Annotated in this window: 111 protein-coding genes and 1 riboswitch (2 of these 112 only partly in view); of the genes, 54 read left to right on the top strand and 57 right to left on the bottom strand. The window is 68.0% G+C overall.

Annotation, left to right across the window (positions count from 1 at the left end; translation table 11 throughout):
• Window positions 1-211 carry the 3' portion of a penicillin-binding protein 1A gene (locus M8A51_RS03385; protein ID WP_251776717.1) on the top strand. Its footprint begins 2,153 nt before the window's first position, so 211 of the gene's 2,364 nt are visible here — the last part of the coding sequence; its start codon lies off the left edge, out of view; its stop codon occupies window positions 209-211.
• Window positions 212-220: 9 nt separating this feature from the next.
• Here the strand turns inward: M8A51_RS03385 and cyaY are convergent, their stop codons facing one another.
• A complete protein-coding gene (gene cyaY, locus M8A51_RS03380) occupies window positions 221-574 on the bottom strand; it encodes an iron donor protein CyaY (protein WP_251776716.1) in 354 nt (117 codons plus the stop codon).
• A gap of 47 nt (window positions 575-621) precedes the next feature.
• On the opposite strand from cyaY, the gene lptM reads away from it, so the two are divergent.
• The gene (lptM, locus tag M8A51_RS26695) at window positions 622-792 is read left to right on the top strand and encodes an LPS translocon maturation chaperone LptM (protein ID WP_407062198.1); all 171 of its coding nucleotides are present in this window, start codon (window positions 622-624) and stop codon (window positions 790-792) included.
• Complete coding sequence (gene lysA, locus M8A51_RS03370; RefSeq protein ID WP_251776715.1) at window positions 789-2,057, top strand: diaminopimelate decarboxylase; 1,269 nt, start codon at window positions 789-791, stop codon at window positions 2,055-2,057. Before lptM ends, lysA begins: the two co-directional genes overlap by 4 nt.
• Here the strand turns inward: lysA and M8A51_RS03365 are convergent, their stop codons facing one another.
• The 6 genes from M8A51_RS03365 to M8A51_RS03340 are packed head-to-tail and all read right to left on the bottom strand — an operon-like array spanning window position 2,058 to window position 7,528.
• Complete coding sequence (locus tag M8A51_RS03365) at window positions 2,058-3,245, bottom strand: class I SAM-dependent rRNA methyltransferase (protein WP_251776714.1); 1,188 nt, start codon at window positions 3,243-3,245, stop codon at window positions 2,058-2,060.
• Window positions 3,246-3,261: 16 nt separating this feature from the next.
• Window positions 3,262-4,179, bottom strand: coding sequence for a tyrosine recombinase XerC (gene xerC, locus M8A51_RS03360; protein WP_368408518.1), 918 nt, complete (start codon window positions 4,177-4,179; stop codon window positions 3,262-3,264).
• A gap of 11 nt (window positions 4,180-4,190) precedes the next feature.
• Window positions 4,191-4,871, bottom strand: coding sequence for a DUF484 family protein (locus tag M8A51_RS03355; protein ID WP_251776713.1), 681 nt, complete (start codon window positions 4,869-4,871; stop codon window positions 4,191-4,193).
• A gap of 16 nt (window positions 4,872-4,887) precedes the next feature.
• On the bottom strand, window positions 4,888-5,742 hold the full coding sequence (gene dapF, locus M8A51_RS03350) for a diaminopimelate epimerase (protein WP_251776712.1): 855 nt from the start codon (window positions 5,740-5,742) through the stop codon (window positions 4,888-4,890).
• A gap of 8 nt (window positions 5,743-5,750) precedes the next feature.
• The gene (locus M8A51_RS03345; protein WP_251776711.1) at window positions 5,751-6,644 is read right to left on the bottom strand and encodes an LpxL/LpxP family acyltransferase; all 894 of its coding nucleotides are present in this window, start codon (window positions 6,642-6,644) and stop codon (window positions 5,751-5,753) included.
• Between the two features lie 2 nt (window positions 6,645-6,646).
• Entirely contained in the window at window positions 6,647-7,528 is an 882-nt protein-coding gene (locus tag M8A51_RS03340; RefSeq protein ID WP_251776710.1) for a lysophospholipid acyltransferase family protein, read from the bottom strand.
• 180 nt (window positions 7,529-7,708) lie between these two features.
• Here M8A51_RS03340 and metK point away from each other — a divergent pair, with 180 nt between their 5' ends.
• Window positions 7,709-8,887, top strand: a complete 1,179-nt coding sequence (gene metK, locus M8A51_RS03335; RefSeq protein WP_251776709.1) for a methionine adenosyltransferase — start codon at window positions 7,709-7,711, stop codon at window positions 8,885-8,887.
• A 54-nt stretch (window positions 8,888-8,941) separates the two neighbouring features.
• Here the strand turns inward: metK and M8A51_RS03330 are convergent, their stop codons facing one another.
• Complete coding sequence (locus tag M8A51_RS03330) at window positions 8,942-9,721, bottom strand: HAD family hydrolase (RefSeq protein ID WP_251776708.1); 780 nt, start codon at window positions 9,719-9,721, stop codon at window positions 8,942-8,944.
• 1 nt (window position 9,722) lies between these two features.
• Entirely contained in the window at window positions 9,723-11,324 is a 1,602-nt protein-coding gene (locus tag M8A51_RS03325; RefSeq protein WP_251776707.1) for a peptide chain release factor 3, read from the bottom strand.
• 122 nt (window positions 11,325-11,446) lie between these two features.
• A riboswitch (S-adenosyl-L-homocysteine riboswitch) is annotated at window positions 11,447-11,519 on the top strand.
• 71 nt (window positions 11,520-11,590) lie between these two features.
• On the opposite strand from M8A51_RS03325, the gene ahcY reads away from it, so the two are divergent.
• The 7 genes from ahcY (at window position 11,591) to pyk (ending at window position 18,846) form a co-directional block, all read left to right on the top strand.
• Complete coding sequence (ahcY, locus tag M8A51_RS03320; RefSeq protein ID WP_251776706.1) at window positions 11,591-13,027, top strand: adenosylhomocysteinase; 1,437 nt, start codon at window positions 11,591-11,593, stop codon at window positions 13,025-13,027.
• A gap of 110 nt (window positions 13,028-13,137) precedes the next feature.
• Window positions 13,138-13,899, top strand: coding sequence for a TlyA family RNA methyltransferase (locus M8A51_RS03315; RefSeq protein WP_251777030.1), 762 nt, complete (start codon window positions 13,138-13,140; stop codon window positions 13,897-13,899).
• Between the two features lie 8 nt (window positions 13,900-13,907).
• Complete coding sequence (gene metF, locus M8A51_RS03310) at window positions 13,908-14,756, top strand: methylenetetrahydrofolate reductase [NAD(P)H] (protein WP_251776705.1); 849 nt, start codon at window positions 13,908-13,910, stop codon at window positions 14,754-14,756.
• A 70-nt stretch (window positions 14,757-14,826) separates the two neighbouring features.
• Entirely contained in the window at window positions 14,827-15,585 is a 759-nt protein-coding gene (locus M8A51_RS03305) for an AzlC family ABC transporter permease (protein WP_251776704.1), read from the top strand.
• Window positions 15,585-15,914 carry an AzlD domain-containing protein gene (locus M8A51_RS03300; RefSeq protein WP_251776703.1) on the top strand — a complete coding sequence of 110 codons (330 nt, stop codon included), beginning with the start codon at window positions 15,585-15,587 and terminating at the stop codon, window positions 15,912-15,914. Before M8A51_RS03305 ends, M8A51_RS03300 begins: the two co-directional genes overlap by 1 nt.
• Before the next feature lie 115 nt (window positions 15,915-16,029).
• Window positions 16,030-17,223 carry a phosphoglycerate kinase gene (locus tag M8A51_RS03295; RefSeq protein ID WP_251776702.1) on the top strand — a complete coding sequence of 398 codons (1,194 nt, stop codon included), beginning with the start codon at window positions 16,030-16,032 and terminating at the stop codon, window positions 17,221-17,223.
• Between the two features lie 192 nt (window positions 17,224-17,415).
• On the top strand, window positions 17,416-18,846 hold the full coding sequence (gene pyk, locus M8A51_RS03290; protein ID WP_251776701.1) for a pyruvate kinase: 1,431 nt from the start codon (window positions 17,416-17,418) through the stop codon (window positions 18,844-18,846).
• 3 nt (window positions 18,847-18,849) lie between these two features.
• On the opposite strand, the gene M8A51_RS03285 is transcribed toward pyk, so the two are convergent.
• Entirely contained in the window at window positions 18,850-19,611 is a 762-nt protein-coding gene (locus M8A51_RS03285; protein WP_251776700.1) for a DUF481 domain-containing protein, read from the bottom strand.
• A 353-nt stretch (window positions 19,612-19,964) separates the two neighbouring features.
• Here M8A51_RS03285 and fba point away from each other — a divergent pair, with 353 nt between their 5' ends.
• A complete protein-coding gene (gene fba, locus M8A51_RS03280) occupies window positions 19,965-21,044 on the top strand; it encodes a class II fructose-bisphosphate aldolase (RefSeq protein ID WP_251776699.1) in 1,080 nt (359 codons plus the stop codon).
• Window positions 21,045-21,127: 83 nt separating this feature from the next.
• The gene (locus M8A51_RS03275) at window positions 21,128-22,027 is read left to right on the top strand and encodes a phosphoribosylaminoimidazolesuccinocarboxamide synthase (protein WP_251776698.1); all 900 of its coding nucleotides are present in this window, start codon (window positions 21,128-21,130) and stop codon (window positions 22,025-22,027) included.
• 155 nt (window positions 22,028-22,182) lie between these two features.
• Here M8A51_RS03275 and M8A51_RS03270 read toward each other — a convergent pair whose 3' ends face one another.
• Window positions 22,183-23,127: a tetratricopeptide repeat protein gene (locus M8A51_RS03270; RefSeq protein ID WP_251776697.1), complete on the bottom strand. Its 945-nt coding sequence runs from the start codon at window positions 23,125-23,127 to the stop codon at window positions 22,183-22,185.
• A 120-nt stretch (window positions 23,128-23,247) separates the two neighbouring features.
• On the opposite strand from M8A51_RS03270, the gene purE reads away from it, so the two are divergent.
• Genes purE through M8A51_RS03250 form a run of 4 tightly spaced genes read left to right on the top strand, consistent with a single transcriptional unit; the run spans window position 23,248 to window position 26,930 of the window.
• Window positions 23,248-23,724, top strand: coding sequence for a 5-(carboxyamino)imidazole ribonucleotide mutase (gene purE, locus M8A51_RS03265; RefSeq protein WP_251777028.1), 477 nt, complete (start codon window positions 23,248-23,250; stop codon window positions 23,722-23,724).
• On the top strand, window positions 23,721-24,950 hold the full coding sequence (locus tag M8A51_RS03260) for a 5-(carboxyamino)imidazole ribonucleotide synthase (RefSeq protein ID WP_259371835.1): 1,230 nt from the start codon (window positions 23,721-23,723) through the stop codon (window positions 24,948-24,950). Before purE ends, M8A51_RS03260 begins: the two co-directional genes overlap by 4 nt.
• A 19-nt stretch (window positions 24,951-24,969) precedes the next feature.
• Window positions 24,970-25,950 carry an L-threonylcarbamoyladenylate synthase gene (locus tag M8A51_RS03255; RefSeq protein WP_251776696.1) on the top strand — a complete coding sequence of 327 codons (981 nt, stop codon included), beginning with the start codon at window positions 24,970-24,972 and terminating at the stop codon, window positions 25,948-25,950.
• Window positions 25,951-25,985: 35 nt separating this feature from the next.
• On the top strand, window positions 25,986-26,930 hold the full coding sequence (locus tag M8A51_RS03250) for an SGNH/GDSL hydrolase family protein (protein ID WP_251776695.1): 945 nt from the start codon (window positions 25,986-25,988) through the stop codon (window positions 26,928-26,930).
• A gap of 2 nt (window positions 26,931-26,932) precedes the next feature.
• On the opposite strand, the gene M8A51_RS03245 is transcribed toward M8A51_RS03250, so the two are convergent.
• Window positions 26,933-27,205 (bottom strand): SemiSWEET transporter, encoded by a 273-nt coding sequence (locus M8A51_RS03245; protein WP_251776694.1) that lies wholly within the window; start codon window positions 27,203-27,205, stop codon window positions 26,933-26,935.
• A complete protein-coding gene (gene dacB, locus M8A51_RS03240; protein WP_251776693.1) occupies window positions 27,202-28,632 on the bottom strand; it encodes a D-alanyl-D-alanine carboxypeptidase/D-alanyl-D-alanine endopeptidase in 1,431 nt (476 codons plus the stop codon). Before dacB ends, M8A51_RS03245 begins: the two co-directional genes overlap by 4 nt.
• Before the next feature lie 116 nt (window positions 28,633-28,748).
• Here dacB and tsaB point away from each other — a divergent pair, with 116 nt between their 5' ends.
• From tsaB to M8A51_RS03220, 4 genes are read left to right on the top strand one after another with little or no spacing between them, the layout of a single operon-like run.
• Window positions 28,749-29,465: a tRNA (adenosine(37)-N6)-threonylcarbamoyltransferase complex dimerization subunit type 1 TsaB gene (gene tsaB, locus M8A51_RS03235; protein WP_251776692.1), complete on the top strand. Its 717-nt coding sequence runs from the start codon at window positions 28,749-28,751 to the stop codon at window positions 29,463-29,465.
• On the top strand, window positions 29,462-29,941 hold the full coding sequence (gene rimI / locus M8A51_RS03230; protein WP_251776691.1) for a ribosomal protein S18-alanine N-acetyltransferase: 480 nt from the start codon (window positions 29,462-29,464) through the stop codon (window positions 29,939-29,941). The genes tsaB and rimI overlap by 4 nt, the downstream gene beginning before the upstream one ends.
• Window positions 29,938-30,693, top strand: a complete 756-nt coding sequence (locus M8A51_RS03225) for a uracil-DNA glycosylase (RefSeq protein ID WP_251776690.1) — start codon at window positions 29,938-29,940, stop codon at window positions 30,691-30,693. Before rimI ends, M8A51_RS03225 begins: the two co-directional genes overlap by 4 nt.
• Window positions 30,660-31,625: a DUF1853 family protein gene (locus M8A51_RS03220; protein WP_251776689.1), complete on the top strand. Its 966-nt coding sequence runs from the start codon at window positions 30,660-30,662 to the stop codon at window positions 31,623-31,625. The genes M8A51_RS03225 and M8A51_RS03220 overlap by 34 nt, the downstream gene beginning before the upstream one ends.
• A 20-nt stretch (window positions 31,626-31,645) precedes the next feature.
• On the opposite strand, the gene M8A51_RS03215 is transcribed toward M8A51_RS03220, so the two are convergent.
• Entirely contained in the window at window positions 31,646-32,740 is a 1,095-nt protein-coding gene (locus tag M8A51_RS03215) for a magnesium transporter CorA family protein (protein ID WP_251776688.1), read from the bottom strand.
• Complete coding sequence (gene hemB / locus M8A51_RS03210) at window positions 32,740-33,741, bottom strand: porphobilinogen synthase (protein ID WP_251776687.1); 1,002 nt, start codon at window positions 33,739-33,741, stop codon at window positions 32,740-32,742. Before hemB ends, M8A51_RS03215 begins: the two co-directional genes overlap by 1 nt.
• Before the next feature lie 516 nt (window positions 33,742-34,257).
• Between hemB and M8A51_RS03205 the strand changes: the two genes are divergently transcribed.
• From M8A51_RS03205 to M8A51_RS03175, 7 genes are read left to right on the top strand one after another with little or no spacing between them, the layout of a single operon-like run.
• Window positions 34,258-34,686 (top strand): CopD family protein, encoded by a 429-nt coding sequence (locus tag M8A51_RS03205; protein WP_251776686.1) that lies wholly within the window; start codon window positions 34,258-34,260, stop codon window positions 34,684-34,686.
• Between the two features lie 6 nt (window positions 34,687-34,692).
• Window positions 34,693-35,805: a VanZ family protein gene (locus M8A51_RS03200; RefSeq protein WP_251776685.1), complete on the top strand. Its 1,113-nt coding sequence runs from the start codon at window positions 34,693-34,695 to the stop codon at window positions 35,803-35,805.
• 38 nt (window positions 35,806-35,843) lie between these two features.
• Window positions 35,844-36,170: a (2Fe-2S) ferredoxin domain-containing protein gene (locus tag M8A51_RS03195; protein WP_251776684.1), complete on the top strand. Its 327-nt coding sequence runs from the start codon at window positions 35,844-35,846 to the stop codon at window positions 36,168-36,170.
• Between the two features lie 4 nt (window positions 36,171-36,174).
• Window positions 36,175-36,783, top strand: a complete 609-nt coding sequence (locus M8A51_RS03190; RefSeq protein ID WP_251776683.1) for an alpha/beta hydrolase — start codon at window positions 36,175-36,177, stop codon at window positions 36,781-36,783.
• Between the two features lie 38 nt (window positions 36,784-36,821).
• A complete protein-coding gene (locus tag M8A51_RS03185) occupies window positions 36,822-37,976 on the top strand; it encodes a D-alanyl-D-alanine carboxypeptidase family protein (RefSeq protein WP_251776682.1) in 1,155 nt (384 codons plus the stop codon).
• Between the two features lie 38 nt (window positions 37,977-38,014).
• Complete coding sequence (locus M8A51_RS03180) at window positions 38,015-38,902, top strand: D-amino acid aminotransferase (RefSeq protein ID WP_251776681.1); 888 nt, start codon at window positions 38,015-38,017, stop codon at window positions 38,900-38,902.
• Window positions 38,899-39,177, top strand: a complete 279-nt coding sequence (locus M8A51_RS03175) for a DUF493 family protein (RefSeq protein ID WP_251776680.1) — start codon at window positions 38,899-38,901, stop codon at window positions 39,175-39,177. The genes M8A51_RS03180 and M8A51_RS03175 overlap by 4 nt, the downstream gene beginning before the upstream one ends.
• Window positions 39,178-39,189: 12 nt before the next feature.
• Here the strand turns inward: M8A51_RS03175 and M8A51_RS03170 are convergent, their stop codons facing one another.
• On the bottom strand, window positions 39,190-39,879 hold the full coding sequence (locus M8A51_RS03170; RefSeq protein ID WP_251776679.1) for a tetratricopeptide repeat protein: 690 nt from the start codon (window positions 39,877-39,879) through the stop codon (window positions 39,190-39,192).
• A gap of 155 nt (window positions 39,880-40,034) precedes the next feature.
• On the opposite strand from M8A51_RS03170, the gene lipB reads away from it, so the two are divergent.
• The 4 genes from lipB (at window position 40,035) to M8A51_RS03150 (ending at window position 43,557) form a co-directional block, all read left to right on the top strand.
• On the top strand, window positions 40,035-40,697 hold the full coding sequence (gene lipB, locus M8A51_RS03165; protein ID WP_251776678.1) for a lipoyl(octanoyl) transferase LipB: 663 nt from the start codon (window positions 40,035-40,037) through the stop codon (window positions 40,695-40,697).
• A gap of 42 nt (window positions 40,698-40,739) precedes the next feature.
• Window positions 40,740-41,726 carry a lipoyl synthase gene (lipA, locus tag M8A51_RS03160; protein WP_251776677.1) on the top strand — a complete coding sequence of 329 codons (987 nt, stop codon included), beginning with the start codon at window positions 40,740-40,742 and terminating at the stop codon, window positions 41,724-41,726.
• A gap of 232 nt (window positions 41,727-41,958) precedes the next feature.
• The gene (locus M8A51_RS03155) at window positions 41,959-42,636 is read left to right on the top strand and encodes a helix-turn-helix domain-containing protein (RefSeq protein WP_251776676.1); all 678 of its coding nucleotides are present in this window, start codon (window positions 41,959-41,961) and stop codon (window positions 42,634-42,636) included.
• Between the two features lie 78 nt (window positions 42,637-42,714).
• Window positions 42,715-43,557: a DMT family transporter gene (locus M8A51_RS03150; RefSeq protein WP_251776675.1), complete on the top strand. Its 843-nt coding sequence runs from the start codon at window positions 42,715-42,717 to the stop codon at window positions 43,555-43,557.
• Here the strand turns inward: M8A51_RS03150 and M8A51_RS03145 are convergent, their stop codons facing one another.
• Entirely contained in the window at window positions 43,558-44,061 is a 504-nt protein-coding gene (locus tag M8A51_RS03145; protein ID WP_251776674.1) for a TlpA family protein disulfide reductase, read from the bottom strand.
• A gap of 10 nt (window positions 44,062-44,071) precedes the next feature.
• Here M8A51_RS03145 and M8A51_RS03140 point away from each other — a divergent pair, with 10 nt between their 5' ends.
• Window positions 44,072-44,770 carry a DUF4197 domain-containing protein gene (locus M8A51_RS03140; RefSeq protein ID WP_407062197.1) on the top strand — a complete coding sequence of 233 codons (699 nt, stop codon included), beginning with the start codon at window positions 44,072-44,074 and terminating at the stop codon, window positions 44,768-44,770.
• A gap of 23 nt (window positions 44,771-44,793) precedes the next feature.
• Here the strand turns inward: M8A51_RS03140 and M8A51_RS03135 are convergent, their stop codons facing one another.
• Both M8A51_RS03135 and M8A51_RS03130 read right to left on the bottom strand, forming a co-directional pair.
• Entirely contained in the window at window positions 44,794-45,948 is a 1,155-nt protein-coding gene (locus M8A51_RS03135; protein ID WP_251776673.1) for a hypothetical protein, read from the bottom strand.
• Between the two features lie 112 nt (window positions 45,949-46,060).
• Window positions 46,061-46,759: an alpha/beta fold hydrolase gene (locus tag M8A51_RS03130; RefSeq protein WP_251776672.1), complete on the bottom strand. Its 699-nt coding sequence runs from the start codon at window positions 46,757-46,759 to the stop codon at window positions 46,061-46,063.
• A 104-nt stretch (window positions 46,760-46,863) separates the two neighbouring features.
• Between M8A51_RS03130 and M8A51_RS03125 the strand changes: the two genes are divergently transcribed.
• The 3 genes from M8A51_RS03125 to M8A51_RS03115 are packed head-to-tail and all read left to right on the top strand — an operon-like array spanning window position 46,864 to window position 48,133.
• Window positions 46,864-47,388: a hypothetical protein gene (locus tag M8A51_RS03125; RefSeq protein ID WP_251776671.1), complete on the top strand. Its 525-nt coding sequence runs from the start codon at window positions 46,864-46,866 to the stop codon at window positions 47,386-47,388.
• A 60-nt stretch (window positions 47,389-47,448) separates the two neighbouring features.
• A complete protein-coding gene (locus M8A51_RS03120) occupies window positions 47,449-47,895 on the top strand; it encodes a PTS sugar transporter subunit IIA (RefSeq protein ID WP_251776670.1) in 447 nt (148 codons plus the stop codon).
• A complete protein-coding gene (locus M8A51_RS03115) occupies window positions 47,864-48,133 on the top strand; it encodes an HPr family phosphocarrier protein (protein ID WP_251776669.1) in 270 nt (89 codons plus the stop codon). Before M8A51_RS03120 ends, M8A51_RS03115 begins: the two co-directional genes overlap by 32 nt.
• Window positions 48,134-48,213: 80 nt before the next feature.
• On the opposite strand, the gene M8A51_RS03110 is transcribed toward M8A51_RS03115, so the two are convergent.
• Window positions 48,214-49,056: a GNAT family N-acetyltransferase gene (locus tag M8A51_RS03110; RefSeq protein ID WP_251776668.1), complete on the bottom strand. Its 843-nt coding sequence runs from the start codon at window positions 49,054-49,056 to the stop codon at window positions 48,214-48,216.
• A 171-nt stretch (window positions 49,057-49,227) separates the two neighbouring features.
• Here M8A51_RS03110 and M8A51_RS03105 point away from each other — a divergent pair, with 171 nt between their 5' ends.
• A complete protein-coding gene (locus tag M8A51_RS03105) occupies window positions 49,228-53,592 on the top strand; it encodes a PAS domain-containing hybrid sensor histidine kinase/response regulator (protein WP_251776667.1) in 4,365 nt (1,454 codons plus the stop codon).
• Window positions 53,593-53,638: 46 nt separating this feature from the next.
• On the opposite strand, the gene M8A51_RS03100 is transcribed toward M8A51_RS03105, so the two are convergent.
• A complete protein-coding gene (locus M8A51_RS03100) occupies window positions 53,639-55,189 on the bottom strand; it encodes a sulfatase-like hydrolase/transferase (protein WP_251776666.1) in 1,551 nt (516 codons plus the stop codon).
• Window positions 55,190-55,200: 11 nt separating this feature from the next.
• Entirely contained in the window at window positions 55,201-56,178 is a 978-nt protein-coding gene (locus tag M8A51_RS03095) for a tripartite tricarboxylate transporter substrate-binding protein (protein WP_251776665.1), read from the bottom strand.
• A 92-nt stretch (window positions 56,179-56,270) separates the two neighbouring features.
• Between M8A51_RS03095 and M8A51_RS03090 the strand changes: the two genes are divergently transcribed.
• On the top strand, window positions 56,271-56,810 hold the full coding sequence (locus M8A51_RS03090) for a MarR family winged helix-turn-helix transcriptional regulator (RefSeq protein ID WP_251776664.1): 540 nt from the start codon (window positions 56,271-56,273) through the stop codon (window positions 56,808-56,810).
• A 15-nt stretch (window positions 56,811-56,825) separates the two neighbouring features.
• Here the strand turns inward: M8A51_RS03090 and M8A51_RS03085 are convergent, their stop codons facing one another.
• Window positions 56,826-57,323: a YbaK/EbsC family protein gene (locus M8A51_RS03085; RefSeq protein WP_251776663.1), complete on the bottom strand. Its 498-nt coding sequence runs from the start codon at window positions 57,321-57,323 to the stop codon at window positions 56,826-56,828.
• 1 nt (window position 57,324) lies between these two features.
• Window positions 57,325-58,230, bottom strand: coding sequence for a hydroxymethylglutaryl-CoA lyase (locus M8A51_RS03080; RefSeq protein ID WP_251776662.1), 906 nt, complete (start codon window positions 58,228-58,230; stop codon window positions 57,325-57,327).
• A gap of 124 nt (window positions 58,231-58,354) precedes the next feature.
• Between M8A51_RS03080 and M8A51_RS03075 the strand changes: the two genes are divergently transcribed.
• Complete coding sequence (locus M8A51_RS03075; RefSeq protein ID WP_251776661.1) at window positions 58,355-58,726, top strand: hypothetical protein; 372 nt, start codon at window positions 58,355-58,357, stop codon at window positions 58,724-58,726.
• Between the two features lies 1 nt (window position 58,727).
• On the opposite strand, the gene M8A51_RS03070 is transcribed toward M8A51_RS03075, so the two are convergent.
• The 4 genes from M8A51_RS03070 to M8A51_RS03060 form a co-directional block, all read right to left on the bottom strand.
• Entirely contained in the window at window positions 58,728-60,716 is a 1,989-nt protein-coding gene (locus M8A51_RS03070) for an acetyl/propionyl/methylcrotonyl-CoA carboxylase subunit alpha (protein WP_251776660.1), read from the bottom strand.
• A 234-nt stretch (window positions 60,717-60,950) separates the two neighbouring features.
• Window positions 60,951-61,079: a hypothetical protein gene (locus tag M8A51_RS26210; protein ID WP_259371833.1), complete on the bottom strand. Its 129-nt coding sequence runs from the start codon at window positions 61,077-61,079 to the stop codon at window positions 60,951-60,953.
• A 10-nt stretch (window positions 61,080-61,089) separates the two neighbouring features.
• Entirely contained in the window at window positions 61,090-61,872 is a 783-nt protein-coding gene (locus tag M8A51_RS03065; protein WP_251776659.1) for an enoyl-CoA hydratase/isomerase family protein, read from the bottom strand.
• Window positions 61,873-61,930: 58 nt separating this feature from the next.
• Window positions 61,931-63,538 carry a carboxyl transferase domain-containing protein gene (locus M8A51_RS03060; RefSeq protein ID WP_251776658.1) on the bottom strand — a complete coding sequence of 536 codons (1,608 nt, stop codon included), beginning with the start codon at window positions 63,536-63,538 and terminating at the stop codon, window positions 61,931-61,933.
• Between the two features lie 200 nt (window positions 63,539-63,738).
• Here M8A51_RS03060 and M8A51_RS03055 point away from each other — a divergent pair, with 200 nt between their 5' ends.
• Together M8A51_RS03055 and M8A51_RS03050 are read left to right on the top strand one after the other, a co-directional pair.
• Window positions 63,739-64,710, top strand: a complete 972-nt coding sequence (locus tag M8A51_RS03055) for an AraC family transcriptional regulator (RefSeq protein WP_251777025.1) — start codon at window positions 63,739-63,741, stop codon at window positions 64,708-64,710.
• Between the two features lie 13 nt (window positions 64,711-64,723).
• The gene (locus M8A51_RS03050) at window positions 64,724-65,137 is read left to right on the top strand and encodes a VOC family protein (RefSeq protein ID WP_251776657.1); all 414 of its coding nucleotides are present in this window, start codon (window positions 64,724-64,726) and stop codon (window positions 65,135-65,137) included.
• 9 nt (window positions 65,138-65,146) lie between these two features.
• Here the strand turns inward: M8A51_RS03050 and M8A51_RS03045 are convergent, their stop codons facing one another.
• Complete coding sequence (locus M8A51_RS03045; protein WP_251776656.1) at window positions 65,147-65,836, bottom strand: hypothetical protein; 690 nt, start codon at window positions 65,834-65,836, stop codon at window positions 65,147-65,149.
• A gap of 117 nt (window positions 65,837-65,953) precedes the next feature.
• Entirely contained in the window at window positions 65,954-66,955 is a 1,002-nt protein-coding gene (locus tag M8A51_RS03040) for a recombination-associated protein RdgC (protein ID WP_251776655.1), read from the bottom strand.
• 138 nt (window positions 66,956-67,093) lie between these two features.
• Here M8A51_RS03040 and asd point away from each other — a divergent pair, with 138 nt between their 5' ends.
• Window positions 67,094-67,951: an archaetidylserine decarboxylase gene (gene asd / locus M8A51_RS03035; RefSeq protein ID WP_251776654.1), complete on the top strand. Its 858-nt coding sequence runs from the start codon at window positions 67,094-67,096 to the stop codon at window positions 67,949-67,951.
• Between the two features lie 4 nt (window positions 67,952-67,955).
• Here the strand turns inward: asd and M8A51_RS03030 are convergent, their stop codons facing one another.
• The 7 genes from M8A51_RS03030 to trkA form a co-directional block, all read right to left on the bottom strand.
• Entirely contained in the window at window positions 67,956-68,357 is a 402-nt protein-coding gene (locus M8A51_RS03030; protein WP_251776653.1) for a rhodanese-like domain-containing protein, read from the bottom strand.
• A gap of 16 nt (window positions 68,358-68,373) precedes the next feature.
• Entirely contained in the window at window positions 68,374-68,976 is a 603-nt protein-coding gene (locus M8A51_RS03025; protein ID WP_251776652.1) for a 2-hydroxychromene-2-carboxylate isomerase, read from the bottom strand.
• A 3-nt stretch (window positions 68,977-68,979) separates the two neighbouring features.
• Window positions 68,980-70,926, bottom strand: coding sequence for a TRAP transporter large permease (locus M8A51_RS03020; protein ID WP_251776651.1), 1,947 nt, complete (start codon window positions 70,924-70,926; stop codon window positions 68,980-68,982).
• Window positions 70,923-71,537, bottom strand: a complete 615-nt coding sequence (locus M8A51_RS03015) for a TRAP transporter small permease subunit (protein WP_251776650.1) — start codon at window positions 71,535-71,537, stop codon at window positions 70,923-70,925. The genes M8A51_RS03020 and M8A51_RS03015 overlap by 4 nt, the downstream gene beginning before the upstream one ends.
• A 69-nt stretch (window positions 71,538-71,606) precedes the next feature.
• Complete coding sequence (locus M8A51_RS03010) at window positions 71,607-72,722, bottom strand: TRAP transporter substrate-binding protein (RefSeq protein ID WP_251776649.1); 1,116 nt, start codon at window positions 72,720-72,722, stop codon at window positions 71,607-71,609.
• A gap of 222 nt (window positions 72,723-72,944) precedes the next feature.
• Window positions 72,945-74,414 (bottom strand): TrkH family potassium uptake protein, encoded by a 1,470-nt coding sequence (locus M8A51_RS03005; protein ID WP_251776648.1) that lies wholly within the window; start codon window positions 74,412-74,414, stop codon window positions 72,945-72,947.
• 17 nt (window positions 74,415-74,431) lie between these two features.
• Window positions 74,432-75,874: a Trk system potassium transporter TrkA gene (gene trkA / locus M8A51_RS03000; RefSeq protein WP_251776647.1), complete on the bottom strand. Its 1,443-nt coding sequence runs from the start codon at window positions 75,872-75,874 to the stop codon at window positions 74,432-74,434.
• Between the two features lie 121 nt (window positions 75,875-75,995).
• Between trkA and M8A51_RS02995 the strand changes: the two genes are divergently transcribed.
• Window positions 75,996-76,847: a helix-turn-helix domain-containing protein gene (locus M8A51_RS02995; protein WP_251776646.1), complete on the top strand. Its 852-nt coding sequence runs from the start codon at window positions 75,996-75,998 to the stop codon at window positions 76,845-76,847.
• A 98-nt stretch (window positions 76,848-76,945) separates the two neighbouring features.
• On the top strand, window positions 76,946-77,944 hold the full coding sequence (locus M8A51_RS02990; RefSeq protein WP_251776645.1) for an MBL fold metallo-hydrolase: 999 nt from the start codon (window positions 76,946-76,948) through the stop codon (window positions 77,942-77,944).
• A gap of 663 nt (window positions 77,945-78,607) precedes the next feature.
• On the opposite strand, the gene M8A51_RS02985 is transcribed toward M8A51_RS02990, so the two are convergent.
• The 9 genes from M8A51_RS02985 to M8A51_RS02945 all read right to left on the bottom strand — a co-directional run bounded on the left by M8A51_RS02985 (window position 78,608) and on the right by M8A51_RS02945 (window position 86,928).
• Entirely contained in the window at window positions 78,608-79,738 is a 1,131-nt protein-coding gene (locus M8A51_RS02985) for an acyl-CoA dehydrogenase family protein (protein ID WP_251776644.1), read from the bottom strand.
• A 33-nt stretch (window positions 79,739-79,771) separates the two neighbouring features.
• Window positions 79,772-80,440 (bottom strand): SDR family oxidoreductase, encoded by a 669-nt coding sequence (locus M8A51_RS02980; RefSeq protein ID WP_251776643.1) that lies wholly within the window; start codon window positions 80,438-80,440, stop codon window positions 79,772-79,774.
• The gene (locus M8A51_RS02975; RefSeq protein WP_251776642.1) at window positions 80,437-80,892 is read right to left on the bottom strand and encodes a MaoC family dehydratase; all 456 of its coding nucleotides are present in this window, start codon (window positions 80,890-80,892) and stop codon (window positions 80,437-80,439) included. Before M8A51_RS02975 ends, M8A51_RS02980 begins: the two co-directional genes overlap by 4 nt.
• 33 nt (window positions 80,893-80,925) lie before the next feature.
• Window positions 80,926-82,104: an acetyl-CoA C-acyltransferase gene (locus tag M8A51_RS02970; protein WP_251776641.1), complete on the bottom strand. Its 1,179-nt coding sequence runs from the start codon at window positions 82,102-82,104 to the stop codon at window positions 80,926-80,928.
• A 47-nt stretch (window positions 82,105-82,151) separates the two neighbouring features.
• Entirely contained in the window at window positions 82,152-83,972 is a 1,821-nt protein-coding gene (aceK, locus tag M8A51_RS02965; RefSeq protein WP_251776640.1) for a bifunctional isocitrate dehydrogenase kinase/phosphatase, read from the bottom strand.
• Window positions 83,972-84,670 (bottom strand): carbonate dehydratase, encoded by a 699-nt coding sequence (gene can, locus M8A51_RS02960; RefSeq protein WP_251776639.1) that lies wholly within the window; start codon window positions 84,668-84,670, stop codon window positions 83,972-83,974. Before can ends, aceK begins: the two co-directional genes overlap by 1 nt.
• A gap of 93 nt (window positions 84,671-84,763) precedes the next feature.
• The gene (locus M8A51_RS02955) at window positions 84,764-85,942 is read right to left on the bottom strand and encodes an isovaleryl-CoA dehydrogenase (RefSeq protein ID WP_251776638.1); all 1,179 of its coding nucleotides are present in this window, start codon (window positions 85,940-85,942) and stop codon (window positions 84,764-84,766) included.
• 12 nt (window positions 85,943-85,954) lie between these two features.
• Window positions 85,955-86,422: a PaaI family thioesterase gene (locus M8A51_RS02950; protein ID WP_251776637.1), complete on the bottom strand. Its 468-nt coding sequence runs from the start codon at window positions 86,420-86,422 to the stop codon at window positions 85,955-85,957.
• 71 nt (window positions 86,423-86,493) lie between these two features.
• Entirely contained in the window at window positions 86,494-86,928 is a 435-nt protein-coding gene (locus tag M8A51_RS02945) for a MerR family transcriptional regulator (protein ID WP_251776636.1), read from the bottom strand.
• Between the two features lie 41 nt (window positions 86,929-86,969).
• Between M8A51_RS02945 and M8A51_RS02940 the strand changes: the two genes are divergently transcribed.
• Window positions 86,970-88,025: an MBL fold metallo-hydrolase gene (locus M8A51_RS02940; protein WP_251776635.1), complete on the top strand. Its 1,056-nt coding sequence runs from the start codon at window positions 86,970-86,972 to the stop codon at window positions 88,023-88,025.
• A gap of 35 nt (window positions 88,026-88,060) precedes the next feature.
• On the opposite strand, the gene M8A51_RS02935 is transcribed toward M8A51_RS02940, so the two are convergent.
• Window positions 88,061-88,948, bottom strand: coding sequence for a LysR family transcriptional regulator (locus M8A51_RS02935; protein WP_251776634.1), 888 nt, complete (start codon window positions 88,946-88,948; stop codon window positions 88,061-88,063).
• A 112-nt stretch (window positions 88,949-89,060) separates the two neighbouring features.
• Here M8A51_RS02935 and M8A51_RS02930 point away from each other — a divergent pair, with 112 nt between their 5' ends.
• A complete protein-coding gene (locus tag M8A51_RS02930) occupies window positions 89,061-89,969 on the top strand; it encodes a DMT family transporter (RefSeq protein WP_251776633.1) in 909 nt (302 codons plus the stop codon).
• A 4-nt stretch (window positions 89,970-89,973) separates the two neighbouring features.
• On the opposite strand, the gene M8A51_RS02925 is transcribed toward M8A51_RS02930, so the two are convergent.
• The 8 genes from M8A51_RS02925 to M8A51_RS02890 all read right to left on the bottom strand — a co-directional run bounded on the left by M8A51_RS02925 (window position 89,974) and on the right by M8A51_RS02890 (window position 98,586).
• Window positions 89,974-90,903 (bottom strand): M48 family metallopeptidase, encoded by a 930-nt coding sequence (locus M8A51_RS02925; protein WP_407062196.1) that lies wholly within the window; start codon window positions 90,901-90,903, stop codon window positions 89,974-89,976.
• Window positions 90,904-90,921: 18 nt separating this feature from the next.
• Entirely contained in the window at window positions 90,922-91,689 is a 768-nt protein-coding gene (locus M8A51_RS02920; RefSeq protein WP_251777024.1) for a lysophospholipid acyltransferase family protein, read from the bottom strand.
• 14 nt (window positions 91,690-91,703) lie between these two features.
• Window positions 91,704-92,273 (bottom strand): D-glycero-beta-D-manno-heptose 1,7-bisphosphate 7-phosphatase, encoded by a 570-nt coding sequence (gene gmhB, locus M8A51_RS02915; protein ID WP_251776631.1) that lies wholly within the window; start codon window positions 92,271-92,273, stop codon window positions 91,704-91,706.
• Between the two features lie 215 nt (window positions 92,274-92,488).
• Window positions 92,489-93,079 (bottom strand): D-glycero-beta-D-manno-heptose 1,7-bisphosphate 7-phosphatase, encoded by a 591-nt coding sequence (gene gmhB / locus M8A51_RS02910; protein ID WP_251777023.1) that lies wholly within the window; start codon window positions 93,077-93,079, stop codon window positions 92,489-92,491.
• Between the two features lie 30 nt (window positions 93,080-93,109).
• Window positions 93,110-95,215 carry a glycine--tRNA ligase subunit beta gene (gene glyS / locus M8A51_RS02905; protein ID WP_251776630.1) on the bottom strand — a complete coding sequence of 702 codons (2,106 nt, stop codon included), beginning with the start codon at window positions 95,213-95,215 and terminating at the stop codon, window positions 93,110-93,112.
• A 2-nt stretch (window positions 95,216-95,217) separates the two neighbouring features.
• A complete protein-coding gene (gene glyQ / locus M8A51_RS02900; protein ID WP_251776629.1) occupies window positions 95,218-96,126 on the bottom strand; it encodes a glycine--tRNA ligase subunit alpha in 909 nt (302 codons plus the stop codon).
• A gap of 100 nt (window positions 96,127-96,226) precedes the next feature.
• Window positions 96,227-97,723: an apolipoprotein N-acyltransferase gene (gene lnt / locus M8A51_RS02895; RefSeq protein ID WP_251776628.1), complete on the bottom strand. Its 1,497-nt coding sequence runs from the start codon at window positions 97,721-97,723 to the stop codon at window positions 96,227-96,229.
• Window positions 97,723-98,586 carry an HlyC/CorC family transporter gene (locus M8A51_RS02890; protein WP_407062205.1) on the bottom strand — a complete coding sequence of 288 codons (864 nt, stop codon included), beginning with the start codon at window positions 98,584-98,586 and terminating at the stop codon, window positions 97,723-97,725. Before M8A51_RS02890 ends, lnt begins: the two co-directional genes overlap by 1 nt.
• Window positions 98,587-98,792: 206 nt before the next feature.
• On the opposite strand from M8A51_RS02890, the gene M8A51_RS02885 reads away from it, so the two are divergent.
• The 5 genes from M8A51_RS02885 (at window position 98,793) to hslU (ending at window position 104,743) form a co-directional block, all read left to right on the top strand.
• The gene (locus M8A51_RS02885) at window positions 98,793-99,839 is read left to right on the top strand and encodes a CobW family GTP-binding protein (protein WP_251776626.1); all 1,047 of its coding nucleotides are present in this window, start codon (window positions 98,793-98,795) and stop codon (window positions 99,837-99,839) included.
• Window positions 99,840-100,055: 216 nt separating this feature from the next.
• Entirely contained in the window at window positions 100,056-100,922 is an 867-nt protein-coding gene (gene dksA / locus M8A51_RS02880) for an RNA polymerase-binding protein DksA (RefSeq protein ID WP_251776625.1), read from the top strand.
• 23 nt (window positions 100,923-100,945) lie between these two features.
• Complete coding sequence (locus tag M8A51_RS02875) at window positions 100,946-102,628, top strand: hypothetical protein (protein WP_251776624.1); 1,683 nt, start codon at window positions 100,946-100,948, stop codon at window positions 102,626-102,628.
• A 110-nt stretch (window positions 102,629-102,738) separates the two neighbouring features.
• Window positions 102,739-103,275: an ATP-dependent protease subunit HslV gene (gene hslV / locus M8A51_RS02870; RefSeq protein ID WP_251776623.1), complete on the top strand. Its 537-nt coding sequence runs from the start codon at window positions 102,739-102,741 to the stop codon at window positions 103,273-103,275.
• Window positions 103,276-103,411: 136 nt separating this feature from the next.
• Window positions 103,412-104,743: an ATP-dependent protease ATPase subunit HslU gene (hslU, locus tag M8A51_RS02865; protein ID WP_251776622.1), complete on the top strand. Its 1,332-nt coding sequence runs from the start codon at window positions 103,412-103,414 to the stop codon at window positions 104,741-104,743.
• Between the two features lie 130 nt (window positions 104,744-104,873).
• Here hslU and M8A51_RS02860 read toward each other — a convergent pair whose 3' ends face one another.
• Complete coding sequence (locus M8A51_RS02860; RefSeq protein WP_251776621.1) at window positions 104,874-105,650, bottom strand: type III pantothenate kinase; 777 nt, start codon at window positions 105,648-105,650, stop codon at window positions 104,874-104,876.
• Between the two features lie 260 nt (window positions 105,651-105,910).
• Here M8A51_RS02860 and M8A51_RS26690 point away from each other — a divergent pair, with 260 nt between their 5' ends.
• From M8A51_RS26690 to M8A51_RS02845, 3 genes are all read left to right on the top strand, one after another.
• A complete protein-coding gene (locus M8A51_RS26690) occupies window positions 105,911-106,837 on the top strand; it encodes a polyphosphate kinase 2 family protein (protein WP_407062195.1) in 927 nt (308 codons plus the stop codon).
• Window positions 106,838-107,156: 319 nt separating this feature from the next.
• On the top strand, window positions 107,157-110,462 hold the full coding sequence (gene icmF / locus M8A51_RS02850) for a fused isobutyryl-CoA mutase/GTPase IcmF (RefSeq protein WP_251776620.1): 3,306 nt from the start codon (window positions 107,157-107,159) through the stop codon (window positions 110,460-110,462).
• 57 nt (window positions 110,463-110,519) lie between these two features.
• The gene (locus tag M8A51_RS02845) at window positions 110,520-111,527 is read left to right on the top strand and encodes a metal-dependent hydrolase (RefSeq protein ID WP_251776619.1); all 1,008 of its coding nucleotides are present in this window, start codon (window positions 110,520-110,522) and stop codon (window positions 111,525-111,527) included.
• A gap of 27 nt (window positions 111,528-111,554) precedes the next feature.
• On the opposite strand, the gene M8A51_RS02840 is transcribed toward M8A51_RS02845, so the two are convergent.
• On the bottom strand, window positions 111,555-112,107 hold the 3' portion of the coding sequence (locus M8A51_RS02840) for a VWA domain-containing protein (RefSeq protein ID WP_251776618.1). 500 nt of this gene lie beyond the right edge of the window; the window shows 553 of its 1,053 coding nt (coding positions 501-1,053); its start codon lies off the right edge, out of view — the gene reads right to left on this strand; the stop codon is at window positions 111,555-111,557.

Genomic DNA, 112,107 nt, shown 5'->3' with positions numbered 1-112,107 from the left:
GATCTGGATCGACTACATGGCCTACGCGCTGAAGGGTGTCCCGGTGCAGCAGCCGTCGCCGCCGCCGGGTCTTGCGAACATCGGCGGCGAGTGGTTCTACGAGGAATTCACCCAGGGCGCCGGCGTCGCGAGCCTCGGGCTGGAAGATCAACTGCCGACGATGCCCACCGAGGACGAGCGCCGCAGTATCCTGGACCTGTTCAAGAACTGACGCGGCAGCTCAGGGCGCTGGGAAATTCACCAGCCGCCCGGCCTGCTCGCTCGCACATTCGGACAACACTTCGAAGAAGTCGCGGCCGGACTTGGTGTCCAGCCAGCGACCATCGACGTACTTGTAGTGATAGCCGCCGGAACGCGCCGCCAGCCAGATCTCGTGCAGCGGCGGTTGCGTGTTGATGACGATCTTGCTGCCATTGGGCAGCGTCAGTTCCAGCAAACCGCCGGTACGGCTGCCATCGATGTCGACGACGTCATCTTGCAACAGTTCATCGATACGCGCTTCGATCGAGGCGAGCACCGCGCCGGCTTTCGCGTGGTATTCGCTGTCGGAAAGCGGCGTCGGATCGAGCATCATGGCGTGGTCCTGGTCGGGGCCTGCGCGGCAGACCCTAGAATCGCGGAATGTCAAAACGGGCCTTGATTCTAGCCACCGGCGTCGGCATGGCCTTGCTGGTAGGCCTATCGGCGTGCGGGCAAAAGGGCCCGCTCTACCTGCCTGGAAACGCACCCGCCAAGCGTGCGCCGCCGCAGGAACCTGCCGCCTCCCAACCCTCCACTGCCACGCCCCGATGAGCTTGCCCGGTTCTCCCTTCCTTGCCTACCGGGGCAAGGAGCTGTTCCTCGAAGACTGCTCGCTCGACGAGCTTGCGCAGCGTTTCGGCACGCCCTTGTACGTCTATTCGCAGGCCGCGATGCTGGCTGCACTGGCGCCTTACCAGCGGGGGCTCGCCGGCCGGCCGCATCTCGTCTGCTACGCGATGAAGGCCAACTCCAATCTGGCGGTGCTGCAGACGTTCGCGCGCGCCGGGTGCGGGTTCGACATCGTCTCCGGCGGCGAACTGGAGCGCGTACTCGCTGCTGGCGCCGACGCGGACAAGGTCGTCTTCTCGGGCGTCGGCAAGACGCGCGCCGAGATGCACCGGGCGCTCGACGCCGGCGTGCTGTGCTTCAACGTGGAGAGCGAAGCCGAGCTCGAGGTGTTGTCGCAGGCGGCAGTGGACGCCCGACGTACCGCGCGCATCAGCTTGCGCGTGAACCCGGACGTCGACGCGCAGACACACGCCTATATCTCGACCGGGCTGAAGGGCAACAAGTTCGGCATCGCGCACGACCAGGCGCTTGCGGCCTATCGGCGCGCGACCGAGTTGCCGGGTCTCGAAGTGGCCGGCATCGATTGCCATATCGGCTCGCAGATCACCACTTCCGGGCCTTATCTCGATGCGCTCGACCGGGTACTCGATCTGGTCGAGTCGATCGAAGCCGCCGGGATCGCGCTGCACCATCTGGACCTCGGCGGGGGACTGGGCATCGTCTATACCGACGAGCAACCGCCAGCGGCCGACGCTCTGCTCGCGCAACTGCTGCAGCGTATCGATGCTCGCGGGCACGGCCACCGCATGCTGATGGTCGAGCCTGGGCGTTCGCTGGTGGGCAACGCCGGCGTGCTGGTATCGGAGGTGCTGTACCTGAAACCCGGCGAGGCGAAGAATTTCTGCATCGTCGATGCCGCGATGAACGACCTGATGCGCCCGGCGATGTACGAAGCCTTCATGCGCATTGAAGCCTGCCGGCTGCGCGGGCACGGTGCGACGGTCTACGACGTCGTCGGCCCGGTGTGCGAGTCGGGCGACTGGCTCGGACGCGACCGCGCGCTCGCCGTCGAACCCGGTGATCGCGTGGCCGTGCTGTCGGCCGGCGCCTACTGCATGAGCATGGCCAGCAACTACAACACCCGTGGCCGTGCCGCCGAGGTGATGGTGGTCGGCGGCCAGGCCCACCTGGTCCGCGATCGCGAACAGCCGTCGGAGCTGTTCCGCGGCGAGCGCCTGATCGATTGATCAGGCGGCGCGCTTCAGCACCACCAGCCCTTTCAGGTATTCGCCTTCGGGGAAGGTGATGGTCATCGGGTGGTCCGGCGCAGCGCCCAGCCGCGAGTAGATGAAGCCGTCGACTCCGGCATCCAGCCCGGCGCCCGCGACGATCTTGTGGAACAGCTCGGCGCCGATACCGCCCGAGCACGAGAACGTGAACAACACGCCGCCCGGCTCCAGCAGCTTGAAGGCGAGCCGGTTGATGTCCTTGTAGGCACGCGCAGCCCGCTCGGCATGGGCGGCCGTCGGCGCGAACTTCGGCGGGTCGAGCACGATCGCGTCGAAGCTGCGCCCTTCCTTCAGATAGCGCCGCAGGCTGTCGTTCACGTCGGCATCGAGCGCCTCGTGCCGGCCGGCATCGAAGCCGTTCAGCGCGACATGCGCCGATGCGCGCACCAACGCGGGGGCGGACGAATCGACGCTGACGACCTGCCGCGCGCCGCCCGACAGCGCGGCGATGCTGAAACCGCCGGTATAGCAGTAGCAGTTGAGCACACGCTGAAAGCCGAAGTGCCGCACGGTGTCGGCGAACAGCTTGCGGTTGTCGCGCTGGTCGAGATAGAAGCCGGTCTTGTGCCCCTCGGCCACGTCCAGCGTGAGCTGCCACTCGTGCTCGCGGATCGTCACCGCGGTGCTGCCGCCGCCGCGCAGCCAGCCCGTGGCGGCCGGCAGGCCTTCGAGCGAGCGCACGCCGGAGTCGGAGCGCTCGTACAGCCGGGACAAGCCGGTGGCCGCCAGCAGCAGGTCGGCGATCGTTGCCTTCCAGCGCTCGGTGCCGGCAGACAGGAATTGCGCACTCAAGGTCTCGCCGTAGCGGTCGACGATGAGGCCCGGCAGGCCGTCGGCCTCGCCATGGATCAGCCGCACCGCGTCGCTCGCCACCGGCAGCCGCGCACGCATCGCGAGCGCCTGCGCGATGCGGCGCTCGAAGAAGCTCGCGTCGATGCGCTCGGACTCGTCGAAACTCCATGCCCGCACACGGATCATCGAGGTCGGGCTGAACGACGCCCATGCGAGGAACCGCCCGTCGTCGGCTTGCACGCGCACTGTTTCGCCGGCGTCGGCCTTGCCGTTGGCGATGCTGCCCTGGAACACCCAGGGGTGGTGGCGCAGCAGCGACCGCTCCTTGCCTTCGCGCAGTGTGATGACTTTCATACAGGGAACAGAGGGATCAGGTGTTGCGCTTGGCGCGCGGGTGGGCCGCGTCGTAGACCTTCGCGAGGTGCTGGAAGTCGAGCTTGGTGTACACCTGCGTGGTCGAGATGTTGGCGTGGCCGAGCAGCTCCTGCACTGCCCTCAGGTCGCCGCTCGACTGCAGCAGGTGCGAGGCGAACGAGTGCCGCAGCATGTGGGGATGCACGTGCGTCGGCACACCGGCCAGCAGCGCGCGTTGCTTCAATCGAAGGCGAATCTGCTGCGGCGTCAGGCGCGTGCCACGCGCGCTGAGGAACAGCGGCGCCGCATCGAGCTTGACGAATTGCGATCGCCGCTCCAGCCACACCCGCAGAGCCTGCGCCGCGGCGGTGCCGATCGGCACGCTGCGACGCTTGCCGCCCTTGCCCAGCACCTGCGCTTCGCCGGCCGCCAGATCGACCCAGCCGCGCGCCGTGGCACCGGCGATCGCGTCGAGCCCGACCAGCTCGCTGATGCGCAAACCGCAGCCATAGAGCAGTTCGACGATGCATTGGTCGCGCGCCTCGAGCGCCGGGTCGGCGTCGCCATGCTGGAGATCAGCGAGCTGCATCGATTGTTCGACCGACAAGGCCTTGGGCAAAGCCTGGGGCGCCTTCGGCGCGCGCACGCCCTCGACCGGGTTCAGCTTCACCACGCCCTGGCGGCCGAGCCAGCGGTACAGCCCGCGCCACGCACTGAGGGTGCGCGCCAGCGTTCGACCCGAGCGACCGCGCCCGTGCAACGTGGCCGACCAGCGGCGCACGTGGTGCATCTGCACCGCCTCGAGGGCGAGCCGGGCCTCGTCGACCAGGTCCTGCAGGGTGCGCAGGTCGCGAGCGTAGGTGTCGAGCGTCAGCTCGGCCATGCGCCGCTCGACGCGCAGATGCTCCAGGTACCGCTCGATCTGCGCGTGCACGCCGGTCCCGTTCAACCTGCGGCAGGCACCAGCCGTGCGAGGCCGGCACTCGCCAGCTCGCCGACACGCATCAGGAACTCGGTGCCCATGTCGGCGGTGTAGCGCGTCGGATCGGGCGAGCCGAGCACCAGCAGGCCGAAGGCCGGCGACGAGACACCATGACGCAGCGGAATCAGCGCAAGCGACATCACGGTCGCAGGGTCGTCCAGCCAACTGACCGGCTCGAACCCGGAATTGACGCCGCAGTACGGCATCGTCAGGCTGGTCGCGAAGGACTTGGTGTCGTCCTTCACGCCCTGCGCGAAGGACTGCTCGGCGTACTCGGGCTTGACGCCCCAGACACGCACGCAGGCCTGCGGGATCAGGAACTGGTTCTTCAGTTCGTCGGCCATCAGGGCAGGCACCTGCGCCGGGTCGGCGGTGAGCATGACGGCACGTGTCCAGCGGTGCAGCTTGTCGGCGATCGCTACGTTCTCCTGGCCGTAGCGGATCATCTCGATGATCTTCAGCTCCAGCCCCTTGATCTTCTCGCGCAGCATTTCCATCTGCCGCTCCTGCAGCGAGACGGCACGCTGACCGTGCGGGCTGGTGAGCTGGATGGTCGCCAGCAGCTCGGCGTGGCGCTCGAAAAAGCCCGGCGTCTGTGCGAGAAAGTTCGCGATGTCGTCTTCGGTGATGCCTTGGATGGTCATGGTGTGGAGTCTGTTGTCATACCTCGATCTCGCCTTCGAAGACGCTGACGGCCGGGCCGGTCATCAGCACCGGTGTGCCGGCGCCGTTCCATTCGATGCTCAGCCGCCCGCCGCGGGTGTCGACGTCGACGCGAGCATCGAGCCAGCCCTGCCGGATGCCGATGACGACCGCCGCGCAGGCTCCGGTGCCGCAGGCCAGCGTTTCGCCTGCCCCGCGCTCGTACACCCGCAGGCGAATGTGATCACGCGACAACACCTGCATGAAGCCGGCATTCACCCGGCGTGGGAAACGCGGGTGCGCTTCGATCAGCGGACCTTGCTCGGCCACCGGCGCCGTGTCGACGTTGTCGACCCGCTGCACGGCGTGGGGGTTGCCCATCGACGCGACAGCCACCATCACCGTGGTGGTGCCGCCCAGCTCGAGCGGCCACTGCTCGTGACCGCCGGCCGGCCGGGCCTGCAACCCGTGGGGGTCGAAAGGGATGCGCGCCGGCTCGAACACCGGCTCGCCCATATCGACCGTCACACGGCCATCGGGCTGCAGGCGCGGCTCGATGACGCCGGACAGTGTCTGCACGCGTATCGCGTCCTTGTCGCTCAGGCCGTGGTCGCGCACGAACTTCGCGAAGCAGCGCGCGCCGTTGCCGCACTGCTCGACCTCGCCGCCATCGGCGTTGACGATGCGGTAGCTGAAGTCCACGCCCGGCGCGGGTGCCGGCCCGACGATCAGGATTTGATCGGCGCCGACACCGAAGCGGCGGTCGGCCAGCGCGCGGTACTGCTCAGGCGACAGCGCCAGCGACTTGCGCGTGGCGTCGAGCACGACGAAGTCGTTGCCCGCCCCTTGCATCTTGGTAAAGCGCAGCTTCATGGCCGCGATTATCGCGCCGCCGCTCGCGCGTAGACAGAGCGCTCTCCGGCCGGCCGCGTCTTGAAGCGCTTGTGCACCCACAGGTACTGAGCCGGGTTGCGCCGGATCTCGGACTCGATCCACTGGTTCATTGCCAACGCGTCGGCCTCGGCGTTGTCGGTCGGGAAGTGTTGCCACGGCTCGAGAAAGCGCACGCGGTAGCCCTGCCCGCCGGGCAGGATCTCGCCGACGATGGGCTGCACCACCATGCCGAGCGCACGGGCCATGCGCGACGGCGCCAGCAATGTCGACGCCGACACACCAAAGAACGGGACGAAGGCCGAATCCTTGCGGCCGAAGTCCATGTCAGGCAGGTTGAAGAAGGCGTGGCCCTGCTTGATGCAACGCATCAGCGGCCTGGCCGACTCCTTGCGCGAAAACAGCTCGGCGCGGCCGAAACGCATGCGCCCGCGGCGCACCACGCCGTCGAACACCTTGTCGCTCTGGGTCTGGTAGATGGAGGCGACCATGCGTTGCACGTGCAGCTGCTCGGCCACGCCCGCCACGTCCAGCGCCATGAAATGGGGCACGAGAAACATCACCGGACGATCACTGCGATCGGCGAAGCTCACGTCACCCTCCACGTGGATCAGCCGGCGCAAACGGTTCTCGCTGGCATACCACAGCAGCGACCGCTCGAGCAGGCTGCGCGCCAACCACTGGAAGTGCTCGCGCGCCAGCGCCTCGCGCTCTGGTGCAGGCATCTGCGGAAAGCACAGTTCCAGGTTGCGCGCAGCGATGCGCCGGCGCGAGCGCGCCAGCCGGTAGAGCACGCGGCCGACGACACGGCCGAGCGCGGCCAGCGCCGGCAACGGCAGCCAGTGCAGCACCCACAACAGCGCAACAGCCAGCCGGGACCCCATGCTCAGCCTGGCTCCCCGGCGGCCGGCGCCCGTTCGCGGCGCGGTTGCTTGTAGCGGTGATAGCCCCACAGGTACTGCCCGGGGCATTGCAGGATCAATCGTTCCATGGCTCGGTTGATGGCAGCGGCGGCCGATTGTCCTTGATCGGCCGACATATCGGGCAGCGGCTGGTCAAAAGGGGCTGCATGCACCACGTAGCCCGCACCATGGCGCAGGCGCTCGCCCCACACGAGCACGATGCTGGCACCGGTTTGCTGCGCCAGCCGCGCCGCGAGCGTCATCGTGTAGGCCGGCCGGCCGAAGAACGGTGCCCACACGCCCATGCCCTGCGGCGGCACTTGGTCGGGCAGCAGGCCGACGGCTTCCCCCTGGCGCAGCGCGCGGATCATCTGCCGCACCCCTGCCAGCGAGGCCGGCGCGGTCGCCAGCCCCGGCCGCCGGCGTGCCGTCTCGACGAGAGGCCGGATCGCGGCCTTGCGCGGCGGCCGGTAAAGCACCGTGACCGGCCTGCGCTCGGCAGCGTAGCGCTCGACATAGCCCTGTGCGGCAACCTCGAAGCAGCCCAGGTGCGGCGTGAGGAACAGGATCCCCTTGCCGCGACGGTGCGCCTCGTCGACGCACTCCCCGCCCTGCCAGCGCACCTTGTCGCCCAGCGGGCACTGTTCGGGGCGCATCCACAGCCAGGGCAGCTCCATCGCCATGCGGCCGGCGGCCGCCACGGACGCGCGCGCGTCACGCCGGCTCACGCCTGCCTGGGCAGCGTTATCGCGCAGCCGGCGGCGATAGCTGGGCGACAGCGCCCAGGTCAGCCACCCCAACGCCGCCCCCAGGGCGTGCAGAAGCCACAAGGGCCACCAAGACAACAGGCGAAACAGCGTAAGCATCTTTTCTATAATCGCGTGGTCGCCGGTTTAAGGAACAACTTGCGGGGCGACGCAGGTGCGAAGCATAGCGAGCCCCTGCAGGACGTGAGTCCGACAAATGCCGCTAAAGCGTTCGCCGCACCTCCAAAGGACCCGGGCCGGCAAACGCAGGTCAGGGTCTTATTGTTTGGAGTCACCACTGTGGCGAACGACTTTCTCTTCACTTCCGAATCGGTCTCGGAGGGCCACCCCGACAAGGTGGCCGACCAGATTTCCGACGCCATCCTCGATGCCATCTTCGAGCAGGACCCCCGCTCGCGGGTGGCCGCTGAAACGCTGTGCAACACCGGGCTCGTGGTGTTGGCCGGCGAAATCACGACCAACGCGCACGTCGACTACATCCAGGTCGCGCGCGACACCATCAAGCGTATCGGCTACGACAACACCGAGTACGGCATCGACTACAAGGGCTGCGCGGTGCTGGTCGCCTACGACAAGCAGAGCAATGACATCGCCCAGGGCGTCGACCACGCCTCGGACGACCACCTGAACACCGGCGCCGGCGACCAGGGCCTGATGTTCGGCTACGCCTGCGACGAAACACCGGAGCTGATGCCCGCGCCGATCTATTACGCACACCGGCTGGTCGAGCGCCAGGCGCAGTTGCGCAAGGACGGTCGGCTGCCCTTCCTGCGCCCCGACGCGAAAAGCCAGGTCACGATGCGTTACGTCGACGGCCGCCCGCACAGCATCGACACCGTCGTGCTGTCGAGCCAACACTCGCCCGAGATGAGCGACGGCGCGAAGATGAAGCCGGAGTTCATCGAGGCGGTGATCGAGGAAATCATCAAGCCGGTGCTGCCCAAGGAGTGGCTGAAGGAAACGAAGTACCTGATCAACCCCACCGGGCGCTTCGTCATCGGCGGCCCGCAGGGCGATTGCGGCCTGACCGGCCGCAAGATCATCGTCGACACCTATGGCGGTGCCTGCCCGCACGGGGGCGGCGCGTTCTCGGGCAAGGACCCGACGAAGGTCGACCGCTCGGCAGCCTACGCCGCGCGCTACGTGGCGAAGAACGTGGTCGCGGCCGGCCTGGCGCGTCAGTGCCAGATCCAGGTCGCCTATGCCATCGGCGTGGCCCGCCCGATGAACGTGACCGTGTACACCGAAGGCACCGGCGTCATTCCTGACGCCAAGATTGCCGAACTGGTGCAGGAGTACTTCGACCTGCGGCCCAAGGGCATCATCCAGATGCTCGACCTGCTGCGCCCGATCTATTGCAAGACGGCGGCGTACGGGCACTTCGGGCGCGAGGAGCCCGAGTTTTCCTGGGAAAAGACCGACAAGGCGGCTGCGCTGCGGGCCGCTGCAGGACGCTGAGCCCGGCCAGGCCGGCCACCAGAGCCGCCGCGACGCCAGGCCGCGGCGGCTTTTTCATTTCTTGGCGTCCCTCAGTGCGCGTGCCACCTCGGCAAAGCCGGCGCCGCGTTCGCCGCGGGTGACATAGCGCGGCCGGTGGCGCAACTGCGGCAGGAACCGCTCGATGTTCGCGACGCCGATGCTGTTCGCGAAGTGATCGAACATCAGCTGGTCGTTGGTGGAATCTCCTACATAGACCCACTGCTCGATCTCGGCGTCGAGGTCGCGGCCATAGAGTTCGCGCACCACCCAGCGCGCGCCGCTCAGCTTGTCGTGCTCGCCGAACCAGCCGTTGATGTGGATGGAACTGACCGTCGCGACCATGCCCTCTGAGCGCATCAACGCGACGATCTGTTCGATGCGCTGCGGCGGCAGGTGTGCGAACTCGCTGTGGTCGACCGCGATGTCGGTCACGCGGCCGGCGCTGTCGCGCGCCAGTGTCGCACCGGGCACCTCGTCCAGCACCCGTTGCGCCACCTGCGCGAGTCTCGCGGCATTGCGGCTGCGCGTCGCCTGGTCCTGCATGTAAAGGGTACGCCCGTCGGGCAGCAGCGCCATCGCGCCGTTCTCCGGAACGATCGCGGCGACCGGCCAGCTGCGCGCAAAGGGCTGGGACCACCCCATCGGCCGGCCGGTGATCGGGACGACGATCACGCCCAGGTCGCGCAAGGTGGCCAGGGCGTGCACCGCGTCCTCGGTGATCGCGCCCTCGGTCGTCAGCGTGTCGTCGATGTCGGTGAACACGCCGCGGATGGCCCGGCGCGCCTCGAGCGGCCACTCGGCCAGCGGCAACATGTCAGGCTGCCTTCTGCAGCACCAGCCCCGCATGCTCGCGCAGCGGGTGGAAGTGGATCTTGGGGAAGCGCTCCTGTGTCAGGCGCAGGTCGTAGGGCGAGGTCATCAGGTAGGCCAGCGTGTCGGCAGCGTCCAGCGCCAGCTTGCTGGCGTTGGCGTCGGTGAATTTTTTCAACTCCTCCGGTGTGTCGGCGGTGATCCACCGTGCGCCGACGAAGCGCGACGGCATCAGCCGCACGTCGACGCTGTACTCGGCCTTCAGCCGGTGCTGGACCACCTCGAACTGCAACTGGCCGACGGCACCCAGCAGCATCGCCCCGCCTTCCTGTGGGCGGAACACCTGGATCGCGCCCTCCTCGCCGAGCTGCATCAACCCGGCTTGCAACTGCTTGCTTTTCATCGGGTTGGCCAGCTCGACGGCCTGGAAGAGCTCGGGCGCGAAGAACGGCAGCCCGGTGTACTGCAGGGACTCGCCTTCGGTGATGGTGTCGCCGAGCTGCACGCCTCCGTGCGTCGTGAAGCCGATGATGTCGCCGGCAAAGGCTTCGTCGACCGCTTCGCGCCGCTGCGACAGGAAGGTGACGACGCTGGTCGGACGCAACTCCTTGGAGGTCCGCTGCACCTTGAGCTTCATGCCCTGGGTGTAACGGCCGGAGTAGACGCGCACGAACGCGATGCGATCTCGGTGCGACGGATCCATGTTGGCCTGCACCTTGAACACCACGCCGGAGAACTGCTCTTCGTCCGGCTGCACCAGGCGGGTGGTCGTCTGGCGCGGCGCGGGTGGCGGGGCCAGATCGACCAACGCATCGAGCACTTCCTGCACGCCGAAATTGTTGACCGCCGAGCCGAAGAACACCGGTGTCTGCTTGGCCGACAGGAAGGCCTCCATGTCGAAAGCCGGCGCGGCTTCGGTCAACAGCTCGATGTTCTGCTCCGCCAGTTCGTAGTCGTGCCCGAACCGTTGTCGCAGCGCGTCGGCCTGCGACAGCGGCACGACTTCGTCCTCGGTGACGCGGTCGGCGCCGGCCTTGAACAGCCGCATGTTCTGCTGGCGCAGGTTGACGATGCCTGCAAACGCCTTGCCCTGCCCCACCGGCCAGGTCATCGGCACGCAGGGCATGCCGAGTTCGGCCTCGATCTCATCCAGCAGCGAGATCGGGTCGCGGCCTTCGCGGTCCATCTTGTTGACGAAGGTGAGGATGGGCGTGTCGCGCTGGCGGCACACTTCGATCAGGCGTTTGGTCTGCGCTTCGACGCCGTTGGCCGCGTCGATCACCATCAGCGCCGAGTCGACCGCCGTCAGCACACGATAAGTGTCTTCCGAGAAGTCCTTGTGGCCCGGTGTGTCGAGCAGGTTGATCACGTGCTCGCGGTACAGCATCTGCATCACCGAGCTCGCGACCGAGATGCCGCGCTGCTTCTCGATCTCCATCCAGTCGGACGTGGCGTGCCGCGAGGCCTTGCGCGCCTTCACGCTGCCGGCAATGTGGATGGCGCCGGAGAACAGCAGCAGCTTTTCCGTCAGTGTGGTCTTGCCCGCGTCGGGGTGGGAAATGATCGCGAAGGTGCGGCGGCGCCGCGTTTCAGGGGTGAAGGACACGAAAAGCTCCAGCGGGCCGGGCGGCCTCGGCGCGCGTCGAGGGGCGACGCGCAAAGGCGAAATGCTACCGGGTTTGCCGCCCGTCGGTTGGCGGCCGGGCCGCGGCCCGACTACAATTGCCGACTTCCGAGGAGCGTTGCAAGGCCAGCAGGCCCCAGGCTCGGAATCTTTCCATCGCAACGGCGCTCACCCGCATGTGTCCTGCCGGGTGAGTTTTTTCCAAGAAATCCCCCAGAGCACGGCGGTTTTTCCACCTGGAGAAACACATGAACGCTGTCCTCAAGCCCTTGCACACCGACCAGTACGTGATCGCCGACCTGTCGCTGGCCGACTGGGGTCGCAAGGAAATCAAGATCGCCGAGACCGAGATGCCGGGCCTGATGGCGATCCGCGACGAATTCGCCGCGAAGCAGCCGCTCAAGGGCGCGCGGGTCACCGGCTCGCTGCACATGACGATCCAGACCGCCGTGCTGGTCGAAACCCTGCAGGCATTGGGCGCCGAGGTGCGCTGGGCTTCGTGCAACATCTTCTCGACGCAGGACCACGCCGCCGCCGCGCTGGTCGCCGCCGGCACGCCGGTGTTCGCCTACAAGGGCGAGTCGCTGAAGGACTACTGGGACTACACCCACCGCATCTTCGAATTCGGCCCTAAGGGCGCTGAAGGCGAGGGCCCGAACATGATTCTGGACGACGGCGGTGACGCGACGCTGCTGATGCACCTGGGCAAGCGCGCGGAGAAGGACGCGTCGGTCATTGCCAACCCGGGCAGCGAGGAAGAGCGCGAGCTGTTCGCAGCCATCAAGGCCAAGCTGGCCGAGGACGGCAGTTGGTACAGCCGCAAGAGCGCGCAGATCATCGGCGTGACCGAAGAAACCACCACCGGCGTGCACCGCCTGCAGGAAATGTCGGTCAAGGGCACGCTGATGTTCCGTGCGATCAACGTCAACGACAGTGTCACGAAGAGCAAGTTCGACAACTTGTACGGCTGCCGCGAATCCCTGGTCGACGGCATCAAGCGCGCGACCGACGTGATGGTGGCCGGCAAGGTCGCGGTGGTGGCCGGCTACGGCGACGTCGGCAAGGGGTCGGCGCAAGCGCTGCGGGCGCTGTCGGCGCAGGTATGGATCACCGAGATCGATCCCATTTGCGCGCTGCAGGCCGCGATGGAAGGCTATCGCGTGGTGACCATGGAATATGCCGCTGACAAGGCCGACATCTTCGTGACCGCCACCGGCAACAAGGGCGTGATCACCTACGACCACATGGCCCAGATGAAGGACCAGGCCATCGTCTGCAACATCGGCCACTTCGACAACGAGATCGACGTGGCCTCGCTCGAAGCCAAGTGTCAGTGGGACGAGATCAAGCCGCAGGTCGACCACGTGATCTTCCCGGACGGCAAGCGCATCATCCTGCTGGCGAAGGGCCGCCTCGTGAACCTGGGCTGCGGCACCGGCCATCCCAGCTACGTGATGTCGTCGAGCTTCGCCAACCAGACGATCGCGCAGATCGAGCTGTTCACGCACAGCGACTCGTACGACGTGGGCAAGGTCTACGTGCTGCCCAAGCACCTCGACGAGAAGGTCGCGCGACTGCAGCTGAAGAAGCTCGGCGCGCAGCTGACGGAGCTGAGCGAGGAGCAGGCGGCTTATATCGGCGTGCCGAAGCAGGGGCCTTACAAGCCCGATACGTACCGTTATTGATCCCCCCTACGGCCTTCGGCCGCCCCCCGAGGGGGCGACACTGGCGGACCGGCGGAGCCGGATCCGCGGTGTCACTTGAAAAAGAGGCGGTGGCTTGTCTGGACACGGTGATGCGTGTGGATCTGTTGTTGGTGCAGAGAGGACTGGCGCCGAGTCGGTCGGCGGCGCAGCGGCTGATCGAGCGAGGCGCGGTGCAGTGGCAGGGGCCGCGCGGGTGGGCGGTGTTGCGCAAGGCGGGGGAAGACCTGGCCGAGGCGACGCCGCTGCGCGTGACGGACCTTGCAGAGCTGCGCTATGTGTCGCGCGGCGGGCTGAAGCTGGAAGGGGCGCTCACGCAGGCAGGGCTGGATGTGAAGGGCTGGGTCTGCCTCGATGTGGGGCAGAGCACCGGGGGCTTCACCGACGTGCTGCTGCAGCGCGGCGCGGCCCGGGTGGTGGGCGTGGACGTGGGGCATGGGCAGTTGCATGAGCGGCTGCGGGGTGATGCGCGGGTCACGGCCTATGAAGGCGTGAATGCCAAGGCGTTGGACGACTCGGCGTTCGGGCGCTCGACGAACAAGCACAGCTTCGACCTGATCGTCGGTGACCTGTCGTTCATTTCGCTGGGCCGCGTGCTGCCTTCGCTCGCGCCGTGGCTGAAGGCCGGCGGGCATGCCGTACTGCTGGTCAAGCCGCAATTCGAGGTGGGACCCGAGCATGTCGGCAAGGGCGGGCTGGTGAAGGACACATCGCAGTACGCGCTGGTCGAGCAACGGTTGTGCGAAGCGTGCACGGCAATCGGATGGGCCGTGCGCGACTATTTCGACAGCCCGATCACCGGCGGCGATGGCAACCGGGAATTTTTCGTCTGGGCACAGCCGCCCGACGCGTGAGGACCAAGATGACAACAACCGACAACCGGCTGCCGATCAGCCTCGAGTTCTTCCCGCCAAAAACGCCGGAGGGCGTCGACAAGCTGACCGCCGTGCGTCAGAAGCTCTATGCATTGAAGCCGCAGTACTGCTCTGTCACCTACGGTGCCGGTGGCTCGACCCAGGACGGCACCATGCAGGCGGTGCAGTCCATCCTCGGCGAGGGTTATGACGCGGCGCCGCACTTTTCTTGCATCGGCGCCGACAAGGCGGTCATCCGGGAAAAACTGAAGCAGTTTCAGGCGGCCGGCATCAAGCGACTGGTCGCCTTGCGCGGCGACCTGCCTTCGGGCTACGGCGGTTTCGGCGAATTTCGCTATGCCAGCGACCTGGTGGCCTTCATTCGCGAGGAAACCGGCGAGCGCTTTCACATCGAGGTCGCGGCCTATCCCGAAGTGCATCCGCAGGCCCGCTCGCCGGAAGCCGACCTGCAGGCTTTCGTCGCGAAGGTGAAGGCCGGTGCGAATGCCGCGATCACGCAGTATTTCTTCAACTGCGATGCCTACTTCCGCTTCGTCGACGACGTGCGCAAGCAGGGCATCGAGATCCCCGTCATCCCGGGCATCATGCCGATCACCAACTCGTCGCAGCTGATGCGCTTCTCCGACACCTGCGGCGCCGAGATCCCTCGCTGGATCCGCACGCGCCTGCAGAGTTTCGGGGACGACAAGACCTCGATCCAGGCCTTCGGACTCGACGTGGTGGCCGACCTGTGCGAGCGCCTGCGCGCCGCCGGCGTGCCGGGCATGCACTTCTATACGATGAACCAGGCCACTGCGACGCTGGAGATCTGCCGGCGCTTGAGGCTGGCAAGCTGACAGACGGCTGAAAGCGCAAGCGCCGGCGAGGGGCATGCGAGTTGGCGACAATGCAGGCTTGCCTGCCTCCATGTCCTCTCCCCTCCTCAGCTCCGTTCGCACCACGCTGCGCCATCCGGAATTCCGGCAAGGCGCGCAGGACATGGTGCACGTTGCGCTCGGCATCGCGGCCTGGGGCCTCGTCACCGGAGTCGCGATGGTCAAGAGCGGGCTGTCGGTGCCGCTGGCGGTGTTCATGTCGCTGTCCGTGTTCGCCGGCAGCGCACAACTGACGGCGCTGCCGCTGATCGCCTCCGGTGCGCCGATGTGGGTCGTCTGGGCCACCGCCGCCTGCGTCAACCTGCGTTTCGTGATCTTCAGCGCGATGTGGCGGCCCTACTTCGCGCCCTACTCCCGCGGGCAACGCGCGGTGCTGGGCTATTTCAGCGGCGACTTGAACTATGTGATGTTCCTGAAGCGATTCCCGCAAGGCGAACCGCAGCCCGACAACCTGCCCTACTACTGGGGCGGCGTGGCAACCAACTGGATCGGCTGGCAGACCTCGTCGATGATCGGCATTGCGCTGGCCAACGTGATCCCGGTGCATTGGGGTCTCGGTTTCGCGGGCGTGCTGGCGCTGGTCGGCATCACGTGCTCGCTCTTGCAGGGCAAGGCCACCTGGGTCGCGGCCGGCACGGCGGCCGCTGCGGCCGTTGCCGCCTTCGCGCTGCCGCTGCGGCTGAACATCCTGGTCGCAATCGCGGCCGCAGTGGCCGTCGGCCTGGCCATCGAGGCTGCTGAACAGATGCAGCGGCAGGTGCGCCGCGAGGCCGAGGGGCGGCGCGCATGATGTCCACCTGGGAAATCATCGTCACGGTCATCGGGCTGGCGATCATCACCGTCGTCACACGCAGCTTCTTCCTGCTGCCAGAGCGCGAGCTGCCGATGCCCGGGTGGGTCAAGCGCGGGTTGCGCTACGCCCCGCTCGCGGCGCTGGCCGCAGTGATCGCGCCCGAAGTCCTGATGACCCAGGGGCAGTTGATCTCCACTTGGCAGGACGCCCGCCTGCCCGCATTGGCCGCGGCCTGTGCCTACTACTTCTGGCGCCGCGGCATTCTCGGCACCATCGTCACCGGCATGGTGGTGTTCCTGCCGCTGCGTCTCGCGCTCGGCTGGTAGCCGGAGAGTTTGGTAACCGATCTGTGCCAGGCCGGCTGACGGCTCGCGGCACAATCCGGGATTCGTCGGTGCAAGGCCGGCCACGCCATTCCAACTCTCGAGCAGAAGAACCAGCATGAACGTACTGCGCTTTTCCGATCTCATCGCCGAAGGCAAGGTCCAGGGCCAACGCGTGTTCATCCGCGCCGACCTCAACGTCCCGCAGGACGACGAGGGCCGCATCACCGAAGACACGCGCATCCGGGCCTCGATCCCCTGCATCCGGATGGCGCTGGACGCCGGCGCCGCGGTGATGGTCACGTCGCACCTGGGCCGGCCGACCGAAGGGGAGTTCAAGCCGGAAGACTCGCTGGCGCCCGTCGCCGCCCGCATGGGCGAACTGCTCGGCCGCGAAGTGCCGGTGGCCGCCCACTGGGTGGATGGCGTCGACGTGAGGCCTGGCCAGCTGGTGCTGCTCGAGAACTGCCGCCTGAACAAGGGTGAAAAGAAGAACAACGAAGAACTGGCGAAGAAGATGGCGGCGCTGTGCGACGTCTTCGTGCACGACGCGTTCGGCACCGCTCACCGGGCGGAAGCCTCCACCTACGGCATTGCGCAGTTCGCGAAAACGGCCTGCGCCGGCCCGCTGCTCGCCGCGGAGATCGACGCGATCACCAAGGCGCTGAACCAACCGAAGCGCCCACTGGTCGCCATCGTGGCCGGCTCCAAGGTATCCACCAAACTGACCATCCTGCAGTCGCTGGCGAAGAACGTCGACCAGTTGATCGTCGGCGGCGGCATCGCCAACACCTTCATGCTGGCGGCCGGTCTGAACATCGGCAAGTCGCTGGCCGAAGCCGACCTGGTCGGCGAGGCCAAGGCCGTCATCGACGCGATGAAGGCGCGCGGTGCTGACGTGCCCATTCCGGTCGACGTGGTGGTGGCCAAGGAATTCAAGGCGGACGCAGCAGCCACGGTGAAGGCGGCGGCCGACGTGGGCGCCGACGAGATGATCCTCGACATCGGCCCCAAGACCGCGCAGATGCTGGCCGACCAGCTCAAGGCCGCCGGCACCGTGGTGTGGAACGGCCCGGTCGGCGTGTTCGAGTTCGAAGCCTTCGAGAACGGCACGAAAACCATCGCCCGCGCGATTGCCGATTCAAGCGCCTTCTCGATCGCTGGCGGCGGCGACACGCTGGCGGCCATCGCAAAGTACGGCATCGACAAGGATGTCGGCTACATCTCGACCGGCGGTGGCGCCTTCCTCGAAGTGCTGGAAGGCAAGACGCTGCCGGCTTTCGAGATCCTCCAGAAACGCGCAGCTGGCTGACGCGCCGCACACCTGCCCCGGCTCGCCTTGGGGCACCGCGGGCCTTTGTCTTTTCGGCGCCGTCGTTCGTCGGCAACATCGGGCGACCGCTTTGCCACGAATGTCTCGCCACCCCCGGATTCGTAACTCTGCAACTCGATTACGGCTGATAATCCGGAACAAAGTTACGAACCCGTTCGGAGACACCCCCTCATGTCGCGCGCCACCAAGATCGTCGCCACCCTCGGCCCTGCCTCGTCGTCCCCCGAAGTCCTGGAACGCATGATCGTCGCGGGCGTCGATGTCGTGCGCCTGAACTTTTCGCACGGCAAGGCGCAGGACCACATCGACCGCGCCAACCTGGTGCGCGAGACCGCGCAGCGCGCCGGCCGGCAGGTCGCAATCATGGCCGACCTGCAGGGCCCGAAGATCCGCGTCGGCAAGTTCGAAGGCAACAAGACCCTGCTGGAGCAGGGGCAGCTTTTCATCCTGGACGCGTCCCACACCGAACTCGGCAACAACGAACGCGTCGGCCTGGACTACAAGGAGCTGCCACGCGACGTGAAGCCCGGCGACACGCTGCTGCTGAACGACGGCTTGATCGTGCTGACGGTCGACCGCATCGTCGGCGAGCAGGTGTACACGCTGGTCAAGATCGGCGGCGAGCTGTCCAACAACAAGGGCATCAACAAGCAGGGCGGCGGCCTGACCGCCCCGGCGCTGACGGCCAAGGACATGGAGGACATCAAGACCGCGATGAGCTTCCAGTGCGAATACCTCGCCGTGTCCTTCCCGAAGAACGCGACCGACATGGAAATGGCGCGCCAGCTCGCCAACGTGGCGGGCGAGCCGTGGCGCCACAAGCCGGGGCTGATCGCGAAGATCGAGCGCAGCGAAGCGATCCCGGTGCTGGAGAGCATCCTCAAGGCCAGCGACGGCATCATGGTCGCGCGCGGCGACCTGGCGATCGAAGTCGGCAACGCCGCCGTGCCGGCGTTGCAAAAGCGCATGATCCGCATGGCGCGCGAGATGGACAAGGTCGTCATCACCGCAACGCAGATGATGGAGTCGATGATCGTCAACCCGGTGCCGACGCGTGCGGAGGTCAGCGACGTCGCGAACGCCGTGCTCGACGGCACCGACGCAGTGATGCTGAGTGCCGAGACAGCCGCCGGCAAGTACCCGGTCGAGACGGTCGAGCACATGGCGCTGATTGCGCTGGAAGCCGAGCGCGCCGAGGACGTCTCGCTCGACGCCGATTTCACGAACAAGCACTTCGGCCGCATCGACCAGTCGATCGCGATGGGTGCGCTGTTCACGGCGCACCACCTGGGCTGCAAGGCCATCGTCGCGTTGACCGAGTCCGGCTCGACGGCCTTGTGGATGAGCCGGCACAAGATCCACGTGCCGATCTACGGCCTCACGTCGCAGTCGCTGTCGCAACGCAAGATGGCCTTGTACCGCAACGTGCGGCCGATCCTGATGCCGAGTTACACCGACCGCGATGTGGCGCTCGCGAAGGCCGAGTCCCTGCTGGTCGAACAAGGCGTGCTGCGCCCCGGCGACACCTATGCGATCACCTGCGGCGAGCCGATGGGCTACCCGGGCGGCACCAACATGCTGAAGGTGTGCCGGGTCGGCTAGGGCCTAGTCGATACGCAGCGACACGCCGGTCACGAACAGGGCGTCGCCGCGCTTCAGGCCCTCGCCCGGGTCGCTGTTGTAGCGATAGGTCAACGCGGCCGTGAGGCTCAGCTTCTCGTTGATGGCCACCGACACGCCGGTGTCGAACTCGGCCCGATAGGTGCCCGGTTCGTTGAGCACCGGCAACAGGCTCAGTTTCTGCCTGAACTTCGTCGTCTCGGTGAACTGGTGACTCGATTCCTCGGCCAGCAGCAATTCGGCACGGCCGTAGCTGCGGCGCATTTGGCCGTCGACCTCGGCCGGGTCGGTGAAGCGGTCCTGGGTGTAGCCCAGACCGACGGAAAGGTCCCAGAAGCCGGTGTCGTCACGGAAGATGTGGTAGCCCACGCCGGACGCCGCAAAGGACCGCAGCGACAGGTTAGCCGGCCGGTCGCGCAGGAATTCCAGCCTGCCGAAGCCGAACCACTGAGGGGAAAAGTCGCGGTCGTACTGGGTGCCGGCACCGAACCGCTCGGCCGAGGTTTCGTCCTCGACCTTTGCATACTGAGCCCGGCCGGTGAGGCTCCACTTGTCGTGGTCGGTGGCGCGCACGCTGTCGGCCGTCAGGTTGAAGCTCGACGCGTCGCTGTTGCCGCTCGACAGACTGGCGCCGGCGCCGAACAGGTGTCGCCACTGGCCGTCGGGCTTGACAGTGACCTGCGCCCACGCGGCGCAGGGCAGTGTGGCGGCCAGGATCAGAGCGGGCAGGCGCGGGGCAAATGGCATGGTCGGACGGCTGGACACAGTTGAAGAAACTCGGCGCTGACTCTAGGCGGCACTTGCGCCGGCCCGTGTAGCGATTCGTTTTTCCCTTCTTTTCGCTTGTGTTTTCGAATGCAAGCGAACGCGCGCGAAACGCGGCCCTGCTCCCCACAAGGTACGTGCAGTTACGGCAGGCACCATCTGCGCCGGTATGTGCATCAGGACAACAAATTCGGCGCCGGCCCGCGCCGACGCTCGGATGCCAACAGTCACGAACCCGTTGGGGTCGACCGGTAGAATTGCCGCCAATTACTTCGCGGTTTCAGCTTCCCATCACACCGCGGAACACCGGTTGTCCCACTTCCCAGAGGCTCGCCATGCCACTCGTCTCGATGCGCCAACTGCTGGACCATGCCGCCGAAAACGGCTATGGCATCCCGGCGTTCAACGTCAACAATCTCGAACAGGTCCAGGCCATCATGAGCGCCGCCGACGAAGTCGGTGCGCCGGTCATCATGCAGGCCTCGGCCGGTGCGCGTAAGTACGCCGGCGAGGGCTTCCTGAAGCACCTGATCCAGGCCGCCGTCGAGTCGTACCCGCACATCCCGGTCGTGATGCACCAGGACCACGGGCAGAGCCCCGACGTCTGCAAGGGCGCGATCGACCTGGGCTTCAGTTCCGTGATGATGGACGGCTCGCTGCAGGCCGACGGCAAGACCATCGCCAGCTACGAGTACAACGTCGAAGTCACCCGCAAGGTGGTCGAGATGGCGCACGCCCTGGGCGTCACCGTCGAAGGCGAACTCGGCTGCCTCGGCTCGCTCGAGACGATGAAGGGCGACAAGGAAGACGGCCACGGCACCGAAGCGACGATGACGATGGACCAGTTGCTGACCGACCCGGAGCAGGCCGCCGATTTCGTCAAGCAGACCCAGCTCGACGCACTGGCGATCGCGATCGGCACCAGCCACGGCGCCTACAAGTTCACCCGCAAGCCCACCGGCGACATCCTGGCGATCAACCGCATCAAGGAGATCCACGCCCGCATTCCCAACACCCACCTGGTGATGCATGGCTCGTCCAGCGTGCCGCAGGACTTGCTGGCCGAAATCCGCAAGTACGGCGGCGACATGAAGGAAACTTATGGCGTGCCGGTCGAGGAGATCCAGGAAGCCATCAAGTACGGCGTGCGCAAGATCAACATCGACACCGACATCCGGCTGGCGATGACGGCTGCGATCCGCAAGTTCTTCGTGGAGAATCCGAGCAAGTTCGACCCGCGCGAATACCTGAAGCCGGCGCGCGAAGCCGCCAAGCTGATCTGCAAGCAGCGCTACATGGAGTTCGGCTGCGAAGGCCAGGCCGGTAAAATCAAGGCGATCGCGCTGGCCGACGTGGCCAAGCGCTACGCCTCGGGCGAGCTGGCTCAGGTGGTCCAGTACCGCCAGGTGGCCTGACGACCCCGGGCCCCGCTGCCCGCGCCGGCCCCGCCAGCCCGCTGCTTGCAGCGGGCTTTTTCATTTGCGAAAGACCCACGCCCGTGACTGCCGCCCTGCTCAACTCCTCCATCCGTTCCCTGCCCCTGCTGGCCCGCGGCAAGGTCCGCGACAACTACGCGGTCGGCGACGACCGCATCCTGATGATCGCGAGCGACCGGCTCAGCGCCTTCGACGTCGTGATGGGCGAGCCGATCCCCGGCAAGGGTGAGCTGCTGACGCGCATGGCCTTGTTCTGGTTCGACCGGCTCGACGGCATCGTGCCGAACCACCTGACCGGCGATGCCCCCGAAAGTGTCGTCACGGCGGACGAAGCGGGGCAGGTGCTGGGTCGCTCGATGCTGGTCCGGCGGCTCAAGCCACTGCCCGTCGAGGCCGTCGTGCGCGGCTATCTGGCGGGCAGCGGCTGGAAGGAATACCAGGAGTCGGGTGAAGTGTGCGGCGTCAAGCTGCCCGGGGGCCTGAAAAACGCCAGCAAGCTGCTGGAGCCGATCTTCACGCCGGCCACCAAGGCCGAGATCGGCGAGCACGACGAGAACATCTCGTTCGACCGCATGGTGCAGATCATCGGCCGCGAGCTGGCCGAGCAGGTGCGCGAGGTGTCGATCCGCCTGTACCGCACGGCCGCCGACTTCGCGCTGACGAAGGGCATCATCATTGCCGACACGAAGTTCGAGTTCGGCCTCGACTCCGACGGTCGACTCACGTTGATGGACGAGGTGCTGACGCCCGATTCGTCGCGCTTCTGGCCGGTCGAAGGCTACCGGGAAGGCATCAACCCGCCCAGCTACGACAAGCAGTTCGTGCGTGACTGGCTGGAGCAGGCGACCGTGAACGGCCAACCGTGGAACAAGCAGGCACCCGCCCCCGCGCTACCTGCCGAGGTGGTCGAGAAAACCGCTGCCAAGTACCGCGAGGCGCTGACCCGGCTCACCGCCGGCTGATACTCCCGGCGGGCGCATGGCGCCCGCAGTCCGAGGCGTTTCCCACTGGCGTCGAGCCTCCGCGTGGCCGCCAGGCCCGAGTGACGCCGCGGTTCCGGCTCCGCCGGTCCGCCAGCGTCGCCCCTTGAGGGGCGGCCGAAGGCCGTAGGGGTGGTCTAAAACAACGCCATGCTGAGCTTGCGCCGGTACTGGTCAATCACCGGATCGGCCGGGGCGGCCACCGTCTTGCCGGTCACTTCCAGCGCGCCCTTCTGCGGCGCGGCTTCCGCCGCTTTGGCCGCCGGCTTGGCCATCAGTTCAAGAACGGCCACGTAGGCCTTGCGCGCAGCCTCGTCGTTCCACTTCTTGTCGCGCATGATGATCTCGAGCAGCTCGTCCATCGCGGCCGTCCACGCCTGCGCGGCGAAGTGGCGCTGCGCCAGCTCGAAGCGGGCGTCGAAGTCGCGCTTGTTGGCCGCAATGGCCACCTGCAGCGCCTCTGCCGGCCGCCCGACGGCAGCCTTCTCGCAAGCGTCGACCCACTGGCCGAAGGCAGCAATGCGGCCGTCGATCAACGCCTTGCTCGCCACCGGCTCATAGGCCACGCGCGCGTCCGCCGTGCGCCCGGCCTGCAGCAGCAGCTTCACGTAGTCGAGCCGCGCCGCGTCGTTCGCCGGGTCGATCGCGATCGCCTCCTGCAGCCGCTCCAGCGCGCCGTCGACGTCGCCCTCGTCCGCCAGCAGCTCGGCTTCGTCGGCGGCTTCGTCGGCGACCATCTGGGCCTCGGCCGGCACGTGCTTGTCGAGGAACTGCTGGATCTGATCCTGAGGCAGCGCGCCGACGAAACCGTCGACCGGCTGGCCGTCTCGAAACATCACGCAAAACGGGATGCTGCGCACGCCGAACATCGACGACAGCTGCCCAGCGATCTCCGGCTGCTCGTCGGCGTTGAGCTTGCCGAGCACGAAGCGGCCTTCGTAATCGGCTTCCAGCGTCTCGAGCATCGGCCCCAGGGTGCGGCAGGGCCCGCACCACGGCGCCCAGATGTCCAGCAGCACCGGCTGCGTCATCGAGGCCTGCAAGACCTCGGCTTCGAAATTCTGGAGGGTGATATCGATCATGTAGCAAATCCTTCGGGCGTCAGATGGGGCCGCCAAGCCCGGGGCGCAAGCCCGCCTAAAATCACGCTTTTCCCGCACCGGAGCGCTCACTTGAGTCAGTCGCCCCTCGTCGGCGTCGTCATGGGTTCCAACAGCGATTGGGACGTCATGCGCAACGCCGCCCAGATTCTCGCCGAGTTCGGCGTCCCCTATGAGGCGCAGGTGGTCTCGGCACATCGCATGCCCGACGACATGTTCCGCTACGCCGAAAGCGCGGCCCAGCGCGGCCTGAAGGCGATCATCGCCGGGGCCGGCGGAGCCGCCCACCTGCCGGGCATGCTCGCCGCCAAGACCGCCGTGCCGGTGCTCGGCGTGCCGGTGCCGAGCAAGCACTTGCAAGGTGTCGATTCGCTGCACTCGATCGTGCAGATGCCCAAGGGCATCCCGGTGGCGACTTTCGCGATCGGCGTGGCGGGTGCGGCCAACGCCGCGCTGTTCGCCGTGGCCATGCTCGCCAACGAGAACCCGGCATTGCGCGCGCAGCTCGACGCTTTTCGTGCACGCCAGACCGACGCAGCCCGGGCGATGACGCTCGAGCCGCTGCCTGGACGGCCATGAGCCTCGCCCTGCCGCCCGCAGGGGCGAACTCCCTGCCGGAGGAACACGTGCGAAGCGCCCCGGGCAGCCCCATACTGCCGGGCGGCGCGACCCTGGGCGTGCTGGGCGGCGGCCAGCTGGGCCGCATGTTCGTGCACGCCGCTCAGGAGCTCGGCTACCACACGGTCGTGCTCGACCCGGATCCGACCAGCCCGGCCGGCCAGATCGCACACCACCACGTGCAGTGCGACTACCTCGACGCGCAAGGCCTGGCCGACCTCGCCCAGCGCTGCCATGCGGTGACCACCGAATTCGAGAATGTGCCGGCCCGTGCGCTGGCGACGCTCGCCGCCCGGCTGCCGGTGGCGCCAGGGGCCGACGCCGTCGCCGTCTGCCAGGACCGTGTGCGCGAGAAGGCTCATTTCACGGGCTGCGGCGTGCCCTGTGCGCCGCACGCGCTGATCGCCGACGAGGCGCAGCTGCAGGCGATCGACCCGGCCCTGCTGCCCGGCATCCTGAAGACCGCGAGCATGGGCTACGACGGCAAGGGCCAGGCGACCGTGCACAGCGTCGAAGCGCTCGCGGCCGCGTGGAACGAGCTGAAGCGCGTACCCTGCGTGCTCGAAAAGCGGCTCGAGCTGGCGTTCGAGGTCAGCGTGATCGTCGCGCGCAACGCCCAGGGCGAGCTGGTGCATTTCCCGTTGCAGCAGAACCTGCACCGAGGCGGCATCCTGGCGGTGACCACCGTGCCCGCCCCCGACGTGACCCCCGAGTTGCAGGCGCAGGCCGTGCGTGCCGCCGAGACGATCGCTGCGTCGATGGGCTATGTCGGCGTGCTCTGCGTCGAGTTTTTCGTGCTGGCCGACGGCACGCTGGTCGCCAACGAAATGGCGCCCCGCCCGCACAACTCCGGCCACTACACCCTCGATGCCTGCGACGTGTCGCAGTTCGACCTGCAGGTACGTGCCATGACCGGCCTGCCGCTGCCGGCTCCCCGGCTGCATTCGTCCGCGATCATGCTGAACCTGCTCGGCGACCTGTGGTTCCGCGACGGCTCCACCGATGCGGCGACGCCGCCGTGGGAGCGGGTGCTGACGCTGCCCGGCACACACCTGCACCTGTACGGCAAGCTCTCGGCGCGACCGGGCCGCAAGATGGGCCACCTGAACATCACCGGCGCCAGCGCGACGCAGGTGCGCGAAGTCGCATTGCGATGCTGCGAGCTGCTCGGGCTCGCCGCCTTCTGACCTGACGAACGACCGATACGTGGCACGCTTACTCGACGCACACAACCCGCAGCACCTGCAGCAGGCGGTGGACGCGCTCGCCGACGGCCGGCTCGTCGCCTTCCCGACCGAGACGGTCTACGGGCTGGGCGCCGACGCCGGCAGCGACGTTGCGGTGGGCCGCGTCTTCGAGGCCAAGGGCCGGCCGGCGGACCACCCGTTGATCGTGCACGTGCCCAATGTCGAGTGCGCCTACGAACTCGCCAGCGCGCTGCCGCCGGTGGCTCAGAAGCTGATAGAGGCCTTCTGGCCCGGGCCGTTGACCGTGATCGTGCCGCGCAGGCCCGGCGTGGCCGGCGCGGCCGCCGGTGGGCAGGACACGATCGGCCTGCGCTGCCCCGCACACCCGGTCGCGACGTCGCTGCTCGAAGCCTGCGCGCAGCGGGGCATCCTCGGCCTGGCGGCGCCCAGCGCCAACCTGTTCGGTCGCATCAGCCCGACCACCGCCGCGCACGTCGCGGAGGAGTTCGGCGACGATGTGCTGGTGCTCGATGGCGGCGCCTGTGAGGTCGGCATCGAATCGACCATCGTCGATTGCTCGCGCGACCGCCCGGTGTTGCTGCGGCCCGGCCTGCTGACGCGCGGCGAGATTGAGGCGGCGATCGACGAGCCCCTGCTCGAGCGCGATGCCGAGGCTCCGCGCGCGTCCGGCACGCTGGAAGCGCACTATGCGCCGCGTGCCAAGCTGCGCCTGATGAGCGCCGACATCCTGCAAACCGCATTGCAGGTGCTGGGCGAGAACCTGCCGAAGCTGGCGCTGTATTCACGCACCGTGCGTGCCCCACGCGGCATGCTGCATCGGCGCATGCCCGACGACGCGGCCAAGGCCGCGCACGAGTTGTTCGCCGTGTTGCGCGAGCTGGACGCCCAGGGCGTCTCGCTCATCTGGGTCGAAAGCCCGCCGTCCGCCCCCGAGTGGGACGGCGTGCGCGACCGGCTCGTTCGAGCGGCGGCTGCCTGAGGCCACCGTGCCAAGAAATTTCTAACGGAGTGTTCATGTTCCTGCGTTCCCCATCCTGGTTGTCGCGTGCAAGGCTCGCTTTGCTGGTCGGCACCACCGCCGCCCTCACCGCCTGCGGCGGCGAGATCCACGACCAGTTCAACCCCAACCGCATCCTGTCGGTCGGCGACGAATACAGCTACATCGACCCAGGCACCGGCGCGAAGTACTCGATCAACCGCGTCCGCTCCGACGGCTCGTTCAACTGCATCGACTACCCGCTGTGGAACCAGATCGTCGCGTCCGAGTACGGCATCCGCTTCGAGCAGTGCACGCCCTTGGACGACGATCCCGACACGAGCGGCCAGGCGCTGGCCCGCGTCGGCGCGCTCGCCGCGGACATCCAGGCGCAGCTCGACGACTTCGGCGGCTTCCGGTCCGAAGATCTGATCCTGGTGCAGGTCGGCGCCAACGACGTCTGGGAGCTGTTCAATCGCTACGCCAACGGCGAAGCGCTGGCTGACTTGGAAGAGGAAGCCCGCACGCGCGGCAGCGACCTCGCGACGCGGATCGACGACTGGACGGAACAGGGGGCACGCGTGCTGGTGCTCGACGTGATCAACCAGGGCTCGACGCCGGAAGCCGGCGCCAGCGCAGTGGCCAACGCACGCTCTCGCCTGCGCAGCCTGACCGACGCCTTCAACGATGGCCTGCGCACCGGCATCGCGGATGCAGCCAACCGACGCATCGCCTTCATGCGCGCCAACGACCGCGTGCAGAGCGCTGTCGACGACGACCTGTACAACTACGACAACCGCAGCGGGGCCGGCTGCACCGTGTCGCCGGCCACGAGCTGCACGCAGAACACGCTGGTCTCGGACCTCGACCCGGATCCCGACCGGCGCGACTACATCTTCGCGGCCGACCGCTACCTGACGTCTTCGATGAACCAGATCGTCGGCGAGGTCGCGGCCAATCTCGTCGACGATTTCCCGTTCTGACGTCACGTCTGGCGGCGCGTATACCTCAGCTTCATCGCGAGGATCGCACCCGCCAGACTCAACGTGACGACGTTGGCGGCGATGATCGGCCACTCGCCGATCATCACGCCGTAGGCCAGCCACAGCGCGATGCCGAGCGTGAAGGCGCTGTACATCCCGAGCGAGATGCCGCTGACGTCGCGCGTGCGAAAGGTCAGCCACGCCTGGGGCACGAACGAGGCCGTTGTCAGTGCGGCGGCGGTGAAGCCGAGGCCGTCGGCGAAGGCGAATGTCATGGGACGTCCTTGGCGGTCCAGTCGATCAGCGTCTCGATGGCAGCTCGTGCCGCGGGCGCGTTGGGATGGTTCACGATGGCGACCAGCACGTAGCGCTTGCCGCTCGCCGCGAGCACGTAGCCGGCCACGCCCTGCACGTCGCGCAGGGTTCCGGTCTTCAGGTGCGCGGTGCCGGCGCTCGCGGTGAAACGCTTGAGCGTGCCGTCCTGCCCAGTCACGGGCAGCGAGCTGACGAGATCCGGCATCACCGGGGCCGCCCAGGCGGACTGCAGCAGGCGGCTCAGGAAACGCACGCTGGCCCGCGCGTCGCGCGACAGGCCGGCACCATTGTCCAGCGTGACCTCCGGCGCCGGGCCCCATTTGGCCTCGATCCAGCGGCGGACGACTTCGCGCCCGGTGGCCGGCGTGCCGACGCCGCGCAGCACATGGCCCAGCGTCAGGAACAGTTGCCGGGCCATGCCGTTGTTGCTGAACTTGTTGATGTCGCGCACGACCTGGCCCAGCGGGGCCGAGGTGCTGACGGCCAGCGGCGACAGGTGGAGCGGCGCGACGCCGTCGCGCACGGTGCCACGCAGGCGCCCGCCGAGTTGCGCCCACAGGCCGGCGATCGCACGGGCGGCATAGTTCGGCGCATCGACATAGGCGAGCTGCCACGTCTTCTCGCCGCAGGCGGGGCTGTAGGCGCCATGGAAGGCGATGCGGCCGGGGTCGGTCAGCTCGGCCTTCAGCGCGGCACGCCAGTCGGCACATGGAGCCATCAGATCCAGCGGCACCGAAGGGTCCACGACCACGCCCGCCAGCGGCGGATCGACGAGCACCTGCGCAGTGCCGCGGGCTGCATCGGGAACGAAGCCCAGAGCCACTGTCTTGTAGTTGATCAGCAGCGCCTCCGGCTGCACGTTGTACGGCCGCAGCGGTTCGCCGTCGAAGGCGCCGGGGTCGACCGCGGGCACGATGAAGGCAGTGCGGTCGAGCACGATGTCGCCACGCACTTCGACGATGCCCATCTGCTGCACCCGCCGCAGCAACAACCACAGCCGCTCGAGCACCAGCTGGGGATCACCCGAACCCTTGATGTGGAGGTTGCCCTCCAGCACGCCCTCGCGAACCGCGCCGTCGGCAAATACCGGCGTGTTCCAGGTGTAGGTGGGGCCCAGCAGCTCGAGCGCGGCATAGGTCGTGATGAGCTTCATGATCGACGCCGGGTTGATGCTCGCATCGACCCGGTACGCCAGGCGCGGTATCGAGCCGTCGACCTCGATCACCTGCGCCGACAGCGCGTCGTTCGGCAAGCCTGCTCGCGCCAACGCGGCCTGCACCTCAGCGGGCAGCGACAGCGGCGCCGGTGCGGCCATTGCCGGGCCGCCCAGGAGGGCCGCCATCCACAACGCCCACCCCACCCAGGCCGCCATCGAACGAGAACGCATGACCGCGATTATCCGGGGCGCCGAGCAACGGCGAGGGTACGGAATGCACATCCCCAAGCGCCGCAGTTGGAATGGCGGCAGCTAAACTGACTGCCTGTGAACCTCTTGACGCGCTCGTGACCTCTCCCGCCACCCTGCTCGCGATCGAAACCGCCACCGAGACGATGAGCGTCGGTGTCGCGGTCGGCGACCGCGTGCTGAGCGAAGAAAGCGCGGGCGGCGCACAGGCCTCGGCACGCCTGCTGCCGGTGGTACTGAACCTGCTGGAGGCCGCGGGTGGCTTGCGCGTCCAGGATCTCGATGCCATCGCGTTCGGCCGCGGGCCCGGTGCGTTCACCGGCCTGCGCACTGCCTGCTCGGTGACACAGGGCCTGGCGTTCGGCGCCGGCCGGCCGGTGCTGCCGGTCGACACGCTGCTGGTGGTCGCCGAGGCCGCGCGCGCCGCCGACGCCGGGCACGAGGTCTGGGCGGCGCTCGATGCGCGCATGGACGAGATCTACGCGGCCCGCTACCGCTTCGATGGCCTCGACTGGCACACCGTGCACCCGCCCGCGCTGTACAGCGCCGAGGCGTTGTCACAGCGGCTCGCGTGCGAAGGCGGCGACTGCGTCGCCGGCAATGCCCTGCTGGTGCATGGCCTGCAGGTCGGCACGATGAACACCCTGCCGCACGCCGGCCCGCACGCCGGCGCGCTGATCGAACTGGGCCGCGCGGCCTGGCGCCGCGGCGAAGCCCTCGACCCTGCGCTGGCGCTGCCGCTGTACATCCGCGAGAAGATCGCGCTCACCACGGCCGAGCGCGACGCGTTGAAGCTGGCGAAGGAAGCCGCATGAACGCCGCCGTGCGCCGGCCGCAACCCGATGCTCGCGCACTGGTGCCGATGACGGTGGCCGCGCTTGCCGAGGTGCTGCCGGTGGAGCAGGCGGCGTACGAGTTCCCGTGGACGCGCGGCAATTTCATCGACTCGCTGCATGCCGGCTATCCCGCGCAGGTACTGCGCGCACCGGGTGCGAAGTTGCTCGGTTACTTCGTCGCGATGTCCGGGGTCGACGAGATGCATCTGCTGAACATCACCGTGGCGCCGGCCCACCAGGGCTGCGGACACGCGCTGTTCATGCTTGACGCAGTGCAGGCGCTGGCACGTGAGCGGCATGCCGAACAGCTGTGGCTGGAGGTGCGTGTGAGCAATGCTCGCGCGCGGCGCATCTACGAGCGCTACGGCTTTCGCAACGTGGGGCTGCGCAAGAGCTACTACCCGGCCGCGCAGGGCCTGCGAGAGGACGCCATCGTGATGAGCTTGGGCTTATGAACTGGGACCCGCGCCGCCTTGCGATGCTGCAGGAGATGGGGCTGACCGCCTGGGCGCCGCGCGACGCCGCGCCTGGCGAGGCGCCTGCGCAAGAGCCGGCTGCCGAGGCGCCGACTGCCCCGCTGGCGGCCCCCGTCGCGGTGCCGGTGGCGGCGCTGGCGCGTCGCCCCGGCGGAGTCGACCAGATGGACTGGCCCGCGCTGCGCGAGGCGGTCGCCCATTGCACCGCCTGCAAGCTGTGCAGCGGCCGGCGCAACACCGTGTTCGGCGTCGGCAACGAACGCGCCGACTGGATGATCGTCGGCGAGGCGCCGGGCGAGCAGGAAGACCTGAAGGGCGAGCCCTTCGTCGGCCAGGCCGGCAAGCTGCTCGACAACATGCTGCGTGCCGTCGGCCTCACGCGGGGCGACGCCCCGCCCGAACGCCAGGTCTTCATTGCGAACGTGCTGAAGTGCCGCCCGCCGCACAACCGCAATCCCGAGCCCGAGGAAGTCGCTCAGTGCGAGCCCTTTCTGAAGCGGCAGGTCGAGCTGGTGCGGCCGCGCATCATCCTGGCGATGGGCCGCTTCGCGGTGCAGTCGCTGCTGCAGACCAACGACGCCATCGGCAAGTTGCGCGGGCGGCTGCATCAGTACCACGGCGTGCCGGTCGTCGTGACGTATCACCCCGCCTACCTGCTGCGCAACCTGCCCGACAAGGCCAAGGGCTGGGAAGACCTGTGCCTGGCGCTGCAGACGCTGGAAGGCCGCTGAGCGCCGCCGCCGCGGCAGCGGCGCTGCAAGACCTGCGCTGGCTGCTGCTGTCGCCACCGCTGCTGGCCGATGGCCGCTACACCGCCCCGATACAGCGCTACGCCGCGCGCGATGCACGCGAGATCGAAGCCTGGCTCGATGCATTGGAGCGCGATGCCCGCCCCTTGCACGACTTTCTTCTCGCCCACGCGGCGCCACCGCTACGACTGGGCCGGTATGCCGAGCGTCTGCTGGAATTTTTCCTGCGTTGCGGGCCGACACACCGCCTGCTGGCCGCCAACCTGCCGCTGCGCCACCCGCCCGGGCAACTGCCGGGGTTGGACCACACCACGCGCGGCGAGATCGACTTTCTGCTCGAAGACCGCGAGGGTCAGGGCTGGCACTGGGAGCTGGCGGTCAAGTTTTTCCTCTGTGTCGCGCGCGGCGAGTCCGCGCAGGCGGAGGATTTCGTCGGCCCCGACCGCGCCGAGACGCTGCCCGGCAAGCTGGGCAAGCTGTTCGAGCGGCAGCTCGCGCACGAACCGCCGGCGCCGTGGAACCAGCGCCCCTGGCGGCCGGCCGCCTACACGCGCGGCTGGATGTTCTACCGGCACGACCGCCCCGCCCCGGTCTGCGAGGCCTTGGCCCCCGGACACCTGCACGGGCTGTGGGTCGATCATGGCCGTCTGGCAGAACTGCCTGACGGCCGCTATCTGGCCATGCCCCGATCGCGCTGGATGGCACCGGCCTTCACCACCGACGAGACGGCGCTCACCTCACGGGACGCCGTCGGACGGGAGATCTCTGAAGCGTGGCAGGCGGCCCCCCCGGCCGGGGCCCGGCGCTGGCCGAGCGCGCAGCTTATCGCGCTCATGGTGCCGCGCGCCGATGGCTGGCACGAGTTGCAACGCTGCTTCGTGGTCCCGGACGGCTGGTCGCCGGCCGGCGCTTGAACCCCGCACCGGCCCGCGCTTCAATGTCGGTCGCCGAGATAGCGCTTGCGCCAGAAGAACAGGCCCAGGCCGATGCCGATCGCGACCATCACCCCCACCGCCGTCCAGACCCCGGTGGTGCTGTGGATCAGCGGCAGCGTGTCGAAGTTCATGCCGAAAAAACCGGTGATCAGGTTCAGCGGCAGGAAGATGGCCGTCAGCACCGTCAGCGTGCGCATGATGTCGTTGGTGCGATTGCTCTGCGCCGAGAAGTGCATCTGCACGGCCGTCTCGGCCGAAGATTCGAGCCGGCGCACATGGGTCAGGACGCGCTCGATGTGCTCGAGGACGTCGCGCGAACGCACGCGCAGCAGCTCGCGCTCGCGCGAGGCCAGCGGGTCGCCGGCGGGCCATTCTTCCAGCGCGTCCATCCATTCCTGCACGGCGCTGCGCTGGTCCTCGCAGATGTCTTCGAGCAGGTGCAGCGTGTTGCGCGAGTCGAGCAGCACCTGCCAGCTGCGAAAGTGCCCGCGTGGGCTCAGCAGCTCGTGCTGCAGGTAGCCAAGCTGGCGTGTCAGCAGCCGGCGCAGCTCGAGGTAGCCGTCCACCATGTGGTTGACCATGCGCAGCATCTGGTCGGCGGGGCTGGTCGGCAGGCGGGTCGACGCACCGCGCACATCGCTGCCGGGCGTCATCTGCGCCAGCCGCGTCGCGAAGAACTCGCGCACCTGACAGTCGGTGGGGTGCACCGTGACCAGCACCCGGTCGAAGATCACGAAGCCGACCGGACTGGTGTCGATCGCCTCCAGCGCCCGCTTGGCGCTCGACACCGTGCCGCGTTCATCGTCGAGGAACAGCTCGCTGGTGCCGGCACCGGCCGCAAGACGGCGAAACACCATCATGTCGTACCACGAGGTGTAGTCGAAGTGCGACGGCAGCTGGTTGTTCAGCAGGTCGGAGACGTGCAGGTCGACGATCTGCCCGCCGGTCCATTGCTGCAGCAGGCCCTGGATCACGCCGAGGTTGACCTCGAACTGCCGCCTCGACGTGCCGATCCACAGGTAGCCGTGGGACGGCAGGTGCGAGGGCAGTTCGCCCAGTTTGACGAACCTCTCGGCGACGTGGAAGATCCGCATCAGCGGCGCAGGATACGCGCCGCGTCGAGCGCGAAGTACGTCAGCACCCCGTCGGCGCCGGCGCGCTTGAACGCCAGCAGCGACTCCATCATCACGGCGTCGTGGTCGAGCCAGCCGTTGGCCGCGGCCGCCTTCAGCATCGCGTACTCGCCGCTCACCTGGTAGGCGAAGGTCGGCACGCGGAATTCGTCTTTCACGCGCCGCACGATGTCGAGGTACGGCATGCCGGGCTTGACCATCACCATGTCGGCGCCTTCGGCGATGTCCATCGCCACTTCGCGCAGCGCCTCGTCGGTGTTGCCGGGGTCCATCTGGTAGACCTTCTTGTTGCTCTTGCCGAGGTTGGCCTTGGAACCCACCGCGTCACGGAACGGGCCGTAGAACGCGCTCGCGTATTTGGCGCTGTACGCCATGATGCGGGTGTGGATGGCACCCGCGGCCTCCAGCGTCGAACGAATGGCGCCGACGCGGCCGTCCATCATGTCGCTGGGCGCCACGATGTCGACCCCCGCCTCGGCCTGCACCAGCGCCTGGCGCGTCAACACGCCGACGGTCTCGTCGTTGAGGATGTAGCCGGTGTTGTCGATCAGGCCGTCCTGGCCATGCGTGGTGTAGGGGTCCAGCGCGACGTCGGTCAGCAGGCCCAGCTCGGGAAAGCGCTGCTTCAAAGCTTGCACCGCACGCGGCACGAGGCCGTCGGGGTTGAAGGCCTCGCGGCCGTCCTCGGTCTTCAGCGATGCGTCGAGCACCGGAAACAGCGCCATTACCGGGATGCCGAGCGCCAAGCATTCCTCGGCCACGGGGAACAGCCGGTCGATGCTCAGGCGCTGCACGCCGGGCATCGAAGCGACGTCCTGCGCCTGGTTGTTGCCATCGAGCACGAACACCGGGTAGATGAAGTCATCGGCCGACAGCGAGGCCTCACGCACGAGGCGGCGGGTGAAGTCGTCACGCCGCAGTCGACGGGGCCGGGCGGCGGGAAAAGCGGGCAGAGTGCGCAAGAGTGGAATCCTGTAACAAGCCGGGCAAGCATGAAAAGCTGGTGTTTTCCATGCCCTACAAACGGCTCCGAGTCAGTGAAATGAAAGCTGTGTTCTGGTAAAGTTACATGTGAATGATACGTCGCAAGGCGTTCATTCCCTGCTTTTCCTCCCTGAGCAGGTGCCTTACCGTGATGACAGCGTTAAGGCTTTGCAGCCCCAGTCCCCGCGACTGGGGCTCTTTCTTTTTTGGGCGGCTGATAGGCCTACTGCGCGGCTCCGACTGGGGCCTGCGGTGCTCGCCGTACGGGAGTACGGCTGTGCTCCTCGGCCCCATCCGGAACCGCTCGCTACGGCCTCTCAGCCACCCAAGGGCGCCTCGCGTGCTCGCGCAACACAACAAGCATGGTCTGGCAGTACGGGTGTGCGGCTGTGCTTTCTCGCCCCCCTGCAGCCGCTACGGCCTCTCGGACACTGAAAGGGCGCGACTGGCCGACCAGCGGCGATGGGATGGTAGGGGCTCGCTATCATCGCGCGATGCTCTGGGTCAAAGCGCTGCACATCGTGTTCGTCGCCAGCTGGTTCGCCGGCTTGTTCTACCTGCCGCGGATCTTCGTCAATCTGGCGATGGTGCCGGCGGACAGCCATGCTGAGCGTGAGCGGCTGTTGCTGATGGCGCACAAGCTGTACCGGTTCATGACGCCGCTGATGGCGATCGCCCTCGGTTTCGGGCTTTGGCTGTGGCTGGGCTACGGCATCGGGCGGGGCGCGGGCAACGGGTGGATGCATGCGAAGCTGGCGGTCGTGGTGTTGCTGGTGGGCTACCACGTCTACTGCGGCCGGCTGCTGCGGGAGTTCGAGCAGTTGCACAACCGGCGCAGCCACGTCTGGTACCGCTGGTTCAACGAGGCGCCGGTGATCGGCTTGCTGCTGGCCGTCGTGCTGGCGGTCGTCAAGCCGTTCTGAGGCCGGATGGCGACGCTACGGCACCGCAGCTCGCTGGTCCCGCTGGCATGGCTGTATGCGGCGTTGATCGTCTATGCCAGCCTCTATCCGTTCACCGGCTGGCGCGACCCGGGGCTGAGCCCGTGGGCCTTCGTGAGCGAACCCTGGCCGCGCTGGTGGACGCACTTCGACCTGGTTTCCAACCTGCTGGGCTATCTGCCGCTGGGCGCGCTGGCGTGCGGCGCCCTGCTGCGCGCCGGCCGTGCGCCGCTGCTGGCGGTGGCGCTCGCGCTGCTGGGCGGCGCACTGGTGTCGGGCGCGATGGAGCTGCTGCAGAACTACCTGCCGGCACGGGTGCCGTCGAACGTGGACTGGGGGCTCAACGTGGCAGGCACGCTGGCCGGCGCGCTGCTGGCCGCGCTGATGGCGACGCTGGGCTGGGCGGGCCGCTGGCAGAACCTGCGCGACCGCTGGTTCGTGCCGCAGAGCGCCGGCGGGCTGGCGCTGCTGGTGTCGTGGCCGATGGCGCTGCTGTTCCCCGCACCGGTGCCGCTCGGCGTCGGCCATGTCGGCGAGCGGCTGAAGGAAGCGATGCGACAGGCGCTCGCCGGCACGCCGTGGGACGGCTGGATCGGCCCGCCCGACCCGGTGATCGCGCCGCCGTTGCCACCGGGCATCGAACTGGTGGCGATCTCGCTCGGGCTGCTGGCGCCCTGCCTGCTCGCCGATGCGATCTCGCCGCGCAGCTGGCGCCGGCTGGTGCTGGTCGCCGGCGCGGCACTGCTCGGCTTCGGTGCGACAACGCTGTCGGCCGCCTTGAGCTTCGGGCCGCAGCATGCACTGGCCTGGGTCACGCTCGCGACCCCGCTGGGCTGGGCGGTCGGCATCGCGGCGGCACTGCTGCTGGCAGCGCTGCCCGCGCGTGCGGCCGCGGCGGTCGGGCTGGTGGTGTTGACGGCGATGATGGCGCTGGTCAACGAGGCTCCGGCCGACCCGTATTTCGCTTCCAGCCTGCAAGGCTGGGAACAGGGGCGCTTCATCCGCTTCCACGGTATCGCGCAATGGGTCGGCTGGCTGTGGCCGTATGCGGCGCTGGCCTACCTGCTCGGCCGGGTGGTCGCACGCGGCGAGAGGCCATGATGTCCGAGCCCTGCTGGGTCGAGGCCTAGAATTCACGAATGAGCTATTACGAGCGCCACATCTTCTTCTGCCTCAACAAACGCGACAACGGCGAGTCCTGCTGCGCCGATCACGACGCACAGCAGGCCTTCGATCATTGCAAGTCCCGCGTCAAGGCCGAAGGCCTGGCCGGCCCGGGCAAGGTGCGCGTCAACAAGGCCGGCTGCCTGGACCGTTGCGCGGCCGGCCCGGTGGCCGTCGTCTACCCGGAAGCGGTCTGGTACACCTATGTCGACCGGCACGACATCGACGAGATCGTCGACTCGCATCTCAAGAACGGCAAGGTGGTCGAGCGGCTGCTGACCCCACCGCACCTGGGCCGCTGACGCGATGAATTCGCAGACGGAGCGCGAGAGCTTCACCGGCCCTGCCGGCCCCCTCGAATGCGCGCTGGACGCCCCGGCCGGCGCTGCGCGCGGCGTCGCCGTGATCGCCCACCCCCATCCGCTGCACGGCGGCACGATGGACAACAAGGTGGTGCAGACCCTGGCACGGGCGTTCGTGCAGCAAGGCTGGCGCACGGTGCGCTTCAACTTCCGTGGCATCGGCGCATCGGGCGGGGCCTGGGACGAAGGCCGCGGCGAAATCGACGACATGCTGGCGGTGATGGCGCACCACCGGAACGAAGGGGAACCTCTGGCGCTCGCAGGGTTCTCTTTCGGGGCCTATGTCGCTTCGCATGCGGCGCAGCGCGTCGGGCACGAGCAGCTGGAACGGCTGGTGCTCGTCGGTCCCGCGACACGCAACTTCGAAGTGGCCGCCGTGCCGCCGCACACGCTGGTGATCCACGGCGAGCAGGACGACGTGGTGCCGCTGGCGGCAACTTTCGACTGGGCGCGCCCGCAAGGCCTGCCGGTGCTGGTCGTGCCCGGCGTCGGGCACTTCTTCCACGGGCAGTTGCCGCTGCTGAAGAACCTCGTGGTGCGTGCCCTGGCGTGAGCCGCACGTCCCTCCGCTTCCCTTTTTTGATGAAACGAATGAAAAGACTCTTCTCCCTTTGCCTGGCCGTTGCGGTCGGGCTCGGTGCCGCGGCCCACGCGCAGGCTCAGCTGCAGCCGCCCGAGGTCGCCGCGCGATCGTACTTCCTGCTCGACATGACGAGCCAGCAGGTGCTCGCGGCACGCGACCCGGACGCGCCGGCGGACCCGGCCTCGCTCACCAAGCTGATGACCGCCTACGTGGTGTTCGGTGCGATCCGCGACAAGAAGGTCGCGCGCGACCAGCTGCTGCCGGTGTCGGTGCGCGCCTGGGACGAGCGCAAGGGCGGCGCGTCGGTGATGTTCATCGAGCCGCGCATGCAGGTGTCGGTCGACGACCTGCTCAAGGGCATGATCGTGCAGTCCGGCAACGACGCCTCGGTGGCGCTGGCCGAAGGCGTCGCCGGCTCCGTCGAGGGTTTCGTGCAGCTGATGAACCGCGAAGCGCAGCGCATGGGCCTGAAGGGCACCGCGTTCAAGAACGTGACCGGCATCACCGAGCCGGGGCACGTCAGCACGGCGCGTGACCTGGCGACGATCGCGTCGCGCATCATCGTCGAGTTCCCCGACTTCTACCCGCTCTATTCGATGCGGGAGTTCCGCTTCAACAACATCACCCAGCCCAACCGCAATTTGCTGCTGCGCCGTGACCCGTCGGTCGACGGCATGAAGACCGGCTACACCGAGGCCGCCGGCTACTGCCTGGTCGCCGCCGCGCAGCGCGACTACCCGAACGGCAAGCGCCGCCTGCTCAGCGTGGTGCTGAACACCACCTCGATGGAAGCGCGTGCCAGCGAGAGCCAGAAGCTGCTGAACTGGGGCTACCAGGCGTTCGACGCGCTGAAACTGTTCGATGCCGGTCAGGCCATCGTGTCGCCGCAGGTCTGGAAGGGCACGGCCTCCGAAGCCAGGCTCGGCAGCCCGAGCCCGGTGTTCGTCACCGTGCCGAAGGGCGACGCCGACAAGATCAAGACCCAGATTGAGCGCGTCGACCCGCTGGTCGCGCCGCTGGCCAAAGGCCAGTCGGTCGGCAAGCTGAAGGTCACGTTCGGCAGCAACCTGCTGGCCGAGGTGCCGCTGGTGGTGCTCGAGCCGGTGCCGGAAAGCGGCATCTTCGGCCGGGCCTGGGATGCCATCCGGCTCTGGATCAAGTAACCTCGTCTCCCTGACCCGCCCCGCTGGAGGAAGCGACCATGCAAGCCCTGCCCGACAGCCTGTGCTACCTGAACGGCGAGTACCTGCGTCTGTGCGATGCCAAGGTGTCGGTGCTGGACCGCGGGTTCATCTTCGGCGACGGCGTCTACGAGGTCGCGCCCGTGTACGGGAAACGGTTTTTCCGTTTCCACGAGCACATGGCCAGGCTGGAACGCTCGCTGTCGAAGCTGCGCATCCCCAACCCGCACACCGAGACCGAATGGCTGGAGCGGATGCGCCGTGTGGTCGACGACTACGCCGAGCGTTACGACGCACCCGACCAGCTGCTGTACCTGCAGGTCACGCGCGGCGTCGCGCTGCGCGACCACGTGATGCCGGCGGGCCTGACGCCCACCGTCTTCATGACGACCGGCACGCTGAAGCCCGCCAGCCCCGAGCAGCGCCACCAGGGCGTGGCCTGCGTCACCGCGCGCGACTTCCGCTGGGAGCGCGGCGACATCAAGTCGATCTCGCTGCTGGGCAACGTGCTGGCGCGCCAGATCTCGGCCGACCAGGGTGCCGCCGAGACCGTCATGTTTCGCGACGGCTTCCTGACCGAGGCGTCGGCCTGCAACGTCTGGATCGTGCACGAAGGCGCGGTACTCGGCCCGCCGAAGAGCGAGCACGTGCTTGAAGGCATACGCTACGAACTGATCGCCGAACTGTGCGAGGAGCTCGGCATCGGCTTCAACCTGCGGCCGATCTCGGAGCCCGAAGTCAACGCTGCCGACGAGATCTTCCTGTCGTCGGCCACCAAGGAAGTGCTGCCGGTGACGCGGCTGGACGGCGAGCCGGTCGGCCACGGGGCAGGCAAAGGCAAACCCGGCCCCATCTATGCCCGCTTGTACGAGGCCTACCAGCGGGCCAAGGCGGAGCAGTCGCTATGACCCCGGACATCCCCCCCGAGCAGTCCCTGATCGAGTACCCGAGCGCCTTCCCGATCAAGGTGATGGGCGCCAACGTCGACGGCTTCGCGCAGGCGGTCGTCGAGGTGGCGATGCGCTTCGACCCCGGCTTCGACCCGGCGAGCGTCGAAATGCGCCCGAGCAAGGGCGCGAACTACCTGGGGCTCACGATCACCGTGACGGCGACCAGCCGCGAGCAGCTGGACGATCTGTACCGGGCACTGTCGTCGCACCCGATGGTCAAGGTGGTGCTGTAAGGCGCCAGAGCCTCACTCGGCCGGCGCGGCCTTCAGCCGCTCGTCGAGTTCCTTGACCTTGTGCGGGGCGGCCTCGTCGCCGTTCTGCGCGGCGATGTCGTACCAGTAGCGCGCGATGCGCAGGTCCTGTTCGACGCCGTAGCCCGATTCGTACATCGACCCGATCAAATACTGCGCACCGATGTCGCCGCCCTGCGCGGCCAGCCGGTACCAGTGCGCAGCCTGCGGCAGGTCTTGCGGCGTTCCGCGCCCCAGGTAGTAGGCGGTCGCCAGTGCCATCTGCGCGTCCGGGTGGCCGTGGCGTGCGGCGCGCTCGTACCACTGGACCGCGCGGTGCTGGTCGGGACGGTCGACGACGCCCAGTTCGTACACCTGCCCCAGCGCGTATTCGGACCGCACGAAGCCCTGCCGGGCCGACTGCTCCAGCAGCCGCACGGCGGCCCGCTTGTCGGGCTTCGCGGCTTCGTCGAGCACGTGCATCATCGCCAGGTTGTAGCGTCCGACCGCGCTGCCGTTGCGCGCCAACGAGCGAAAGCGCTTCTCTGCTTCCAGCAGCCGCCCGGCCTCGTAGACCGCCAGCGCGGAGGCGATCTCCTGGCGCTCGGCCAGGTATTGCTGCAGCGCCTCGGGCGTGATCAGCACGCCGGGCGATGCGGTCTGCTGGGCCTGGGCAGCGCCGGTGCCCAGCAGAACGGCCAGCATGAGGGCGCTGCTGCGCCGGAGGAAGGAACAAGCCGCCATGTACTGCTCCCGCAAGTCGATCTGGCTTCGATTGTGAGTTGGGCGGCGAGTTCAGCCGCCGGCAGGGGCATCGCTGCGCCCGGGTAGACTGCCGGCGTTTGCCAGACCGAGCACCGATGCAGATCCGCGTTCTGGGCCGCGTCGAGTACGCGCCCACCTTCGAAGCGATGCGTGCCTTCACCGAGGGGCGCGCCGACGACACGCCCGACGAGTTGTGGCTGTGCGAGCACCCGCCGGTCTACACGCTCGGGCTGGCGGCCAAGGCCGAGCACCTGCTGAACCCCGGCGACATCCCCGTCGTACAGACCAACCGCGGCGGCCAGGTCACCTATCACGGGCCAGGGCAGGTCGTCGCCTACCCGCTGGTCGACCTGCGCCGGCTCGGCATCTATGTGAAGGAATACGTCTACCGCGTCGAGCATGCGGTGATCCAGACGCTGGAGGGCTACGGCGTCACCGGGCACCGGGTGGCCGGCGCACCGGGCATTTACGTGCATCTGGCCGATCCGTCCGGCCACGCCCGGCTGACCGGCCCGCGCACCGACCCGTTCGCCGGCCTCGGCAAGATCGCGGCGCTGGGTATCAAGATCGCCAACCACCGGGCCTATCACGGCGTGGCGCTGAACGTGAAGATGGACCTGAGCCCCTTCGACGGCATCAACCCTTGTGGCTACGCAGGGTTGAAGACCGTCGACTTGGATACACTTCGGGTTTCTACTGACTGGGGCACCGCCGCGACTCGCCTGGGTGAGCGTTTGGCGACACACTTGAGCCCCTGACGCCCAGGCACTCCGCCGGGGCGAGCCTGGAGAGCGCCCGAGATGTCCACCCCCAACGTCGTCCACCAAGCCCAAGATGCGGCCGATTACGATGCGACCGCCAAGCAGAAGGCCCAGGCCAAGACGGCGCGCATCCCGATCAAGGTCGTCCCCGCCGAGCAGCTGAAGAAGCCGGACTGGATCCGCGTCAAGGCCGGCTCGCCGACCACGCGCTTCTACGAGATCAAGCAGATCCTGCGCGAGCACAAGCTGCACACGGTCTGCGAGGAAGCCTCGTGCCCCAATATCGGCGAATGTTTCGGCAAGGGCACGGCGACCTTCATGATCATGGGCGACAAGTGCACCCGCCGTTGCCCGTTCTGTGACGTCGGCCACGGCCGGCCCGACCCGCTGGACGCCGACGAGCCGCTCAACCTCGCCAAGACCATCGCCGCGCTGAAGCTCAGCTATGTCGTGATCACCAGCGTCGACCGCGACGACCTGCGCGATGGCGGCGCCGGCCACTTCGTCGAGTGCATCCGCACCACGCGCGAGCTGTCCCCGGCCACCCGCATCGAGATCCTGACGCCCGACTTCCGTGGCCGCATTGACCGCGCGCTCGACATCCTGAAAGCCGCACCGCCGGACGTGATGAATCACAACCTGGAGACGGTGCCGCGGCTGTACAAGGAAGCCCGCCCGGGCTCGGACTACCAGTTCTCGCTGAACCTGCTCAAGCGCTTCAAGGCGTTCGCGCCCGAGGTGCCGACCAAGAGCGGCCTGATGGTGGGCCTCGGCGAGACCGACGACGAGATCCTCGACGTGATGCGCGACATGCGCGCGCACGACATCGACATGCTGACCCTCGGCCAGTACCTCGCCCCCAGCGGCCACCACCTGCCGGTGCGGCGCTACGTGCACCCGGACACCTTCAAGATGTTCGAGGAAAAGGCCTACGAGATGGGCTTCACGCATGCGGCGGTCGGCGCCATGGTGCGCTCGAGCTATCACGCGGACCAGCAGGCGCACGGGGTGTTGCAGGGGCGGTAACTCCGGCAGCCCTTTGCGGCCAGGCGCCCGAGTGGCGCCTTTGATTTTGCCCAAAAGAGGCACTGAAAACGTTGCTTCAAACGGGGCGGAGACTCAGGTTTCGCAGGCACTTCTACCTGCCGCTCGTGCTGCCGCACGTGTCGCTCGCCTGCTCGCCGCAAGCGGGTGCCGTGGGCCGCTGAGGCAGGTGCTTCGCGATACAGTGGCGGCATCCTCGCACCTGGCCGCCACCGTGAACACCCCCGCTCTCAGCCTGCGCCGCTACGGCGATTCCAAGGGCAGCCATGCGCACGAGCACTTCCAGGTGCTGTGGGGCTGGCAGGGCGCGCTCGAGCTCGAGATCCAAGGACGCGGCCTGCGCATGACCAGCGGCCGCGCAGCCGTCATCGCGCCCGGCGACCGGCACGACTTCTGGTCGAGCGCGGGCAGCGCCTGTTTCGTGCTCGACAGCTTCGACGCCAGCCCCGTGCTCGCCGCGCTGGCCGGCCGGGTGGTCGATACCGACACGGCTGCCTTGCATCTGCTGCGCTTCCTGTCGTCGAGGCACACGCTGGACGACGCGCTGCAGGCACCGGCGGTCGCGATGCTGCTGTCCACGCTGCCGGCGCAACCCTGCACCCGCTCCCTCGCGCGCCGCATCGACTGGCCGGCCATCGACGCGTGGATCGACGTGCACATCGCCGAGCCGATCGCGGTGGCGCAACTGGCCGCCCTGGCCTGCCTGAGCCCGTCGCAGTTCGCCGCGCGCTGCGTCGACGAAACCGGCATCGCGCCGATCGCCTATGTCCGCGAGCGGCGCCTGCAGCTGGCGCGCCGGCTGCGCGCCGAAGGCTGGCCCGTGCAGCGCATCGCCGAACGCTGCGGCTACCGCTCGCCATCGGCGCTGACCGCCGCCCTGCGCCGGAGCTGAGCGGCATCGTCGTCTCGCGACGAAGCGCCGTCGTTGCACGACGGCGTGCCGCCTCGCAAGCGCGTAAGCTCGCGGCCCATGTCGCCTCGTCTCGTCTCTGTTTCCACGCTGTGCGCCCTCGGCGCGATCGCGCTATGGGCGCTGCTCGCCACGCTCGGCGTTGCACTCGCGCACCTGCCGCCGTTCCTGTTGACCGGCCTCGCGCTGCTGATCGGCAGCCTGCCGGCCTGGCCTCGCTGGCGCGAGTGGCGCGTCCCGCCGTCGACGCTCTTGCTGGGCATCTATGGCCTGTTCGGCTTCCACTTCCTGCTGTTCATCGCGCTGCGGTACGCACCGCCGGTCGAGGCCAACCTCGTCAACTACCTGTGGCCGCTGCTGATCGTCGTCATGGCGCCGCTGTTTCTCGCCGGGATGCGGCTGCGTGCCGTCCATGTGCTGGCCGCGGCGGCAGGTTTCACCGGCGCAGCGCTGGCGATCGTCGGCGGGCGCCCGCTGTCCGGCGCATGGGCGTGGGGCTACCTGCCGGCCCTCGGCTCGGCCTTCATCTGGGCCAGCTATTCACTGCTGACCAAGCGCGTCGCGGCCTTCCCGACCGCCGCGATCGGTCTGTTCGGACTGGTCTCCGGTGTGATGTCGCTCGTCTGCCACGCGCTGCTGGAGCCAGCGATTGCCCTGAGCAGCCGCGACTGGCTGCTGGTGGTGGTGATGGGGCTGGGGCCGCTCGGCGCAGCCTTCTTCCTGTGGGACATGGCGTTGAAGCGGGGGGACCCCCGCCGCATCGGCGTGCTGAGCTACCTGACGCCGCTGGCCTCGACAGTGCTGCTGGTGCTCGCGACCGGACGCGGCTTCACGCTGTGGATCGCCGGGGCCGCGGCGCTGATCATCGGCGCAGCGGTCATCGGGATGAGAGCCCGGGGATGATCAGGTCGTCTCTGCCAGCAGCGTCTCGACCAACCGGTGAAGCGCCGCGAAATCGGGCTCGCCGATGTAGCGCTTGACGACTTCACCGCGCTTGTTCAGCAGATAGGTGGTCGGTGTGAGTTTGACGTCGCCGAACTGCCGGGCCACCTCGCCGGTATTGTCGATCGCCACCTTGAACGGCAGCTTGCGCGATTCGGCGAAGTTCGAGACATATGCCGGCGGGTCGTAGCTCATCGCGACCGCGACGAAGTCGAGCCCGCGCTCGCGGTATTTCTCGTAGGTCTCGACCATGTGCGGCATTTCCTTCACGCAGGTCGTGCAGCTGGTGGCCCAGAAGTTGACGAGCACCACCTTGCCCTTCAGGTCGTTGAAGCTTTGCCGGCTGCCATCGAGCAGCACGTAGTTCACGTCCGGTGCGGTCTCGCGCTGGCCGAGCGCGAAATAGCCGGCAACGCCGATTGCCAGGGCGACCGCCGCAGCGGCAAGATAGGCGGTTTTCTTCATGGAGCACTCCGTGGATCGACGCAAGTTTACGTGCAGGGCCGTGGCCTGCATCGGGTGGGGTTACGCGAGCGGCTCGCCGGCCTGGGCGCTGTCGCTGGCGGACCTGACCGACGCTGACGCCGGCGCCGGCCTGCGCACCGCGCTGGAACGCGGCGCGCTGACGGCCGTCAAGCTGCTGGGACGCACGGATGGATTCCTCGGCAACCCGAAAGTTCGCATCCCCTTGCCCGGCTATCTGCAGGATGCCGCGGGCATCTTGCGCACCTTCGGGCTGTCCAGGCGCCTGGACCGGCTGGAAACCGCGATGAACCGGGCCGCCGAGGCGGCGGTGCCGGAAGCCAGGGCGCTGCTGGTGAGCGCCGTGCAGTCGATGAGCGTGGCCGACGCCAAGCAGATCCTGCGCGGCGGCGACACCTCGGTCACCGAGTTCTTCTCGCACAGGACGCGCGATCCGTTGGCAGAGAAGTTCCTGCCGGTCGTCGGCCGGGCCACCGCCAAGGTCGGGTTGGCCCGGCAGTACAACGACGTGGTCGACCGCGCCGGGCGTTTCGGCATCGTCGATGCCCAGACCTCGCGCATCGAGCCCTACGTGACCGCGAAAGCGCTCGACGGCCTGTTCTTCATGATCGGCGAGGAAGAGAAGAAGATCCGGCGCGACCCGGTGGGCACCGGCAGTGCCATCCTGCGCAAGGTGTTCGGCGCCTTGTAGCGTTCCACGCGCCCCGGACCGTCCTACAGGCCTTTCGACAATTCGAACACCAGCGCAGACGGCAGCGACGCAAGAATGGCGTCGCGCCCGACACGGCCCATGGCCGAACTGCCGAAGCCGGAAACTTCGAACATCGAGCCTTCCTCGATGATCTCGATGAACGCGACCTCGGGTGCGTCGCGCAGGATGTCGGCGCGCAGCTGGTTGAAGCGCTCGCCGCGCAGGATCGACTCGACGATGACGGCGTGTGGCAGCCCTTCGGCGCAGAAGGCGACGGCTTCGTCGACCGAATTGACGAAGTCGACCACCAGGCCCATGTGGCGGATCGCTTCGCGCACCTGAACGCGCACGTCGCGCCTGGACGCGATCACCAGGACGTGGCTGCCAGCCAGCGGCTTGGAGTTGACCGACGACGGGAAGGCGTCGTCGTGTTCAAGCGCCGCGAGGCCCGGCAACTCGTCGCTGACAGTGCGCGGGAATTCGAGCGTCAGGGACGCGAGCGTGTCGCCGTCGGCACGCTCGACCTCCAGGCCCATCACCGCGGCGGTGTGCCGCAACAGCTGCCAGGTCATGTCGTTCAGCACCGGGCCACGGGCCGCCTGCTCGGTGCCGTGCGGCAGGTCGAGGTCGGGCGGGGTGTGGCGGAAGCGGCAATTGAGGCGCGCATGTGCCGGCCACGGTTTCATGTCCAGGCGCAGCTCGATGTTGGACTGCGCATGTGCCAACGCCCAGTCGAGCAGGGTGTTGAGCAACGTGAACAGCAGCGTCGGGTCGACGATCACCTCGACCGGTCGCAGCACCTGCCGCACCTCAAGCCCATGGGCCAGCGTTTCGCGGTTGCGGTGTGCCAGCACGCTCTGCAGCGTCTGGGTCAGGTGCAGTCGTTCATGGGACTGCCGCACCCGCCCGGTGGCAAAGCGGACGATCTGCTGGCTGGCGATGCCGACCCGCCTGGCCTGCTCCAGTTCTTCGCGCAGGCAGCGCAAACCCTGGCGGTCGATGGCACCCGTGGATGTGAGCGCATACACCCGCTCGAGCGCAGCCGTCAGCGGGCCGGCGATTTCTTCACCGATCTGGGTGACCAGGATGCGCCAGTCGTCATCGGCTCGCGCAGCGGGGCCGGTGAGCGGCGTCGGCACGCCGCCAGCCTCGGTCGAGGAGAGGTCGGACAGATCCATGGGAGGTTGCGCAGAGACGCCTGATACAGATGTCACAGTATTTCGACCGCGAGGAAGCTGCGTCCATCCCCTGAACAAGTGGCGCCGCCGTCGCGTCTCGCGAAGGCAGCCATCACGCCAGCAGCAACAGTTCGCGCAGCAGCTCTTGCGGTGCGCTGATCATCGGGTCGTGGCCGGTCGCGATCTCGACCACCCGCCAGCCGGGCTCGCTGCGCACCCGTCGCCGAGACGCGGCGATGGTCGGCAGCGCGGGATCCGTGCAGTCGATGAAGGTCTTCGGCAGCGAGAACACCCGCTGCGCGTCGAACGCCAGCGGGCTGTCGTAGACACCGCCGGGCTGCGGCGTCTGGCGTCGAGCGACCCAGTCGTAATCTTCGCCCTGCAGACCGAACACGCTCGGGTCGGCGGCCGGCAGCACGCCTTGCCGGGCGATCACCTCGCGGCGCTGCTGCTGCGTTTCCGGTGTATGGCGGCTCGACCAGCTTTCGCCCGGGTCGGGGATCACCGCGTCGAGGTAGACGAGATGACCGATGCGATCGTGCACGCGGTCGGCCACGCCGGTGACCACCATCCCGCTGTAGCTGTGGCCCACGAGGATGGCGTCTTGGAGTTCCTCGGCCTCGATCACGTTGACCACGTCCTGCACGTGGGTGGCGAGCGTCACGCCGGCGCCCACCAGGTGCTTGCGCTCGCCGACGCCGGTCAGTGCGACCGCGTGGGCCCGGTGCCCTGCCTGCCACAACCCGGGCAGCACCCGTTGCCAACACCAGGCGCCATGCCAGGCGCCATGTACGAGAACGAAATCGGCCATCCTTGCTTGCTCCTCGAAAAACTGCCTGCTCTGCGGACGCCGCCGCCGTCCGGGGCGGCAGCGCTCGATGCACGATTGTCGGCGTGCTGCGGATAATCGCCGCGATGAATCACGTGACCAAGGGTTGCGCCGCCGCGCTCACGGGCGTCGCACTCGCCGCCTGCAGCCCCGCGCTCGACTGGCGCCAGGTGCGCCCGGAAGATGCCGGCATCGAAGCGCTGTTCCCCTGCAAGCCGCTGACGCACGCCCGCACGGTGCCGCTGGCCGGCCAGCCGACCCGCATGATGTTGCACGCCTGCAGCAGGGGCGGCCTGACCTTTGCACTGACCCACGCCGAGCTGCAAGACCCTGCGCGGGTGACACCCGCGTTGGGCGAACTGCGCGCGGCCGCGGCAGCGAATCTCGACGGCACCGAGAGGGTCGTGGGAGCAATGCAGGTGCCCGGCATGACGCCCAACCCGCAGGCCTTGCGGCTGGAAGTCCAGGGCCGCCGACCGGACGGCAGCCCGCTGGTGCAGCAGGTCGCCCTGTTCACGAAGGGTACGCGCGTGTACCAGGCCAGCGTGATCGGCACGCGCTTGCCGCAGGAAGCGGTCGACAGTTTCTTCACGGGCTTGCGACTGCTATGAGGCCGGCCGGTCACAGTTGTGGCGTCGAGCCCGGGCCGAGTGGCCGATAATCCGCCTTCCATGTCCGGCATCCTGATCATCGCTCACGCCCCGCTCGCCAGCGCGCTCAAGGCGTGCGCCTCGCACACCTTCCCCGACTGCGCGGCGACGTTGGAAGCGCTGGACGTGCCCCCCGACACGCCGGTGGAACAGGTCGAGGCCCAGGCGCGCGCGCTGCTCGCCAAGGTGCGCAATCCCGACGCGCTGATCCTCACCGACGTCTTCGGTGCCACGCCCTGCAACATCGCCCAGCGCCTGGCCGACGGCGTGTCGGTGAAGGTGGTGGCCGGTGCCAACGTGCCGATGCTGTGGCGCAGCCTGTGCTACCAGAACGAGCCGCTCGACGCGCTGGTCGCGCGAGCCGTCACCGGCGCCACGCAGGGCGTCATGCAGGTGGCCACCGCCCGGCCGCAGAATCAGGCTCAAAAACCCGGACATGATCAAAACGCCCATCAGCATCAGCAATAAGCTCGGCCTGCACGCGCGGGCCTCCGCCAAGCTCACCAAGCTGGCCGCCTCCTTTCAGAGTGACGTCTTCATGAGCCGCAACGGCCGGCGCGTCAACGCCAAGAGCATCATGGGCGTGATGATGCTGGCCGCCGGGATGGGGTCCGAGATCGAGATCGAGGTCACCGGCCCCGACGAGCAGGCCGCGACCGATGCGCTGGTTGCGCTGATCAACGACAAGTTCGGCGAAGGCGAATAGTCCTGCGTCCGCGTGCGCTCCGGCGAAAAGCCGCCCCGTGGGCGGCTTTCGTGCATCTTCCCCTGCGAGGGAGGGCGGTGTCAGGCCCCGAGGAAATGCCGCCGGTACTTGGCCGGCAGGTCCTGGATGCGCATCAGCATCGGCAGGTCGGCGGTGTTGAAGTCGGGGTCCCAGGCCGGGGCGCCGAGCACCTTCGCGCCGCAGCGCAGGTAGCCCTTGATCAGCGCAGGGGCCTCGACCTGCAGATCGTGCTCCAGCTCTTCGACCGGCAGCGGCAGGCGCGGGCGCACCTGCAGCTCGATCGGCGCGAGGTGGGTCTGGCGCAGCTGCTGCCACAGGCTCGCAGCAACGTGGCCGCCGTCGCGCATGCTGATGCTGGCGCAGCCGATCATCGTGTCCAGGCCGTTGCGCACCATGAACTCGGCCAGCGCTCCCCACAGTGCCAGGATGGCGCCGCCGGAGCGGTGGTCGGGGTGCACGCAGGAACGTCCCAGCTCCACCATGCGCGGGCGCAGGTGGCGCAGCCGGGTCAGGTCGAATTCGGTCTCGCTGTACAGGCCCCCGATGCGCCGGGCGGCCGCGGGCGTCAGCACGCGGTAAGTGCCGATCACCGGCCCGCGCTCGTCGCCGTCGGTGGTGGCGCGCACCAGCAGGTGCTCGCAGTACGGATCGAACACATCGATATCGTGGCCGGCGGGCGCCCCCTTGGGCGGCGACAGGCGAGCGCCCATCTCCTCGGCGAAGATCTGGTATCTCAGGCGCTGCGCTTCAAGAACCTCGTCCTCATGGCGAGCCCAAACCACTTCCAGTTTCGGACGTGCAGCATGCGCAGCCCGGGCAGCGGGGTCCGGGCGTTCGTGAAGTGACCTCCGTGGCGCTCGGATCTCGGAAATGGGCAGCGTCGGCAACGGCAGGTCCCTCATGACTTCTCTCCTTTCAGACGTGTCACGAAGATTAAGGAACCGGGGTGACGCGTCCATGACCTCCGGATGACCGTTCCGTGACGCCGTGCCTGGCGCCCCGGCGAACCTGGGGGCTTTCCGTGTTTCCCCGTCCCCTTTTGCCCCCGCCACGTGTTACGTTTGCGCACAACCATGCATTCGTCCCCTCGCTTCCGCCGTCCGGCGCTCCGGCTCACTTGGGCGCGCTTCCGGGAATGGCTGCGCGAGGCACCGCCGCTGCTGCCGGCCGCGCCGCTCGCCGATCTGTGCGCCGCGGCGTTCGCCGTGCTGGCGCTGGCGGCACTCGCCTCGATCCCCTGGCTGTGGACCTTGCCGACGCAACCGCCGGCGAGCGTGGCCGCGTCGGTGCTGGCCGCCGCGGCGCTGCTCGGCCTGCGCCGCCGCGCGCGCTCCGGGTACGCGCCCTGGCTCCCCGCTGCCGGGGTCGCGGTGTGGCTGGCTGCCACCGGTGTATGGATGGCGCAGACGCAGACCGCCGCGACCTTGCAGGCCTTGCTGTGGCTGCCGGCAGTCCTGTCGACGGCGCTGATCTTCGGTGCGCCCGCCGGCTGGGCGGCATGGGCCGCGGCCAGCGGCGCGGCCTATGTCCTGGCGCACCTCGGTGTCGGCTTGGCGGGCGGCCCCTTCGTGGGGCTGGCGCTTGCCGGCTGCCTGCTCGGCCTGGCGCTGCGCCGGCCCTTGGCATCGCGGTCGCCTGCGAACGGCAGGAAGGCCGACCTCGACCAGGAATTGCACGATCTCACCAGCCGGCTCGAACTGGCCGCCGAGACCGCCGACTTCGGCGTCTGGGAATACGACGTCGTGCAACGGCGCTTCCATGCCGACGCCCGCCTGTGCGCGATGTACGGGGAGCCCGGCCCCGCCCGCTGGGTGACGCTCGAAGAGCTGGTGCCGCGGCTGCACCCTGACGACTTGCCGGGGCTCACGGAGCATTTCGGCGACGTGCTGCGCCGCGGCCTGCTGCACGACACGCATTTCCGCATCCTGCATCCTGACGGCAGCGTGCACTGGCTGCGCAGCGTCGGCAAGGTCGAGCGGGACGCGCAAGGCAAGGCCGTGCGCGTGGTCGGGCAGGATCAGGACGTCACCGACGACCAGCTGGCGCGCCAGCGGCTGCAGCAGGCCGTGCAGCGGCACGACCTGGCGGTGCGCGCCATGCACGGTGTGGTGTGGGAATACGACGCGGCGACCGACCGCCTGGTGCGCGACACCAAGGCGCCCTCGCTGCTCGGCTACCACCCGGCGCAACGCATCCAAACTCTCGACGAGATCACGGGGCTGTGCGAACCCTCAGCGCGCGACGAGTGCCTGCGTTTCGTCGAGCGCGATGCCGAGGGCCGGCTGCTGCGGGCGATCGGCATGAACGTCGACGTGACGCAGGAGGTCGAGACCCGCGAGCAGCTGCGCGAGCTGTCCGAAACCCTGCGTCTGGCCACCGACGCCGGCCGCCTGGGCGTCTGGACCTTCGACTTCGCGACCCGGCGGGTCAGCATGGACGCCGTGGGGCGCGAACTGCTCGGAGCCGGTGACGCGCCGCTCGATCACCTCGACGCGGTGACTCCCTTCGTTCACCCGGACGACCGCCCACTGCTGAAGCAGACCCTCGCCAGCCTGGAGACCGGCACCCGGCGCTTCGAGATCCGTTACCGCGTCGGCAACGGCGGCCCGGTGCGCTGGCTGCGCAGTGCCGGCCGCGTCGAAATGGACGAACAGGAGCGGCCGCGACGGCTGCTCGGCGTCAGTTGGGACATCACCGCCGACATCGACGCCCAGAATGCCCTGCGCCGCGTCAACGAACGGCTGACGATCGCGCTGTCCGCCGTGAACGCCTCGGTGTGGGAATACGACGCCGCCGCCCGACGCCTGCAGTGGGACGAGCGCGGCATCGACCTGTTCGGGGCCGACCCGAACGAAAGCCTGCGCGCCTGGCAGCACCAGCTCACGCCCGATACCGCGCAACAGACCATCGACGCGCTGCGCTCGCACATGCAGGATCCGCACTGCATGACCTTCGAGGTCGAGTACACCATCCGCCACCCGCAACGCGGGCTGCGCCACATCCGCTGCGTGGCGCGCAATGAACGCGACGCGCAAGGCCGGCTGGTGCGCACGATCGGGCTCGACCTCGACATGACCTCGCAGCGGCAGACCGCGCATCGCGCCGAAGAGCTGGCCGGCCGGCTGCAGCTGGCGATCTCTGCGTCCCGGCTGGGCATCTGGATGCTCGACCTGCGCGAAGGACGCAGCGAGTGGAACGACGAGCTGTACCGCATCTACGGGCTGGACCCCCAGCGCGTCGCCCCCAGCGTCACGGCATGGGAGGACATGGTGCATCCCGACGACCGCGACCGGGTGCTCGACGCCGCGATGCGGACCTGGACCGGTCAGCAATCCGACGTCAACGAGTACCGCGTCATGCGGCCCGACGGCGAGGTCCGCCACGTACGCACCATCCTGCGCAACGTGCGCGACGAGCAGGGGCGCGTGCTGCGGGTGGTCGGGGCGACCTTCGACGTGACGGCCGAGAAGGAGGCGACCGAAGCGGTCGAGCGTGCACGTCAGACCGCCGAGGAGGCCAACCGGTTGAAAAGCGAATTCCTTGCCAACATGAGCCACGAGATCCGCACGCCGATGAACGCGGTGATCGGCATGACCGAACTGGCTCTCGGCGGAGCGCTGCCTGCACGCGAACACCAGTACATCGCGAAGGCGAACGCAGCCGCACGCAGCCTGCTCGGTGTGCTGAACGACATCCTGGACTTCTCGAAGATCGAGGCCGGTCGACTGGAAGTGGAGCGGGTCGAGTTCTCGATCCATGACGTGCTCGAGCGCGTGACCGACGTGATCTCGCTGCAGGCGGCGGAGAAGGGGCTGGAACTTGCGATCGACGCCGACCCTGCGCTGCCCACGCGCTACGTCGGCGACCCCACCCGGCTCGCGCAGGTGCTGACCAACCTTGTCGCGAACGCCGTGAAGTTCACCGAGGCCGGCCATGTGCTGGTGCGCATCGAGCCCACTGGCGGCATGGGCGCACAGCGGCTGCGCTTCTCGATCGACGACACCGGCATCGGCCTCACCGGCGATCAGCAGGCACGGCTGTTTGCGGCCTTCACGCAGGCCGACGCATCGACCACGCGCCGCTTCGGTGGCACCGGACTCGGGCTCGTGATCTGCCGCCGGCTGCTGGACCTGATGGGCGGCACCATCGGCGTCGAGTCCCGGCTCGGCCAGGGCTCGACCTTCTGGTTCGAGCTGCCGCTGGGGCGGCCCGCCGTGCCGCCGCCGGCCATTGCCCCGCTGCTGCCGGCGGCACACCGGCGCTGGGTCATGGTGGTCGACGACGACGAGACCACGCGCACAGCCGTCGTGCGCCTGCTGCGCGCGCGCGGGCACGAGGTGGTCGAAGCCCGCACCGCGCACGAAGTGCGCGGACACTGGCACATGCACCGGCCCCTGGGGCTGCAGCAATCGGCCGCCGTCGTCATCGACGCCGGCCTGCCGGACCGCGCCGGCCTGTCCCTGGCCGCCGAACTGGCGCGCGATGTGCCGTCGCCGAGGCTGATCCTGACCTGCCGGCCGCACGAGCACGACACGCTGCGCGCCCAGCTGACGTCGCTCGCGGCACACGCCTGCCTGACCAAGCCCTTGCTACCGGCCCGACTGGCGGCCGCACTCGACGACGACGGCAGCGGCGACACGAGCGCGCCGGCAATGCTGCCAGCGGCACCGTCGCTGCGCGGCATGCGCGTGCTGTTGGCCGAGGACAACCCGCTCAACCGAGAGCTGGCGATCGAGCTGCTGCAACGCGCCGGCGTGCAGCTCAGTACCGTTGGCACCGGCGCCGAAGCGCTGGAAGCCGTGCAACGCAGCACCTTCGACGCGGTGCTGATGGACGTGCAGATGCCGAGCATGGACGGCTTCGAGGCGACCCGCTGCATCCGCGCGCTGGGCGGCCACCACGCCTTCCTGCCCATCATCGCGATGACCGCCCACGCGATGGCCGGCGACCGCGAACGCTCTCTGGCCGCAGGCATGGACGACCACCTGTCGAAGCCCATCGACACCATGGTGCTGCTGCGCACCCTGCAGCGCTGGGGCCGCGGTCATGCAGACGGTGCGGCGTTGTCGACCTTTCCCGCGCCGCTGGCCGAACTTCGCAGCACGCCCGACGAAGGCGCCCGGGTGCTCGACGTCGACGCCGGCCTGCGCAGCTGTGGTGGCAGCGAGTCGATCTACAAGCGCGCGCTGCAGCGCTTCGCCGATCTGTACGAGTGCAGCCCGGTGCGCGCCGGCGACTCCGCCGACACACAGCAGCGCGAAGCGCACAGTCTGAAGGGCGCTGCCGCGACGCTCGGCATGCCGCGACTGTCCGAGCTGGCGCGCCAGGCCGAAATGACGGGCCGCAGCGGCCGCACGCTCGAGCCCTTGCACCTCGATCGGCTGCAGCAGGCCTTGCGCGAGGCACGCGCGGCGGCAGTCGCCCAATTGGCACGCTGAACCCGGTCTGTGCTAGTGGATTCCGGCACTCGGCTCCGCCGCGGTGCTACCACTGGCCGAAGAAGACGCCGGCCGCCTTGTGGTTGTCGGTGGCGCGCTCGACCTGCTCGTTCGTCACCGTCGTGCGCCGCTTGCGCTGCGCCAGCCAGGCGAGCAACTGTTCGCGGTAGCGCCGGCGCAGGTCTTCGTGTGCCGGCGAGCGGCCGAGGTCGACGAACTGATCCGGATCGGATTGCAGGTCGTACAGCTGCTCCGGCGCATGGAGCCAGTACACGTAGCGCCAGTGCCGGTCCCTCAGACTCCACGCGTAGCACTGGTCGACCGCCAGGCCCAGGCGCCGTCGCGCCGCCTTGTAGCTGAAGTCGAGCTCGCTGACGACCGTGTCGCGCCATTCGGGATCGGCTGCCCGTGTCAGCGGCAGCAGGCTGCGTCCTTCGACGCGGTGCTGCGCCACGGGCAGCCCCAGCGCCTGCAGCACCGTGGGCACCACGTCGACCCCTTCGACGAAACGCTCGTCGCTGGTGCCGCGCGTGGCGTCGGCCAGCGGCGAAGGATCGACCATGATGAACGGCACCCGCTGCACGGTGTCGTAGAACAGCTCCTTCTCGCCCAGCCAGTGGTCGCCGAGAAAGTCGCCGTGGTCGCTGCAGAAGATGACCAGCGTGTCCTTGAAGAGGTTCTTGCGCTCCAGTGCGTCGAACAGGCGCCCGAGGTGGTGGTCGAGTTGCTCGATCAGCCCCTGGTAGGCCGGCCTCACGGTGCGGATGCAGTCGTCGAGGCTGAAGCTGCGGCTCTCCTCGCTCTGCCGGTAAGCCTCTACCACCGGGTGGGCGTCGACCTTCTCGCCGTCGTTGCGCACCACCGGCAGACATTGATCGGCGCTGTAGCGCGCGTGGTAGGGCGCCGGCGCCATGTACGGCCAGTGGGGCTTCACGTAGCTCAGGTGCAGCACCCACGGCCGGTCGCCGACGCGGTCGAGATAGGCCAGCGCCTGGTCGGTCATGTAGGCAGTCTCGGAATGCTCCTCGCGCACGCGTGCCGGCAGGTGCACGTTGCGCATGTGCCAGCCGCTGACGATGTCGCCGCTCGGGCCGACCGCCGAGATCACGTAGTCGCTCCACGGGTCGACGCTGTCGTAGCCGCGCGAGCGCAGAAAGGCCGGGTAGCCGCTTTCCTCGCCCGGCGGATGATGGCCGTCGTAGCGGTCGACCTCTTCGAAGCCGCCGCGCGTCAGCAGCGTATGCAGCTCGCTGCCGCCTTCGAGCTGCAGGCGCGCCAGCCCGGCGTGGTCGACCATCACATGGGTCTTGCCGGCCAGCGCGAGCTGCAGGCCGTGCGGGCGCAGGTATTCGCCCAGCGTCACCTCGCCGACCGACAACGGCACCCGGTTCCAGGTCGCGCCGTGGCTGGACGGGTAGCGGCCGGTGTAGTAGCTCATGCGGCTGGGCCCGCACACGCCGCTGTTGACGTAGGCCTGGGTGAAGCGCACGCCGCGCCGCGCCAGGGCGTCGAGGTTGGGCGTGCGCAGATACGGGTGGCCGGCGCACGCCAGGTGGTCCCAGCGCAGCTGGTCGGCCATGATGAAAAGCACGTTCATCGCGCGCCGCCTCACTCGCCCGGCTTGTAGCCCGACGCGCGTATCGGCGGGCCCCAGCGCTCGTAGTCGGCCTTCATGATCGTCGCCAGGCGCGCCGGCCCGTAGCCGGTCGGCTGCAACCCCATCTCGACGAGGCGCTGGTTCAAGGCCGGGTCCTGCACCGCCGCGGCCACCGCGCGCGCCAGGCGCTCCACCGCCTCGGGCGGCGTGCCGGCCGGCGCGAACAGCGCATACCAGGGCTCGGCGACGAGGTCATAGCCCAGCTCCTTGAAGGTCGGCACGTCCGGAAAGCCCGGGTCGCGCCGGGCGCCGGCCACGGCGAGCAGCCGGGCCTTGCCTGCGACCACCAGCGGCCGGATGTCGGCGACCACGGTGGACACCGCCGACACTTCGCCGGCCGCCAGCGCCTGCATCGCCGGGGCCGTGCCCTTGTACGGAACGTGCGTCAGCTGCAGGCCGGCCGTGCGAGCGAACATCACGCCGAAAAAGTGCGGCAGGCTGCCGGACGCCGCCGACGCATAGAAGCCGTGAGTCTGCGCATCCTTTTTCACCCAGGCGACGTAGTCCGCCAGCGTGCGCGCCGGGACCTGGCTCTGCACGCCGAGGCCGAGCTGAAAGTTGGCCAGATGCGCCACCGGCACAAAGTCCTTGAACGGGTCGTAGCGCAACTGTCCCGCATAGGAGTGCGGATAGATCGACATCGACGCCACCGGCGTCATCAGCAGCGTGCGGCCGTCGGCCGGCGCGATCTTGACCTGCTCATTGGCAATGCGCCCGCCGGCGCCGGCCTTGTTCTCGACGATGACCGTCTGCTGCAGCGTCTTGCTCATGTGCTCAGCGATCACGCGCGTCAGTGCGTCGCTGGTGGCACCGGCGGGGTAGCCGACGATGATGCGCACGGTGTGATCCTGCGCCGCGGCAGGCGCCGTGGCCGCGATGGCGGTGAGCATCATGAGCAGGCTCAGGACGCGGTGAAGGCTCGGCGGCATGTACGTCTCCTCGTGGTGGTGCGCCGGGACGGAGCACTTGACGCTAATCTAGAGAGCGACACGACGATTGTTGAAAACAACCATCCTCCGGAATGACCCTGAGCCTGCAGGCGCCGCGCGCGCTCGACGACTTGCTGAACTACCGCCTGCTGCGGCTGTTCGCGCTGGGCGGTGCGCCGGTGATCCGCCTGCTGGAAGGCCGCTACGGCATCGCGCGGCGCGAATGGCGGCTGCTCGCACTGCTGGCGGCGCATGGCGAGATGTCGCCATCGCAGCTGGCCACGCTGGCGCACCTGGACCGGCCGCGCACCTCGCGTGCACTGACCGTGCTGGTGGCCAAGCGCCTGGTGGGACGCCAGGTGGCTGCCGCCGATGCACGGCGCGCCCGCGTATCGCTCACGGACGCCGGCCGGGCGCTGCATGATGAGATCTTCCCCCAGGTGGCGGCGATCAACCAGCAGCTGATGAGCGTGCTGGACGACCCCACGGCGCAGGCGCTGGACGCCGCGCTGACAGCGCTGACCGAGCACGCACAGCGGCTCAACGAAGTGACGGTGCGCGACGTGCGCGCCGACCGCCGTTCCGGCGGCAGCCGGCGGCTGCGCCGTGGCGACGACATGGAATCGCCGTGAAGGCCTTTGCGCTGCTCAAGCGGCGGTGACGTCCTCCACCGGCGCCTGCGTCAACCGTACCAGCGCCGGCGGCGCCACGCGGAACACGCCGTTCGGGTGCCCCGCTGCGGCCCACACCTCGTCGAAGCGGAACAGCTCGCGGTCGATCAGCAGCACCGGCGGTTGCACATGGCCCACCGGCGAGACGCCGCCGATGGTGAAGCCGGTGCGCGTCTTGACGAATTCCGCGTCGGCTCGACCGAGCGGTCCCACCAGCGCGGCCACTTTCTTCTCGTCGACGCGCTTGTCGCCGGAGGTGACCACCAGCACCGCCGCCTCGTCGCTCTTGCGCCGGAACACGATGCTCTTCGCAATCTGCCCGACCGCGATGCCGAGCGCGTCGGCCGCCTCCTGCGCGGTACGTGCGGCAACCTCGAGGAACACCGGCGCGTGCGGGTGGCCCAGCTCGCGCAGGCGCTGCGTCACGCGGCGAAAGCCCTCGGGCCGCTGCAGCAGCAAGGCGTCATCGCTCATGTCACGGCCCCCGCTTCGCCAGCAGCGCATTCGCGACGCGCGACACCGGCTTGCGGCCCAGCACGTCGGAGATGAACTTGCCCGCATCGACCAGCCGGTCGAGGTCGATGCCGGTGTGGATGCCCAGCCCGTGCAGCAGGAAAACCACGTCCTCGGTCGCCACGTTGCCCGTCGCGCCCTTCGCATACGGGCAGCCGCCCAGCCCGGCAATGCTGGCGTCGAAGGTGTGCACGCCCAGTTCCAGGCTGGCATAGACGTTGCCGATGGCCTGCCCATAGGTGTCGTGGAAGTGCCCGCTCACATCGGCCACCGGATAGTGCTTCAGGGCGCGCTCCATCGCGGCCTGCACGCGCCGCGGCGTGCCGACGCCGATGGTGTCGGCGATGCCGACATGGTCGACGCCGATCTCCTTCATCAGCCGCACCACCCGCTCGACCTCGTCGGGGCTCACCTCGCCCTGGTAGGGGCAGCCGAGCGCGCACGAGACCGCGCCGCGCACCTTCAGGCGCCGCTCGCGCGCAGCCTGCACCACGGGACGGAAGCGCTCGATCGACTCCTCGATCGAGCAGTTGATGTTGCGCTGGCTGAAGGCCTCGCTGGCAGCGCCGAAGACCACGATTTCGTCGGGCCGGCTCGGCAGCGCCGCCTCGAACCCCTTCATGTTGGGCGTCAGCACCGAATAACGGACGCCGGGCTGGCGCTGCAGACCGGCCATCACCTCGGCGTTGTCCGCCATCTGCGGCACCCACTTGGGACTGACGAAGCTGGTGACCTCGATCTCGCGCAGGCCTGCGGCCTGCAGGCGGTGCACCAGTTCGATCTTGTGCGCGGCATCGACCGGCTGCTTTTCGTTCTGCAGGCCGTCGCGCGGGCCCACGTCCACCAGGGTGACACGGTCAGGAATCATCGGTTCAGCTCCAACAGGTCCGTCATTGTGACTCCCCCTTAGGGAGGATCGCCCCCGTTCGGGGGGTGTCCAGCGCCGTGTGACAGGAGAAAAATGTCCACAGCATCCTTCCACGAGGTGTGCCATGGACAGCAGCCCCTACCGCTTTCGCGTCGCCACCCGGATCCACTACGGCTTGCTCAAGCACATCGGCGAAGGCATCGACCTGCCGACCATGCTCGAGCGCGAAGATTACGCACTCGATGTGCTGCAGGTTTGCCGTGCCAGCGGCAACGCCGAGCTGCAGCACCTGGCCGAGGCGTTCGTCGCTGCCAGCCGCCAGCGACCCGGCCGTGCCCCCCATGCGCCGTCGCTGAGTGCCGACACCTCCGGCTTCGGTCTGACCGAACCGCCCCTCGACACCGGAGCAGCCTCGGCCGTCCCGTCCGAGCGGGCCCGCCTGGGCGGCTGGTTCGGCCCCATCGACCTGTTCGGGCTGCGCCGGCCGCACCGCTGACTCACGCCGGTTTTTTCAGCCGCAGCAGCTCGGCGCCTTCGCCAACCTGATCGCCGACGCCATAGAGCACTTCCTCGACCAGGCCGTCGGCGGGTGCCGCGATGGTGTGCTCCATCTTCATCGCCTCCATCACCGCCAGCGGCTGGCCCTTGTGCACCTTCTGGCCGGCACTCACATGCAACGCGATCAGCTTGCCCGGCATCGGCGCGGTGAGCCGGCCGGCGTCGTGCGAGCCTTCAGCCGCATGGGCGATGGCGTCGATCCACACGAGCGACAAACTGCCCTGCGGTGCGAACACCGCGTAGCTCTCGCCTTGTCGGTAGACCGCCAGTTCCCAGCGGTCGGCACCCAGGCTCACGTCGAAGCGGTCGCCGCCGAGCGAACGTGCGCGCAGCGGGTGCTGCGCCTCGCCCAGTTGCAGCAGATGCGAGCCGTCGTGCTGGTAGGCGAGATACGCCACATGCCGCTGCCCGCCCACGTCGAGTTCCATGCGGCGCCGCGCGGCGCCATGCAATCGCCAGCCATCACGGCGCGACCAAGGGTCGGCATTCTCGAACTGCGCTTCTTCGGCCAGCACGCGCGCGGCCACGCCAGCCACCGCGCAGGCCAGGTCGAGGCCCGGGCCGCCGAACAGCACGTCGCGCTCGCGTTCGATCAGCGCGGTGTCCAGGTCCGCGGTGGTGAACGAACGGCTTGCGGCCACGCGTCGCAGGAAGGCTGCGTTGGTGTGCAGGCCGACGATATGGGTGTCCGCCAGTGCGGCGTCGAGCCGCGACAGCGCCTGCTCGCGCGTCTCGCCGTGCACGATCAGCTTGGCGATCATCGAGTCGTAGTACGGCGAGATCTCGTCGCCCTCGCGCACGCCGGCGTCGACGCGCACCGGCGCCACGTCGAACTCCGACGCGCGCGGCATGCGAAACACCCGCAGCCAGCCGGTGGCGGGCAGGAATTGGGCTTCCGGGTTCTCGGCGCACAGGCGTGCCTCGATCGCATGGCCACGGATGCGCAATTCGTCCTGCAGCGCCGGCAGCCGCTCGCCGGCTGCCACACGCAGCTGCCACTCGACCAGGTCGTGCCCGGTGATCGCCTCCGTCACCGGGTGCTCGACCTGCAGCCGCGTGTTCATCTCCATGAAGTAGAAGCGGCCGTCCTGCTCGGCAATGAACTCCACCGTGCCGGCGCCGACGTAGCCCACCGCACGTGCCGCCGCCACGGCGGCCTCGCCCATCTCGCGACGACGCTCCTCCGTCATGCCGGGCGCCGGCGCTTCTTCCAGTACCTTCTGGTGGCGGCGCTGCACCGAGCAATCGCGCTCGAACAGGTAAACGCAGTGGCCCTGCGTGTCGCCGAACACCTGGATCTCGATATGCCGCGGTCGCGTCACGTAGCGCTCGACCAGCACATGGTCGTCACCGAAGCTCGCTGCGGCTTCGCGCTTGCACGAGGCGAGCGCTGCCTCGAACTCGTCGGCCGACCCGACGGCCCGCATGCCCTTGCCGCCGCCACCGGCGCTGGCCTTGATCAGCACCGGGTAGCCGATGCGCGCCGCTTCGGCTTTCAGGAATTCGGGCTCCTGCCGGTCACCGTGGTAACCGGGTACCAGGGGCACGCCGGCCTTTTCCATCAAGGTCTTCGCCGCAGCCTTGCTGCCCATCGCAGCGATCGCCGATGCAGGGGGGCCGATGAACGCCAGCCCGGCGTCGGCGCAGGCCTGTGCGAAGTCCTCGTTCTCGCTGAGAAAGCCGTAGCCCGGGTGGACGGCCTGCGCGCCGGTGGCGCGGGCAGCGTCGAGAATGCGCTCGTAGCGCAGATAGCTGTCGCGCGGAGCCGAGCCGCCGATGTGCACCGCTTCGTCGCAGGCGTGCACGTGCTTGGCATTCGCGTCGGCGTCGGAATAGACCGCGACCGTCTTGATGCCCAGCCTGCGTGCCGTGGCGGCCACGCGGCAGGCGATCTCGCCGCGGTTGGCAATCAGGATCTTCTTAAACATTCCGGCCTCCCGCGGCACGATCGCCTGCGCACGCTGCGCGTGCCATGCATTCTGGCTGCGCCGCTGCGCCGGCTGCCGCCGGCTGGTCGCCGCGGTTGGCAATCAGGATCTTCTTAAACATTCCGGCCTCCCGCGGCACGATCGCCTGCGCACGCTGCGCGTGCCATGCATTCTGGCTGCGCCGCTGCGCCGGCTGCCGCCGGCTGGTCGCCGCGGTTGGCAATCAGGATCTTCTTAAACATTCCGGCCTCCCGCGGCACGATCGCCTGCGCACGCTGCGCGTGCCATGCATTCTGGCTGCGCCGCTGCGCCGGCTGCCGCCGGCTGGTCGCCGCGGTTGGCAATCAGGATCTTCTTGAACATCGATGCTCCTTCAGGCCGTCCAGCCCGGCGTGCGTTTTTCGAGGAAGGCGCGCACCCCCTCGCGTCCTTCGTCGCTGGCGCGGATGTCGGCGATGCGCCGTGCGGTGTCGTCGCGCAACTCCGTTGTGATCGGCCGGCCGGCCATGTCCTGCACCAGCCGCTTGCAGGCCTGCACGGCCTGCGGGCCGTTGGCGGCGGCGGCCCGCGCCAGTTCGTCGACCCTGGCGTCGAGCAGTTCGGCCGCGCACAGCTCGTGCACGAAGCCGATGCGGTGGGCCTCGGCGGCGCTGAAGCGCTCGGCTGTGACGAAGTAGCGACGCGCCGCCTGCTCGCCCATCGCCCGGATCACATACGGGCTGATGGTGCCCGGCAACAGGCCGAGCTTGGCCTCCGACAGGCAGAAGTGCACGCCCTCGCTCGCCACCACGATGTCGCACGCCGCGGCCAGCCCCACGCCGCCGGCATAGCAGTCGCCGTGGATGCGCGCGATCACGGGCACCGGGCAGCTGTAGATCGCCCACAACATGTCGGCCAGGCGCGACGCGTCGGCGTGGTTCTGCTCCCAGGTGTAGCCCGCCATCGCGCGCATCCAGTTCAGGTCGGCGCCCGCACTGAAGGCCTTGCCGTGCGCGCCGAGCACGATGACGCGCACGCCTGCCTCGTTGCCCAATGCGGTGAACGCCTTCGTCAGCTCGGCGATGGTGGCGTCGTCGAAGGCATTGCGCACTTCCGGACGGTTCAGGAAAACACGGGCGATCGCACCTTCAACGCAAATATCCAGTTGGTTCGGCATCTCGGTTGTCCTCACGGTTCCTCGGATGGGTCAGACCGCACGCGCAGGGGCTGGGTCGTCACATCCTGAAGACGCCGAATCTGGCGTCGGGAATGGGGGCATTGAGGCTTGCGCTCAAGGCCAGCGCGAGCACGCGCCGCGTGTCGGCCGGGTCGATCACGCCGTCGTCCCACAAGCGCGCCGATGCGTAGTACGGATGCCCCTGGTCCTCGTACTGCTGGCGGATCGGCGCCTTGAAGGCTTCTTCGTCGTCGGCGCTCCACTGTCCGCCCCTGGCCTCGATGCCGTCGCGCTTCACGGTCGCCAGCACGCTGGCCGCCTGCTCGCCGCCCATCACGCTGATGCGGGCGTTGGGCCACATCCACAGCAGCCGCGGGCTGTAAGCGCGGCCGCACATGCCGTAGTTGCCGGCGCCGAAGCTGCCGCCGATGATCACCGTGAACTTGGGCACCTGCGCACAGGCGACCGCAGTGACCATCTTCGCGCCGGCGCGCGCGATGCCTTCGTTTTCGTACTTGCGGCCCACCATGAAGCCGGTGATGTTCTGCAGGAACACCAGCGGCACCTTGCGCTGGCAGCACAGCTCGATGAAGTGCGCGCCCTTGTTGGCGCTTTCGGAAAACAGGATGCCGTTGTTTGCGACGATGCCGACCGGCATGCCGTCGATGTGCGCGAAGCCGGTCACCAGCGTCTGCCCATAGCGAGCCTTGAACTCGTCGAATTCGCTGGCGTCGACGATACGCGCGATCACCTCGCGCACATCGAAGGGCTTGCGCGTGTCGGTCGGGATCACGCCGTGCAGTTCCTCGGGTGCGTATTTCGGCTCGCGCGGCGCGGTGCAGGACACGGGCACCGTCTTGCGCCAGTTGAGCCGGCCGACCGATGCCCGCGCGATGGCCAGCGCGTGCAGGTCGTTGTCGGCAAGATGATCGGCCACGCCGGACAGTCGCGTGTGCACGTCGCCGCCACCCAGGTCTTCGGCGCTGACCACCTCACCGGTGGCAGCCTTCACCAACGGTGGGCCGCCGAGGAAGATGGTGCCCTGGTTCTTGACGATGATGGTTTCGTCGCTCATTGCCGGCACGTAGGCACCGCCGGCGGTGCAGGAGCCCATCACCACGGCAATCTGCGGAATGCCCTGCGAGCTCATGTGGGCCTGGTTGTAGAAGATGCGGCCGAAATGGTCGCGATCGGGAAAGACCTCGTCCTGGTTGGGCAGGTTCGCGCCGCCCGAGTCGACCAGGTAGAGGCATGGCAGGCGGTTGGCTTCGGCGATCTCCTGCGCCCGCAGATGTTTCTTGACCGTCATCGGGTAGTAGGTGCCGCCCTTGACGGTGGCGTCATTGCAGACGATCACGCATTCGACGCCCGCCACACGGCCGATGCCCGCGATCAAGCCGGCGCCCGGCGCATCGTTGTTGTACATGCCCAGCGCGGCCAGCGGCGCAATCTCGAGGAACGGCGTGCCGGGGTCGAGCAGCATCTCGACGCGCTCGCGCGGGAGCAGCTTGCCGCGCCCGAGGTGTTTGGCGCGGGCGGCCTCGCCGCCGCCCTGGGCGATACGCTCCAGCCGGGCATTGAGATCGTCGACCAGCGCACGCATCGCGTCGGCATTGCGGCGGAAGTCCTCGCTGCGCGGGTTGAGGCGGGATTCGAGCGTCGGCATGGGGCGGTCTCCTGCGTGCGGCCCGCACAGTGTCGTGACGACGGGCGCAGCTGTAAACCGGCAAGGGTAGGCAGCCCCAGGCCACATAGGGAGTCAACAAGGTTGCAAATCGCGCCAACGGCTACGACACTTGCGAGGTGACCAGCGCCGACCGCCCGAGCCACCCTTCCGCCGCCACCCCGATTGCCTTCATCCACGCCATGCTGCTGGCCTACGAACGCTACGGCGTCGATCCGTCAGCGGCACTGAAGCAGGCACAAATCACGCCACCGATGCTGCGCCGGCCTGGAACGCGCATCACGGCCGCCCAGATGGAGGCCTTTTCGCGCCTGGCCATGCAGCAGCTCGACGACGAGGCCCTCGGCTGGTTCTCGCGCCGGCTGCCCTGGGGCAGCTACGGGCTGCTCAGCCGGGCCTCGCTGACCGCACCCACGCTGGGCGTCGCACTGAAGCGCTGGTGCCGTCACCATGCCTTGCTGACCGACGACATCGTGTTCCGGCTCGGCGTGCAAAGCGGGGTGGCGCGGGTGCAGATCGACGAGCGCCGCGAGTTGGGTGCCATGCGCGAGCTCTGCTTGCTGACCAGCTTGCGCAACCTGCACGGCTATGCCTCGTGGGTGGTCGATTCGCGCATATCCCTGGTGGAAACCGTCTTTCCGTTCGGCCGCCCGCCGCATGCCGACGTCTACCCCCGCCTGTTTCCCGGCCCGGTGCGTTTCGGGGCGCCGCAGGCCGCCCTGTCCTTCGACGCCCGCTACCTGGCCCTGCCGCAGCGGCGGGATGAACGGGCGCTGCAGGCCATGCTGCAGCACGCGGTCCGGTTGATCGTGCTGCCCTATCGGCGCGACCGGCTGCTCGCCGAGCGGGTGCGCGAGCTGCTGCACGACCGGGGCGCCGAACTGCGCAGCGCCCCGGCGCTGGCCGATGCGCTGCACCTGTCGGCACGCACCTTGCACCGGCAATTGCGCGACGAAGGCGTGGCGCTGCAGGCGCTGAAGGACGAGGTGCGCCGCGAGCAGGCGATCGACCAGTTGCGTCGCACGGCGCGGCCGATCAAGCAGATCGCACTGGCGGCCGGTTTTTCCAACGAGAAAAGCTTTTCCCGGGCCTTCAAGGCGTGGACGGGCCTGTCGCCGACCGCATTCAGAGCGCAGACCGACGCGGCGGCGTAACATGAACCGCACCATGAAAAGCCTCTTCCACCTCGCCTACCACGTGCGCGACCTCGAAGGCGCACGCGAGTTCTACGGCCGCGTGCTCGGTTGCCGCGAAGGCCGCAGCACCGACAGCTGGGTCGACTTCGATTTTTTCGGGCACCAGATCTCGCTGCACCTGGGTGAGCCGTTCGCCACCGCGAACACCGGCCGCGTCGGTGGCCACCTGGTGCCGATGCCGCACCTCGGCGTGGTGCTCGAGCTGCCCGACTGGCAAGCGCTGGCGCAACGGCTGCGCGACGCCGGCACGGCCTTCGTGGTGGAGCCGCAAGCGCGCTTCGAAGGGCAGCCGGGCGAGCAGTGGACGATGTTTTTCCTCGACCCGTCGGGCAACCCGATCGAGGTCAAGGGATTCCGGTCGCTGGAGACGCTCTACGACCGGTAGTGTCAGCGGCTACTTGACGTACAGCACGCGCATGCCCGAGAGCTTGCCCCCCGGCCGGTCGAGCACCTGCACGGTGGTCTGGCGCGGGCGGAACCCGTCCGGTAGCGGCAGGCTGCCGCGCACGCTTTCATAGCGGCCCACCGAGATCGGCACCGGGTCCAGTTTGAGGGTCCGCTCGGGGCCGTCGGCCGGCGTGCCGGCGACGACAAACTGCAGCACGCCCCGGAAAGGCTGCGCGGCGCGGTCGCGCGACAGCACCACGTCGTAAACAAGCGCGTTGCCGTCGAGTTCGAAACGGGCGGCGCGCACGGCCACCGCGCTGCCCCGCGGGTCGGGCGGCAGCGACGCCACCAGCGCGCCGACGTCCTCACGCAGGCGCTCGACCGTGTCGCGGCTGGCGGTGAGTTCGCGGGTCAGCTGGTCCTTGTCGGCCAGGGCCGATTTCAGCTGCTCGCCGGTTTTGCCCAGTTCGCCTTGCAGGCGCAGCCGCTCGGCATCGGCCTGTTCGAAGGACTGCCGCAGCAGCGCCGACTCGGCAACCGACAGACGCGGCGGCAGCACACGCTCCTGGACGTACATCACGGCGCCGACACCGAGGCCGGCACCGAGCAACAGCAACAGCAGCCAGCGCGGCAGCACGGCACGTGAGCGTCGCGAGCCATAACGGTCGAGCACGACGGGCTTGGGTCGTCCAAACATGGGCAGGAGGAAATATCAGAGAGGGATGGCGGGGCCCGACAGCGTACCGCTGTTTCGGCCCCCCTTTGAAACACGATGTGGATGCCCCGCCCCGGCTCCCCACCCCAGCCGCGGCATTCAGGCGGCTGCAGGCAGCTCCCACGGGGGCGTGTTGTCTTCGGCCGCGGGGCCGCCGGCATCGGCAGGCACTGCGCTGCCCGCACTCTTGTAGAACTTCTCGCGGTCGAGTTCACCGCCCAGGGCGTCGATCAGATCGGGAATCAGCTTGCCCAGCTCGCCCGTCATCAACGCCACGTCGGCATCGAAGCCGCCGTCGTCCCGGGTGGCCGAGCTCGCGCCCTCGAGCACGACGTCGAGCAGCTTGATCTTCTTGATGGCCAGCGACTCGGTCAGCACGAAGGACACCCGGCTGTCCCAGGTCATCGCCACCTGCGTCGGCACCTTGCCCTGCTCGATGTGCTGGCCGACCTCGTCGATGTCCAGCGTGTGGCGGGCATAGCGCACCGTGGCCTTCTCGCTGTCGGGCTGCTTGAGTTCGCAGTCACGGTCGATCGTGAAGCCGGCGGGCGCCTCCTTGCTCTTCAGCCAGCCCGACATCGCCACGGCCGGCGAGATCTCGCTCTGCAGGAAGCTCAAGGAAAGGCCGCCGCCCAACAGCTCAACCAGCCGGCTGACGATGGCGTCGGCCTTCTTGATGCTGGATGCGTCGACCACCACGAAGCCGGCCGCCGGGTTGATCCACACCGTGGTGTTGCCGCGCTTGGGGAAGGCGCGCGGCAGCAAGTCGCGCACGATTTCTTCCTTCAGCTCCTTCGCGCGCTTGCCCTTGGGCCGGCGCCCCGTTTCCTGCTCGACCTTGTCGAGCTGCTCCTCGAGCCGGGTCTTGACCGCCGATGCAGGCACCGACTTGGTCTCGGTGCATAGCCTGAGGATCCATTGGCCGCCGATGCTCTCGACCAGCGCGCCGTGCTTCTGGCCGCGCGGCTCGACCCAGCCGGCGGATTCGGGCTGGGTCGCACCGCACTCGGCAAAACGGGCGCCGGCGAGGCGTTCCTCGATGTCGGCAACGGCCGGACGGTCCCACTGGGCGATACGGAAAACGAGTGCGTTCTTGAACATGGCGAAGCTGAGCTGGAGAGCGCGGATTTTAGGTGCCGGGGTCGACCACCTCCGCACACCCGCATGCCGGGCGCGTGCATTCGTCGACGACAAGCACGCTCGCTACACTTGCGTCTTTGTTCCACGCCCTGCATGCCCGTGTCCCCTCGCCTTGCCGTTCTTCACCAGTACCTCTTGCCCAAGCAGGCCTTGACCGCGCTCGCCGGCAGGTTCGCATCGGCCGAGGCCGGCCGGGTGACGACGGCGGCGATCCGCTGGTTCGTCAAGCGCTATGGCGTCGACATGCAGGAAGCGCAGAACCCCGACCCGGCAAGCTACCGCAGCTTCAACGAGTTCTTTACCCGGCCCCTGAAGCCGGGAGCGCGCCCGATGGCGGCGGCCGATCTGATCTGCCCGATCGACGGCGCAGTGAGCCAGTTCGGCCGCATCGAACGCGACCGCATCTTCCAGGCCAAGGGACACGACTACTCGGCGCTGACGCTGGTCGGCGGCGACGCCACGCTGTCGGCCCGGTTCACCGACGGCGAGTTCATCACGCTTTACCTCAGCCCCAAGGACTATCACCGCATCCACATGCCGTGTGCCGGGCGGCTGCGGCGCATGGTCTACGTGCCGGGCGACCTGTTCTCGGTGAACCCGACCACGGCGCGCGGCGTGCCGGGGCTGTTCGCCCGCAACGAGCGGGTCGTGTGCGTGTTCGATGGCGAGCGCGGCCCCTTCGTGATGGTGCTGGTGGGCGCCACCATCGTCGGCAGCATGGCCACCGTGTGGCACGGGGTCGTCAATCCACCGCGCACGAAAAGCGTGCGCGAATGGCGTTACGACGATCGGGAAGTCGCCTTCGCGCAGGGCGACGAGATGGGACGCTTCCTGCTCGGCTCGACCGTGGTCATGCTGTTCCCGAAGGACTGCATGCGCTTCAACGCCGAGTGGGTGCCCGAGCGCCTGGTGTGCATGGGTGAAGCCATGGCGACCTACGTGCCGGCCGCCGCCTGAACCGTCACGCCTTCTTCGGTTTTTCCTCGACCGGCGCCCCGGCGGCTTTCCAGGCCGTGAAGCCCCCTTCGATGTGGGCCACGCGCGGCAGCCCCATGTCCTGCAGCGTCTTGGTCGCCAGCGCCGAGCGCCAACCGGCCGCGCAGAACAGCACGAACTCCTTGTCTTCGGCGAACACCGGCCGGTGGTAGGGCGACTCGGGGTCGATCCAGAACTCGAGCATGCCGCGCGGCGCATGCACCGCGCCCGGCACCACGCCCTCGCGCTCCAGCTCGCGCACGTCGCGCACGTCGACGAACTGCACGCTGGTGTCGCCGAGTTTCGCGCGCGCTTCCTCGACGCTGTAGGTCGTCACCTGCGCCATCGCTTCGTCGACCAGGGCGCGGTAGCCCTTCTTCAGTTCCATCGCAAACTCCTGCACATTAAAACGGCCCTTGGGCCAGCCAGCGTTCCATCTGGGCCTTGCGGTCGTTGCCCCAGAACGGTTCGCCGTCGACGATGAAATACGGTGCGCCGAACACCCCTGCGGCAATCGCCGCCTCGTTGGCCTGCTTCAGGCGGTCCTTCCACAGCGGGTCGTTCCAGACGGTCTCGGCCGCCTGCGGGTCGAGGCCGAATTCCTCGGCCAGCCGCTTCAGCGCGGCCGGGTCGGACAGATCCACCCCACGGCCGAAGTAGGCACGAAAACAGGCCCGTGCCCAGGCGGTCGAACGCGACGCGTCGGCGCCGCACAGCCACCAGAACACGCGCGCGGCGTTCTGCGTCGGGATCGGAAAGCGCGCGGGCTGCGCATAGGGCACGCCCTCCGCGCGTGCCGAGCGGGCGAAGTCGCGCAGTGCGTACTCGCGCTTGATCGGGTGGTCGACCGGGGCGCGCAGTTCGGCGGCGCGGAAGGTCGCGCCGAGCAGGATGGCGTGCCAGCGTACCGTGCGCCCGTGGCGGGCGGCCAGTGCTTCGATCCATTCCGAGGCGATGTAGGAATACGGCGACGAGAAATCGAAATAGAAGTCGATCAATGCAGGCATGACTTACTTGTACAACAGTTGCGGCAGCCACAGGCCGATACCCGGGAAGACATAGAGCAGCACGATCGCGATGATCTGGATCCCCATGAAGGGCAGCATGCCGGCGAAGATCTGGTTCAACGTCACGTGCGGCGGCGCCACGCCCTTCAGGTAGAAAGCCGACATCGCCACCGGCGGGCTGAGGAAGGCCGTCTGCAGGTTCAGGGCCACCAGCAGCCCGAAGAACAGCGGATCGACGCCGAAGTTGTCGAGCAGCGGAATGAAGATCGGCATGAAGATCACGATGATCTCGGTCCACTCCAGCGGCCAGCCGAGGATGAAGATCAGGATCTGCGACAGCACCATGAACTCGATCTTGCTGAGGTTCATGCTCAGCACCCACTGCTCCACCAGGTCCTGCCCGCCCAGCAGCGCGAAGGCCGACGAGAAGATGGCCGAGCCGACGAACAGCCAGCACACCATGGCCGACGTCTTGGCGGTCAGGTAGACCGACTCCTTCACCACCGAGAACGTCAACCGCCGGTAGGCGGCTGCCAGCAGGAAACCGCCGAGGGCACCGACGGCCGCGGCCTCGGTCGGCGTCGCGAAGCCGAACACGATGGAGCCGAGCACGGACAGGATCAGGATCAGCAGCGGGAAGAACGACGACAGGAGCATCTTGAAGATCTCCAGCCGCGCGAAGCTGAGGAACAGGTAGAAGATCGCGACGATGGCCGCCAGCACGGCGAAAGTGGCCCACCACCAGGTGGGCACCGGGCGGGGTTCGGCGACTGCAGCGGCGTCGCCGGCGGCGCCCGGCGGCTCGGTCACTCCCTCAGCGGGTGCAGGCTCGGCCCCCGGGGGCTCGGCCAGCTCCGCAGCGCCGGGGGGTTCCTGCAGGCTGCCGTCGTCGGCACCCGGTGGCTCCGCCACGCCGGGCGGCTCCTGCAGTCCGGTCGACTCGCTTCGCTCCTCGGTGCCCGGCGCCGAGAAGCTGATGGGCTCGATCCCGTAGTCGACCACCTCCAGCGGCGCCGTCACGCTGCGGTAGCTGGCCAGGGCGACCGCCGCGAACAGCAGCGCAGGCAGCACCACCACGCCCAGCTGCCGCAGCACGTGTCCGAGCGGAACGTCGGCGTTGCGCCGACCCTTCAACGCATGCAGCAGGCGCCGCACCGCGTGCTCGCCGCCGTCACGGGTCAGCCGTGCCGTCAGCTCGGGCAGCGCGACACGGCGGGACTCGGCCGACAGCGGCGGCGCCAGGTGCGGCTTGAACTTGGCCATCGCGATCACGTAGAGCACGTACAGCCCCGCCAGCATCAGCCCCGGGAAGAAGGCCCCGGCATAGAGCTGCACGACCGATACACCGGCGGTGGCACCGTAGACGATCAGCAGCACCGAGGGCGGGATCAGGATGCCGAGGCAGCCACCGGCAGTGATCGCGCCGGCCGCGATCGGCGTGCTGTAGCCGGCGCGCAGCATGGCCGGCAACGCGAGCAAGCCCATCAGCGTGACCACTGCCCCGACGATGCCGGTGGCCGTGGCGAACACCGCGCAGGTCACCAGCGTGGCCACCGCCAGCGACCCTGGAACGCGTGCCATCGACAGATGCAGGCTTCTGAACAGCTTTTCGATCAGATTCGCGCGTTCGACCAGATAGCCCATGAACACGAACAACGGAATGGCGATCAGCACATCGCTGGCCATCGTCTTGTAGGCGGCCTGCACCATCAGGTCCAGCGTGCGCGTGAGGTCGCGGTCGTAGGCCAGCCAGGTGAAGATCATGCCCATGCCCATCAGCGTGAATGCCGTCGGGAAGCCGAGCATGATCGCCACCACCACCATCGACAGCATCAGCAGGCCGAGATGGCCGTTGGTGACGCGCTCGACGCTGAGCAGCATGGCCGCCACCGCGACCAGCACCACGGCCATGAAGCCCAGGCCGAACCACAGCTCCTTGCGAATTTTCATCGACCGCTCCCGGAGGTGCCTGCATGCACCGGGTCTTCGTCGGCGTCCTTCACGTGCACCATCTCCTTGAGCTTGTCGACGTCGACCTCCTCGACGTCGCGCTCGCGTGACGGCCACTGCCCATCACGCAGGCACAGCACGCAGCGCACGATCTCCACGGCGCCCTGAAGCAGCAGTGCCAGACCGGCCAGCGGGATCACGAACTTGAACGGGTACAGCGGCAACGGGTCGGCCGAGAAGGTCTGCTCCCGGATCGCAAGCGATTCCTGCGCGTAGATCCAGCCGGCCCAGGTGAGTGCAACGATGCCGGGCAGGAAAAACACCACGTAAAGCACCAGGTCGATCGTCGCCTGCGTGCGCGGGCGAAGAAAGCCGTACAGCACGTCGCCGCGCACATGCCCGTTCTTCGACAGGGTGTAGGCACCGGCCAGCATGAACAGCGTGCCGTAGAGCATGATCTGCGCGTCGAGCACCCAGGCATGCGGCCGGTTCAGCGCATAGCGGGAAAACACCTCCCAGCTGATCAGCGCGGTGAGCCCGACCACCGTCCACGCGGCAAGCTTTCCGAGCCAGGTCGACATCGCATCGACCGCAAGCAGCACTTTCTGCATGACGCCTTTCGAAGCTGGAGGGAAAACGCGAGGGCGCCGTCCCGGCGCCCTCGTGCTGCGCGGAGCGCCTCAGCGCTTGCCGGAGAAGTAGTGGTTGTAGGCCATCTTGAAGTCGACCATCGTGTCGTTCTGCCAGCGCCCGCAGCGCTGTGCATAGGCCTTCATCGAGTCCATCACCTTCTTGAAGCTGGCGTTCTCGGCCGACTTCTTGCTCGTCACCTTGTCCCAGGCTGCCAGCTGCGCGCGCAGGATGGCGTCGGGCGTCTTGTAGAACTTCACGCCCTGCTTCTGCTGCATCTCGAAGTAGTCCTTCGAGTAGCGATCGATCGCCTTCCAGCTCATGTCGGCCGACGCGGCCTGCACCGCATAGTCGATCACCGACTTCAGCTCGGTCGGCAGCGCGTCGTACTTGCCCTTGTTGAACAGGATCTCGAACTGCTCGCCCGACTGGTGGAAGCTTTGCAGCATGCAGTTCTTCGCCACGTCCGGGAAGCCGAGCACGCGGTCGCTGGACGCATTGTTGAACTCTGCCGCATCGATCAAGCCACGGTCGAGCGCGGGGACGATTTCGCCGCCCGGCAGCGGGTTGACCGCGACGCCCATCTCGGTGAACACGTCCACGGCCAGGCCCACGGTGCGGAACTTCAGCCCCTTCAGGTCGGCGGCGCGCGCGACCGGCTTCTTGAACCAGCCGAGCGGCTGCGTCGGCATCGGGCCGTACAGAAAGGACTGCACCTCGAGGTTCAGGCTCTTGTAGATCTCGTCGAGCAGCTGCTTGCCACCGCCGTAGTAGTGCCATGACAGCACCATGTTCGGGTCCATCCCGAAGGCCGGGCCGGAACCCCACAAGGCAACGGCGGGATTCTTGCCGTACCAGTAGGCGACCACGCCATGGCCGCCGTCGAGCGTGCCCTTGCTGACCGCGTCGAGCAACTGGAACGCCGGCACCACCGCACCGGCGGGCAGCACCTCGATCTTCAGGCGGTTGCCCGCCATGTCGTTGATCTTTTTCGCGAAGTCGTTCGCGTACTCGTGGAAGATGTCCTTCGCCGGCCAGGTGCTCTGGAAGCGCAGCGACGTGGTCTGCGCGGTCGAGATGGCGGGGAAGGCGGTGGCACCGGCACCGACGGCGCCCGCACCGGCACGCTTGAGGAAGCGGCGGCGCTGCGAGGTAGATTGACTCACGGCTTGTCTCCTGCTGAGGTGGTTCGACGGGCCCCTCGTCTCTGCCGGACGGGTGGGTCGGACCATGCTAGACAGCAGTGACGGTGGGGGGGCTAGCGAAAACCCGCGCCGCCGGCGCCGTGCAGAGGGCCGGCGAGCGCCGCGGCCGCACAGATCGGTGCGATCTGCAGCGTGCCGCGCCGCGCATCCTGAATATCAGCTGAACGAAAGGGGCGATCGAGGCTACTTGCGCCAGAACGACGGGGTCAGCAACACCATGAAGGACAGCATTTCCAGCCGCCCGAGCAGCATCGCGGCCGTGCAGACCCAGGTCTGGAAGTCGGTGAGCCCGCCGAAGTTGCCGGCCGGCCCGACGCTGCCCAGTCCCGGGCCCATGTTGTTCACGCTCGCGACGATGGCGGTGAACGCGGTGATGACGTCGAGGTCGGTCAGCAGCAGCAGCATCGTCAGGCTGATGATCGTCGCCCCGTAGACGAGCATGAAGGCCAGCACCGCGAAGATGGTGCTGCCCGGCACGCTGGTGTCGCCCAGCATCACCGGGTTCACCGCACGCGGATGCACGATGCGCGACATCTCTCGCAACGCCTGCTTCAGCAGGATGATGACGCGGACCATCTTGATGCCGGCACCGGTGGAGCCGGCGCTGGTCGCCATGCCGGACAGCATCAGCATCAGCACGGGCGCGAAGACCGGCCAATGGCTGTAGTCCACCGTGGCATAGCCGGTGGTCGATGCGATCGACACCACGTTGAAGAACGCCGCCCGCAGCGCTTCGAGCGGGTCGGCGTAGGTGCCCTTCACGAGCAGCAGTGTCGCGACGAGCAGGCTGCTGCCGACCATCAGGCCGAGGGTGCCCCGCACTTCGGGGTCGACCATCAGCTTGCGGGTGGATCGCTTGCGCAGCGCCACGAAGTACAGCGCGAAGTTGCAGCTGGCCACCAGCATGAAGAAGACCGCCGTCCATTCCAGCAGCGGCGACGCGAAGTACCCGAAGCTGGCGTCATGGGACGACAGCCCCCCCAGGCTCACGGTGGTGAACATGTGCATCCACGCGTCGAGCCAGCTCATGCCCCCCGCGCGAAAGGCCAGCAGGCAGGCGACCGAGAAGACGCAATAGACCGTCCACAGCCCCTTGGCCGTCTCGGTGATGCGCGGCGTCAGCTTGGCGTCCTTCATCGGCCCGCTGGTCTCGGCCTTGAAGATCTGGCTGCCGCCCGCGCCCAGCAGGGGCAGGATCGCCACCGCCAGCACGAGGATGCCCATGCCGCCCATCCACTGCATGAAGCAGCGCCACAGGTTGATGGACGCAGGCAGCTTGTCGAGCCCGGCCAGCACGGTCGCGCCGGTGGTGGTCAGCCCCGACATCGCCTCGAAGTACGCGTCGGTGAACGAGATCGGCATGCCGGCCTGGCGGAAGTAGATGATCAGCGGCAGGCTCGCGAACAGCGGCAGCACCGTCCACGCCAGCGACACGAGCAGCACCCCGTCGCGCGGCTGCAGCTCGCGACGGAACCGGCGTGCCGCCAGCCACATGAGCAGGCCGCTGCCGAAAGTCGCAGCGATGGCGCCGTGATAGGAGCGCGCGGCGGTTTCGTCGCCGAACAGCGCCACGCTCAACGGCACGAGCATCGCCCCGGCAAAGAACATCACGATCACGCCGAGGATGCCGACAACGGGCAGCACCGATTGCATGGAAAAGTCGGCTTTCGTCAGAAGAAAATCGCGCTGACCTGGAACAGCTTCTCGACCTCGCGCACGTCGCGCTTGCGCGGCAGGAAGATGATCACGTGGTCGTTCGACTCGATCACCGTGTCATGGTGTGCAATCAGCACCTGGGCGGCGAGCCTGCGTTTTTCCAGTTCGTCGGCCGGCACCTCCGCGTCGGGCAGGCCGCGCACGATGGCGCCGATCTGTGCGCCTTTGGGCAGTTTCAGCTCCTCGATGCGGCGTCCGACCACCTTCGACGACTGCCGGTCGCCGCGCGCCACCGCTTCCAGCGCTTCGGCCGCGCCGCGGCGCAGGCTGTGCACTGCCTCCACGTCGCCGCGGCGCACGTGCGCGAGCAGCTCGCCGATCACCGCCTGTGCCGGCGACAGCGCGATGTCGATCTCGGTGCCCTGCACCAAGTCCGCATACGCCTTGCGATTGATCAGCGCCAGCACCCGCTTGGCGCCCATGCGCTTGGCGAGCAGGCAGGACATGATGTTGTCCTCGTCGTCGTTGGTCAGCGCGAGGAACAGGTCCATGTCGTGCACGTTCTCTTCCTCGAGCAGCTCCTCGTCGGTCGAGTCGCCGCCCAGCACCAGCGTGTCGGCCGCCAGTTGCGACGCCAGGTACTCGCAGCGCACCGGGTCGTGCTCGATCAGCTTGACCCGGTAGTCGCCCTGCAGCAGCCGGGCGAGTCGCAGGCCCACCCGTCCGCCGCCAGCGATCATCACGCGCTTGACCGGGCGGTCGCGCCGGCGCAGCGCTTCGAGCACCATGCGGATATGGCCGGTCGCCGCCAGCACGAAAACCTCGTCGCCGGGCTCGACCCGGGTGCTGCCTTCGCACGTCACCTGGCGGTCCGGTCCTTCCGGGTCCCGCCGGTAGATCGAGACGATGCGCATTTCCGCATCCGGCACCAGGCTCGGCAGCTCGGAGATCGTGTGCCGCACCAAGGCGCCCCCGGACACCGCGCGCACGGCGATCAGGCTCACCAGCCCTTCGGCGAACTCCAGCACCTGCAGGGCCTCGGGGTATTCGATCAGCTTGCGGATGTAGCGTGTCAGCGAAGCCTCGGGGCAGATCACGCGGTCGACCGCGAAGCCCGCCTTGCCCATCAGCGTGGAGCCGTCGACGAACTCGGGGGACCGCACCCGAGCGATCGTCGTCGGGATGCTGAACATGTCGTGGGCAATCTTGCAGGTGACCAGATTGGTCTCGTCCAGCGGCGCACAGGCGATCAGCATGTCGGCATCCTGTGCCCCGGCGTCCTGCAGCACCGAAGGCTGGATGCCGTTGCCGACGACACCGCGCAGGTCGAGGCGATCCTGCAGTTCGCGTACCCGTTGCGGGTTGGCGTCGATGACAGTGATGTCATTGCGCTCGGACACCAGATTTTCGGCGACGCTTTCGCCGACGCGGCCGGCGCCGAGGATGATGATGTTCATGGAGACGGATTATGGGCGAGGCACCGGCCCCGGTTCAGGGGGTTGCCGCGCGCCGTGACGCCGCTACGCGCGAACCGCCCCCCGGCGGCGCGGGCTTGCAGGCGGTGCCATCATCACGGCCATGAATGCCCCCCATGAGCCCTTGCTGGTGCCGGCCCTGAGCCGTCTGGTGGAGGACAGCGCCGCGTCCGCCGGCCATGCCTTCGCGTGCATCACCGCGCGGCGCGAGCACGGCGTCAAGTCGGTGCAGGTCGAACGCGGGCAGTTGGCGGTCGTCCTGCGCGGCACGAAGACCGTGCGCCACGGGGCCACCTCGCTGCACTACGCGCCTGGCGACATGCTGGTGATGGCCGCCGGCCACCGGCTCGACGTCGTCAACATCCCCGACACCGCGGATGGCCGCTACCTCACGGTGGCACTGCCGCTGTGCGACGAAGTGCTGGCCAGTGCACGCATGCTGTGGGGGCCGCTGGTGCCGCAGGCGTCCAACCCCATCGGCAAGGTGGCGGCAGCGCAGGTCGAGCGCGAAATGACCGGTTGGATCGACGCCCTCGCCACAGGGCGCGAGGCAGGCGCGCGCCTGGCCCTCACCGCCCTGACCTTGCGCCTGTGCGAACTCGGCCATACGGCGCTGCTGGTGCCGCCGACCGCGACGGTCGCCGCCCGCGTGCGCGCCCTGGTCGCGCAAGCCCCCCAGCGCGACTGGCGCTCGGCCGACTTCGAGCAGGATCTGGGCATGAGCGGCGCGACGCTGCGGCGCAGGCTGTCCGAGGAACGCACCCGCTTGCGCGACGTGGTCAGCGACGCGCGGCTGGCGTGCGCGCTGGACCTGCTCTACACGACACGCTGGCCGATCAAGACCGTGGCCGACAAGGTCGGCTACCAGTCCGCCGCGAGTTTCGTCCAGCGCTTCAAGGAGCGCTACGGCCTGGAACCGGCCCGCATCGGCAACAGCACCGAGGCCCCCGGGTGATGAGCGTTTGACGCAGCGATCTGAGCGACGCCGCACGCCCACCGCGCGTAACGTGGCGCCATTCGTTCAACCACCCGTGCCGAATGGAGGAACCCACGATGTTCATGCTGTCGCGAAACGCGCGCCGTCTTGTTGTCCACGCTGCCCTGCTGGCCTGCGCCGCGGCCGGTGGGCCGGTGGTGTCCGCCGCCGAGCCGGCGGCCTTCGAGCAGGTGCCCGGCTACTACCGCCAGGCCATCGGCGAACTGCGGGTCACCGCCCTGTTCGACGGCGTGGCCTTCCTGCCCCGCGCGCACATGAAGGACATCGCCGCGAAACGCGCCGCCGGCCTGTTGGCGTGGTCCTACGTGCCCGAGCAGGCGGCCGGCATCCAGACGGCGGTCAACGCCTACCTTGTGCGCCGGGGCGACTCGCGCATCCTGGTCGACGCCGGCACGGCCGACTGCTTCGGCCCCACGCTGGGCCGCATCGGCGCCAACCTGCGCAGCGCGGGCGAGCGGCCCGAGGACGTCGACACGGTGCTGCTGACCCATGCCCACCCGGACCACCTGTGCGGCCTGGTGAAGCCTGACGGCAGCGCGATGTACCCCAACGCGACCGTGTGGCTGGCGGCCGAAGACGCGCGCTACTGGCTCGACCCGCAGGTGCAGGCGCAGGCGCCGCAAGGCCTGCGCCCGATGTTCGACATGGCCCGGCGCGCCGTGGCGCCCTACGAGGCCGCCGGCCGGTTGAAGCGCTTCGCCGCCGGCGACGCCTTGCCGTCGGGCGTGCGGGCGCTGGACACCGGCGGGCATACGCCCGGGCACACGTCCTGGGTGATCGAGGGAGGCGACGGGCAGCAGTTGCTGGTGTGGGGCGACGTGGTGCACTTCCACGCGGTGCAGTTCGTGCAGCCGGAGGTCTCGTACGAGTACGACACCGATCGCCGGCGCGCCGTTGCGTCGCGTCGGGCGATGCTGGCGCTGGCGGAGCGCTCGGGCGCCTGGGTGGCCGGGGCGCATCTGCCGTTTCCCGGGATGGGGCATGTGAGGAAGGAGGGGGGCGGGTATCGGTGGATACCGGCGGAGTATTCGCCAGTGCCTGGCGAGGCGAAATAGCTGGCCTGTCGAGCTTGCTTGCTGCCTGCCTGAGTGCTGCCTTGCCCGAGTGCTGTCTGCCTGAGTGCTGTCTGCCTGAGTGCTGTCTGCCTGAGTGCTGTCTGCCTGAGTGCTGTCTTAAGCGATGTAGTACATCGCGCTGCCGCGCCGGGAGTCCGCCCCGGCGGGCGGGTAACTTTCATTTGGCTGGCCCAAATGAAAGTCACCAAAGCAAAGGGCCTGAAGAAGAACACCATGCACTCTGACCGTTGAGCTTCTTGAAGGCGGTCCGGCGGGCGGCCTGTGATCGCCGTGCTGGCTAGACAAGCCGCACACCTGTTGTTTCGGTCCGAAGCGGACCGAATACCGGAACCGAAGACAAGACGAACGGCGCCAGCGCGCTCGGGCTCGCTACGCATAGCCCTGGGGTTCCTGGCTTCTTCCAGGGTCTCGCGCAGCGGACCCGTAGTGTTGGACGAGCAGGTGGTTCTAGCCCATTCGGCAGGGATCGACCGCCCGCTGGGCCGACGGGAAAAAGCACAACGGTCAGAGTGCATGGTGTTCTTCTTCAGGCTCTCTTCTTTGGTGACTTTCTTCTGAGCCAGCAGAAGAAAGTTACCCGCCCGCCGGGGCGGACTCCCGGCGCGGCAGCGCAATGGAGCACAGCGCTTCAGGCAGGCAGGCCTAGCCCAACGCCCTTCCAATCAAAATCTTCTGCACATCCGAAGTGCCTTCATAGATCTGGCACACCCTCACATCCCGATAAATGCGCTCCACGGGAAAGTCCCGCACATACCCATACCCGCCATGCACCTGGATGGCATCCGAGCACACCCGCTCCGCCATCTCGCTGGCGAACAGCTTCGCCATCGCCGCTTCCTTGAGGCACGGCTCGCCCGCATCGCGCAAGGCCGCCGCGTGCCACACCATCTGCCGCGCCACCTCGATCTGCGTGGCCATCTCGGCCAGCCGGAACTGCACCGCCTGGTGCTCGAAGATCGGCTTGCCGAAGCTCTCGCGTTGCTTTGCATAGTCGAGCGCCGCCTCGAACGCCGCCCGTGCCATGCCCACGCTTTGCGCGCCGATGCCGATACGCCCACCCTCCAGCGCCGACAGCGCGATCCGGTAGCCCTCGCCTTCGTCGCCGATCAAGTTCTCGGCCGGCACCCGGCATTGCTCGAAGACGATCTGCGCGGTGTCGCTCGAATGCTGGCCCAGCTTGTCTTCCAGGCTCGCCACCCGGTAGCCCGGCGTGTCGGTCGGCACGATGAAGGCGCTGATACCGCGCTTGCCGGCGGCCTTGTCGGTCACGGCGATGACGATCGCGACCTGCCCGTGCTTGCCGCTGGTGATGAACTGCTTGACGCCGTCGATCACATAGGCATCGCCGTCGCGGCGCGCCGTGGTGCGCAGCGCGGACGCGTCGGAGCCGGCGTGCGGTTCGGTCAGGCAGAACGCGCCCAGCAGTTCACCCTGCGCCAGCGGCGTCAGCCAGCGCTGCTTCTGCGCTTCGTTGCCGTAGCGCATCAGGATCGCGCAGACGGGGCAGTTGTTGACGCTCACCGCTGTGCTGGTGCCCCCGTCGCCGGCGGCGATCTCTTCCAGCACCAATGCCAGCGTCACGTAGTCGAGGCCCGCACCGCCGTACCCGGTCGGCACGCACACCCCATAGGTGCCCAGCTCAGCCAGGCCGCGGTGCACGTCCTTCGGGAAGTGATGCTCTTTGTCCCAGCGGGCAGCATGCGGCTTGATCTGTTCGTTCACGAACGCGCGCACGGCGTCGCGGATCATGCTCTGGTCCTGCGTCAACAGCATGGCAGTCTCGGGTGAGGAAAAAGGAAAGCCGGCTCACCAGGGGATGGTCGAACCGTCATGACTGTAGAAGCGCCCGTTGTCCTCGGGCGTCAGGTTGGCGATGAGCCGGCGCAGGTCGGCCACACTGCGCTCGGGCGGCAAAGTGGCGCCGGCGCCGCCCATGTCGGTCTGCACCCAGCCGGGGTGCACGGCGATGCAGGAGACGCCGCGCGAGCCGAGCACCATCGAGGCGTCCTTGAGCACCGAGTTCGCGGCCGCCTTCGAGGCCCGGTAGAGCCAGCCGGATGCTCCGGCGCGCTGACCGATCGAGCCCATCGCCGACGACAGCACGATGACCCGCGCGCCGCGAGGCAGCGATTCCTGCAGCGCCGCCAGCACGCGCATCGGCCCCAGCACGTTGGTGCGCATCACCAGGTCGAAATCATCCTGCGACGGTGGTTGCAAACCATCGGTGCGCGGGCCGTACACACCGGCGTTGACGATGGCCACCTCGAACTGCTCGCCGTCGGTGCGCCAGCCGAGGCCGGCCACGCTGGCGGCGTCGGTGACATCCAGGGGCAGCGTTTCGCAGCCGAGCGCCTGCAATTTGCGCAGGCCCTCTTCGTCCCGCGCGGTGGCCACCACGCGCCGGCCGTCGGCACGGTACTGCCGCGCGAACTCGAAACCGATGCCGCGCGACGCGCCGGCGACCAAAACCGTCATGCGACCTCCCGTACCAGCAGTGCGCCGCGACTGATCACGGCGACGCCGGAGCGCTGCGTGCTGGCGGCGCCATCGACCATCACGACGTAGCCGTCGAGCTTGCGGTTCCACTCGACCGACGAGACCACCCAGTGCAGCGTGATGTCTTCATCGGCATATACCGGCGCCTTGTAGGCGAAGTTGAAGTTCAGGCACACCATCTGGCGCTTGACGCCATCGCTGCGCCGCGAGAAATGGCTCGCGGCCAGGCCCATCAGCATCGACGCCGTGTGCGGGCCGCTGGCAATGACTTCTCCGAAACGGGACTGGCCCGCCTCGGATTCGTCGCTGTGCAACGGGTTGCTGTCGTGGCACGCTGCCGCGAAGGCGGCAATGTCCTGCGCACTGAAGCGCACCGTCTTGCCGAAGGTCTCGCCCAGGCGGACGATCTCGTTTTCTGCCACTGCACTCATGTTGTTCTCCCTGCTGCCCCGGCAACCCGGGGGTCAATAAAGCTCGACAGCCATCGCGGTGGCCTCGCCGCCGCCGATGCACAGCGCCGCCACCCCTTTTTTCGCACCTCGCTTGCGCAAGGCGCCGAGCAGCGTGACCACGATGCGTGCGCCGCTCGCACCGATCGGGTGCCCCAGTGCGCACGCGCCGCCGTGGATGTTGACCTGCTCGTGCGCGAGCTTGTGCTCGGCCATCGCCGCCATCGTCACGGCGGCGAAGGCTTCGTTGATCTCCCAGAGGTCAACGTCCTTCGCGGCCCAGCCGGTCTTCTTCAGCACCTTGTCGATCGCACCCACCGGCGCCGTGGTGAACCACTCGGGCGCCTGTGCATGCACACTGTGGGCCAGGATGCGCGCGATCGGCGCCACGCCCATCCGGCGGGCGGTCGACTCCCGCATCAGCACCAGCGCCGCGGCGCCGTCGGAAATGCTCGACGACGTCGCGGCGGTGATGCTGCCGTCCTTCTTGAACGCCGGCTTCAGGCCGGGGATCTTGTCGAGCCGGGCCTTGAACGGCTGCTCGTCCTTGGTGAACTGCGTCTCGCCGCCTTTGGCGGCCACCGCCACCGGGGCCATTTCCCAGTCGAAGCTGCCGTCGGTGTTGGCGGCGATCGAACGCTCGGTGGAGGCGATCGCGAACTGGTCCTGCGCCTCGCGGCTGAAGCTGTACTTGGCGACGCAGTTTTCGGCGAACACGCCCATGGCCTTGCCGCGCTCGTAGGCGTCTTCCAGGCCGTCGAGCGCCATGTGGTCGTAGAACGGGGCGGCGCCGTACTTGACGCCCTTGCGCATGAAGGCCAGGTGCGGCGCGTTGGTCATGCTTTCCATGCCGCCGGCCACCATCACGTCGGCCGAGCCGGCCGTCAGCATGTCGTGCGCGAACATCATCGCGCGCATGCCGGAGCCGCACATCTTCGACAAGGTGACGGCACCTGTCGACTGCGGCAGGCCGGCCTTCAACGCGGCCTGGCGCGCCGGCGCCTGGCCTTGGCCGGCCATCAGGCAGTTGCCCATCAGCACTTCGTTGACGGCGTCGCCCGGCACGCCGGCGCGCTCGACGGCCGCGCGGATGGCGACGGCGCCCAGCTCCCAGGCGGCGAGTGCGGAGAAATCACCGAGCAGGCCGCCGATCGGCGTACGGGCAGCGGAAGCGATGACAATGGGATCAGACATGGAAAGCTCCTTTCACGTCAAGAATGTATGCAGGCGCAGGCAACGCCTCAGGTCGCGACCGGCTCGCCGGCAGGCCTTTCGGTCTTCGCCTTCCGGTGCGAGTGAGGCGGACCGAACCGCTTGCCGGCGTCGTACGGGAACACGTCGTGCACATGCCCTGCCAGGATGCGTTCCTTGTGACCCTGCCAGAAGCCCGGGTCGAGCAGATCGGCATGGTGGCGCATGAAAACCTCGCGCACGCGGTCGTTGCCGAGCAGGAAGGGCTCGAAGGTCTCGGGGAAGATGTCCTTCGGGCCCACCGGGTACCACACCTCGCCGGACAGCTCGGCCTCTTCGTTGGGCGCCGGCGGCACGCGGCGGAAGTTGCAGTCGGTCAAGTACTCGATCTCGTCGTAATCGTAGAACACCACCTTGCCGTTGCGCGTGACGCCGAAGTTCTTCCACAGCATGTCGCCGGGGAAGATGTTGGCGGCCACCAGGTCCTTGATCGCATTGCCGTACTCGACCACCGCATGTTCGATCTGCTCGGGCGTGCCTTCCTGCAGATAGATGTTCAGCGGGATCATGCGCCGCTCGATGTAGACGTGCTTGAGGATCAGCTCGGTCTTGCCATCGCCGTCGCGGTCGGAGATCTCCAGCAGGCTGGGGCAGTAGTGCTGCAGCTCCTGCACCAGCTCTTCCTCGAAGCGCTCGTACGGGAAGGCCACGTTGGAATATTCGAGCGTGTCGGCCATGCGTCCGACCCGGTCGTGCTGCTTCACCAGCAGGTACTTGCCCTGGATCTGTTCCCGCGTCGTGTCCTTCTGCGGCGGGAAGAAATCCTTGATGACCTTGAACACATAGGGGAAGGACGGCAGGTCGAACACCAGCATCACCATGCCCTTGATGCCGGGCGCGATGCGGAACCTGTCGCTCGAATGGCGCAGGTGGAACAGGAAGTCGCGGTAGAAGAGGTTCTTGCCCTGCTTGTGCAGTCCCAGCGCGTTGTAGATCTCCGAGCGCGGCTTGCGCGGCATCAGCGAGCGCAGGAAGTGCACATACGCCGCCGGGATCTCCATCTCGACCATGAAGTAGGCCCGGGCGAAGCTGAACAGCATCTGCAGCTCGTCCTCGCCGAACAGCGCCGCGTCGATGTAGAGCCGGCCCTTGCTGTTGTGCAGGATGGGAATGGCCAGGGCCGTCTCGCGGTAGCCGTTGATGATCTTGCCGACAACGTAAGCACCCTTGTTGCGGAAGAACAGCGACGACAGCACCTGGATCTGGAAATTGGTGCGAAAGCGCACCTCACCGAACTGCTGGTATACCGCGCGCAGCACATGGTCGACGTCGCGGTCGAGGTCTTCGAACTCGCGCTGCAGCTGGAAGTTGGTGACGATGCGATGCAGCGTTTCACGCAGCGTCTCGCGCGTCGGGTAGTACGCGCGAAAGGTCGGCAGCGAACCGGGTTCGTCGGTCTCGATGTATTCGGTCGAGATCGCCGGGCGCACGAAGATGAAGTCGTTGTGGAAATAGCTGCGGTGCAGGATCTTCGTCGTCACCGAGTTGAAGAAGGTCTCGGCCAGTTCCGGCTGCAGATGGTTGGTCAGCAGACCGATGTAGTGCAGTTTGATCTGCTGCCACACGTCCATCGGCAGTTCGTGCGCCTTGAGTTCGGTCTGCAGCCGCTCGACCGCCTCGTCGACACGCTGGTCGTAGTAGACGATGCGCTCGCGCTGGGCGCGCTGCTGGCCCTGCCAGTCGGCCGCCTCGAAGCGCTGCTTGGCCGCCGCGCTCGCTTCGCGGAACAGCCGGTAGTGGCGGTTGAAGCCGTCCAGCAGCGTCTGCGCGATCCGGAACGCTCTCGAGTCGGTCAGCTGCTGCGGAAACATCAGCCCTCCGCAGCGGGCGCAAGCCCCAGCTCGCGCTGCCGGTCGTGCCGGCCCTGCAGCTGCGCCAGCGCCTCCACGTATTGCTCCTGCACCGACTCGGCGCTGCCGACCGTCATGCGCAGATCCTGCAGCAGCCCGTTGTGCAGGCCGTAGACCCAGCCATGCACCACCACGTCCTGGCCGCGCTGCCAGGCATCGCGCACCACCGTGGTCTGGCAGACGTTGAGCACCTGTTCCAGCACGTTCAGCTCGCACAGCGCATTGTGTCTTTGGGTCTCGTCGGTCAGGGTGTCGAGCCAGGGCTGGTGCTTGTTGCGCGCGTCCTGCACATGGCGCAGCCAGTTGTCCGCGATGCCGACGCGCACGTCGTTCATGGCGGCCTTCACGCCGCTGCAGCCGTAGTGGCCCACCACCATGATGTGCTTGACCTTCAGCAGGTCCACCGCGAACTGCATCACCGACAGGCAGTTCAGGTCGGAGTGCACCACGACGTTCGCGACATTTCGATGAACGAAAAGTTCACCTGGCAGCAGCCCGACGATTTCGTTGGCCGGCACGCGGCTGTCGGCGCAGCCGATCCACAGGTATTGCGGCTCCTGCTGCTTGAGCAGGCGCGAGAAAAACCCGGGCGTGCGCTGTTCCAGGCTCTGTGCCCAGGCCCGGTTGCTGTCGAAAAGTTCCTGCAGTTGTGTGCTCATACGCGGTGCTCAGAATGCGCCCGCCACCGGGCGCCGTGTTGCAGTGCACAGTGTACGCAGCGCGCCGCAACAACCGGTTTCAGCTTGCGTGTGTCACATCGTTTCGGTGAACAGCTCCCGCCCGATCAGCATGCGCCGGATCTCGCTGGTGCCTGCGCCGATCTCGTACAGCTTGGCATCGCGCCACAGGCGGCCCAGCGGATACTCGTTGATGTAGCCGTTGCCGCCGAAGATCTGGATGCCCTCGCCGGCCATCCAGGTGGCCTTCTCGGCGCACCACAGGATGACGGCGGCGCAATCCTTGCGCACCTGGCGCACATGGTCCGTGCCCAGGTGGTCGAGGTTCTTGCCGACCGTGTAGCAGAACGCGCGCGCGGCCTGCAGCACCGTGTACATGTCGGCCACCTTGCCCTGGATCAGCTGGAACTCGCCGATACTGCGGCCGAACTGCTTGCGATCGTGCACGTAGGGCACCACGTTGTCCATCACCGCCTGCATGATGCCGATCGGGCCCGCCGCCAGCACAGCCCGCTCGTAGTCCAGCCCGCTCATCAGCACCTTGACGCCGCCGTTGAGCTTGCCGAGCACGTTCTCGGCCGGCACCTCGACGTTCTGGAACACCAGCTCGCCGGTGTGGCTGCCGCGCATGCCCAGCTTGTCCAGTTTCTGCGCGATCGAAAAGCCCTTCATGCCTTTCTCGATCAGGAAGGCGGTGATGCCCTGGGCGTTCAACTCGGGCTCGGTCTTGGCGTAGACCACCAGCGTGTCGGCGTCCGGGCCGTTGGTGATCCACATCTTGCTGCCGTTGAGCAGGTAGTGGCCGCCCTTGTCCTCGGCGCGCAGCTTCATGCTGACGACGTCGGAGCCAGCGCCCGGCTCGCTCATCGCCAGCGCGCCGACGTGCTCACCGGAAATCAGCCTGGGCAGGTATTTCTTCTTCTGCGCCTCGGTGCCGTTGCGGCGAATCTGGTTGACGCACAGGTTGGAGTGCGCGCCATACGACAGCCCCACCGAAGCGGACGCGCGGCTGATCTCCTCCATCGCGATCATGTGCGCGAGGTAGCCCATTGCGGCGCCGCCGTACTCCTCGTCCACCGTGATGCCGAGCACGCCGACCTCGCCCATCTTGCGCCACAGGTCCATCGGGAACTGGTCGCTGCGATCGATCTCGGCCGCACGGGGTGCGATTTCGGCTTCGGCGAACGCGCGCACCGCGTCACGCAGGGCGTCGATGTCCTCGCCGAGCTGGAAGTTGAGTCCGGGCAGTTGCATGGAAAAGACCTTTCAATGATGGATGCCTACGCGGCCGAGCACGGTCATGACGGTCGCCGTCATGGTCGCCACCAGGCGCTCGCCCTTGTCGCCGCGCTCGATCGCGCGCCCTTCGACCACGGTGATCGTGCGGCCCGGCTTGATGACCGTGCCCTCGAAACGAAAAACCGGGCCCCTGGCTGGTGCAACGAGGTTGACCTTGAACTCGATCGTCAGCACGGCCGCATCGGCCGGCATCAGCGAGAAGGCAGCGTAGCCGCAGGCGGAGTCCAATGCGGTGGAGACCACGCCGGCATGCAGGAAGCCATGCTGCTGCGTCAGGTCCGCGCGGTGCGGCATTTCCAGCACCACGCGGCCGGGAGCGACGTCGACCAAGGCAATGCCGAACGTGCCCATCACGGTCTGCCGCTCGAAGGAGCCGCGCACCCGTTCGACGTAGCCCGGGTCGGCGCAAGTGAAGTCGGTGCCTGGTGTGTCCACGGTGGTCGGCGCCGCAAGCAGGCGCAATTGACGTTGACGTAAACGTCAATTCTAGACGGAGGCTGCCCGGCTCAGGCCTTTTTCTTCTTCTCGCTTTCCCCGAGCAGCCGGCGCGCCTCGCGTTCATGAGTGCGCACTTCCTCCAGCGTGATCTGCAGGTCGGCCAGTTGCTGCTCGAGTTGCTCGCGGTGGGCCGCCAGCACGACGAGGAACTTCTTCAACTGCGGCACCGTGTCGCGGGGCGACTCGTACATGTCGACCAGCTCCTTGATCTCGGCCAGACTCAGGCCGAGGCGCTTGCCGCGCAGCGTGAGCTTGAGCCGGGTGCGGTCACGCGAGGTGTAGATGCGGTTGCGCCCGCTCGGGCCGCTGCGCTCCGGGCTCAGCAGGCCGCAGTCCTCGTAGAAGCGGATCGCCCGCGTCGTCAGGTCGAACTCCTTCGCCAGGGCGCTGATGGTGTAAGTGGGCGTGGCGAGCGACGCCAAGGAGACAGCAGAAGCAGCCATGGTTCCCTATACTGGATTGACGTTTACGTAAAGTGTAGCCAATGAACGCACTCGAACAACGCCTGCAGTACCCGCTGGGCGAGCAGCTTCCCCCGCCCGGCCGCACGCTGGAAGTGGCGCCCGGTGTGCGCTGGGTCCGCATGGGTCTGCCCTTCGCGCTCGACCACATCAACCTGTGGCTGCTGCGCGATGAGATCGATGGCCGCAGCGGCTGGACCATCGTCGACTGCGGCATCACCGACGACGACACCCGCAGCGCCTGGGACAGCGTCTTCGAGCATGAACTCGACGGCCTGCCGGTGCTGCGCGTGATCGTGACCCACATGCACCCTGACCACATCGGCCTGGCGCACTGGCTGACGGAGCGCTGGCAATGCAGACTGTGGATCAGCGCGACCGACTACAACGCCGCCCGCATCGCGAGCCAGAGCACCACCGGCTACGGCGGCGAGGCCGCCGCGAACTTCTTTGCGAGCAACGGCCTGACCGACGCGGAAGCGGTCGCGAAGGTGCGCGCGCGCTCGAACTACTACGCGTCGATGGTGCCGCAGGTGCCGCCGCAGTTCCGCCGCCTGCTCGACGGGCAGGACGTCGAGATCGGCGGGCGCAACTGGCGCTGCAAAGTCGGCTACGGGCATGCGCCGGAGCACATGTCGCTGTATTGCGATGCGCTGCAGGTCCTCGTCTCCGGTGACATGCTGCTGCCCCGCATTTCCACCAACGTCAGCGTGTTCGACGCCGAGCCCGAGGGCAATCCGCTGCCGCTGTACCTCGACTCCATCGAGCGGTTGCGCGTGCTGCCGCAGGACACGCTGGTGCTGCCGGCACACGGGCGCCCGTTCCGCGGACTGCACGAGCGCGTGCAGCAGTTGCAGGACCACCATGCGGAACGCTTTGCCGAAGTGCGTGCCGCCTGCGCAGCATCCCCGTGCAGCGCCGCGGACATCCTGCCGGTGCTGTTCAAGCGCAAGCTCGACCTGCACCAGACCACCTTCGCGATGGGCGAGGCGATCGCACACCTGCATGCGCTGTGGCACGGCGGCCAGCTGAAGCGCACGACCGCAGACGACGGCGTGCACCGCTTCGTGCCGGCCTGAACGCGGGCGCACGGGCAACCCCGAGGGCCGGCCCCTCAGGCCGCCCGCAGCCTGCGCCCGCCATACATCTCCCGCGCCACTTTCACGAAGGCCTGCGCCGCCGGCGACAGCTTGGCCATGTCGCGCACGGCCAGTCCCACCCGGCGTGGGGCCCGTGGCGCGAGCGGGCGGTACACCACGCCGGGGTGGTGGTCGGGCAGCGCCAGCCGCGCCGCCACCGATACCGCCAGCCCGCGCTCGACGAAGCCCAGGATCGACAGCAGCTGCGGAAAGCGATACAGGATGCGCGGCCGCGCCCCGCCCGATTCCAGCAGGCTGCGGATCAGTTCGCCGCAGCCGGCCTCGGTCAGCACGAAAGGCAGGTCGGTCAGATCCGGTACGGCGACAGCGGCCTTGCGCGCCAACGCATGCCCCTGGGGCAGCAACACCACGAACTCGTCCTCGACCAGCGGCACCGTCTCGAAGCGTTCGTCGGGCAGCACGACAAAGCCGATCTCGACGCGCCGCTCGGTCAGCCACTGCACGACGGTGTCGTCGCCGTCCTCGTCGACGTAGACCTCGATGCCGGGATGCTGCTCCCTGAACCGCAGCAGCAGCTCCGGCAGGATGCGCAGGCTGGACGTGAAGCCGAACGAGCCGACACGCAGCACGCCTTCGCGCAGGCCTTGTGCGTCCTTCGCGTCCTGGATCAGCGCTTCGTGCAGAGCGCGGATCTCGTGTGCACGCGCCAGCAGCCGCGCGCCGGCCGGGGTCAGCTCCGGCTCGGCGCGTTCGCGCAGGAACAGCGTCACGCCCAGCTCTTTTTCCAGCGAGCGCAGCGCATGGCTGACCGCCGATTGGGTGATGCCGAGCAGCGCCGCCGCACGCGAGAAGCTGCGCGCCTGCGCGAGGGTCACGATGACTTCCAGTTGGGTGAAGGTCATGGCAGAGTCATGAGTTTTCGCTCATTTCACTATGAGATCACAAAAGCATAAACTCATCGGACACCTTCTGCCGCCTTTCGATCATGACCTCACTTCACACGGAGCCGGACGCATGAGCGCGGTGCTCACGCCCGGCAGCGGCCGGCTCTGGCCTTTGTATCTGCGCCTCGTCGCCGTCCCCGCCATCTGGGGCGGCACCTTCATCGCCGGCCGGGTGATGGCGCTGCAGGTGCCGCCTGCGGTGGGCTCGGTGCTGCGCTACACGGTGGCCTGCATCGCGCTGCTCGTGGCCGCACGCTGGCTGGAAGGCGGCCTGCCGCGGCTCGACCGCCGCCAGGTGCTGGCCACGCTGGGGCTGGGTGCCACCGGCATCTTTGCCTACAACCTGTGTTTCCTGGGGGCCCTGTCGCATCTGCCGGCCAGCCGGACGTCGCTGATCATCGCGCTCAACCCGGTCGTGACGATCGCTGCCGGGGCGCTGCTGCTGCACGAGCGGCTGAGCTGGCGCCGCTGGCTCGGCGTCGCCATCGCACTGGCCGGGGTCTGGACCGTCATTTCCCGCGGGCAGCTCGGCGCCTCGCTGGGGCAGTCGGTCGGCATCGGCGAAGGGCTGATGTTCGTCGGCGTCTGCGCATGGGCCGCCTATACGCTGATCGGCCGGGTGGCGCTCAAGGGCCTGACGCCGTTGGCAGCCACGACCTACGCCTCGCTCTGGGGCACCGCGATGCTGGCGGCCGTCGCGCTGTTCGACCTGCCGCGGTTGCATGCCGAGGCCTTCACGCCCGCCGTCGCCATCTCGGCGCTCTACCTGGGCGTGCTGGGCACCGCGCTGGCGTTCGTCTGGTACTACCAGGGCGTGCAACGGCTGGGTGCGGCGCGCACGGTGGTCTTCAACAACCTGGTCCCGGTGTTCGGCGCCTGCTTCGGCGTGCTGCTGCTGGACGAGCCGCTGCTGCCCAGCATGCTGGTCGGCGGCGCCATCGCGGTGGTCGGCGTGATGCTGGCGTCGAGCCAGCGATGACCCGTCAGTCCAGGACCGGCAGCACCGTGTCCTTGAGCGTGCCGCGCACCTGCTCGTAGTCAGGCATCACCGAACGCACCACGTCCCAGAAACGCGGGCTGTGGTTCATCTCGCGCAGGTGGGCCAGTTCATGCGCAACGACATAGTCGATGGTCGGCATCGCGAAGTGGATCAGACGCCAGTTCAGCCGGATCGACCCGTCGACCGAAGCGCTGCCCCAGCGCGTCTGTGCCGACGACAGCGCCAGGCGGGTATAGGCCACGCCGAGGCGCTGCGCGTAATGCTGGCAGCGTTCTTCGAACACGCGGCGCGCCTGGCGCTGCAGCCAGCTCTGCACCGCATCGCGGATCTGCTCGGGCGATGCCTGCTGCGGCAAGCCGACATGCAGCGTGAGTTTCGGCACGCCCGGCAGCGCGTCAGCGGCGCTGTTGAGCACGGCGCCGGTCGCACGCGGGTCGAGCACCACGATCACGGTCTCGCCGAGAAAGGGCAGCGCAGTGCCGTCGCTCCATTCGACGCGCGCCTGCTGCAGCCGCTTGTTGCGCTCGGCCTGCTCGGCCAGCTTGCGCAGGATCCATCCGCCCTTCTCGCGCAGCGCCGATTCGATCTCGGCCAGGCCGACCCAGCGCGGAGCGCTGACGCTCAGGCCGTCGGGCCCGACGACGAAACCGATCGAGCGGCGCTTGGCGCGCTTCAGTTCGTAGGCGACCAGGTGTCCGTCGATGCGCAGATCGTGGCTGGCGCTGACATGGCGGAATTCGACCGGGGAGAGATGGCTGTGTGCCGGCGGCTCGATCACCGGTGCGGCCGGCGGGCTGGCCGACGGCTCGCTTGCCGGTGATGCGACGAACGCCGGTGCCGGCGCTGCGTCGAGCGAGGAAAAGGGCAAGCTCAACTGCGTTGCGTCGAGATTGCTTGCCTTGCTGCGTGCCATGGCCGCGGAGTATAGAACTCAAGCCTGCTTCGATGCAGCACCGCCGGTGCCGAGGGTCGGCACCGGATAGGCCTCGGGATCGAGCCGCCGCATTTCGGCCTCGATCCAGACCTCCACCTCGCGCATCAGCTCGTCCGCATCGCGGCCGGTGGACGGTATCGGCTGGCCGATCGAGACGTCGATCAGCCCCGGCCGCTTGATGAACGCCTGGCGCGGCCAGCAGCGCGCCGACGTGACGGCGATCGGCACCACCGGCACGCCGGTCGCGATCGCCAGGCGCGCACCGCCCGCCTTGTAGATGCCCTGATCGCCGCGACGCGTGCGCGTGCCCTCCGGGAACATGATCACCCAGTTGCCGTCGGCCATGTACTTGCGGCCCTGCTCGGCCACCTTGTTCCAGGCCTCGGTGCGCCTGCTGCGGTCGATGTGCACCATGTCCAGCCGGCCCAGCGCCCAGCCGAAGAACGGCACGTACAGCAGCTCGCGCTTGAACACATAGCACAGCGGCCGCGGCATCAGCGACGGAAACGCCAGCGTCTCCCAGGCCGACTGGTGCTTGGGGAGCAGAATGCACGGCCCGTCCGGCAGGTGTTCCATCCCCTGCACGCGCTCGCGGATGCCGCAGATCCAGCGCGCCCCGAACAGCGCGGTGCGGATCCAGCCGACGCACAGCCAGTACAGCGGTGCGCCGCGCACGAAGATCGAGACGATCAGCACGACGATGGCGTAAGGCATCACGGTGGCGGTCAGCCACAGCAGGTACAGCAGGGACCGCAGGAACAGCAGCATCGAGACAGGCCTTACCGGCACGCGGGCGCGTCGCGCCCGATCAATGCATCGGCAAACGCCGACAGGCTGGCGTGCACGGTGGTGCCCGGCACACCGCGGCACACCGCGTCGACGCCTGCCGCATCGAGCCTGGCCGCCTTGCCGGTGAGCACCAGGTGCGTCTCGCAACCGAGCGCCGCGCCGGCTTGCAGGTCGCGCAGCGTGTCGCCGACGGTCGGCACCCCGCGCAGGTCGATCTGCAGGTCCTCGCCGATGCGGCGGAACAGGCCCGGCAAGGGCTTGCGGCAGTCGCAGCCCTCGCCCGGCCCGTGCGGGCAGAAATAGACCGCCTCGACACGCCCGCCGTGCTGCGCCAGCAGCTGATTCATCTTGGCGTGCATGGCGTCCAGTGCCGCTCTGTCGAACAGGCCGCGCGCCAACCCCGACTGGTTGGTCGCGACCACCGCCTTCCAGCCCGCCCGGTTGAGCCGCGCCACCGCCTCCAATGCCCCCGGCAGCGGCACCCATTCGTCCGGCGACTTCACGAAGTCGTCGCGGTCTTCATTGAGCGTCCCGTCACGATCGAGGATGACCAGCTTCATGATTCAGCAAGAACGCAAGCTGTCCAAAATCGGCCTGTTACCGCCACGTGTCCAAGCAGCCCATCTTGATCGAGGCCCGCCTGCTTCACGGCACCACACAAGTGCACACGGCTCCCAAGATCGCGCGTCACCGCCCAGTGGCGCCGCGGATCCGGCTCCGCCGGTCCGCCAGAGCCGCCCCCTTGAGGGGGCCGGCGAAGCCGGTAGGGGGTGGTTCATTTCAACCCGCCAAACCCCGAGTCGCGCCCCGGATGATCCCGCTGCACCAGGTGGGCGGCCAGCGCATCCAGGTCGGCGTGCACGCGGCTGCCGGGTACCTGCACGGTCAGTTGTTCGGCCTCTTCCAGGCTCAGCAGGCTGCTGCGCCCGCTGAGCACCAGATGCGGCTCGCAGCCGGCCGCATGCGCGGCCTGCAGGTCGCGCACGGTGTCGCCAGCCACCACCACCTGTGCCAGGTCGACCCCGAAGCGCTCGCCGATCTTGAGCAGCAGCCCCGGCGCCGGCTTGCGGCAGTCGCAAGCGTCGGCCACGGTGTGCGGGCAGATGAAAACCGCGTCGACTCGGGCTCCATGCTGTGCGAGCAGCTCGTTCATGTGGCGGTGCACGGCGTTGAGCCCGGCCATGTCGAGCAGGCCGCTACCGAGCCCCGGCTGGTTGGTCGCAATGACGACATGCCAGCCGGCATGATTCAGCCGCGCGACGGCCTCCAGGGCCCCGGGCAGCGGCTCCCATTCCTGCGGCGTGGCCACGTGCTCGTCGCGATAGCGGTTGATGACGCCGTCGCGCCCCAACACCACCAGCTTCATCGCACGTTCCACGCAGTGACTCCTTGGCAATCAGCTCGCGAGCTTCGACAGGTCGGCCACACGGTTCATCGCCGCGTGCAGCGTTGCCAGCAGGCCGAGCCGGTTGGCACGCAACGCGGCGTCTTCGGCATTGACCATCACCTGGTCGAAAAAGGCATCGACCGGCGCCTTCAACACCGCGAGCGTCTGCAGCGACACCGCGTAGTCGCTGCGCTCGAAAGCGGCATCGGCAGGCCCGCGCACGCCCTGCAGCGCTTCGGCCAGCGCTTGCTCGGCCGGCTCGCGCAGCAGCGCGGCATCGACCTGCGGCACCACCGTCTGTTCAGCCTTCTTCAGGATGTTGCCGACCCGCTTGTTCGCGGCGGCCAGGCTTTCGGCCTCGGGCAGAGACGCGAAGGCGCGCACGGCCTGCAGCCGCTTGGGCACGTCGGCCAGATGCACCGGGCGCAGTGCGAGTACGGCATCGACCTCCTGCGCGGTGTAGCCCTGCTCACGCAAACTGCTGCTCAACCGGTCGTAGATGAACTCGGCGAGCGGTGCGGTGGGCTCGGTGAGGCGGCCGCCGAACGCGCTGGCTGCTTGCTGCAGCAGCACGTCGAGTGCCAGCGGCAGCTGTTTCTCGCTCAGCATGCGGACCACGCCGAGCGCGTGCCGGCGCAGCGCGAACGGGTCCTTGTCGCCCGTCGGCACCTGGCCGACGCCGAACAGGCCGACCAGGGTTTCCAGCTTGTCGGCCAGCGCCACCACAACGCCGAGCGCATGGCGCGGCAGGTCGTCGCCGGCGAAGCGCGGCTTGTAGTGGTCTTCGATCGCGCCGGCGACCTCGTCGTCGAGCCCGTCGTGCTTCGCGTAGTAGGCGCCCATGACGCCCTGCAGCTCGGGAAACTCGCCCACCATGTCGGTCAACAGGTCGGCCTTGGCGAGCACGGCGGCCTGGCCGGCCCGTTCGGCCAGCACCGGGCCGCCGAGCTGCTCACCGATGGCCCGCGCGATCGCCTGTACCCGTTCAGTGCGTTCGCCCTGGGTGCCGAGCTTGTTGTGGTAGACCACCTTCGCCAGGCCCGGCACGCGCGAGGCCAGCGTCTTCTTGCGGTCCTGGTCGAAGAAGAACTTGGCATCGGCCAGCCGCGGGCGCACGACCCGCTCGTTGCCGCCGATCACCGCGCTCGGGTCTTCCGGGCGGATGTTGCTGACCACCAGGAAGCGGTGGGTCAGCTTGCCGGCGGCGTCGAGCAGCGGGAAGTACTTCTGGTTGGCCTTCATCGTCAGGATGAGGCATTCCTGCGGCACGTCGAGGAATTCGGCCTCGAACTCGCCGACCAGCACGTTGGGCCGCTCGACCAGTGCGGTCACCTCATCGAGCAACGCGCCGTCGTCGATCGGCTGCACGCCGCCGCCGACCTGCTGCGCAGCGGCCTGCAGCTGCCGCACGATCTCGGCGCGGCGCGTTTCGAAACTGGCGATCACCGCACCCTCGGCCTCGAGCTGCTCGGCGTAGCTGTCGGCATGCTTCAACACGACCGGGTCGCGCAGCGCCTCGAAGCGGTGGCCATGCGTGTTGCGGCCGGCCTGCAGGCCGAGCGCGCTGACCGGCACCACCTCGTCGCCATACAGCGCCACCAGGCCGTGGGCCGGGCGCACGAAGTTCACGCTGCTCCAGCCATCGGCCAGCTGGTAGGTCATGACCTTGGGGATCGGCAGCTTGGCGAGCGCGTCCTCCAGCGCTTTCTGCAGGCCTTCCAGCAGCGTGGCGCCGGGCACCACGCTGTCGTAGAACAGCGCTTCCGCCTTGCCGTCCACCGCGCGGGTGAGTTGCGGCACGACCGAGGCATCGGCACCGAGCGCGGTGAGCTTCTTCAACAGCGCGGGCGTCGGCTGGCCCTGCGCATCGAGGCCGACGCTCACCGGCATCAGCTTCTGCTGCACGGCCCGGTCAGCCGCACGCGAGGCGACGGCGGGCACCAGCGCAGCGAGCCGGCGGGGCGACGCGTAGGCGACGGTCGTGCCCTGCCCGCCGACCAATCCCTGGCCGCGCAGGCTTTCGCTCAACGCCGATGCAAACGCCTCGCCCAGCTTCTTCAGCGCCTTCGGCGGCAGTTCCTCGACAAACAGTTCGACGAGAAGGTTCTTGGTCATGGTCAGGCGGCCTTCTTCGCGGGCAACTGCGCCACCCATTCACGGGGGGCCATCGGGAAACCGAGCCGTTCGCGGCTCTCGTAGTAGCTCTGCGCGACGCTGCGCGCCAGGTTGCGGATGCGGCCGATATAGGCAGCGCGCTCGGTCACGCTGATGGCACCGCGTGCATCGAGCAGGTTGAAAGTATGCGCGGCCTTCAGCACCTGCTCGTAGGCCGGCAGAGCCAGTTGTTGCTCCGTCAGGTGCCTGGCCTGCTTCTCATGCGCGCCGAAGGCTGCGAGCAGGAAGTCGACGTCGCTGTGTTCGAAGTTATAGGTCGACTGCTCCACCTCGTTCTGGTGGTAGACGTCGCGGTAGCTCAAGCCCTCGGTCCAGGCCAGGTCGTAGACGTTCTCGACGCCCTGCAGATACATCGCCAGACGCTCCAGGCCGTACGTGATCTCGCCGGTGATCGGCTTGCAGTCGATGCCGCCGACCTGCTGGAAATAGGTGAACTGCGTCACCTCCATGCCGTTGAGCCAGACCTCCCAGCCCAGACCCCAGGCGCCGAGCGTCGGGTTCTCCCAGTCGTCCTCGACGAAGCGGACGTCGTTCTTTTTCAAGTCGAAACCCAGCGCCTCGAGCGAGCCGAGGTAGAGCTCCAGGATGTTGGCCGGCGCCGGCTTCAGCACGACCTGGTACTGGTAGTAGTGCTGCAGGCGGTTCGGGTTCTCGCCATAGCGGCCATCCTTGGGACGGCGGCTCGGCTGCACGTAGGCGGCGCGCCACGGCTCCGGCCCGAGGGCTCGCAGAAAGGTCGCGGTGTGGCTGGTACCCGCGCCCACTTCCATGTCGTAGGGCTGCAGCAGGGCGCAGCCTTGGGCGGCCCAGTACTCCTGCAGACGCAGGATGATTTGCTGGAAGGTCAGCATCGTCTTGGTGTTGGAGTGGAAACGGTGCCCGCACGCCGAAAAGCCGCAGCGTGCGACGGTAAACGCTTGATTCTATTGGCGAACGAGGCGCCGCCGCGCTTCAACGGCGGCGCCACAGGGCCGACAGCGCCAGCAGTGCGACGCCCAGCACGACCAACGGCCACAGGCCGGCGCGCGAGGCCCACTGGGCGAAGGGCGTCAGCCCGGCGCGGCCGTGTACCGGGCCGGTGAGCACGCCGCGGGTGAAGGGCGCCAGCTCCTGCACCACACGGCCGGTGTGGTCGATGATCGCGGTCGCGCCGGTGTTGGTCGCGCGCAGCATCGGAAGCTGGAATTCCAGTGCGCGCATGCGCGAGATCTGCAGGTGCTGCTGCACCGCCACCGTGTCGCCGAACCAGCCGATGTTGCTGACGTTCACGAACATCGTCGGCGCCTGCGAAGGCACGACGAATCTCGCCGCCAGCTCCTCGCCGAACAGGTCCTCGTAGCAGATGTTCGGTGCGATGCGCTCGCCGAGCACCTCGAACGACGGCGGGTTCAGCGGCCCGCGATCGAAGTCGCCCAGCGGGATGTTCATCATCTGGACGAACCAGCGAAAGCCGAACGGGATGAACTCGCCGAAGGGCACCAGGTGGAACTTGTCGTAGCGGTAGTGCGGCGCCCGGGTGTTCTTCAGGCCGACCACCGAGTTGGTGTAGCCCTCGACGAAATCGCCGAGCGGGATGCCGATCAGCGCGGCGGTCTCGCTCTGTGCGAAATGCAGTTCGCGCCCCTCCCAGTAGCGCGGGGGCAGTTGCTGGGGCAGCAGCGGAATCGCGGTTTCAGGCGTCACGACCAGGTCGGCGGTGGCAGCTTCGAGCTCTTCGGCATACCACTCCAGCACGCGCGGCAGGTGCTCCTGCGAGAACTTCTCGTCCTGCGGCACGTTGCCCTGCAGCAGCGTCACGGTCAAGGTGCGCGTCGGCACCGTGAAGTCGTGTGGCACGGCCGAGGCCACGACGCACAGCAGCAGTGCCGTCAGCAGCGGTGCCCAGCCGCGGGGGCGCGAGCCGGAGCCGATCAGCTTGGCGGCCGCCGCGGCGATCCAGGCGGCGATGAAACCGATGCCGTAGACGCCGACATACGGCGCCAGCGTCCCCAACGGCCCATCGACGTGCGCATAGCCGGACGCCACCCACGGGAACCCGGTGAACAGCACGCCGCGCGCCAGTTCGGCCAGCAGCCAGACGGCCGCGAACAGCACCGGCGACCACAGCCGCGTGCGCGCCGACGAGCGCACGTACCACCACAGCGCGAGCGCCAGGTACAGCGACAGGAAACCCGCCAGCAGCAGCACCGCCAGGCCGGCCAGCCACGCCGGCAGCCCGCCGTAGCGGTGCATGCTGACGAACAGCCACCAAGTGCCCCCGACCAGCCAGGCGGTGCCGAAGATCCAGCCCAGCAAGGCGGCACGGGCGGGGCGGGCGGCGCCGTTGACACGCCAGACCAGCACCGCCAGCGCCAGCAGCTGCAGCCACCACAGCGCGGCATTGCCGAACGCCAGCGCGTGGGCAGCGCCGGCCAGCGCGGCGATCAGCAGGTCGGCCCAGCGGCGCATCAGTGGTCGGCCGTGGCGGCGGGGATGCGGGTGACCTTGAACCAGCGCACCGCACCGGCTCGCGTGAACATCACCGAAAACCGCAGGCCGGCGATCTCGGCCAGCTCGCCGCGGCGCGGCACGTGGCCCAGCTCGTGGGCAATCAGCCCACCGATGGTGTCGAAGTCCTGCTCCGGCAATTCGGTGCCGAAAAAGCCGTTGACAGCCTCGATGTCGGCGTCGCCCGCGACCCGGTGGCTGCCGTCGGCCAGCGTGTAGATGCCGGTGGGGGCGTCATCGTCGTCGAACTCGTCTTCGATTTCGCCGACGATCTCTTCCAGCACGTCCTCGATCGTGATCAGCCCGGCCGTCTTGCCGAACTCGTCGATCACGATCGCCAGGTGATTGCGATTGGAGCGGAAATCGCGCAGCAGCTCGTTCAGGCGCTTGGACTCGGGCACGAAGATGGTCGGGCGCAGCAGCGTGCGCAGGTTCAGTTCCGGGGCGCGCTGCAGCTTGAGCAGATCCTTGGCCATCAGAATGCCGATGATGTTCTCGCGATGGTCTTCGTAGACGGGAAAACGCGAATGCCCGGTGTCGATCACGACGCCCAGCAGCTCGTCATAGGGCGAATCGATATCGAGCAGATCCATGCGGGGCGCGGCAACCATCACGTCGCCGGCGGTCATGTCCGCCATCCGCAACACCCCTTCGAGCATGAGCCGGGATTCCGGCTCGATCAGCTCGCGGTCTTCGGCCTCCGCGAGGGTCTCGATCAGCTCGTCCTTGGAATCCGGCCCGGGAGAAATCAGCTCGACCAGGCGTTCGAAGAGAGTACGCTTGTCACCAACGCGGTGCGCGCGACTCGGGTGCGGTTCGGACACAAGCATGCGTCGTAGTTGCGGAACCGCAAGGATACCCCACGCCCTCGACCGCCACTACCCGCGGCACGACCGTTCGGGCACGAAACCTGCCTCTCCCCGTCGAACTCGTCCAAAGACCGTGCGGGGACAAGGTCGCTACACTGGCGGCCCCTTGAAAAACCGCCTGCCGCCCCGATCTGGCGCGCACTTTCCCAAGCGAGACGTCCATGAGCCTGATCCCCGCCACCATCCTCACCGGCTTTCTCGGCAGCGGCAAGACGACGCTGCTGAAGCGCGTACTGACCGAGGCGCACGGTCAGAAGATCGCCGTGATCGAGAACGAGTTCGGCGAGGAGAACATCGACAACGACATCCTGGTGGCCGAGACCCAGGAGCAGGTCATCCAGATGAGCAACGGCTGCATCTGCTGCACGATCCGCGAGGACCTGCGCGCGACGCTGGCCGACCTGGCGGCCCGCAAGCGCAAGGGCGAACTGGACTTCGAGCGCATCGTCATCGAGACCACCGGCCTGGCCGACCCGGGACCGGTCGCCCAGACCTTTTTCATGGATGACGAGATCGCCGAGACCTATCTGCTCGACTCGGTGTTGACGCTGGTCGACGCCAAGCACGCCGAGCTGCAGCTGAACGACCGCCAGGAAGCCCGCCGCCAGGTGGGGTTTGCCGACCAGATCTTCATCAGCAAGACCGACCTGGTGGACGATGCCGCCGCCGACGCGCTGGCGCACCGGTTGAAGCACATGAACCCGCGTGCGCCGCAGCGCCGGGTGCATTTCGGCGAAGTGCCGCTGGCCGAAGTGTTCGACTTGCGTGGCTTCAACCTGAACGCCAAGTTGGAGATCGACCCCGACTTCCTCAATGCGGAAGACGACCACGATCACCATCATCACCATGATCATGACCACGACCATGAGCACGGCGAGCACTGCGACCACCCGCACCACCACCATCACGACGACGACGTGAAGTCCTTCGTGTTCCGTGCCGACCGCCCGTTCAATCCGGCCAAACTGGAGGACTTTCTCGGCAGCATCGTGCAGATCTACGGCCCGCGCATGCTGCGCTACAAGGGCGTGCTTTATATGGGCGGCACCGACCGCAAGGTGATCTTCCAGGGCGTGCATCAGTTGATGGGCAGTGACCTGGGGCCCAAATGGGCCGACGGCGAGCCGAAAAACAGCAAGATGGTGTTCATCGGCATCGACCTGCCGCGCGATATCTTCCTGCAGGGTTTGCAGCAGTGCCTGTCGTGACCAACGGTCATCGGACCCCCGGGAAAACTCGCGTACACGGCCGCATGGGATGGCTACAATCCGCGGCGCCCTTGGGTGGCCCGGTGCGCCGGACGCTTCAAGTTCCTAGCCGAATTCGACGAGAGCAGGTATATAACTGCCCCTGCGAGGAGACGGAAAGTGAGCAAGACCCCGGCCCGAACCAGCAGCGCCAAGCCCGCGGCGAAAACGTCGCCCGTGGCGACCGCCGGCAAGAAGGCTGCCGCCTCGGCCAAGGCCCCGGCCAAGGCGGCGAGCACGCAGTCCCCGCCTGCCAAGGCGCCCAAGGCTTCCGCGGCCCCCGCCCGGAAGCCCCACGTCGACAGTCCTGAACCGGTGAGTACCTCCAAAGCCCCCACTGCCAAGTCCGCAGCAAAACCGGCCCCGGCCAAAACGGCAGGCGCGCCTGCCGCTTCCAAGCCGGCTGCGGCGAAGGCGGCGGCGCCTGCTCCCGCGGCGGCGGCCCCCGCCCCGCACCCTGTCGTGTCCTCTCCCAGCCCGGCCAAGGCCTCGTTCGCGAGTTCCCTTGCCGAGCGCGCCTCTTCCTCAGCCATCATGAACAAGACCCCTGTCACCGCGGTGCTCGACCAGCCCCGCCCTGCCGCCGCGCCGGCAGACCCGAAGCTCGCCAATGCCTGGAAGACCAAGGCCGGACGCGATCTCACGGACGCCGAAGTGCTTGCCATGCCCGAAGCCGAATACATGAGCGACAAGCAGCTGGAGTTCTTCCGCACCAAGCTGGAGCGCCTGAAGGACGACCTGCTGAGCAACGCCGGCGAGACCACGGAGCACCTGCGCGAAGACACGAGCATCGTGCCGGACCCGGCCGACCGCGCGACGATCGAGGAAGAACACGCGCTCGAGCTGCGCACCCGAGACCGCGAGCGCAAGCTGCTGAAGAAGATCTCCCAGGCCCTGACCCGCATCGATGCCGGCGACTACGGCTTCTGTGACGAAACCGGCGAACCGATCGGCCTGGGCCGGCTGATCGCCCGTCCGACCGCTACACTGTCCCTCGAGGCTCAGCAGCGGCGTGAGCTCAAGCAGAAGATGTTCGGAGACTGATCGAGCCAGACGCCCCGCGAGCCATGTCGGACCCGAAAGACAAAGAGAATCCCAGCTTCTTGCGCAAGGTGGTGCGGTTCGTCGCGAACCCCACCACCGATTGGGCCGAACTGACGTCCGCCACCGCCGAGTCGCGCGAAAGCGAATACGCCAAGTCCGAGCTGAAGGCGATGATCGAGCGCAAGCGGCGCAACGACTTCGTCCGCAAGCGCGAGTTCGACATGCTGCGCAAGGTGCGCCGCGAGGGCCTCACGGAGGCCAACGTGGGTGCGCTCGACGCCACCTCCAACCTCGACGAAGACCGCGACCTGGTCGCCAAGTCGGACGTCGGGGTGGTGAAGGCCAAGATCGACGAGATCGAGCAGCAGATGGTCGGCGAGTCGATCGGCACGCGCCGCTCTGCGTCGTTCTATAACGCGCCGACACAGCCCGGCGGCCTGCACGCGAAAGTGACCGAACCGATCCGGCTCGAGCCTCCTCCCGAGGAGCCGCCGGCCCGGGCCGTCGTTACCGGCCATGCCCCACCTCCGTCAGCGCCGGCCCGACCTGCGCCGGCGCCGGTCCCCTCGGTGCACGGCGACTTGTCGGACGCGTTCGCCATCGAGGTCAACGAGGTCGCGCACGATCCGGAGCTCGACGAGGCGGTGATCGCCTTCGCGAATGCTGATTTCGATTCCTGCGAACAGTCGCTGTCGGCACTGATCCATGCCGGTGCCAGCCGCGCGCAGCATGCTGAAACCTGGATGGCGCTGTTCGACCTGTACCGCGCCACCGGACAGCAGCCCAGATTCGAAAGCCTGGCGCTCGACTATGCGCAGCAATTCGGCTGGTCGGCGCCGCAGTGGTTCTCGCTGCCTCGCATGGTGGCCGAAGCTGCCGCCGAGGAGGTGCCCAGCACCACCACCGCCGCCAAGCTCGAAGGCCAGATCGGCTGGGTCTGCCCGGAAATCCTCGATGTGGACGCGGTGGCGCGGCTGCGCTCGCAGACGCTGCAGATGCCGCTGCCGTGGGTGCTCGACTGGGCCCCGCTCAAGAGCATCGACGCGGAAGCCGCGTCGCACCTGAGCGAGGTGTTCCGCAGCTGGGCCAAGGACCCGCTGGAGATGCGCTGGATCGCCGGCGAGAACCTGCTGCAGACGCTGCAGGAGGCCGCTCCCACCGGCGTGAAGGACGCCGACCCGGCCTTCTGGGCCCTGCGCCTGGACGCGCTGCGCCTGGCCAACCGCCCCGATCACTTCGACGAAGTCGCGATCGACTACTGCGTGACCTACGAGGTCTCGCCACCGTCGTGGGAAGCCGCGAAGTGCCAGGTGAAGGTGGGCAACGGCGGCCGCGCGAGCACGTCTACCGCCCCGCTGTCGGTGGTCAGCGACGTCTCCACCAGCTTCGTCGAGTCGCAGATCATGGACGACCCGGCGGTGATCGAGGTCGCGTCGCTCGAGTTGTCGGGCCAACTGGTGGGCGACATTTCCGAAACGCTGAAGGGCCTCGACGCCAACCTCGGCAAGGCCGCGATCGTCAAGGTCGCCTGCACCCGGCTGATCCGTGTCGACTTCATCGCTGCCGGCGACCTGCTGAACTGGGTGCTGAACCGCCGGGGCGAAAATCGCACGATCCAGTTCGAGGAAACGCACCGGCTGGTGGCGCTGTTTTTCGGCGCGATGGGCATCACCGAGCACGCACGCGTCAAGGTGCGCAACATCTGAGCGCCAGGGCGAAGTCCCTGCAGCAAGAAGGTCCCTCGCGGGGCCTTCTTGCTTTTTTGTGTCACCCTTTCGGCTTGAAGCACCGCGCTTCAGCCTCATGTGAGACCGCTATGGATTCCTATCACGGCACCACCATCGTGAGCGCACGCCGGGGCAAGGTCGTCGCGCTCGGCGGCGACGGGCAGGTCACGCTCGGCTCCATCGTCGTCAAAGCTTCTGCACGCAAGGTCCGCAAGCTGTATCGTGACCAGGTGCTCGCCGGCTTCGCGGGCGCCACCGCCGACGCGTTCACGCTGTTCGAGCGCTTCGAGGCCAAGCTCGAGAAGCACCAGGGCCACCTGACGCGCGCAGCGATCGAGCTGACCAAGGACTGGCGCACCGACCGCGTGCTGCGCCGCCTGGAGGCAATGCTCGCGGTGGCCGACCAGAACACCTCGCTGATCATCACCGGCAACGGCGACGTGCTCGAACCCGAACACGGACTGGTCGCCATCGGCTCCGGCGGCGGCTATGCCCAGGCGGCTGCGCGCGCCCTGCTCGATCACACCGAGCTCGCGCCCAAGGACATCGTCAAGAAATCGCTTGAAATCGCCGGCGACCTGTGCATCTACACCAACCAGAATCACACGATCGAGACGCTGGGTTGAGAGGCATAGGCTCCCACGTCGCGTCGCTCCCGCCCCTCGAGGGGGCTGGCCGTCCTTGGGGCGGCCCGGCGGACGGCCTCGCCCTTTGCCCGAGGTTCTCCACTTCGCGTCCAACACGCCAGAGAAAGGCATCCGCATGAGTGCGATGACCCCGCAGGAAATCGTCTCCGAACTCGATCGGCACATCGTCGGCCAGGGCCAGGCCAAGCGTGCCGTCGCGATCGCGCTGCGCAACCGCTGGCGGCGCCAGCAGGTCGACGAGAAGCTGCGTGCCGAGATCACGCCCAAGAACATCCTGATGATCGGGCCGACCGGGGTCGGCAAGACCGAGATCGCACGCCGCCTCGCCAAGCTGGCCGATGCGCCGTTCATCAAGGTTGAGGCAACCAAGTTCACCGAGGTTGGCTATGTCGGCAAGGACGTCGACTCCATCGTTCGCGACCTGGTCGACATGGCCGTGAAGCAGGCGCGCGAGTCCGAGATGCGCAAGGTGCGCTCGCGTGCAGAAGATGCGGCCGAGGAGCGCGTGCTGGACGTGCTGGTGCCGCCTCCCCGCGGCGACTTCGGCCTGTCGCCTTCGCAGCCGCACGACAATGCCGCGCGCCAGACCATGCGCAAGCGCCTGCGAGAGGGTGTGCTGGACGACAAGGAGATCGAGATCGACATCGTCGACGTGAAGCCATCGCTCGAGATCATGGGCCCGCCCGGCATGGAAGAAATGACCGAACAGTTGCGCGGCATGTTCGCCAACCTGGGCGGCGGCAAGCGCAAGACCCGCAAACTCAAGATCGCCGAAGCCATGAAGCTGCTGGTCGACGAGGAAGCCGCGAAGTTGCTGAACGAGGACGAAGTCAAGACGCAGGCGCTGGCGAACGCCGAGCAGAACGGCATCGTCTTCATCGACGAGATCGACAAGGTGGCTTCGCGCTCCGACGTGAGCGGAGCGGACGTCTCGCGCCAAGGAGTGCAGCGCGACCTGTTGCCGCTGGTCGAGGGCACGACGGTGAACACCAAGTACGGCATGGTCAAGACTGACCACATCCTTTTCATCGCGTCCGGTGCGTTTCACTTGAGCAAGCCGAGCGACCTGATCCCCGAACTGCAGGGCCGCTTTCCGATCCGGGTCGAGCTGGGGTCGCTGTCGGTCGACGACTTCGAGGCCATCCTGACGCAGACGCATGCGAACCTGACGCTGCAATATCAGGCGTTGCTGGCGACCGAGGGGTTGACGGTGGAGTTCACCGCCGAGGGCATTCGACGCCTGGCGCAGATCGCCTATGACGTCAACGAGCGCACCGAGAACATCGGCGCGCGGCGCTTGTCGACCGTGATGGAGCGCCTGCTCGACGAAGTGTCGTTCGACGCGACGAAGCTGAGTGGGCAGACGGTAACGGTGGACGCCGCTTATGTCGATGCTCGGCTGGCAGAGCTGTCCAAGAACGAGGACTTGTCGAGGTATATCCTCTGAGGCCCGCCGCAAGGGAGGGTGTACCTGCCGGCGGTGGTGGAGCCAGCTAGCGCTGCTCCTTATCGCCATGGTGTTCGGTCTGCGTATTCGGTCCGGAGGCGCGGCCCTCGCAAAGGGCCCCAGGGGCCCGCTACCGCCTCACCCTCTCGATCACCCTCTGCTCGGCAATCCTCAACAACCCGTCGAAGATCAATGACTCGACGAGCTGGAACGGCACCGTCACATACGGCGCCATCTTCCACCCCGCCCCGCCGGTCATGATGCACACCGGTTCGGTGCCGCAATGCCGCAGGATGTTCCGGTACATGCGCTCGATCGCCCCGGCAATCGCGTACGTGCCGCCGCTCGTCAGCGCATCGCTCGTGTTGGCCGGGAAGTCGCACACGTCCCCGGTCGGTACATGCAAGCCCGCCGTGCCGCTCTCTAGCGCGCGCAGCATGATGCCGTGCCCCGGCAGGATGAACCCGCCGAGAAAGCGCCCCGAGGCGTCGATCGCGTCGACCGTCACCGCGGTGCCGATCATCACGACCAGCGCCGGCCGTGCCGGGCCTTCGTTCAACAGGCGCCAGCGGGCACCGACCATGGCCACCCAGCGGTCCGCACCCAGTCGGGTCGGATGCTCGTAGCCGTTGGTGACGCCGGCCTCCTCGGCGCTCGCGATCACCCAGCTCGGGGACACGTCCCACAGTTCGAGCTGCTCCTCGACGCGATGCCGCACCGGCTCGCCGGCAACACAGCAACCGAGCACGGCGGTCGGCGCCGGAAGGTCCTTCCATTCGCCGTCGGCCAGGTGGTCGATGGTTTCGAGGAAGGCGGCGCCATGCGCCAGCAGCCTCGCACCGGGGTGGGCCGCTTCGTACTGCGCCCACTTCAGACGCGTGTTGCCGATGTCGATGGCGAGAAACATGTCCGGGCCATTATCTCGAAATCTCCCCTGGCGCACCGTGGTGCTTGCCCCGGGGGATCAGCGCTCGATCGGCTTGCCAGCGGCCGCAATGCGCGGCATGGTGCCTGCACAATGCCCAACCCGGACGGCTTCGCCCGCTGGCCGTACGCCGGCGCGCCCGATGCACGCGGCCAGTTCCGCCTGGCGGATTTCGACACGCGTGCCAAGCCCTACAGCAGCGGCGACAAGCCGCGTGACCGTGAAGCATTGGCACGCGGGCGTTGCGGCTCGACGAGCTGCAGGACCTGCTCTACGCCGATGACCACTACAAGCTGCTGGTGGTGCTGCAAGGCATGGACACCTGCGGCAAGGACGGCACCATCCGCGACGTGTTCGGTCGCATGAGCCCCCAGGGCGTGCACAGCGTCGCGGTCAAGTCGCCGAGTGCCGAGGAGCTGGCGCACGACTTTCTGTGGAGGGTGCCTGCCAAGGTGCCGCGCACCGGCGAGCTGGTGGTCTTCAATCGCAGCCACTACGAAGACGTGCTGGTCCCCGAGGTGCGTGGCCTGATCCCAGCGAAGCAGGTGCAGCAGCGCTGCCGGCACATCAACGAATTCGAGCGGCTGCTGACCGACACCGGCACGGTGATCGTCAAATGTTTCCTGCACATCTCCAAACGCGAACAGCTGGAACGCCTGCAGGCGCGCCTGGACACCGAGGCCCGCAAGCACTGGGACGACGACCAGCGTGCCTACGAAGACGCCATCGGGGCGACCGGCACGCCCTGGGCGCCGTGGACCGTCGTGCCGGCCGCGCCCGGCCTCAAGGGCCTGGTGCTCGATGGGGGCCTTGTTGTCAACGGCGCCTGTCCCGCCGCGCGCAGCAGGGACAGCCGCATCGGATTCGAGGCCGTGCCCCAGGTTGCGGCAGCCGCAATGGCTGCAGGTCGGCGCCCGCTCGTGAATCGCTCACTCGAAGCGCGTCGAAGGAAGAGTGCTGCCGCCCGCCACCATCACGAACGAGAGGTGATAGTCGTTGCCGCAGGTGTCGCCCTTTGCCATAGTGTTTCTCCCTTCGTCAGTGGCAGCCGGTCGCGGGCGCGGGCGTTGCAGCCCTCCAGGGGCCCGCACACTGCTCCGGCCCCGATGCGGTGCAAGCGGTACACCGGGGCGCCGTCGGTCCTTTGCAAGCATTGCGCAGCCCGGTGATAGACCGGATGCTCGCGCTCGGGTGGGGGCGGCAGATCCATCGGTGTGGGGTCGGGAGGCTCTGCAGGATCGGGTGGCGGCACGCCAGGACCGAGCGGCGGCTCGCGGTGAACGGGAATCAAGGGGCAGTGCAGCCGGATCATCGCAACTCCTGGATGGGTGTACGCGTACATGCGCGCTCCCCAGGCACTGGCAGATGCCGTGCCTTGAGGACCCACGGGAAGCTTCGGTCTCGCCATGGCCGACCGTGTATGGCATGATTTGACGTTGACGTAAACGTCAATTTGACCCTCTCTTCGCCCGCCCCAGGAGCCCCTCGATGACCGACCTGTCCGACGCCAAGGCCCTCACCGAGTACCGCCCGAAGCACAAGGTGCGCTTCGTCACCGCGGCCTCGCTGTTCGACGGGCACGACGCCTCGATCAACATCATGCGGCGCATCCTGCAAGGCATGGGGGCCGAAGTGATCCACCTCGGGCACAACCGCTCGGTCGACGAAGTCGTGACGGCGGCGCTGCAGGAAGATGCCCACGCCATTGCGATCAGCTCCTACCAGGGCGGCCACGTCGAATACTTCAAGTACATGGTCGACCTGCTGAAGCAGCGCGGGGGCGAGCACGTCCAGGTGTTCGGCGGCGGCGGCGGCGTGATCGTGCCGGCCGAAATCCGCGAGCTGCAGGCCTACGGCGTCACGCGCATCTACAGCCCGGAAGACGGACAGCGCATGGGGCTGCAGGGCATGATCGGCGAGATGCTGATGCGCAGCGACCACGACCTGACGCAGCATGCGCCGAAGAGCGTCGACGCGATCCGCGGGCATGGCGAGAGGGCCTGGCGTGCGCTCGCGCAGCTGATCACGGCGCTCGAGGCCGGGTCGGTCGAGCCATCGCTGCGCCAGGCGCTGCAGCAGCAGGCGCAGGCGCGCCAGGTGCCGGTGCTCGGCATCACGGGCACCGGCGGCGCCGGCAAGTCGAGCCTGACCGACGAGTTGATCCGCCGCCTGCGGCTGGACCAGGACGACCGGTTGCGCATCGCCGTCATCAGCATCGACCCGTCGCGCCGCAAGAGCGGCGGCGCGTTGCTGGGCGACCGCATCCGGATGAACGCGATCAATCCGTGGCCCACAGGGGGCGCCGGCGACGGGGCCCGCGTCTACATGCGCTCGCTCGCGACGCGCGACTTCGGCTCCGAGATCAGCCAGGCGCTGCCCGACGTGGTGGCAGCGTGCAAGGTGGCCGGCTTCGACCTCGTGGTCGTCGAGACCTCCGGCATCGGCCAGGGCGATGCGGCCATCGTGCCGCACGTCGACGTTCCGATGTACGTGATGACGCCTGAGTTCGGCGCCGCCAGCCAGCTCGAGAAGATCGACATGCTCGATTTCGCCGAGTTCGTCGCCATCAACAAGTTCGACCGCAAGGGTGCGCTCGATGCGTTGCGCGACGTCGCCAAGCAGGTGCAGCGCAACCGCGAGGCCTTCGGCAAGCGGCCCGAGGAGATGCCGGTGTTCGGCACGATGGCCAGCCGCTTCAACGACGACGGTGTGACGGCGCTGTACCATGCTCTGAAGCCACGCCTCGCAGCCCTGGGTCTGGCGCTCGACGACGGCCGCCTGCCGCGCGTGGACACGCGCTACAGCACCAACCAGACGCCGATCGTGCCGCCGGCCCGCACCCGCTACCTGGCCGAGATCGCCGACACGGTGCGCGACTACAAGGTGCGCGCGCGCAGGCAGTCATACCTGGCGCGCGAAATCCAGCAGTTGCGTGCCTCCGCCCGCATCCTGCAGGAAGCCATTCCCGAGAAGCACAAGGCCGTCGACGCGCTCAAAGAGCAGGCCGAGAAACGCGAGGTGCAGCTCGACGCACACGCGAAGAAGCTGCTCGCGCAATGGCCCGAGATGCAAAAGGCCTACGCGGGCGACGAGTACGTCGTGAAGATCCGCGACAAGGAGATCCGCACCTCGCTCGTGCACACCACGCTGTCGGGCAACAAGATCCGCAAGGTGGCACTGCCGCAATACGAAGACCATGGTGAGCAGCTGAAGTGGCTGCTGCTGGAAAACGTGCCGGGGTCGTTCCCGTACACCGCAGGCACCTTCGCGTTCAAGCGCGAAGGCGAAGACCCCACGCGCATGTTCGCCGGTGAAGGCGATCCCTTCCGCACCAACCGGCGCTTCAAGCTGCTGTCGGAAGGCATGCCGGCCAAGCGCCTGTCGACCGCCTTCGACAGCGTCACGTTGTACGGCCACGACCCCGACCTGCGACCCGACATCTACGGCAAGATCGGCAACTCGGGCGTCAGCATCGCGACGCTCGACGACATGAAGGTGCTGTACTCGGGCTTCGACCTGTGCGCGCCGAGCACTTCGGTCAGCATGACGATCAACGGACCGGCGCCCTCCATCCTGGCGATGTTCATGAACACGGCGGTCGACCAGCAGGTGGAGAAATTCAAGACGGACAACGGCCGCGACCCCACCGACGACGAACACGCCAAGATCAAGGCCTGGGTGCTGGAGAACGTGCGCGGCACCGTGCAAGCCGACATCCTGAAGGAAGACCAGGGCCAGAACACCTGCATCTTCTCGACCGAATTCAGCCTGAAGGTGATGGGCGACATTGCCGAATACTTCGTGCACCACAAGGTGCGCAACTTCTATTCGGTCAGCATCAGCGGCTATCACATCGCCGAGGCCGGCGCCAACCCGATCAGCCAGCTGGCATTCACGCTGTCCAATGGCTTCACCTTCGTCGAAGCCTATCTCGCGCGCGGCATGCACATCGACGACTTCGCGCCCAACCTGAGCTACTTCTTCAGCAACGGCATGGACCCGGAGTACACGGTGCTCGGCCGGGTCGCGCGCCGCATCTGGGCGGTGGCGATGAGGGAAAAGTACGGCGCCAACGAACGCTCGCAGAAGCTGAAGTACCACATCCAGACGTCGGGCCGCAGCCTGCATGCGCAGGAGATCGCGTTCAACGACATCCGCACCACGCTGCAGGCGTTGATCGCGATCTACGACAACTGCAACTCGCTGCACACCAACGCCTACGACGAAGCGATCACGACGCCGACCGAGGAGAGCGTGCGCCGGGCGATGGCGATCCAGCTGATCATCAATCGCGAGTGGGGCCTGGCCAAGAACGAAAACCCCAGCCAGGGGGCCTTCATCATCGACGAGCTGACCGAGCTGGTCGAGGAAGCTGTGCTGGCCGAGTTCGAGAAGATCGCCGAGCGTGGCGGCGTGCTCGGCGCAATGGAGACCGGCTACCAGCGCGGCAAGATCCAGGAAGAGAGCATGCATTACGAGATGCTCAAGCACACCGGCGAGCTGCCCATCGTCGGCGTCAACACCTTCCGCAACCCGCAGGGCGACCCCACTCCCGAGTCGCTCGAACTGGCCCGGTCGACCGAAGAGGAGAAGCGGTCGCAGCTGCAGCGGCTGGAAGACTTCCATCGGCGCCATGCCGGGGAAGCGCCGTTGCAGTTGCAACGGCTGAAGCAGGCGGTGATCGAGAACCGCAACGTGTTCCAGGTGCTAATGGATGCCGTGCGCGTGTGCTCGCTCGGCCAGATCACGTCGGCGCTGTTCGAGGTGGGCGGGCAGTACCGGCGCAACATGTAGCGCCCGCCGCTCGGGGGCGGCTGCAATCACCTGCGCCTGCCCCCACAATGCGCCCCCATGGACTCGCTTTCGCAACTCGCGCTCGGCGCTGCAGTCGGTGTCGCGGTGATGGGCCGGCGCACCGCCGTCTGGAAGGCTGCCTTGTGGGGCGGCCTGTGCGGCACGCTGCCGGACCTGGACGCCTTCGTCGACCATGGCGACCCGATCAGCAACATGACGCTGCACCGCGGCAACAGCCACGCGCTGTTCTGGCTGACGCTCGCCGCGCCGCCGATCGCCTGGCTGATCGCACGGTGGCACGGCGAGGCGAGCTTGTGGCGACGCTGGGCGCTGGCGGTATGGCTGGCCTTGGTGACGCACCCGCTGCTCGACCTGATGACCGTGTACGGCACGCAACTGCTGCGGCCCTTCACCGACCATCCCTACGGTGTCGGCAGCATCTTCATCATCGACCCGCTCTACACGGTACCGCTGCTGGTCGGCCTGGGCGTGGCGCTCTTCTCACGCCCCCCGCGGGCCCTGCGCTGGAACGCCGCCGGGTTGATGCTCAGCACCGCCTACCTGGGCTGGAGTTTCGCCGCGCAGCAGCATGTCGAAAGCATCGCCCGCGTAGCCTTGCACCGGCAAGGGGTGCAAACCGAGCGCCTGCTGGTCACGCCGACCGCCTTCAACACCGTGCTGTGGCGCGTCATCGCGATCACGCCCGAGGGCTATGCGGAAGGCTTCCGCTCGCTGCTCGACGAAGGCCCCCAAATGCGTTTCGATCGCTTCGCCCGGGGCGAGGCGCTGTACGAACCGCTGCGCGACGCTTGGCACGTGCATCGTCTGGCGTGGTTCAGCCATGGCTTCTTCAAGCTGGAACGCCACGGCGACGAGGTCCGCATGAGCGACTTGCGCATGGGGCAGGAACCCTACTACACCTTCACGTTCACCGTTGCCGAGCGCAGCAACGGCGCCGATCTCGCCGTCACGCCCCGTCTCGTCGGGCAGCGCCCCGACCTGCGGCGCGGGCTCACGTGGATGTGGCAGCGCGCGCAAGGCGATCCGGTCCCGCCGTCGCGCTGAACCGCAGCGACCCGCTGCACCGCCGCCTCACGCCACCCGGTTGAACCACAGCATCGACAAGCCGGCCGCGGCCAGCACCAGCACGGCCGCGCCGCCGGCCAGCAGGGCCGTGATCTCGGTCTCGCGCTTTTCGAGCGTGAGCTTGGAGTTGAGCCCTTCGTAGATCCGCTTCAGCTCGGTGGCAGTGCCGGCGTAGAAGTACTCGCCCCCGGTCAGGCTGGCAATGCTGCGCAAGGCTTCCTCGTCGAGGCTCACGCGCATCGACCAGCCGTCGCCGAACAGCAACTCGCCGTTGTCGGTGCCGACACCGACCGTGAACACACGGACACCGCGCTCGGCCGCCATGCGCGCTGCCGCGATCGGATCGGGGCCGGTGGTCGTCTGACCGTCGGTCAACAGGATGATCGCGGCCGATTTGTACGAGCCGGGCTCCACCGGCTCGGCGGTGGGCACCGGGTTGCCACCACCCGCGTCGAGCGAACGGCCCTTGCGTCTCTCGTTGGCTGCCGGGCGCGGATCGGTCGCGCCGAGATCGACCTCGAGGTCGGGGAAGATGGCCTGCAGCGCGACCAGGATGCCG

Source organism: Caldimonas mangrovi (assembly GCF_023721835.1).
GTDB lineage: Bacteria > Pseudomonadota > Gammaproteobacteria > Burkholderiales > Burkholderiaceae_C > Caldimonas > Caldimonas mangrovi.
The sequence above is the reverse complement of the archived record's forward strand: the minus strand, read 5'-3'. Positions and strand labels throughout refer to the sequence as shown.

Coding starts and splice junctions, on each gene's coding strand:
- M8A51_RS03025 (WP_251776652.1), bottom strand. CDS start 68,976: ATGCCTGCATTGATCGACTTCTATTTCGATTTCTCGTCGCCGTATTCC.
- gmhB (WP_251777023.1), bottom strand. CDS start 93,079: ATGAAGCTGGTGGTGTTGGGGCGCGACGGCGTCATCAACCGCTATCGC.
- M8A51_RS03045 (WP_251776656.1), bottom strand. CDS start 65,836: ATGTTTGGACGACCCAAGCCCGTCGTGCTCGACCGTTATGGCTCGCGA.
- M8A51_RS03105 (WP_251776667.1), top strand. CDS start 49,228: ATGCATTCGTCCCCTCGCTTCCGCCGTCCGGCGCTCCGGCTCACTTGG.
- M8A51_RS02935 (WP_251776634.1), bottom strand. CDS start 88,948: ATGACCTTCACCCAACTGGAAGTCATCGTGACCCTCGCGCAGGCGCGC.
- lptM (WP_407062198.1), top strand. CDS start 622: ATGTCAAAACGGGCCTTGATTCTAGCCACCGGCGTCGGCATGGCCTTG.
- lnt (WP_251776628.1), bottom strand. CDS start 97,723: ATGCGCCGCTGGGCCGACCTGCTGATCGCCGCGCTGGCCGGCGCTGCC.
- hslU (WP_251776622.1), top strand. CDS start 103,412: ATGAGTGCGATGACCCCGCAGGAAATCGTCTCCGAACTCGATCGGCAC.
- M8A51_RS03200 (WP_251776685.1), top strand. CDS start 34,693: ATGGCGACGCTACGGCACCGCAGCTCGCTGGTCCCGCTGGCATGGCTG.
- M8A51_RS02940 (WP_251776635.1), top strand. CDS start 86,970: ATGAACGCACTCGAACAACGCCTGCAGTACCCGCTGGGCGAGCAGCTT.
- M8A51_RS02945 (WP_251776636.1), bottom strand. CDS start 86,928: ATGGCTGCTTCTGCTGTCTCCTTGGCGTCGCTCGCCACGCCCACTTAC.
- M8A51_RS02975 (WP_251776642.1), bottom strand. CDS start 80,892: ATGAGTGCAGTGGCAGAAAACGAGATCGTCCGCCTGGGCGAGACCTTC.
- M8A51_RS02845 (WP_251776619.1), top strand. CDS start 110,520: ATGGACTCGCTTTCGCAACTCGCGCTCGGCGCTGCAGTCGGTGTCGCG.
- M8A51_RS03215 (WP_251776688.1), bottom strand. CDS start 32,740: ATGCGGATCTTCCACGTCGCCGAGAGGTTCGTCAAACTGGGCGAACTG.
- M8A51_RS26210 (WP_259371833.1), bottom strand. CDS start 61,079: ATGTTCAAGAAGATCCTGATTGCCAACCGCGGCGACCAGCCGGCGGCA.
- lysA (WP_251776715.1), top strand. CDS start 789: ATGAGCTTGCCCGGTTCTCCCTTCCTTGCCTACCGGGGCAAGGAGCTG.
- M8A51_RS03030 (WP_251776653.1), bottom strand. CDS start 68,357: ATGGAACTGAAGAAGGGCTACCGCGCCCTGGTCGACGAAGCGATGGCG.
- M8A51_RS03345 (WP_251776711.1), bottom strand. CDS start 6,644: ATGGGGTCCCGGCTGGCTGTTGCGCTGTTGTGGGTGCTGCACTGGCTG.
- M8A51_RS03090 (WP_251776664.1), top strand. CDS start 56,271: ATGACCCTGAGCCTGCAGGCGCCGCGCGCGCTCGACGACTTGCTGAAC.
- M8A51_RS03305 (WP_251776704.1), top strand. CDS start 14,827: ATGTCCTCTCCCCTCCTCAGCTCCGTTCGCACCACGCTGCGCCATCCG.
- M8A51_RS02925 (WP_407062196.1), bottom strand. CDS start 90,903: ATGGCACGCAGCAAGGCAAGCAATCTCGACGCAACGCAGTTGAGCTTG.
- M8A51_RS03135 (WP_251776673.1), bottom strand. CDS start 45,948: ATGGATCTGTCCGACCTCTCCTCGACCGAGGCTGGCGGCGTGCCGACG.
- M8A51_RS02995 (WP_251776646.1), top strand. CDS start 75,996: ATGAATGCCCCCCATGAGCCCTTGCTGGTGCCGGCCCTGAGCCGTCTG.
- M8A51_RS03190 (WP_251776683.1), top strand. CDS start 36,175: ATGAATTCGCAGACGGAGCGCGAGAGCTTCACCGGCCCTGCCGGCCCC.
- rimI (WP_251776691.1), top strand. CDS start 29,462: ATGAACGCCGCCGTGCGCCGGCCGCAACCCGATGCTCGCGCACTGGTG.
- M8A51_RS03080 (WP_251776662.1), bottom strand. CDS start 58,230: ATGATTCCTGACCGTGTCACCCTGGTGGACGTGGGCCCGCGCGACGGC.
- M8A51_RS03225 (WP_251776690.1), top strand. CDS start 29,938: ATGAACTGGGACCCGCGCCGCCTTGCGATGCTGCAGGAGATGGGGCTG.
- M8A51_RS02875 (WP_251776624.1), top strand. CDS start 100,946: ATGTCGGACCCGAAAGACAAAGAGAATCCCAGCTTCTTGCGCAAGGTG.
- M8A51_RS03110 (WP_251776668.1), bottom strand. CDS start 49,056: ATGAGGGACCTGCCGTTGCCGACGCTGCCCATTTCCGAGATCCGAGCG.
- M8A51_RS02990 (WP_251776645.1), top strand. CDS start 76,946: ATGTTCATGCTGTCGCGAAACGCGCGCCGTCTTGTTGTCCACGCTGCC.
- M8A51_RS02985 (WP_251776644.1), bottom strand. CDS start 79,738: ATGCTGTTGACGCAGGACCAGAGCATGATCCGCGACGCCGTGCGCGCG.
- dapF (WP_251776712.1), bottom strand. CDS start 5,742: ATGAAGCTGCGCTTTACCAAGATGCAAGGGGCGGGCAACGACTTCGTC.
- M8A51_RS03100 (WP_251776666.1), bottom strand. CDS start 55,189: ATGAACGTGCTTTTCATCATGGCCGACCAGCTGCGCTGGGACCACCTG.
- M8A51_RS03040 (WP_251776655.1), bottom strand. CDS start 66,955: ATGTTCAAGAACGCACTCGTTTTCCGTATCGCCCAGTGGGACCGTCCG.
- M8A51_RS03115 (WP_251776669.1), top strand. CDS start 47,864: ATGATCAAAACGCCCATCAGCATCAGCAATAAGCTCGGCCTGCACGCG.
- M8A51_RS03060 (WP_251776658.1), bottom strand. CDS start 63,538: ATGCCGACGCTCGAATCCCGCCTCAACCCGCGCAGCGAGGACTTCCGC.
- cyaY (WP_251776716.1), bottom strand. CDS start 574: ATGATGCTCGATCCGACGCCGCTTTCCGACAGCGAATACCACGCGAAA.
- hslV (WP_251776623.1), top strand. CDS start 102,739: ATGGATTCCTATCACGGCACCACCATCGTGAGCGCACGCCGGGGCAAG.
- M8A51_RS02930 (WP_251776633.1), top strand. CDS start 89,061: ATGAGCGCGGTGCTCACGCCCGGCAGCGGCCGGCTCTGGCCTTTGTAT.
- M8A51_RS02980 (WP_251776643.1), bottom strand. CDS start 80,440: ATGACGGTTTTGGTCGCCGGCGCGTCGCGCGGCATCGGTTTCGAGTTC.
- M8A51_RS03085 (WP_251776663.1), bottom strand. CDS start 57,323: ATGAGCGATGACGCCTTGCTGCTGCAGCGGCCCGAGGGCTTTCGCCGC.
- lipA (WP_251776677.1), top strand. CDS start 40,740: ATGTCCACCCCCAACGTCGTCCACCAAGCCCAAGATGCGGCCGATTAC.
- can (WP_251776639.1), bottom strand. CDS start 84,670: ATGAGCACACAACTGCAGGAACTTTTCGACAGCAACCGGGCCTGGGCA.
- M8A51_RS03365 (WP_251776714.1), bottom strand. CDS start 3,245: ATGAAAGTCATCACACTGCGCGAAGGCAAGGAGCGGTCGCTGCTGCGC.
- M8A51_RS03195 (WP_251776684.1), top strand. CDS start 35,844: ATGAGCTATTACGAGCGCCACATCTTCTTCTGCCTCAACAAACGCGAC.
- M8A51_RS03050 (WP_251776657.1), top strand. CDS start 64,724: ATGAAAAGCCTCTTCCACCTCGCCTACCACGTGCGCGACCTCGAAGGC.
- M8A51_RS03075 (WP_251776661.1), top strand. CDS start 58,355: ATGGACAGCAGCCCCTACCGCTTTCGCGTCGCCACCCGGATCCACTAC.
- M8A51_RS02970 (WP_251776641.1), bottom strand. CDS start 82,104: ATGTCTGATCCCATTGTCATCGCTTCCGCTGCCCGTACGCCGATCGGC.
- glyQ (WP_251776629.1), bottom strand. CDS start 96,126: ATGCTGACCTTCCAGCAAATCATCCTGCGTCTGCAGGAGTACTGGGCC.
- lipB (WP_251776678.1), top strand. CDS start 40,035: ATGCAGATCCGCGTTCTGGGCCGCGTCGAGTACGCGCCCACCTTCGAA.
- M8A51_RS03185 (WP_251776682.1), top strand. CDS start 36,822: ATGAAAAGACTCTTCTCCCTTTGCCTGGCCGTTGCGGTCGGGCTCGGT.
- M8A51_RS03015 (WP_251776650.1), bottom strand. CDS start 71,537: ATGCAGAAAGTGCTGCTTGCGGTCGATGCGATGTCGACCTGGCTCGGA.
- M8A51_RS03270 (WP_251776697.1), bottom strand. CDS start 23,127: ATGATCGATATCACCCTCCAGAATTTCGAAGCCGAGGTCTTGCAGGCC.
- M8A51_RS03120 (WP_251776670.1), top strand. CDS start 47,449: ATGTCCGGCATCCTGATCATCGCTCACGCCCCGCTCGCCAGCGCGCTC.
- M8A51_RS03295 (WP_251776702.1), top strand. CDS start 16,030: ATGAACGTACTGCGCTTTTCCGATCTCATCGCCGAAGGCAAGGTCCAG.
- aceK (WP_251776640.1), bottom strand. CDS start 83,972: ATGTTTCCGCAGCAGCTGACCGACTCGAGAGCGTTCCGGATCGCGCAG.
- M8A51_RS03330 (WP_251776708.1), bottom strand. CDS start 9,721: ATGTTGCCGCTGGCCGAGTGGCCGCTCGAGGCGCGCCGGGCCATCCGC.
- M8A51_RS03285 (WP_251776700.1), bottom strand. CDS start 19,611: ATGCCATTTGCCCCGCGCCTGCCCGCTCTGATCCTGGCCGCCACACTG.
- M8A51_RS03175 (WP_251776680.1), top strand. CDS start 38,899: ATGACCCCGGACATCCCCCCCGAGCAGTCCCTGATCGAGTACCCGAGC.
- M8A51_RS03055 (WP_251777025.1), top strand. CDS start 63,739: ATGCTGCTGGCCTACGAACGCTACGGCGTCGATCCGTCAGCGGCACTG.
- ahcY (WP_251776706.1), top strand. CDS start 11,591: ATGAACGCTGTCCTCAAGCCCTTGCACACCGACCAGTACGTGATCGCC.
- dacB (WP_251776693.1), bottom strand. CDS start 28,632: ATGCGTTCTCGTTCGATGGCGGCCTGGGTGGGGTGGGCGTTGTGGATG.
- M8A51_RS03300 (WP_251776703.1), top strand. CDS start 15,585: ATGTCCACCTGGGAAATCATCGTCACGGTCATCGGGCTGGCGATCATC.
- M8A51_RS03250 (WP_251776695.1), top strand. CDS start 25,986: ATGTTCCTGCGTTCCCCATCCTGGTTGTCGCGTGCAAGGCTCGCTTTG.
- M8A51_RS03205 (WP_251776686.1), top strand. CDS start 34,258: ATGCTCTGGGTCAAAGCGCTGCACATCGTGTTCGTCGCCAGCTGGTTC.
- M8A51_RS03355 (WP_251776713.1), bottom strand. CDS start 4,871: ATGACCATCCAAGGCATCACCGAAGACGACATCGCGAACTTTCTCGCA.
- M8A51_RS03005 (WP_251776648.1), bottom strand. CDS start 74,414: ATGCAATCGGTGCTGCCCGTTGTCGGCATCCTCGGCGTGATCGTGATG.
- M8A51_RS03070 (WP_251776660.1), bottom strand. CDS start 60,716: ATGTTTAAGAAGATCCTGATTGCCAACCGCGGCGAGATCGCCTGCCGC.
- M8A51_RS03245 (WP_251776694.1), bottom strand. CDS start 27,205: ATGACATTCGCCTTCGCCGACGGCCTCGGCTTCACCGCCGCCGCACTG.
- trkA (WP_251776647.1), bottom strand. CDS start 75,874: ATGAACATCATCATCCTCGGCGCCGGCCGCGTCGGCGAAAGCGTCGCC.
- icmF (WP_251776620.1), top strand. CDS start 107,157: ATGACCGACCTGTCCGACGCCAAGGCCCTCACCGAGTACCGCCCGAAG.
- M8A51_RS03170 (WP_251776679.1), bottom strand. CDS start 39,879: ATGCTGGCCGTTCTGCTGGGCACCGGCGCTGCCCAGGCCCAGCAGACC.
- M8A51_RS02885 (WP_251776626.1), top strand. CDS start 98,793: ATGAGCCTGATCCCCGCCACCATCCTCACCGGCTTTCTCGGCAGCGGC.
- M8A51_RS02955 (WP_251776638.1), bottom strand. CDS start 85,942: ATGCAACTGCCCGGACTCAACTTCCAGCTCGGCGAGGACATCGACGCC.
- M8A51_RS03150 (WP_251776675.1), top strand. CDS start 42,715: ATGTCGCCTCGTCTCGTCTCTGTTTCCACGCTGTGCGCCCTCGGCGCG.
- M8A51_RS03125 (WP_251776671.1), top strand. CDS start 46,864: ATGAATCACGTGACCAAGGGTTGCGCCGCCGCGCTCACGGGCGTCGCA.
- pyk (WP_251776701.1), top strand. CDS start 17,416: ATGTCGCGCGCCACCAAGATCGTCGCCACCCTCGGCCCTGCCTCGTCG.
- M8A51_RS03145 (WP_251776674.1), bottom strand. CDS start 44,061: ATGAAGAAAACCGCCTATCTTGCCGCTGCGGCGGTCGCCCTGGCAATC.
- M8A51_RS03180 (WP_251776681.1), top strand. CDS start 38,015: ATGCAAGCCCTGCCCGACAGCCTGTGCTACCTGAACGGCGAGTACCTG.
- M8A51_RS03065 (WP_251776659.1), bottom strand. CDS start 61,872: ATGCCGAACCAACTGGATATTTGCGTTGAAGGTGCGATCGCCCGTGTT.
- gmhB (WP_251776631.1), bottom strand. CDS start 92,273: ATGAAGCTGGTCATCCTCGATCGTGACGGGACGCTCAATGAAGACCGC.
- M8A51_RS03095 (WP_251776665.1), bottom strand. CDS start 56,178: ATGCCGCCGAGCCTTCACCGCGTCCTGAGCCTGCTCATGATGCTCACC.
- M8A51_RS03130 (WP_251776672.1), bottom strand. CDS start 46,759: ATGGCCGATTTCGTTCTCGTACATGGCGCCTGGCATGGCGCCTGGTGT.
- purE (WP_251777028.1), top strand. CDS start 23,248: ATGGGTTCCAACAGCGATTGGGACGTCATGCGCAACGCCGCCCAGATT.
- metF (WP_251776705.1), top strand. CDS start 13,908: ATGACAACAACCGACAACCGGCTGCCGATCAGCCTCGAGTTCTTCCCG.
- fba (WP_251776699.1), top strand. CDS start 19,965: ATGCCACTCGTCTCGATGCGCCAACTGCTGGACCATGCCGCCGAAAAC.
- M8A51_RS03020 (WP_251776651.1), bottom strand. CDS start 70,926: ATGAAAATTCGCAAGGAGCTGTGGTTCGGCCTGGGCTTCATGGCCGTG.
- M8A51_RS03340 (WP_251776710.1), bottom strand. CDS start 7,528: ATGCTTACGCTGTTTCGCCTGTTGTCTTGGTGGCCCTTGTGGCTTCTG.
- glyS (WP_251776630.1), bottom strand. CDS start 95,215: ATGACCAAGAACCTTCTCGTCGAACTGTTTGTCGAGGAACTGCCGCCG.
- M8A51_RS03315 (WP_251777030.1), top strand. CDS start 13,138: ATGCGTGTGGATCTGTTGTTGGTGCAGAGAGGACTGGCGCCGAGTCGG.
- M8A51_RS03260 (WP_259371835.1), top strand. CDS start 23,721: ATGAGCCTCGCCCTGCCGCCCGCAGGGGCGAACTCCCTGCCGGAGGAA.
- M8A51_RS02860 (WP_251776621.1), bottom strand. CDS start 105,650: ATGTTTCTCGCCATCGACATCGGCAACACGCGTCTGAAGTGGGCGCAG.